The 113,627-nt window shown below is 66.2% G+C and carries 102 protein-coding genes, 2 tRNA genes, 1 rRNA gene, 2 pseudogenes and 1 other annotated feature (1 of these 108 running past the window's edge); of the genes and pseudogenes, 61 read left to right on the forward strand and 46 right to left on the reverse strand.

Annotation, left to right across the window (positions count from 1 at the left end):
- Positions 1 to 197: 197 nt before the first annotated feature.
- Positions 198 to 312, forward strand: a 5S ribosomal RNA gene (rrf, locus tag ACI2JO_RS11690).
- A 50-nt stretch (positions 313 to 362) separates the two neighbouring features.
- Positions 363 to 439: transfer RNA gene (locus tag ACI2JO_RS11695), tRNA-Met, on the forward strand.
- Between the two features lie 262 nt (positions 440 to 701).
- On the opposite strand, the gene ACI2JO_RS11700 is transcribed toward ACI2JO_RS11695, so the two are convergent.
- Positions 702 to 2,960 (reverse strand): TonB-dependent siderophore receptor, encoded by a 2,259-nt coding sequence (locus tag ACI2JO_RS11700; RefSeq protein ID WP_404720875.1) that lies wholly within the window; start codon positions 2,958 to 2,960, stop codon positions 702 to 704.
- A 110-nt stretch (positions 2,961 to 3,070) separates the two neighbouring features.
- Between ACI2JO_RS11700 and ACI2JO_RS11705 the strand changes: the two genes are divergently transcribed.
- Together ACI2JO_RS11705 and ACI2JO_RS11710 are read left to right on the forward strand one after the other, a co-directional pair.
- Positions 3,071 to 3,532: a DUF3833 family protein gene (locus ACI2JO_RS11705; RefSeq protein WP_404720876.1), complete on the forward strand. Its 462-nt coding sequence runs from the start codon at positions 3,071 to 3,073 to the stop codon at positions 3,530 to 3,532.
- Between the two features lie 57 nt (positions 3,533 to 3,589).
- Positions 3,590 to 3,808 carry a hypothetical protein gene (locus tag ACI2JO_RS11710; protein ID WP_404720877.1) on the forward strand — a complete coding sequence of 73 codons (219 nt, stop codon included), beginning with the start codon at positions 3,590 to 3,592 and terminating at the stop codon, positions 3,806 to 3,808.
- Positions 3,809 to 3,860: 52 nt separating this feature from the next.
- Here the strand turns inward: ACI2JO_RS11710 and ACI2JO_RS11715 are convergent, their stop codons facing one another.
- The 3 genes from ACI2JO_RS11715 to ACI2JO_RS11725 form a co-directional block, all read right to left on the reverse strand.
- Positions 3,861 to 4,928: a 5-(carboxyamino)imidazole ribonucleotide synthase gene (locus ACI2JO_RS11715; protein ID WP_404720878.1), complete on the reverse strand. Its 1,068-nt coding sequence runs from the start codon at positions 4,926 to 4,928 to the stop codon at positions 3,861 to 3,863.
- A complete protein-coding gene (gene purE, locus ACI2JO_RS11720) occupies positions 4,925 to 5,401 on the reverse strand; it encodes a 5-(carboxyamino)imidazole ribonucleotide mutase (RefSeq protein WP_404720879.1) in 477 nt (158 codons plus the stop codon). Before purE ends, ACI2JO_RS11715 begins: the two co-directional genes overlap by 4 nt.
- A gap of 209 nt (positions 5,402 to 5,610) precedes the next feature.
- Positions 5,611 to 6,609, reverse strand: a complete 999-nt coding sequence (locus tag ACI2JO_RS11725; protein ID WP_404720880.1) for an LLM class flavin-dependent oxidoreductase — start codon at positions 6,607 to 6,609, stop codon at positions 5,611 to 5,613.
- Positions 6,610 to 6,844: 235 nt separating this feature from the next.
- Between ACI2JO_RS11725 and ACI2JO_RS11730 the strand changes: the two genes are divergently transcribed.
- The 4 genes from ACI2JO_RS11730 to ACI2JO_RS11745 all read left to right on the forward strand — a co-directional run bounded on the left by ACI2JO_RS11730 (position 6,845) and on the right by ACI2JO_RS11745 (position 10,128).
- A complete protein-coding gene (locus ACI2JO_RS11730; protein WP_404720881.1) occupies positions 6,845 to 7,510 on the forward strand; it encodes a pyrimidine 5'-nucleotidase in 666 nt (221 codons plus the stop codon).
- Positions 7,507 to 8,334, forward strand: a complete 828-nt coding sequence (gene dapD, locus ACI2JO_RS11735) for a 2,3,4,5-tetrahydropyridine-2,6-dicarboxylate N-succinyltransferase (protein ID WP_404720882.1) — start codon at positions 7,507 to 7,509, stop codon at positions 8,332 to 8,334. Before ACI2JO_RS11730 ends, dapD begins: the two co-directional genes overlap by 4 nt.
- A gap of 103 nt (positions 8,335 to 8,437) precedes the next feature.
- On the forward strand, positions 8,438 to 9,403 hold the full coding sequence (gene glpX, locus ACI2JO_RS11740) for a class II fructose-bisphosphatase (RefSeq protein WP_404720883.1): 966 nt from the start codon (positions 8,438 to 8,440) through the stop codon (positions 9,401 to 9,403).
- Positions 9,400 to 10,128 (forward strand): CPBP family intramembrane glutamic endopeptidase, encoded by a 729-nt coding sequence (locus tag ACI2JO_RS11745; protein ID WP_404720884.1) that lies wholly within the window; start codon positions 9,400 to 9,402, stop codon positions 10,126 to 10,128. Before glpX ends, ACI2JO_RS11745 begins: the two co-directional genes overlap by 4 nt.
- A 194-nt stretch (positions 10,129 to 10,322) precedes the next feature.
- On the opposite strand, the gene ACI2JO_RS11750 is transcribed toward ACI2JO_RS11745, so the two are convergent.
- From ACI2JO_RS11750 to cysD, 3 genes are read right to left on the reverse strand one after another with little or no spacing between them, the layout of a single operon-like run.
- Entirely contained in the window at positions 10,323 to 11,063 is a 741-nt protein-coding gene (locus ACI2JO_RS11750) for a 3'(2'),5'-bisphosphate nucleotidase CysQ (RefSeq protein ID WP_404720885.1), read from the reverse strand.
- Positions 11,060 to 12,970, reverse strand: coding sequence for a sulfate adenylyltransferase subunit CysN (gene cysN, locus ACI2JO_RS11755; protein ID WP_404720886.1), 1,911 nt, complete (start codon positions 12,968 to 12,970; stop codon positions 11,060 to 11,062). The genes ACI2JO_RS11750 and cysN overlap by 4 nt, the downstream gene beginning before the upstream one ends.
- A complete protein-coding gene (gene cysD, locus ACI2JO_RS11760; protein ID WP_404720887.1) occupies positions 12,970 to 13,890 on the reverse strand; it encodes a sulfate adenylyltransferase subunit CysD in 921 nt (306 codons plus the stop codon). The genes cysN and cysD overlap by 1 nt, the downstream gene beginning before the upstream one ends.
- A gap of 173 nt (positions 13,891 to 14,063) precedes the next feature.
- On the opposite strand from cysD, the gene ACI2JO_RS11765 reads away from it, so the two are divergent.
- Entirely contained in the window at positions 14,064 to 14,909 is an 846-nt protein-coding gene (locus ACI2JO_RS11765) for an endonuclease/exonuclease/phosphatase family protein (protein ID WP_404720888.1), read from the forward strand.
- Positions 14,910 to 15,327: 418 nt separating this feature from the next.
- Here ACI2JO_RS11765 and ACI2JO_RS11770 read toward each other — a convergent pair whose 3' ends face one another.
- The gene (locus ACI2JO_RS11770; RefSeq protein WP_404720889.1) at positions 15,328 to 15,774 is read right to left on the reverse strand and encodes an MBL fold metallo-hydrolase; all 447 of its coding nucleotides are present in this window, start codon (positions 15,772 to 15,774) and stop codon (positions 15,328 to 15,330) included.
- A gap of 154 nt (positions 15,775 to 15,928) precedes the next feature.
- Between ACI2JO_RS11770 and ACI2JO_RS11775 the strand changes: the two genes are divergently transcribed.
- From ACI2JO_RS11775 to ACI2JO_RS11825, 11 genes are all read left to right on the forward strand, one after another.
- Positions 15,929 to 16,456 carry an STAS domain-containing protein gene (locus ACI2JO_RS11775; protein WP_404720890.1) on the forward strand — a complete coding sequence of 176 codons (528 nt, stop codon included), beginning with the start codon at positions 15,929 to 15,931 and terminating at the stop codon, positions 16,454 to 16,456.
- Positions 16,453 to 16,821, forward strand: a complete 369-nt coding sequence (locus tag ACI2JO_RS11780) for a response regulator (protein WP_404720891.1) — start codon at positions 16,453 to 16,455, stop codon at positions 16,819 to 16,821. Before ACI2JO_RS11775 ends, ACI2JO_RS11780 begins: the two co-directional genes overlap by 4 nt.
- On the forward strand, positions 16,818 to 18,788 hold the full coding sequence (locus ACI2JO_RS11785; protein ID WP_404720892.1) for a chemotaxis protein CheA: 1,971 nt from the start codon (positions 16,818 to 16,820) through the stop codon (positions 18,786 to 18,788). Before ACI2JO_RS11780 ends, ACI2JO_RS11785 begins: the two co-directional genes overlap by 4 nt.
- Positions 18,775 to 19,290 carry a chemotaxis protein CheW gene (locus ACI2JO_RS11790; RefSeq protein ID WP_404720893.1) on the forward strand — a complete coding sequence of 172 codons (516 nt, stop codon included), beginning with the start codon at positions 18,775 to 18,777 and terminating at the stop codon, positions 19,288 to 19,290. Before ACI2JO_RS11785 ends, ACI2JO_RS11790 begins: the two co-directional genes overlap by 14 nt.
- A gap of 34 nt (positions 19,291 to 19,324) precedes the next feature.
- On the forward strand, positions 19,325 to 21,238 hold the full coding sequence (locus ACI2JO_RS11795) for a methyl-accepting chemotaxis protein (RefSeq protein ID WP_404720894.1): 1,914 nt from the start codon (positions 19,325 to 19,327) through the stop codon (positions 21,236 to 21,238).
- Between the two features lie 164 nt (positions 21,239 to 21,402).
- Entirely contained in the window at positions 21,403 to 23,190 is a 1,788-nt protein-coding gene (locus tag ACI2JO_RS11800; RefSeq protein WP_404720895.1) for a methyl-accepting chemotaxis protein, read from the forward strand.
- Between the two features lie 187 nt (positions 23,191 to 23,377).
- Positions 23,378 to 25,051 (forward strand): methyl-accepting chemotaxis protein, encoded by a 1,674-nt coding sequence (locus ACI2JO_RS11805; protein WP_404720896.1) that lies wholly within the window; start codon positions 23,378 to 23,380, stop codon positions 25,049 to 25,051.
- Positions 25,048 to 25,548, forward strand: coding sequence for a chemotaxis protein CheW (locus ACI2JO_RS11810; protein WP_404720897.1), 501 nt, complete (start codon positions 25,048 to 25,050; stop codon positions 25,546 to 25,548). Before ACI2JO_RS11805 ends, ACI2JO_RS11810 begins: the two co-directional genes overlap by 4 nt.
- Positions 25,549 to 25,567: 19 nt before the next feature.
- A complete protein-coding gene (locus ACI2JO_RS11815; protein WP_404720898.1) occupies positions 25,568 to 26,419 on the forward strand; it encodes a CheR family methyltransferase in 852 nt (283 codons plus the stop codon).
- Between the two features lie 5 nt (positions 26,420 to 26,424).
- Positions 26,425 to 27,498 (forward strand): chemotaxis response regulator protein-glutamate methylesterase, encoded by a 1,074-nt coding sequence (locus tag ACI2JO_RS11820; RefSeq protein WP_404720899.1) that lies wholly within the window; start codon positions 26,425 to 26,427, stop codon positions 27,496 to 27,498.
- A 16-nt stretch (positions 27,499 to 27,514) separates the two neighbouring features.
- Positions 27,515 to 29,191, forward strand: coding sequence for a hypothetical protein (locus ACI2JO_RS11825; RefSeq protein WP_404720900.1), 1,677 nt, complete (start codon positions 27,515 to 27,517; stop codon positions 29,189 to 29,191).
- A gap of 188 nt (positions 29,192 to 29,379) precedes the next feature.
- Here ACI2JO_RS11825 and ACI2JO_RS11830 read toward each other — a convergent pair whose 3' ends face one another.
- The gene (locus ACI2JO_RS11830) at positions 29,380 to 29,670 is read right to left on the reverse strand and encodes an I78 family peptidase inhibitor (protein ID WP_404720901.1); all 291 of its coding nucleotides are present in this window, start codon (positions 29,668 to 29,670) and stop codon (positions 29,380 to 29,382) included.
- Positions 29,667 to 30,842 carry a ribonuclease D gene (gene rnd, locus ACI2JO_RS11835; RefSeq protein WP_404720902.1) on the reverse strand — a complete coding sequence of 392 codons (1,176 nt, stop codon included), beginning with the start codon at positions 30,840 to 30,842 and terminating at the stop codon, positions 29,667 to 29,669. The genes ACI2JO_RS11830 and rnd overlap by 4 nt, the downstream gene beginning before the upstream one ends.
- 123 nt (positions 30,843 to 30,965) lie before the next feature.
- On the opposite strand from rnd, the gene aspS reads away from it, so the two are divergent.
- Positions 30,966 to 32,783, forward strand: a complete 1,818-nt coding sequence (gene aspS / locus ACI2JO_RS11840; protein ID WP_404720903.1) for an aspartate--tRNA ligase — start codon at positions 30,966 to 30,968, stop codon at positions 32,781 to 32,783.
- A 278-nt stretch (positions 32,784 to 33,061) separates the two neighbouring features.
- On the opposite strand, the gene ACI2JO_RS11845 is transcribed toward aspS, so the two are convergent.
- Positions 33,062 to 33,691, reverse strand: coding sequence for a carbonic anhydrase (locus ACI2JO_RS11845; RefSeq protein ID WP_404720904.1), 630 nt, complete (start codon positions 33,689 to 33,691; stop codon positions 33,062 to 33,064).
- Between the two features lie 52 nt (positions 33,692 to 33,743).
- Here ACI2JO_RS11845 and lipA point away from each other — a divergent pair, with 52 nt between their 5' ends.
- Both lipA and ACI2JO_RS11855 read left to right on the forward strand, forming a co-directional pair.
- Positions 33,744 to 34,673: a lipoyl synthase gene (lipA, locus tag ACI2JO_RS11850; protein ID WP_404720905.1), complete on the forward strand. Its 930-nt coding sequence runs from the start codon at positions 33,744 to 33,746 to the stop codon at positions 34,671 to 34,673.
- Between the two features lie 5 nt (positions 34,674 to 34,678).
- Positions 34,679 to 35,149, forward strand: a complete 471-nt coding sequence (locus tag ACI2JO_RS11855) for a type II toxin-antitoxin system RatA family toxin (protein ID WP_404720906.1) — start codon at positions 34,679 to 34,681, stop codon at positions 35,147 to 35,149.
- On the opposite strand, the gene ACI2JO_RS11860 is transcribed toward ACI2JO_RS11855, so the two are convergent.
- From ACI2JO_RS11860 to ACI2JO_RS11870, 3 genes are read right to left on the reverse strand one after another with little or no spacing between them, the layout of a single operon-like run.
- Entirely contained in the window at positions 35,101 to 35,613 is a 513-nt protein-coding gene (locus ACI2JO_RS11860) for a CinA family protein (RefSeq protein ID WP_404720907.1), read from the reverse strand. The two genes, ACI2JO_RS11855 and ACI2JO_RS11860, sit on opposite strands and share 49 nt — an antisense overlap.
- Complete coding sequence (locus tag ACI2JO_RS11865; RefSeq protein WP_404720908.1) at positions 35,610 to 36,140, reverse strand: hypothetical protein; 531 nt, start codon at positions 36,138 to 36,140, stop codon at positions 35,610 to 35,612. Before ACI2JO_RS11865 ends, ACI2JO_RS11860 begins: the two co-directional genes overlap by 4 nt.
- A complete protein-coding gene (locus tag ACI2JO_RS11870) occupies positions 36,137 to 37,264 on the reverse strand; it encodes a bifunctional 2-C-methyl-D-erythritol 4-phosphate cytidylyltransferase/2-C-methyl-D-erythritol 2,4-cyclodiphosphate synthase (protein ID WP_404720909.1) in 1,128 nt (375 codons plus the stop codon). Before ACI2JO_RS11870 ends, ACI2JO_RS11865 begins: the two co-directional genes overlap by 4 nt.
- A gap of 282 nt (positions 37,265 to 37,546) precedes the next feature.
- Between ACI2JO_RS11870 and dusB the strand changes: the two genes are divergently transcribed.
- From dusB to hflX, 7 genes are all read left to right on the forward strand, one after another.
- A complete protein-coding gene (dusB, locus tag ACI2JO_RS11875; protein ID WP_404720910.1) occupies positions 37,547 to 38,539 on the forward strand; it encodes a tRNA dihydrouridine synthase DusB in 993 nt (330 codons plus the stop codon).
- On the forward strand, positions 38,536 to 39,600 hold the full coding sequence (locus tag ACI2JO_RS11880; protein ID WP_404720911.1) for a nitrogen regulation protein NR(II): 1,065 nt from the start codon (positions 38,536 to 38,538) through the stop codon (positions 39,598 to 39,600). Before dusB ends, ACI2JO_RS11880 begins: the two co-directional genes overlap by 4 nt.
- On the forward strand, positions 39,597 to 41,003 hold the full coding sequence (ntrC, locus tag ACI2JO_RS11885) for a nitrogen regulation protein NR(I) (RefSeq protein WP_404720912.1): 1,407 nt from the start codon (positions 39,597 to 39,599) through the stop codon (positions 41,001 to 41,003). The genes ACI2JO_RS11880 and ntrC overlap by 4 nt, the downstream gene beginning before the upstream one ends.
- A gap of 162 nt (positions 41,004 to 41,165) precedes the next feature.
- Positions 41,166 to 43,403 carry an ATP-binding protein gene (locus tag ACI2JO_RS11890; protein ID WP_404720913.1) on the forward strand — a complete coding sequence of 746 codons (2,238 nt, stop codon included), beginning with the start codon at positions 41,166 to 41,168 and terminating at the stop codon, positions 43,401 to 43,403.
- A gap of 5 nt (positions 43,404 to 43,408) precedes the next feature.
- Entirely contained in the window at positions 43,409 to 44,779 is a 1,371-nt protein-coding gene (locus ACI2JO_RS11895; protein ID WP_404720914.1) for a sigma-54-dependent transcriptional regulator, read from the forward strand.
- Positions 44,780 to 45,059: 280 nt separating this feature from the next.
- Positions 45,060 to 45,641: an RNA chaperone Hfq gene (gene hfq, locus ACI2JO_RS11900; RefSeq protein ID WP_404720915.1), complete on the forward strand. Its 582-nt coding sequence runs from the start codon at positions 45,060 to 45,062 to the stop codon at positions 45,639 to 45,641.
- Positions 45,642 to 45,651: 10 nt separating this feature from the next.
- Positions 45,652 to 46,944 (forward strand): GTPase HflX, encoded by a 1,293-nt coding sequence (hflX, locus tag ACI2JO_RS11905; protein WP_404720916.1) that lies wholly within the window; start codon positions 45,652 to 45,654, stop codon positions 46,942 to 46,944.
- A gap of 131 nt (positions 46,945 to 47,075) precedes the next feature.
- On the opposite strand, the gene mazG is transcribed toward hflX, so the two are convergent.
- The 13 genes from mazG to ACI2JO_RS11970 all read right to left on the reverse strand — a co-directional run bounded on the left by mazG (position 47,076) and on the right by ACI2JO_RS11970 (position 60,636).
- A complete protein-coding gene (gene mazG, locus ACI2JO_RS11910; protein WP_404720917.1) occupies positions 47,076 to 47,813 on the reverse strand; it encodes a nucleoside triphosphate pyrophosphohydrolase in 738 nt (245 codons plus the stop codon).
- A 120-nt stretch (positions 47,814 to 47,933) separates the two neighbouring features.
- The gene (locus ACI2JO_RS11915) at positions 47,934 to 48,275 is read right to left on the reverse strand and encodes a GCN5-related N-acetyltransferase (protein ID WP_404720918.1); all 342 of its coding nucleotides are present in this window, start codon (positions 48,273 to 48,275) and stop codon (positions 47,934 to 47,936) included.
- A gap of 103 nt (positions 48,276 to 48,378) precedes the next feature.
- Positions 48,379 to 49,779 carry a dihydrolipoyl dehydrogenase gene (lpdA, locus tag ACI2JO_RS11920; RefSeq protein WP_404720919.1) on the reverse strand — a complete coding sequence of 467 codons (1,401 nt, stop codon included), beginning with the start codon at positions 49,777 to 49,779 and terminating at the stop codon, positions 48,379 to 48,381.
- A 129-nt stretch (positions 49,780 to 49,908) separates the two neighbouring features.
- Positions 49,909 to 51,117: a 2-oxoglutarate dehydrogenase complex dihydrolipoyllysine-residue succinyltransferase gene (gene odhB, locus ACI2JO_RS11925; RefSeq protein WP_404720920.1), complete on the reverse strand. Its 1,209-nt coding sequence runs from the start codon at positions 51,115 to 51,117 to the stop codon at positions 49,909 to 49,911.
- A gap of 74 nt (positions 51,118 to 51,191) precedes the next feature.
- Positions 51,192 to 54,161: a 2-oxoglutarate dehydrogenase E1 component gene (locus ACI2JO_RS11930; protein WP_404720921.1), complete on the reverse strand. Its 2,970-nt coding sequence runs from the start codon at positions 54,159 to 54,161 to the stop codon at positions 51,192 to 51,194.
- A gap of 129 nt (positions 54,162 to 54,290) precedes the next feature.
- Complete coding sequence (gene sucD / locus ACI2JO_RS11935; RefSeq protein ID WP_404720922.1) at positions 54,291 to 55,181, reverse strand: succinate--CoA ligase subunit alpha; 891 nt, start codon at positions 55,179 to 55,181, stop codon at positions 54,291 to 54,293.
- A gap of 52 nt (positions 55,182 to 55,233) precedes the next feature.
- A complete protein-coding gene (locus ACI2JO_RS11940; protein WP_404720923.1) occupies positions 55,234 to 55,524 on the reverse strand; it encodes a GIY-YIG nuclease family protein in 291 nt (96 codons plus the stop codon).
- A gap of 63 nt (positions 55,525 to 55,587) precedes the next feature.
- On the reverse strand, positions 55,588 to 56,553 hold the full coding sequence (gene mdh / locus ACI2JO_RS11945) for a malate dehydrogenase (RefSeq protein ID WP_028966819.1): 966 nt from the start codon (positions 56,551 to 56,553) through the stop codon (positions 55,588 to 55,590).
- A gap of 117 nt (positions 56,554 to 56,670) precedes the next feature.
- Positions 56,671 to 57,765, reverse strand: coding sequence for a cell division protein ZapE (zapE, locus tag ACI2JO_RS11950; protein WP_404720924.1), 1,095 nt, complete (start codon positions 57,763 to 57,765; stop codon positions 56,671 to 56,673).
- Between the two features lie 290 nt (positions 57,766 to 58,055).
- A complete protein-coding gene (locus tag ACI2JO_RS11955; protein ID WP_333916153.1) occupies positions 58,056 to 58,838 on the reverse strand; it encodes a succinate dehydrogenase iron-sulfur subunit in 783 nt (260 codons plus the stop codon).
- A 138-nt stretch (positions 58,839 to 58,976) separates the two neighbouring features.
- Positions 58,977 to 59,447, reverse strand: a complete 471-nt coding sequence (locus ACI2JO_RS11960; RefSeq protein WP_404720925.1) for a VOC family protein — start codon at positions 59,445 to 59,447, stop codon at positions 58,977 to 58,979.
- Positions 59,447 to 60,223, reverse strand: coding sequence for a VOC family protein (locus ACI2JO_RS11965; RefSeq protein WP_404720926.1), 777 nt, complete (start codon positions 60,221 to 60,223; stop codon positions 59,447 to 59,449). Before ACI2JO_RS11965 ends, ACI2JO_RS11960 begins: the two co-directional genes overlap by 1 nt.
- Entirely contained in the window at positions 60,220 to 60,636 is a 417-nt protein-coding gene (locus ACI2JO_RS11970; protein ID WP_404720927.1) for a VOC family protein, read from the reverse strand. Before ACI2JO_RS11970 ends, ACI2JO_RS11965 begins: the two co-directional genes overlap by 4 nt.
- A gap of 202 nt (positions 60,637 to 60,838) precedes the next feature.
- Between ACI2JO_RS11970 and cobS the strand changes: the two genes are divergently transcribed.
- From cobS to ACI2JO_RS12005, 7 genes are read left to right on the forward strand one after another with little or no spacing between them, the layout of a single operon-like run.
- A complete protein-coding gene (gene cobS, locus ACI2JO_RS11975; RefSeq protein WP_404720928.1) occupies positions 60,839 to 61,843 on the forward strand; it encodes a cobaltochelatase subunit CobS in 1,005 nt (334 codons plus the stop codon).
- Between the two features lie 46 nt (positions 61,844 to 61,889).
- Positions 61,890 to 62,168 carry a type II toxin-antitoxin system Phd/YefM family antitoxin gene (locus ACI2JO_RS11980; protein WP_404720929.1) on the forward strand — a complete coding sequence of 93 codons (279 nt, stop codon included), beginning with the start codon at positions 61,890 to 61,892 and terminating at the stop codon, positions 62,166 to 62,168.
- Entirely contained in the window at positions 62,161 to 62,553 is a 393-nt protein-coding gene (locus ACI2JO_RS11985) for a type II toxin-antitoxin system VapC family toxin (RefSeq protein ID WP_404720930.1), read from the forward strand. The genes ACI2JO_RS11980 and ACI2JO_RS11985 overlap by 8 nt, the downstream gene beginning before the upstream one ends.
- Entirely contained in the window at positions 62,553 to 64,376 is a 1,824-nt protein-coding gene (gene cobT / locus ACI2JO_RS11990; protein ID WP_404720931.1) for a cobaltochelatase subunit CobT, read from the forward strand. Before ACI2JO_RS11985 ends, cobT begins: the two co-directional genes overlap by 1 nt.
- A gap of 31 nt (positions 64,377 to 64,407) precedes the next feature.
- Positions 64,408 to 64,683, forward strand: coding sequence for a ribbon-helix-helix domain-containing protein (locus ACI2JO_RS11995; RefSeq protein WP_404720932.1), 276 nt, complete (start codon positions 64,408 to 64,410; stop codon positions 64,681 to 64,683).
- Between the two features lie 60 nt (positions 64,684 to 64,743).
- Positions 64,744 to 67,167 (forward strand): TonB-dependent receptor, encoded by a 2,424-nt coding sequence (locus ACI2JO_RS12000; RefSeq protein WP_404720933.1) that lies wholly within the window; start codon positions 64,744 to 64,746, stop codon positions 67,165 to 67,167.
- A gap of 19 nt (positions 67,168 to 67,186) precedes the next feature.
- Entirely contained in the window at positions 67,187 to 67,870 is a 684-nt protein-coding gene (locus ACI2JO_RS12005; protein WP_404720934.1) for a Fe2+-dependent dioxygenase, read from the forward strand.
- A gap of 3 nt (positions 67,871 to 67,873) precedes the next feature.
- Here the strand turns inward: ACI2JO_RS12005 and ACI2JO_RS12010 are convergent, their stop codons facing one another.
- The 4 genes from ACI2JO_RS12010 to ACI2JO_RS12025 all read right to left on the reverse strand — a co-directional run bounded on the left by ACI2JO_RS12010 (position 67,874) and on the right by ACI2JO_RS12025 (position 75,146).
- Positions 67,874 to 68,569 (reverse strand): FkbM family methyltransferase, encoded by a 696-nt coding sequence (locus ACI2JO_RS12010; RefSeq protein WP_404720935.1) that lies wholly within the window; start codon positions 68,567 to 68,569, stop codon positions 67,874 to 67,876.
- 106 nt (positions 68,570 to 68,675) lie between these two features.
- On the reverse strand, positions 68,676 to 69,062 hold the full coding sequence (locus ACI2JO_RS12015) for a manganese catalase family protein (protein ID WP_404720936.1): 387 nt from the start codon (positions 69,060 to 69,062) through the stop codon (positions 68,676 to 68,678).
- A gap of 149 nt (positions 69,063 to 69,211) precedes the next feature.
- Positions 69,212 to 73,840: an NAD-glutamate dehydrogenase gene (locus tag ACI2JO_RS12020; RefSeq protein WP_404720937.1), complete on the reverse strand. Its 4,629-nt coding sequence runs from the start codon at positions 73,838 to 73,840 to the stop codon at positions 69,212 to 69,214.
- A gap of 73 nt (positions 73,841 to 73,913) precedes the next feature.
- A complete protein-coding gene (locus tag ACI2JO_RS12025) occupies positions 73,914 to 75,146 on the reverse strand; it encodes a hypothetical protein (protein WP_404721147.1) in 1,233 nt (410 codons plus the stop codon).
- A 163-nt stretch (positions 75,147 to 75,309) separates the two neighbouring features.
- Between ACI2JO_RS12025 and ACI2JO_RS12030 the strand changes: the two genes are divergently transcribed.
- Positions 75,310 to 75,385: transfer RNA gene (locus tag ACI2JO_RS12030), tRNA-Thr, on the forward strand.
- A gap of 1,090 nt (positions 75,386 to 76,475) precedes the next feature.
- Here the strand turns inward: ACI2JO_RS12030 and ACI2JO_RS12035 are convergent.
- Positions 76,476 to 78,653 carry a FecR domain-containing protein gene (locus ACI2JO_RS12035; protein WP_404720938.1) on the reverse strand — a complete coding sequence of 726 codons (2,178 nt, stop codon included), beginning with the start codon at positions 78,651 to 78,653 and terminating at the stop codon, positions 76,476 to 76,478.
- A gap of 179 nt (positions 78,654 to 78,832) precedes the next feature.
- Here ACI2JO_RS12035 and ACI2JO_RS12040 point away from each other — a divergent pair, with 179 nt between their 5' ends.
- Both ACI2JO_RS12040 and ACI2JO_RS12045 read left to right on the forward strand, forming a co-directional pair.
- Positions 78,833 to 80,479, forward strand: a complete 1,647-nt coding sequence (locus ACI2JO_RS12040) for a ShlB/FhaC/HecB family hemolysin secretion/activation protein (RefSeq protein WP_404720939.1) — start codon at positions 78,833 to 78,835, stop codon at positions 80,477 to 80,479.
- A gap of 158 nt (positions 80,480 to 80,637) precedes the next feature.
- The gene (locus tag ACI2JO_RS12045; protein ID WP_404721148.1) at positions 80,638 to 82,761 is read left to right on the forward strand and encodes an EAL domain-containing protein; all 2,124 of its coding nucleotides are present in this window, start codon (positions 80,638 to 80,640) and stop codon (positions 82,759 to 82,761) included.
- A gap of 49 nt (positions 82,762 to 82,810) precedes the next feature.
- Here the strand turns inward: ACI2JO_RS12045 and ACI2JO_RS12050 are convergent, their stop codons facing one another.
- From ACI2JO_RS12050 to ACI2JO_RS12060, 3 genes are all read right to left on the reverse strand, one after another.
- Positions 82,811 to 83,221 (reverse strand): PepSY domain-containing protein, encoded by a 411-nt coding sequence (locus ACI2JO_RS12050; RefSeq protein ID WP_404721149.1) that lies wholly within the window; start codon positions 83,219 to 83,221, stop codon positions 82,811 to 82,813.
- Between the two features lie 36 nt (positions 83,222 to 83,257).
- Entirely contained in the window at positions 83,258 to 85,471 is a 2,214-nt protein-coding gene (locus ACI2JO_RS12055; RefSeq protein ID WP_404720940.1) for a TonB-dependent receptor, read from the reverse strand.
- An 83-nt stretch (positions 85,472 to 85,554) separates the two neighbouring features.
- The gene (locus ACI2JO_RS12060) at positions 85,555 to 85,965 is read right to left on the reverse strand and encodes a DUF2946 family protein (protein WP_404720941.1); all 411 of its coding nucleotides are present in this window, start codon (positions 85,963 to 85,965) and stop codon (positions 85,555 to 85,557) included.
- Between the two features lie 453 nt (positions 85,966 to 86,418).
- Here ACI2JO_RS12060 and ACI2JO_RS12065 point away from each other — a divergent pair.
- The 5 genes and pseudogenes from ACI2JO_RS12065 to ACI2JO_RS12085 all read left to right on the forward strand — a co-directional run.
- A pseudogene (locus tag ACI2JO_RS12065) lies at positions 86,419 to 86,529 on the forward strand (integrase catalytic subunit); the annotation flags it as partial.
- Between the two features lie 112 nt (positions 86,530 to 86,641).
- Positions 86,642 to 87,259: a response regulator transcription factor gene (locus ACI2JO_RS12070; RefSeq protein ID WP_404720942.1), complete on the forward strand. Its 618-nt coding sequence runs from the start codon at positions 86,642 to 86,644 to the stop codon at positions 87,257 to 87,259.
- Complete coding sequence (locus tag ACI2JO_RS12075; protein WP_404720943.1) at positions 87,253 to 88,881, forward strand: sensor histidine kinase; 1,629 nt, start codon at positions 87,253 to 87,255, stop codon at positions 88,879 to 88,881. Before ACI2JO_RS12070 ends, ACI2JO_RS12075 begins: the two co-directional genes overlap by 7 nt.
- A gap of 205 nt (positions 88,882 to 89,086) precedes the next feature.
- Positions 89,087 to 91,774 carry a S8 family serine peptidase gene (locus tag ACI2JO_RS12080; protein ID WP_404720944.1) on the forward strand — a complete coding sequence of 896 codons (2,688 nt, stop codon included), beginning with the start codon at positions 89,087 to 89,089 and terminating at the stop codon, positions 91,772 to 91,774.
- Positions 91,775 to 92,078: 304 nt separating this feature from the next.
- Positions 92,079 to 92,297, forward strand: coding sequence for a hypothetical protein (locus tag ACI2JO_RS12085; RefSeq protein ID WP_404720945.1), 219 nt, complete (start codon positions 92,079 to 92,081; stop codon positions 92,295 to 92,297).
- A gap of 666 nt (positions 92,298 to 92,963) precedes the next feature.
- Here the strand turns inward: ACI2JO_RS12085 and ACI2JO_RS12090 are convergent.
- The gene (locus tag ACI2JO_RS12090) at positions 92,964 to 95,066 is read right to left on the reverse strand and encodes a TonB-dependent siderophore receptor (RefSeq protein WP_404720946.1); all 2,103 of its coding nucleotides are present in this window, start codon (positions 95,064 to 95,066) and stop codon (positions 92,964 to 92,966) included.
- 362 nt (positions 95,067 to 95,428) lie between these two features.
- Here ACI2JO_RS12090 and ACI2JO_RS12095 point away from each other — a divergent pair, with 362 nt between their 5' ends.
- Positions 95,429 to 95,833: a GFA family protein gene (locus tag ACI2JO_RS12095; protein WP_404721150.1), complete on the forward strand. Its 405-nt coding sequence runs from the start codon at positions 95,429 to 95,431 to the stop codon at positions 95,831 to 95,833.
- Positions 95,834 to 95,871: 38 nt separating this feature from the next.
- Here the strand turns inward: ACI2JO_RS12095 and ACI2JO_RS12100 are convergent.
- Positions 95,872 to 96,066, reverse strand: a pseudogene (locus ACI2JO_RS12100) (GFA family protein); the annotation flags it as partial.
- A gap of 166 nt (positions 96,067 to 96,232) precedes the next feature.
- On the opposite strand from ACI2JO_RS12100, the gene ACI2JO_RS12105 reads away from it, so the two are divergent.
- Entirely contained in the window at positions 96,233 to 96,511 is a 279-nt protein-coding gene (locus ACI2JO_RS12105) for a hypothetical protein (RefSeq protein ID WP_404720947.1), read from the forward strand.
- Between the two features lie 124 nt (positions 96,512 to 96,635).
- Here ACI2JO_RS12105 and ACI2JO_RS12110 read toward each other — a convergent pair whose 3' ends face one another.
- On the reverse strand, positions 96,636 to 97,505 hold the full coding sequence (locus ACI2JO_RS12110; protein ID WP_404720948.1) for an MBL fold metallo-hydrolase: 870 nt from the start codon (positions 97,503 to 97,505) through the stop codon (positions 96,636 to 96,638).
- A 68-nt stretch (positions 97,506 to 97,573) separates the two neighbouring features.
- Between ACI2JO_RS12110 and ACI2JO_RS12115 the strand changes: the two genes are divergently transcribed.
- From ACI2JO_RS12115 to ACI2JO_RS12145, 7 genes are all read left to right on the forward strand, one after another.
- Positions 97,574 to 97,891 (forward strand): ArsR/SmtB family transcription factor, encoded by a 318-nt coding sequence (locus ACI2JO_RS12115; protein ID WP_404720949.1) that lies wholly within the window; start codon positions 97,574 to 97,576, stop codon positions 97,889 to 97,891.
- A gap of 4 nt (positions 97,892 to 97,895) precedes the next feature.
- Positions 97,896 to 98,414 (forward strand): rhodanese family protein, encoded by a 519-nt coding sequence (locus ACI2JO_RS12120; protein ID WP_404720950.1) that lies wholly within the window; start codon positions 97,896 to 97,898, stop codon positions 98,412 to 98,414.
- Positions 98,415 to 98,421: 7 nt separating this feature from the next.
- Entirely contained in the window at positions 98,422 to 99,201 is a 780-nt protein-coding gene (locus ACI2JO_RS12125) for a sulfite exporter TauE/SafE family protein (RefSeq protein WP_404720951.1), read from the forward strand.
- Positions 99,202 to 99,337: 136 nt separating this feature from the next.
- Positions 99,338 to 99,392, forward strand: a sequence feature (sul1 is cis-regulatory element that is thought to sense ions involved in sulfur or methionine metabolism; They are found in Alphaproteobacteria).
- Between the two features lie 86 nt (positions 99,393 to 99,478).
- Positions 99,479 to 100,963, forward strand: a complete 1,485-nt coding sequence (locus ACI2JO_RS12130; RefSeq protein ID WP_404720952.1) for a SulP family inorganic anion transporter — start codon at positions 99,479 to 99,481, stop codon at positions 100,961 to 100,963.
- 11 nt (positions 100,964 to 100,974) lie between these two features.
- Positions 100,975 to 101,817 (forward strand): universal stress protein, encoded by an 843-nt coding sequence (locus ACI2JO_RS12135; RefSeq protein WP_404720953.1) that lies wholly within the window; start codon positions 100,975 to 100,977, stop codon positions 101,815 to 101,817.
- Position 101,818: 1 nt separating this feature from the next.
- Positions 101,819 to 102,166 (forward strand): TraR/DksA family transcriptional regulator, encoded by a 348-nt coding sequence (locus ACI2JO_RS12140; RefSeq protein WP_404720954.1) that lies wholly within the window; start codon positions 101,819 to 101,821, stop codon positions 102,164 to 102,166.
- Positions 102,167 to 102,184: 18 nt separating this feature from the next.
- A complete protein-coding gene (locus tag ACI2JO_RS12145) occupies positions 102,185 to 102,418 on the forward strand; it encodes a cold-shock protein (protein ID WP_004213294.1) in 234 nt (77 codons plus the stop codon).
- A gap of 111 nt (positions 102,419 to 102,529) precedes the next feature.
- On the opposite strand, the gene ACI2JO_RS12150 is transcribed toward ACI2JO_RS12145, so the two are convergent.
- The 4 genes from ACI2JO_RS12150 to ACI2JO_RS12165 all read right to left on the reverse strand — a co-directional run bounded on the left by ACI2JO_RS12150 (position 102,530) and on the right by ACI2JO_RS12165 (position 105,544).
- A complete protein-coding gene (locus ACI2JO_RS12150; protein WP_404720955.1) occupies positions 102,530 to 103,369 on the reverse strand; it encodes a hypothetical protein in 840 nt (279 codons plus the stop codon).
- Positions 103,370 to 103,531: 162 nt separating this feature from the next.
- Positions 103,532 to 103,993, reverse strand: coding sequence for a VOC family protein (locus tag ACI2JO_RS12155; protein ID WP_404720956.1), 462 nt, complete (start codon positions 103,991 to 103,993; stop codon positions 103,532 to 103,534).
- Positions 103,994 to 105,182: 1,189 nt separating this feature from the next.
- The gene (locus ACI2JO_RS12160; protein WP_404720957.1) at positions 105,183 to 105,311 is read right to left on the reverse strand and encodes a hypothetical protein; all 129 of its coding nucleotides are present in this window, start codon (positions 105,309 to 105,311) and stop codon (positions 105,183 to 105,185) included.
- The gene (locus tag ACI2JO_RS12165; protein WP_404720958.1) at positions 105,308 to 105,544 is read right to left on the reverse strand and encodes a hypothetical protein; all 237 of its coding nucleotides are present in this window, start codon (positions 105,542 to 105,544) and stop codon (positions 105,308 to 105,310) included. The genes ACI2JO_RS12160 and ACI2JO_RS12165 overlap by 4 nt, the downstream gene beginning before the upstream one ends.
- Before the next feature lie 318 nt (positions 105,545 to 105,862).
- On the opposite strand from ACI2JO_RS12165, the gene ACI2JO_RS12170 reads away from it, so the two are divergent.
- The 7 genes from ACI2JO_RS12170 (at position 105,863) to ACI2JO_RS12200 (ending at position 108,664) form a co-directional block, all read left to right on the forward strand.
- Positions 105,863 to 106,081, forward strand: coding sequence for a hypothetical protein (locus ACI2JO_RS12170; protein ID WP_404720959.1), 219 nt, complete (start codon positions 105,863 to 105,865; stop codon positions 106,079 to 106,081).
- A 223-nt stretch (positions 106,082 to 106,304) separates the two neighbouring features.
- The gene (locus ACI2JO_RS12175) at positions 106,305 to 106,511 is read left to right on the forward strand and encodes a cold-shock protein (RefSeq protein ID WP_404720960.1); all 207 of its coding nucleotides are present in this window, start codon (positions 106,305 to 106,307) and stop codon (positions 106,509 to 106,511) included.
- 350 nt (positions 106,512 to 106,861) lie between these two features.
- Positions 106,862 to 107,341 carry a spermidine synthase gene (locus tag ACI2JO_RS12180; protein WP_404720961.1) on the forward strand — a complete coding sequence of 160 codons (480 nt, stop codon included), beginning with the start codon at positions 106,862 to 106,864 and terminating at the stop codon, positions 107,339 to 107,341.
- A 172-nt stretch (positions 107,342 to 107,513) separates the two neighbouring features.
- Positions 107,514 to 107,690: a hypothetical protein gene (locus ACI2JO_RS12185; protein WP_404720962.1), complete on the forward strand. Its 177-nt coding sequence runs from the start codon at positions 107,514 to 107,516 to the stop codon at positions 107,688 to 107,690.
- Between the two features lie 53 nt (positions 107,691 to 107,743).
- On the forward strand, positions 107,744 to 107,974 hold the full coding sequence (locus tag ACI2JO_RS12190) for a hypothetical protein (RefSeq protein ID WP_404720963.1): 231 nt from the start codon (positions 107,744 to 107,746) through the stop codon (positions 107,972 to 107,974).
- 196 nt (positions 107,975 to 108,170) lie between these two features.
- Positions 108,171 to 108,467: a hypothetical protein gene (locus ACI2JO_RS12195; protein WP_404720964.1), complete on the forward strand. Its 297-nt coding sequence runs from the start codon at positions 108,171 to 108,173 to the stop codon at positions 108,465 to 108,467.
- A 53-nt stretch (positions 108,468 to 108,520) separates the two neighbouring features.
- On the forward strand, positions 108,521 to 108,664 hold the full coding sequence (locus ACI2JO_RS12200; RefSeq protein ID WP_404720965.1) for a hypothetical protein: 144 nt from the start codon (positions 108,521 to 108,523) through the stop codon (positions 108,662 to 108,664).
- 607 nt (positions 108,665 to 109,271) lie between these two features.
- On the opposite strand, the gene ACI2JO_RS12205 is transcribed toward ACI2JO_RS12200, so the two are convergent.
- The 4 genes in view from ACI2JO_RS12205 to ACI2JO_RS12220 are tightly spaced (at most 18 nt apart) and all read right to left on the reverse strand, a layout consistent with a single transcriptional unit that may run on beyond the window.
- Complete coding sequence (locus ACI2JO_RS12205) at positions 109,272 to 110,597, reverse strand: NAD(P)/FAD-dependent oxidoreductase (protein ID WP_404720966.1); 1,326 nt, start codon at positions 110,595 to 110,597, stop codon at positions 109,272 to 109,274.
- Positions 110,598 to 110,615: 18 nt separating this feature from the next.
- A complete protein-coding gene (locus ACI2JO_RS12210) occupies positions 110,616 to 112,076 on the reverse strand; it encodes an aldehyde dehydrogenase family protein (RefSeq protein ID WP_404720967.1) in 1,461 nt (486 codons plus the stop codon).
- Positions 112,073 to 113,353, reverse strand: a complete 1,281-nt coding sequence (locus tag ACI2JO_RS12215; RefSeq protein ID WP_404720968.1) for an NAD(P)/FAD-dependent oxidoreductase — start codon at positions 113,351 to 113,353, stop codon at positions 112,073 to 112,075. The genes ACI2JO_RS12210 and ACI2JO_RS12215 overlap by 4 nt, the downstream gene beginning before the upstream one ends.
- Positions 113,350 to 113,627 carry the 3' portion of a RidA family protein gene (locus tag ACI2JO_RS12220; RefSeq protein WP_404720969.1) on the reverse strand. Its footprint extends 115 nt past the window's final position, so 278 of the gene's 393 nt are visible here — the last part of the coding sequence; its start codon lies beyond the right edge, outside the window; its stop codon occupies positions 113,350 to 113,352. The genes ACI2JO_RS12215 and ACI2JO_RS12220 overlap by 4 nt, the downstream gene beginning before the upstream one ends.

Consider the following 113,627-nt stretch of genomic DNA (forward strand, 5'->3'; position numbering starts at 1 on the left):
ATCGGATGTGGAAGCGCGGTAACGCGTGAAGCTAACCGATACTAATCGTCCTATTCGCGCTTGAGAGCACACACCCCCAACAACAGCGTTGGAAACCGGGTGATTGACCCTCATCCAGACATAACAGTGCATCGATTTGAACCCGTCTCCCCCAGCCGTCACCGGCACACGGGGAGACATATGTGCAGGCTCCATTGCCTGGTGGCCATAGCGTCGGTGAACCACCCGATCCCATCCCGAACTCGGACGTGAAACCCCTCTGCGCCAATGGTACTATCGCTCAAGCGATGGAAGAGTAGGTCGCCGCCAGGCATTGCAGCTCGCACATCACAAGAACCCATCCACAAACAACAACACCTCGGCGCGGGGTGGAGCAGCCCGGTAGCTCGTCAGGCTCATAACCTGAAGGTCACAGGTTCAAATCCTGTCCCCGCAACCATCCATAATAGAACTCGATACGCCGCCCTTCGGGGCGGCGTTGTCGTTTCTGGCCCACGCCGCCAGATCCTCAATTCGCGCAACCACTTCCGCCTCGCCGCGCAAAAGGGCAGTGCGCAAACCACCCGCCAGAACAGCTCAGCGGTAAAGCCCCAACGGCAGGTCCATTCGTCTGGCAATCGCCGCTCGGCCTGACTGCCTATTCTGCGCCGATCGTCCGCGCGTCGCAGACGAGCGACGCTCACACGTCGCTCCGTCGCGGCTTACTGGAACGTGTAGCGGATCGTTCCGAATACCGTGCGTGGAAGGCCGTAAAAGTTCCCCCGTCCGGTGCTGGAAAGGCGCGCATAGTACCTTCGGTCGAGCAAGTTGTTGACGTTGACCGACAGTGACCATTGGTCGCTTAGCCTATATCCCGCTCGCAGGTCGATCACCGCATAGCCGCCCTGTCGCACGATCGTCGAGCGGGCGCGCAACGTGCCACTCCCGTTATAGAGCGCCGGGCTGCCGCCATAAGTCGATGAAAACCATGTCAGCCCGCCTCCAACGCTCACCCCCGCCAATGAGCCGGCGGTCGGCGCGTAATTGCTGAAGACTTTGACCATATGCTCCGGGATGATCGGCATCAGCGCGATACCCTCGAATTGTGGTTCGCTACCCGCCAGATATTCGGTGTGCGTGTATGTGTAGCCGCCGTTGATGCGCCAGCCCGGAACGATTTGCCCGGTCGCCTCCACCTCCACACCGCGCGCGCGAACGCGCCCGGCTTGCAGCACCACATCGGGCAGCTCGGGCGGATTGACCAGCCGGTTGTCCTGCGTGATTTGGTACCCCGCGACCGATAGCAGAAGACGCTGGTTCATCAGCGACAGCTTGCTGCCCACCTCCAGCTGACTCCCGATCAAAGGCTCGATCGGTCGACCGTCGGGGCGAGCACGCCCGGCGGGCTGGGCCTGCGGGGTGAAGCTGTCGGCATAGCTGACATAAAAGTTTAGGCTCGGCGTCGCGTCGAACAGCACCGCCCCATAAGGGGTGAAGCGACCGTCATAGCCGTAACGCGATCGACCGGTAACGGCGTCGTTGAGCGGATTGAGCGTATCCACATGGTTCGACCACCAGGTCGCGCGACCGCCGCCGACAAGGGTCAGATGCGCAAGCGGCGACAGCCGCATCTGCCCATACAGGCCATATTGCTCGACGGTGGTGCGCGTGGCCGCCGACACCTGTGCGATGCATGTCGCCGACGCAACCGGGCACGGGCCGGCCGTACCCTGCACCGGATAAAGCGGCAGCGCGACGCGCGGATCCATGGGCGGTTCGCTTGGATAGATAGGATCGAAGACGTTGATCTTGGCGTAATTGCTCAGCCGCGCATTGTGCGATGTATAGTCCTGTGCCTGATAATCCATGCCAAGGATCAAGGTCTGTTCTCGTCCGAAGGCGGGAAAGCTGCCGACGCCGTTGATGTCGAACGAGCGCGTGCGCTGTCGGTTGTCGCCCAGGAATGCGATATGGTTGGTCAGCCCGTTATTCTGCGGGGTTATCGCGGCGTTGCCGATGTAACTGTATTTGTCGACCCGATCGATGTTGGCGACCATCCCGGTCGCGCGCAGCGTCCAGCGATCATTCACGCGGTGGGCCAATTCGACGAAGCCAGTCGATGTCTCCGAGTTGAACCGGTTCCAGTCGGCCCCGAGATAGGTCGAGCGGCGGACATCGAGCAACCGGCCCTCGCTGCCGTCCGCGCCGCCGACATAGCCGGGCAGCCCGGTTTGCACCGCCGGCTGAAAGCGGTCGTAATAGACCCCGCCGGTCAGCGTGGTGCGCTCACCGATCGCGATATCGCCGACCGCGAACGCTCCCCAGCGACGGCGATGCGCCGTATCGAAGAACTGGTCCTGATCCTGCGCCATCGCGCCGGCGCGCACCCCGATCGTGTTGCTCACCCGTGTTGCGACGTCGATTTCGAGCCGGATGTTGTCGTAGCTGCCATAGCCCGCCGAAGCCTGGACGCGGGTTGCCTCCAAGGGGCGCTTGCGGACCAGGTTGATGCTCCCCGCCGGGTTCCCCGCACCAGTGAAGAGCCCGGCCGGACCGCGCAGCACCTCGAGCCGGTCGTAAAAGAACAGGTCTGGCACGACTCCGGGGAAGCCGAACGACTGCGTGGGGACGCCGTCGACCAGATAGTTGCTGATCGGGAAGCCACGTGCATTGAACGACGGATCCTCGCTGCCGATGCCGCTGACCGTGATGCCGTTGGTAGCAGTCAGCGCGTCCTCAAGTGTGAACAGGTTCTGCGCCTCGATCTGATCGCGATCGATGACGGTGACCGTGTTGGGCGTGTCCTTGAGCGGCGTGAGGGTCTTGCCGACCTCGCGTCCGTAGCTCTTGCCGACGACGACGACCTCACCTTCCTGCTGCTCGGCGGTGTCACGTGCCCCCACCTCTGCCGTGCGGCCAAGAGCAGCATCGGCGGTGAAACCGAACACTCCGGCCGACAACATAAAGACCCATAATCTCATTGCGCTTCCCCGATCTCCGTGGTCGCTCTACGTAAGTCGTTTATGATAGTCACTATCAATTGCATAAATTGTTACAAGGGGCGCTTTGCGAGGTTGCGCGTTGATCCGCCATGTTGATCTCGCTCGCGCTTGCCGCCGCACCGGTCGAACCCGCCTTCGATCCCTTGCGCTTCTTCACCGGTCAGACGCGCGGCACTGCGCGATTGAAGGTGATCCTGCGCAAAGCGAAGCCGGTCACGGTCCGTGGCACAGGCAAGATGCGCGCCGACGGCACCCTGGTGCTCGATCAGATGGTCACGGACGGGGGCGGGCCGCCACGTGCGCGGCGCTGGTTGCTCCGCGAAACAACGTCGGGTCATTATGCGGGCACGCTGAGCGATGCGCGCGGGCCCGTCATTGGGGAGGTCAGCGGCACCACCTTGCGATTGTCGTTCACCAGCGATGGCGGATTCCGCATCCGGCAGACATTGACGCTTCAGCCCGACGGACGCACGCTCGCGAACCGACTGGAGGCCCGGCGCTTCGGGATCAGGGTCGCGGTGCTGACCGAACGGATCGTCAAGGTCGATTGACGCGGAACGCCAACAACGTGGCGGCGGTTTGCGTGACGATCACTCCCGGAGCAAGCGATGACCGACCTCAACGTGCAGACCCGCCAGCGCGAGATCGCGACCGAGCATCTACTGTTCAAGCTAATCGAATATGTCGAGGGTAAGCATCCGGGCGTGCTGGACTATCTGGAGGCGAGCCTCGACCATCTCGGCGATCCCGCCACCGATGCGAGCAAAGACGACGAGGGCGTCCGTCGCATCGCGCGCAAGATGATTTCGGGTGCACGGCGGGGGTGAAGTGCGACGCCCTTGCTTTGGCTCTACCCGCAATAACGAAGCGACAATCGGGTCAGCGCGTCAACCGTGTGACATGCCCCATCTTGCGACCATCGCGTGTCTCGCGCTTGCCGTAGAGGTGCAGATAGGTGTCGCGGGCGGCGACGTAATCCGGCCAGCGCTCCCAATCGGCGCCGATTAGATTTTCCATCTCCGCACCCTGCGCGACCAACGCCGTGTCGCCGAGCGGCAGGCCGCAGATCGCGCGGACATGGTTGGCGAATTGCGAGGTTGCCGCGCCCTCGATCGTCCAATGCCCGGAATTGTGGACGCGCGGCGCCATTTCGTTGAACACCGGACCCTCGGCGCTCGCGAAAAATTCGCAGGTCAGCACGCCGACATGGTCGAGCGCATCGGCGATCCGCCCGGTCAGCGCGGCCGCCTCGGTCCATTGCGCGGCAATCGCGGCGGGGGCAGGGAGCGTCGAGCGATGCAGGATACCGTCGCGATGCTCGTTCCACGGCGGCGGGTAGCTGGTGATCGTGCCGTCGCGGCCGCGCACCAGCACAATGGAGAATTCATGCGTGAATCCAACGAACGCCTCGAGGATCGCGGGGCCGCCGATCGCTTCCCACGCCGCATCGGCATCGGCGGGCGACTGTAGGCGCGTCTGGCCCTTGCCATCATACCCGAAGCGCGTCGTCTTCAGCACCGCCGGGCAGCCGATCGCCGCGATCGCGGCGTCCAGTTCCTCGCGGGACGACACTGACCGCCAGCGTGCGGGACGCCCGCCGACCTGCTCGACGAACTGCTTCTCGCGCACACGGTCCTGCGCCACCGCAAGACTGCGCGGGCCGGGATAGACCGGGACGCGTTCGGCGAGCCATTCGACCGGCCCGACCGCGATATTCTCGAACTCATAGGTGACGACATCGCATTGCGCCGCGAAGTCGGCGAGCACGACCTTGTTGTGATAATCGGCGCGCGTCAGCGACGAGGCCGTCTGCGCCGCGACGCTCTCGCGATCGGGGGCGAGGACGTGGGTGCGATAGCCGAGATCGGCTGCCGCGCTGGCGATCATGCGGCCGAGTTGCCCGCCGCCAAGGATGCCGATCGTGCTGCCGGGAGCGATCACCGTCATGCCGGATCGACCGCGACGCCATCGGTCTGCTTCGCGCGCCACGCCTGCAGCCGCTGCGACAACGCGTCATCGGACAGAGCGAGGATCGAGGCGGCGAGCAGCGCGGCGTTGATCGCGCCGGCCTTGCCGATCGCGAGAGTGCCGACCGGAATGCCGCCGGGCATCTGGACGATCGACAGCAGGCTATCCATGCCCTTCAACGCCTTGGATTCGACCGGCACGCCCAGCACCGGCAGATGCGTCATCGACGCCGCCATGCCGGGCAGATGCGCCGCGCCGCCCGCCCCGGCGATGATAACCTTCAGCCCGCGCCCGGCCGCGCCGGTCGCGTAGTCGTACAGCCGCTGCGGGGTGCGATGCGCAGAGACGACCTTCGCCTCGTATGTCACGCCGAGCGCGTCGAGCGACTCGCTCGCATGACGCATCGTTTCCCAGTCCGAGGTGGAGCCCATGATGATGCCGACGTGCGCCATCGCGTGCGGTTAGCGGGGCGGGGCGGGGAGGGCAATCGGCAAAGTTCACATACCGTCGGCTCTGCGCGACAAAGGAAAACGCCGCAGGCCAGTCGTCATCGCCGCTGCCTCATTGGAGCATTCGGCAACGTCCATCCGTCGTCGCCCCTGCGAAGGCAGGGGCGACGGGGGGTGTTTGGCGCGCTCGCCTCCCTCTCGCCGGCGACGGCTCAGGCCGCGAGCGGCAATTCCTGCATCGCCTCCGCCGCCAGCGCGATCGAACGGCGACGTGCCTGATGGTCGTAGACCGCGCTGGTCAGCATGAGCTCGTCCACCCCGGTTCGCGCGACGAAGGCGGCGATCCCGCGCGCGACCTCGTCGCGGGTGCCGATCGCGCTCGCCGACAGCGCGTGGTCGAGGATCGCGGCGTGCTGCGGCGGCAGCGAGGCGCGATAGCCGGGCACCGGCGGCTTCATCCGCCCCGGATTGCCGGTGCGGAGCGCGACGAACTGCTGCTGCTGCGAGCTGGCGAGCAGTTCGGCTTCCTCGTGCGTGTCGGCGGCGAAGACGTTGAACCCGGCCATCGCGTAAGGCTTGGCGAGCGCCGCCGACGGGCGAAAATCGCGCCGGTAAATGTCGAGCGCCTGATCGAGCGCGTCGGGCGCGAAATGCGAGGCGAACGCGTAAGGCAGCCCCAGCATTGCGGCGAGCTGCGCGCCGAACAGGCTGGAGCCGAGGATCCACATTTCCGGCTTCGCGCCCGCACCCGGCGTCGCGGTGATGCCGGTTCGCCCGTCGTCGGCGAAATAGCTCTGCAACTCTACGACATCGCGCGGAAATTCATTGGCGTCGCTGGAAAGGTTGCGGCGCAGCGCGTGCGCGACGCGCTGGTCGGAGCCGGGCGCGCGCCCGAGCCCGAGGTCGATCCGGCCTGGGAACAAGGCGTCGAGCGTGCCGAACTGTTCGGCGATCTGCAGCGGCGCCGAATTGGGCAGCATGATGCCACCCGCTCCGATGCGGATGCGGCTGGTTGCCTGCCCGACATGCGCGATCACCACTGCGGTCGCCGCCGAGGCGATTCCGGTCATGCCGTGATGCTCGGCGACCCAATAGCGGTTGAAGCCGAGCTGCTCGGCATGTTGCGCGAGGTCCGCGGCGTTAAACAGCGATTGCGCGACCGAGCCGCCTTCGGTGACGGGAACGAGGTCGAGAAGGGAGTAACGGGTCATCGATCTTAAGTGGGGAGCGCGATGCGGGACTGCCAGCGGAGTTACGGTTGGTAGCGGGATAGCAGAGGTTTTCGTCATCCCCTCGCCGGCGGAAATTCAGACGTGCAATTCTTCGCAAAGGCCGCACCGTCCGAGCTTCGGGGCTCCCGCCTGCGCGGGAATGACGAAGCGGCGCGCGGGAAGGGCGGCCGCACGGGGATGACGCCCGCTGCCAAACCCACTACAGCGCGGCGCCATGCACCCGGCCTTCGCGCACGTCGACACGTGGATCTTCGACCTCGACAACACGCTCTATCCGGCGCGTGCCGACCTGTTCGCGCATATCGATCGCCGGATGACCGCGTTCATCGCCGACTTCCTGAACGTCAACCCCATCGAGGCGCGGCGTATCCAGAAGGAATATTTCCTCGGCCACGGCACCACGCTCGCCGGGCTGATGGCGGATCACGAGGTCGATCCGCACGCCTTCCTCGCCTATGTCCACGACATCGAGATGGATGCGCTGGAACATAATGCCCCGCTCGCCGCGGCGCTGGCGCGGCTGCCGGGGCGCAAGCTGGTCTTCACCAATGGCGACCGTCCCTATGCGCTCAAGGTGCTGGAGCGGCTCGGACTGGGGCAGAGTTTCGAGGCGGTCCACGACATCGTCGCGATGGACCTGACGCCCAAGCCCGCCGCCAGCGCCTATGCCGGGCTGTGCGCCGCGTTCGACATCGACCCGACCCGCGCGCTGTTCGTCGAGGATATGGCGCGCAACCTCAAACCCGCGAAGGCGATCGGGATGACCACCATCTGGGTGGACAACGGCTCCGAGCAGGACCACGACGCCGACCGATCCTATGTCGACCACCGCGTGACCGACGTCACCGCGTGGGTCCAGTCTGTTTTGGAGGACCAATGACCGCCGAGCTTTCCGCCACGATCGACGCCGCGTGGGAGAACCGCGCCGAGCTGGGGCTGACCACCGGGGGCGAGGTGCGCGTCGCGGTCGACCGCGCGCTGGCGCTGCTCGACGCCGGGCAGGCGCGCGTCGCGGAGCCCGACGGCAGTGGCGGCTGGCGCGTCAATCAGTGGCTCAAGAAAGCGGTGCTGCTCAGCTTCCGTCTCAACGACAATGCGTTGATCGACAACGGCCCGGGCGCAGGCCATTGGTTCGACAAGGTGCCGAGCAAGTTCTCGGGCTGGAGCGAGGCCGAGTTCCGCACTGCCGGCTTCCGCGCGGTGCCGGGCAGCGTCGTGCGGCGCGGCGCGTTCGTCGGCAAGGGCGCGATCCTGATGCCGAGCTTCGTCAACATCGGCGCCTATGTCGGCGAGGGCACGATGGTCGACACCTGGGCGACGGTGGGCAGCTGCGCGCAGATCGGCAGGAACGTTCATCTCTCGGGCGGTGCCGGGATCGGCGGCGTGCTCGAGCCGTTGCAGGCCGATCCGGTCATCATCGGCGACGGCGCGTTCATCGGCGCGCGCGCCGAGGTCGCGGAGGGCGTGCGCGTCGGCGACGGCGCGGTGCTGTCGATGGGCGTCTATCTGGGGGCCTCGACCAAGATCATCGACCGTGAAACCGGCGAGACGTTCCGCGGCGAAGTGCCCCCCTATGCAGTGGTCGTCCCCGGCTCGATCGGCGGCGGGAATGGAAAGCCGGCGCTCTATTGTGCGGTCATCGTCAAGCGCGTCGATGCGCAGACCCGCAGCAAGACCAGCATCAACGACCTGCTGCGCGACTGAGCGTGGCGCATCGTCGCGGTGCGTATAACATGTAAAACAAAATGCCTCGACACGGTCATGTGGCGCGCCTATCCGGGTGGGGATCAGAGGAAAAGGACACCCCATGCCGACTGCCAGCAAGGTTCTCGACCGCGTGCTCGTGCTGGAGATGGTGCGCGTCACCGAGGCGGCGGCGATCGCCGCCTCGACGCTGACCGGGCGCGGTGACGAGAAGGCCGCCGACGCCGCGGCGGTCGAGGCGATGCGCGCCGCGCTCAACGAGCTCGATATCGACGGCACGGTGGTGATCGGCGAGGGTGAGCGCGACGAGGCGCCGATGCTGTTCATCGGTGAGAAGGTCGGCAGCGGGCAGGGGCCGGCGATCGACATCGCGCTCGACCCGCTCGAGGGCACCACGATCTGCGCCAAGTCGGGGCCGAACAGCCTCGCGGTGCTGGCGATCGCTGAAAAGGGCGGGCTGCTCAACGCGCCCGACGTTTACATGGACAAGCTCGCGGTCGGGCCGGGGCTGCCCGCCGGCGTCATCGACCTCGATCGCACCCCGACCGAGAATGTCGAGGCGATCGCAGCGGCCAAGGGCGTCGCACCCAAGGACATCATCGCCTGCGTGCTCGACCGTCCGCGCCACGAGGCGCTGATCGCCGAGCTGCGCGGGATCGGCTGCGGCGTGGTGCTGATCGGTGACGGCGATGTCGCCGGGGTGATCGCGACCAGCGATCCCGACACGACGATCGACGTCTATATGGGCTCGGGCGGCGCGCCGGAGGGCGTGCTGGCCTGCGCCGCGCTGCGTTGCGTCGGCGGGCAGTTCAAGGGCCGGCTGCTGTTCCGCAACGACGACGAGCGCGGCCGGGCGCGCAAATGGGGGATCGAGGATCTCGACCGCCAGTATGACCTCAAGGATCTGGCAAAGGGCGATTGCATCTTCGCTGCGACCGGCGTCACCGATGGCTCGCTGCTGGAAGGCGTGCGGCGCGTCGGCGGCAAGATGACCACCGAAAGCGTCGTCATGCGCGCCTCGTCGGGCACGGTACGCTGGGTGAAGGGCGAGCACCGCCTCGGGCAGTGATCGCCGCCGGCGCGGCGCTGGCGATCGCGCTGGCCAGTCTCGCGCTGCTGCTGCACGGCGCGCGCTTCGGCTATTGGCCGCGGCCGCCCGCCGTCGCGCCGGGGGCGGTGCGGCATCGCTGGTTCGGGCGGCTGGCGTTGCGCGCTGTGGTGCATTTCGGCGTGGTCGCGATGCTGCTGCTGGCGGTGCTGGGTCGGCTTGACGCGGTGGTGCACTTTCCGCCCGAATTGCTGCCGGCGCGCGCGCTGGCGGTGGCGTGGATCGGCGAGCCGGGTTGGCAGCCGCTGGCGCTGGGGGCGTTGGGCGGGGTCGTGATCGCGGCCGTCCTCGAGCGCCGGGGACGGCGGGTGACGCTCGGCGACCTGCGCGCGGTCACGCCGATGCGTCGCGCCGAACTCGGCTGGGGCGTGCTGCTTGCGGTCGTCGCCGGGGTGACCGAGGAGTTGTTCTTCCGGCTGCTGCTATCGCTGCTGCTCGCGATCGTAAGCGGATCGGCGCTGCTCGGGTTTGCGGGCGCGACGGCAACGTTCGGCTATGCGCATCGCTATCAGGGCTGGCGCGGCGTGACCGCGACGGTGATCGCCGGGGTGTTGCTGGCGCTGGTCTATCTGGTGTCCGGGCGGTTGTGGGCGGCGATGCTGGTCCATGCCGCGATCGACCTCAACGGGCTGGTGCTGCGGCCGGTCTTGGCGGGGAAGTTGGCCAAGCCGTCATTGCGAGCGTAGCGAAGCAATTCAAGGCGTCCCGATCCGACCCTGGATTGCGTCGTTACCCTCGCAATGACGAGGGATATTTGTCGGCTTCATCCCTAAGTGACAACAGGCAGACCGTTCGTGCTGAGCCTGTCGAAGCATGTGCCGCGGACACGCCCTTCGACAGGCTCAGGGCGGACGGTGCGCAAGGCCCTCCCGTGTAGGCCTTACACCTCCGCCAGCGCCGCCAGCACCGGTGCGACATGCTCTGGCCGGCAGATCAGCAGGTCCGGCATGTACGTATCCGCACAATTATAGACCAGCGGCGAGCCATCGATGCGGCTGACGTGGAGGCCGTGCGCGCGGGCGACCGCGGCGGGGGCGCAGCTGTCCCACTCATACTGCCCGCCCGAATGGAGATAGATGTCCGACTGGCCGAGGATGATGCTCATCGCCTTCGCGCCGGCGCTGCCCATCGGCACCAGCTCCGCGCCCAGCGCGTCGGCGACCGCCACCGCCTCGCGCGCTGGCCGCGAGCGGCTGACCACCATCCGCAGCCGCCTGGGGGCGGGCGGCACCACCACCGGCGCATCGCTGCGCAGCACGATCCCCGCGGCGGGCAACGCCACCGCGCCGGTCGTCGGCACGCCGTCGATCGCCAGCCCGACATGTACCGCCCAGTCGGCGCGGCGCTCGGCATATTCGCGCGTGCCGTCGACCGGGTCGACGATCCACACCCGCGAGCGGTCGAGCCGGATCGGGCAGTCCTTCTCCTCCTCCGACAACAGCCCGTCCCCGCCGCGCTGCGCGCGCAACGCCTCGACCAGAAAGCGGTTGGCGATCGCGTCCCCGGCCTTGGCCAGAGCCTTCTCGGTCAGCGCCGCGCTGTCGCGTACCGTCAGCAGCAGCGCGCCCGCCACCTCGGCGAGGTGCGCGGCCAGCGCGGCGTCGCTCTCTCCCTCGGTCATGCGCGGCGCAGCAGCAGGTCGACGATCTGCTCGGCGGCCTGTTCGGGGGTGGTAACGGTCGTGTCGATCCGCACCTCGGCCGCCTCGGGCCGCTCATAGGGGCTGTCGATGCCGGTGAAGTTCTTGAGCAGTCCGGCGCGCGCCTTCTTGTAGAGCCCCTTCACGTCGCGGCGCTCGGCCTCTTCGAACGGCGTGTCGACGAACACCTCGACGAACTCGCCGGCGGGCAGCATCGCGCGGACCATTTCGCGCTCGGCGCGGAACGGGCTGATAAAGGCGGTCAGCACGATCAGCCCGGCGTCGGTCATCAGCTTCGCGACCTCGCCGACGCGGCGAATGTTCTCGATCCGGTCGGCCTCGGTGAAGCCGAGATCCTTGTTGAGCCCGTGGCGGACATTGTCGCCGTCGAGCAGGAAGGTGTGGCGGCCGAGCGCGTGGAGCCGCTTCTCGACCAGATTGGCGATCGTCGACTTGCCCGACCCCGACAGCCCGGTGAACCACAGCACTGCCGGCTTCTGCTCCTTGAGCGCGGCATGCGCCTCGCGCCCAACGTCGACCGCCTGCCAATGGACGTTCTGTGCGCGGCGCAGGCTGAAATGCAGCATCCCCGCCGCGACCGTCGCGTTGGTCAGCTTGTCGATCAGGATGAACCCGCCGAGCGTGCGATTCTCGGCATAGGGCTCGAACACGACTTGGCGGTCGGTGGTCAGCTCGGCGACGCCGATGGCGTTGAGGTCGAGCGTTTTGGCCGCGAGCTGTTCGAGCGTGTTGACGTTGACGACGTATTTGGGCTGCTGGACGGTCGCCGAGACGGTCTGCGTACCCAGCTTCAGCCAATAGCCGCGCCCGACGCGCAGCGCCGCATCGTCGAGCCACACGAGCGTCGCCTCGAACTGGTCGGCGGCCTCGGGCGGTTGCTCGGCGGCGGCGATCACGTCGCCGCGCGAACAGTCGATCTCGTCGGCGAAGCAGAGCGTCACCGACTGTCCCGCGACCGCCGCTTCCAGATCGCCGTCGAGCGTGACGATCCGCGTCACCGACGAGGTCTTCCCCGACGGCAGCACGCGCACCCTGTCGCCGACCGCGACGCGCCCGGTCGCGATCAGCCCGGAGAAGCCACGGAAGTCGAGATGCGGGCGGTTGACCCATTGCACCGGCATCCGGAACGGCTTGTCGGCGTCGACCGAGGCGAGCACCTCGACCGTCTCCAGATGCTCGACCAGCGTCGGCCCGTGATACCATGGCGTGTTCGCGGAGCGCGCGGTGATATTGTCGCCCTTGAACCCGGAAATCGGCAGCGCGGTGAAGCCCTTGATCCCGATCGACTGCGCGAAGGCGGCATAGTCCGCGACGATCGCGTCGAACGTTGCCTGATCGTAGCCGACCAGATCCATCTTGTTGACCGCGAGCACGATGTTGCGGATGCCGATCAGGTGGCAGAGATAGCTGTGCCGCCGCGTCTGCGTCAGCACGCCCTTGCGCGCGTCGATCAGGATCACCGCGAGATCGGCGGTGGACGCGCCCGTCACCATGTTGCGGGTATATTGTTCGTGGCCGGGGCAGTCGGCGACGATGAACTTGCGCTTTTCGGTGTTGAAGAAGCGATAGGCGACGTCGATCGTGATCCCCTGCTCGCGCTCGGCGGCGAGCCCGTCGACCAGCAACGCGAAGTCGATCTCCTGCCCCTGCGTGCCCTGTTTGCGCGAGTCGCTTTCGAGCGCGGCGAGCTGGTCCTCGAAGATCATCTTCGAATCGTAGAGCAGTCGCCCGATCAGCGTCGACTTGCCGTCATCGACCGAGCCGCAGGTGATGAAGCGCAGCATCGTCTTGTGCTGATGACTGTCGAGATACGCGTCGATGTCGCGCGCGATCAGGTCATCCACGACATAAGCAGGTGCGGTGCTCATCAAAAATACCCCTGCTGCTTCTTCACTTCCATCCCCGCGCCGCCGGCATCCTTGTCGATCGCGCGTCCCTGCCGCTCGCTGGTGGTGGTGAGCAACGTCTCCTGGATCACTTGCGGCAGCGTCGTCGCGCGGCTCTCGACGGCGCCGGTCAGCGGATAGCAGCCGAGCGTGCGAAAACGGATCGAGCGCAGCACCGGCTCCTCGCCGGGCAGCAGCCGGAAGCGATCGTCATCGACCATCAGCAGCATCCCGTCGCGCACGACGGTCGGGCGCTCCGCCGCGAAGTAGAGCGGGACGATCGGCACGTCGTTCAGATGGATATATTGCCAGATGTCCAGCTCGGTCCAGTTCGAGATCGGGAAGACGCGGATGCTCTCGCCCTTGTTCTTGCGCGCGTTGTAGAGGTTCCATAGCTCCGGGCGCTGGTTCTTCGGGTCCCAGCCGTGCGTGGCGGTGCGGAAGCTGAAGATCCGCTCCTTGGCGCGACTCTTCTCCTCGTCGCGGCGCGCGCCGCCGAACGCGGCGTCGAAGCCGTAGTGGTCGAGCGCCTGCTTCAGCCCCTCGGTCTTCCACATGTCGGTGTGGAGCGCGCCGTGGTCGAACGGATTGATCCCCCGCTCGATCGCCTCGGGGTTCTGGTGGACCAGCAGCGTCATCCCGCTCTCCGCTGCCATCCGGTCGCGCAGCGCGTACATCTCGCGGAACTTCCACGTCGTGTCGACGTGCAGCAGCGGGAAGGGCGGAGGGCTCGGAAAGAACGCCTTGCGCGCGAGATGCAGCATCACCGCGCTATCCTTGCCGACCGAATAGAGCATCACGGGATTGTCGGCCTCGGCCACCACCTCGCGCATGATGTGGATCGCCTCGGCCTCAAGCCGTTGCAAATGGGTGAGCCGTTGGTGATCGAGCAACCGTGACATTCGCTTCCCTCTGCGCCGGACGCGCGTGTCCGGTCGTCATGCGTCTGTCATCCCTTGCGCGGAAATGCGCGGCAGCGGGGCGTGGAATTGGTTGCGGCGGCGCAATTGCAGCTTCTTGGTCGCAATGACGGCGCTGCTCGGCTAGCCGAACGGAAAGAAGGAAAGGGTTGCAGATGAAGCGTTTGATGATGGCGGCAGTCGCAGTGGCGGCCGTGATGACCGGGGGCAACGCTTGCGCGCAGGACGTGCGCGTCATGACCTTCAACGTCCGCTTCGCCTGCGATTGCGACGGTCCCAACGTGTGGCCCGCCCGGCGCGATCTGTTCATGCAGACGGTGCGCGCGGCCGATCCCGACGTGATCGGGACGCAGGAACTGCTCAAGACGCAGGGCGACGACATCGTCCGCGCACTGCCACGCTACCGCTGGTTCGGGCGCGACCGCGACGGTGGGCACAACGGCGAGCATATGGGCATCTTCTACCGCACCGACCGGCTGAAGCTGGTCCGCAGCGGCGACTTCTGGCTGTCCGAGACTCCGGAGACGCCGGGCAAGATGAGCTGGGGTGCCAGCCTGCCGCGTATGGTGACGTGGGGCGTGTTCGAGACGATCGGCAGGACGAAGCGTCGCTTCCTGATGGCCGACACGCACTTCCCGCACCGTGGCGCGGAGGACGAGGAAGCGCGCAACCGCTCCGCTGCGTTGATCGCCGGGCGGCTGCCGGCAATCGCGCTGGGGTTGCCGATCGTGCTGACCGGCGATCTGAACACCACACCGGACAGCGCGGCGGTTCGCCGGCTGACCGCGTTCCTCACCGACGCCTCGCGCCTCGCGCGCACCCCCGACGCGCCGAGCGGTACGTTCCACGACTTCACCGGCACGCCCGAAGCGGGCAAGTGGATCGACTATGTGCTCGTGAAGGGCTTCCGTCCGGTCACGGCGAAGGTGCTGACGACCCATGAGGGGGCGCGCTATCCGTCCGATCATTTCCCCATCGTCGCCGATCTGAAGGCGGAATGACGTCCGCCTCATTTCCGTCATCCCGGACTTGACCGGGGACCCCGCTTCCTTGGCCGCCCGCAAGAAGAAGCGGGACCCCGGATCAAGTTCCGGGCGACGAAGTATCGGCGTCGCGCCTACAGCGGCATCCCCGCCTGCAAGCGCTCCAGCTCGACCGGATCGTGGGTGCAGGTAAAGGGTCACCGTGTCGCGACGCTTGATCGACAACGCGCGCAGCCGCTGCTGGTTGTCGAGCCGCGCAGTCGCATCGACCTCCATCAGCCGCTGATAGGCGCGCAGGCCAGGCGTGCAGCGCCGCCGCGCCTGTCGCATCTCGCCCCGATAGAGATAGGCGTCGCCGGCATGGAGCAGCCAATGCCCCTCGTCATGCCGCACCGCCTCCCGGCATGACCCCAGGTGTGGCCGGGCAGCGGCACCATCAGGATCTCGGGCGGTAAGCCCTCCAGATCACGCACCGCCTCGAAGCCGAACCAATGCTCGCCGCGCGTGCCATAACGCTGCCAGCGCTGCACCGCGTCGAGCTGTGCCGGCCGCCAGCGATTGCGGGCGACCACGCCGGCACGCGCGCCGGTGGCATCATCTTATTCGCGTTGCATGACATGAACCGTGGCGTTCGGAAATCCTCCAGCCCGCCGGCATGATCGAAGTCGAGGTGGGTTGCGATGATGTGCCGGACGTCGCCGGCATGATAGCCGAGCGCCTCGATCTGGCGGATCGCCGTCTCGCGTCCGTGGAGGCGGATGTTGAGCATCATCCGCCACGGCAACGTGATGCGCGGATCGGGATGGCGATGCGGGTGTGCCACGTCGCTCAGGCCGTACCCGGTGTCGACCAGCACCAGCCCGTGCGCGTTGGTTTCGATCAATGGGCAGTGACAGACGATTCGATCCAGTGGCCCCGGGCTACGCCCGTCGAACAGTGCGCCGCCCAGCGGACAGTCGGTTCCGCAGTTCAGATGAATAATTTCATCGGGGCACCTCCGCCCGCAACGGTACGGCAAGGGTCAAGTGTCTGACATTATGTCGATCAACCTTGAGGGCCATCTGGACCCGTCCAGGAGCGGATTAATCGTCATTTTACTCCTGCGCGGTAGCAACAGGATCTCAGGGGAGGACGCCGGCCCGCTCGTCGATCTCGGTATCGGCACGCGAGACGGCGCGATCCACAGCGTATCGAGCGTTGGCGCCACGACCTGTCCGCGCAGGCCAGGTGTCCAGTCAAGGAGCACCAAGTTCATGTCGATCACCCATGTGGTCGCGGCCGGCGACCTGTGCCTCCCGTCGATCGGGTTGCTGGCCGACGATCTGTTGCAGGCGTTTGCGGGCGGCGATGCCGTCCGGCTCGACCTGACGGCGGTCGCCGCGCCCGATCTCAGCGTGGTGCAGCTGGTCGAGTCGGCGCGACGCACGGCGCACGACGACGGTCATGATTTCGCGCTGGCCGCCCCGGTCGGCGCGCCGTTCCGCGCGCTGCTGGCGCGGGCCGGTTTCACATCCGCGTCCGACGATGACGCGCTTTTCTGGTTTCACGGAGACTCCGCGCAATGACCGCTTCGATCCTTACCGTTGACGACAGCGCCAGCCTGCGGATGGCGATCCGGATCGCGCTGACCGGCGCCGGTTATGCCGTGACCGAGGCGGTCGATGGCGTCGACGGCCTCGCCAAGGCGACCGGCACGCGGTTCGACCTGATCGTTACCGATCTCAACATGCCCAACATGGACGGGCTGGAGATGATCCGCGCGCTGCGTCAGCAGCCGGCGCAGGCGGGCGTGCCGATCATCTTCCTGTCGACCGAGTCGGACGCCGACATGAAGGCACAGGCCAAGGCGGCGGGCGCGACCGGCTGGCTGGTCAAGCCGTTCCAGCCCGACCAGTTGATCCGTGTCGCGCAGAAAGTGCTTGGCAAGTGAGCGAGGACCCAACAGCCACCTTCCGGGTGGAGGCGGGCGAGCTGCTGGAGCAGGTCGAACAGGGATTGCTCGATCTCGGGCACCGGCTGGACGACATGGCGCTGGTCAATGCGGTGTTCCGCGGGCTGCACACGCTCAAGGGCTCGGGCGCGATGTTCGGCTTCGACGCGCTGGCGGCGTTCACGCATCATTGCGAAAGCGCGTTCGACCGCGTCCGCAAGGGTGAGGTGCCCGCCACCGCCGAACTGGTGTCGGTGATCCTGTCGGCGCGTGACCATATGGCCGCGCTGGTTGAGGGCGATGCGCCGCAGGCCGAGGGTGATGCGATCCTCGCGCGGCTGGCCGCGGCGGTCGAGGCGGCACGCGGCGGCGGCATGGCCATGCCGGCGAGCGCGTCGGCCCCGGCAGGGGCGCAGGGCTGGAGGATGTTCTTCCGCCTGCCGGCCGATGCGATGGCCAACGGCACCAACCCCTTGATGTTGCTCGACGAGCTGCGCGATCTGGGTGAGGCGGAAGTGCGCGTGCGCACCGACACGCTGCCGCCGCTGGGCGAGCTGGTCCCCAACGAATGTCATCTCGGCTGGGACGTCGTCCTGCGCGGCGACATCTCCCGCGAGGCGATCGAGGACGTGTTCATCTTCGTCATGGATGACATGACGCTGGAGATCGCGCCACTGGGTGACGAGGCATCGGCCGAGCCGGTCGTCGTGGTGGAGGCGATCGCCGCTGCCGCTCCGGTCGAGGCGAGCGCCCCGACCGCCACGGGCGGCCCGCCTGCCGCCGCGCAGCCCGCGGTCGAGAACGTCCGCGTTCCGGCCGATCGGCTCGACGCGCTGATGGATCGCGTCGGCGAATTGGTGATCGCGCAGAGCCGACTGTCGCAGCTCGCGAACAATCGCCACGACCTGCTGCTGCGCTCGGTCACCGAGGATATCGAGCGGCTGGCCGGCGAGTTGCGCGACACGATGATGGTGTTGCGCATGGTGCCGGTATCATCGCTGTTCGGGCGCTTCCGTCGCCTGATCCACGATCTGGCGCGCGAGACCGGCAAAGCGATCGAGCTGCAGACCTCCGGTGAGACGACCGAAGTCGACAAGACGGTGATCGAGCGGCTGTTCGATCCGCTGGTCCACATCATCCGCAACTCGTGCGATCACGGTCTCGAATCGCCGGCCGACCGCATCGCGGCGGGCAAGTCCGAAACCGGGCTGGTCCGGCTCAGCGCGCATCAGGCGGGTGGCGAGGTGCTGATCACGATCGTCGACGACGGGCGCGGGATCGACCGCGAGCGGGTCCGCGCCAAGGGCGAGGCCAACGGGCTGATCGAGCCGGGCCAGCAACTCGCTGACGAGGAATTGTTCGGGCTGATCTTCCACCCGGGCTTCTCGACCGCGGCACAGGTGACCAACCTGTCCGGACGCGGCGTCGGGATGGATGTGGTCAAGCGCACGATCGAAAGCCTGCGCGGTTCGATCAGCGTGACGAGCGAGGCGGGCAAGGGCTCGACGATCACGCTGCGTATCCCGCTGACACTCGCGATCATCGAGGGGCTGTTGGTGCGCGTCGGCGAGAGCCGCTACGTGCTCCCGCTGTCGGCGGTCGAGGAATGTCTCGAACTGTCGCTGGAGGACGATCTGCGTTCGCGCGGACGCAGCCTGATCACGCTGCGCGAACGGCTGGTTCCGTTCGTGCGGCTGCGTGACCTGTTCGCCACCGGGTCCCGCCCCGATCCGCACCAGAAGATCGTGGTGGTCGCCACCGGGCGCGAGCGCGTCGGGCTGGTGGTCGACCAGATCATCGGCAACCATCAGACCGTCATCAAGTCGCTGTCGCCCTTCCATCGTGGCGTCGGCAGCTTCTCCGGCGCCACGATCCTGGGCGACGGCAATGTCGCGCTGATCCTCGACGTCGCGCAGCTGGTCGCGATGGCGCAACCCCGTGAGGAGACGCTTCGTGCCGCAAGCTAAGCAACGCGCCGACGCCGCCATGGCCACGCCGGGCACCGCCTGGAACGAGCGCGGCGAGCTGGAAGTCCTGACCTTCGACGTCGGCGGCGAGACGCTCGCGCTCGAAGCGACGATGGTACGCGAGATCCTCGACCTGCTGCCCGAAACACTGGTGCCGGGTGCGCCGGCGCTGGTGCGCCACGTCGTCAACTTCCGCGGGCGGATCGTGCCGGTCGCCGACCTGCGCCTCGCCTTCGCGATGGAGGCGGCCGAGACGACGCCTGACAGCCGGATCGTCGTCATCGAACTGCCGATCGACGGCGAGGCGACGTTGGTCGGGCTGCGTACCGATCACGTCCGCGAGGTCGCGACGCTCTCCGCGGATGCCAGCGAGGAGGCCCCTGCGGTCGGCATGCGCTGGCAGCGCGAGTACATCCGCCGGCTGGTTCGCTGGCGCGACGATCTCATCATCCTGCCCGATCTCACCGCCATTTTCGCGGCCGTGCTGTCGCCGCGCGCCTGACCCGATGCTGCATTAGCTTTTCCGAGGATCCGCCATGTCGTTGCTCCCTGCGTTCAAGAAAACCGCTCGTCCCGAATACGCTCTGGCCCAGGTCAGGCAGCTTACCCGCGCGCTGGGCGAGGGCGATCTGTCACGTCGCGCCGCGCTCGACGAGGCGAGCGGCGAGGCGCGCGAGCTGTTGCTGGCGGTCAACGACCTGCTCGACGAGGCGCTGACCCCCGCGGTGCGGCTGCGCCACGCGATCGAGCAGGTGTCCGCCGAGCATGACGCGGGCGACATTGATGCGGTCGTTCCCGTGCCGGCGTTCCGGGGCGACATGGCGCAGGCGGCGGCGGGCATCAACGCGCTGGTCGGCAGCCACATCGCGGTCAAGAAGAAGGCGATGGCCTGCGTCAAGGCGCTCGGCGAAGGTCGCTTCGATGCTCCGCTGGAAACATTTCCCGGCAAGAAGGCCTTCATCAACGACACCGTCGAGGGGCTACGCGCCAATCTGAAGGGCCTCATCACCGAGATGAACACCATGTCCGCGGAACACGACCGTGGCGACATCGACGTGTTCGTCCCCGTCGCCCGCTTCCAGGGCGACTTCGCGGTGATGGCGCAGGGCATCAACGACATGGTCAGCGGCCATATCGCGGTCAAGAAGCAGGCGATGGCCTGCATCAAGCAGTTCGGCGAGGGTAATTTCGACGCGCCGCTGGAGCGTTTTCCGGGCAAGAAGGCGTTCATCAACGACACGATCGAGGAATTGCGCGGCAATTTCCGCGAGATCATCGGCGAGATCCGTCGCCTGATCGACGCCTCGACCGCCGGGCAGCTCAGCGAGCGCGGCGACACGGCGCGCTTCCCGGGTGACTTCGGCAAGCTGGTCGGCGGGGTCAACGGGATGCTCGATGCGATCCTGCTGCCGATCGCCGAGGGCAATCGCGTGCTGGCGCTGGTCAGCGGCGGCGACTTGACGCAGCGTGTTGAGATCGCGTGCGACGGCGATCACGAGCGGATGAAGGCCGCGATCAACACGCTGGTCGACAATCTGTCGAAATTCGCGGGCGAAGTCGGCGCCGCTTCGGCACAGGTGGCCGCAGGCAGCCAGCAATTGTCGAGCACTGCCGAGCAGGTCAGCGAAGGCGCGACCGAGCAGGCGGCGGCAGCCGAGGAGGCCTCGGCGTCGATGGAGCAGATGGCGGCAAACATCAAACAGAACGCCGACAATGCCGCGCAGACCGAGAAGATCGCGCGCCAGTCGTCGCAGGATGCCGAACAGAGCGGGCAGGCGGTCGCGAAGGCGGTGACGGCGATGCGCACCATCGCCGAGCGGATCGGGATCGTGCAGGAGATTGCGCGCCAGACCGACCTGCTGGCGTTGAACGCAGCGGTCGAGGCGGCGCGCGCGGGCGAGCATGGCCGCGGCTTCGCGGTGGTCGCCGCCGAAGTGCGCAAGCTGGCCGAACGCAGCCAGACCGCGGCGGGCGAGATCAGCGGCATGTCGTCGGAAACGGTGACGGCGGCGGCGCAGGCCGGCGAGATGCTGACCAGGCTGGTGCCCGACATCCGCCGTACCGCCGAGCTGGTCGCGGAGATCAGCGCGGCGTGCCGCGAGCAGGACATCGGGGCCAGCCAGATCAACGAGGCGATCCAGCAGCTCGACAAGGTCACGCAGCAGAATGCGTCGGCTTCGTCGCAGATTTCCTCGACCTCCGAGGAACTGGCGGGGCAAGCCGACGAACTGGAACAGAACATCGCCTTCTTCCGCACCGGCGAGCCGCATCCGGCCGCCAGCGTCCGCCGGCCCGTGCGCACCTCGGCCAAGCCCGTTCGAAAGGTCAAGGCACCGATACGCAACGGTGCGAGCGTCGCCGATCAGCAGGCGCGGGCTCGCGGCTTTGCACTCGACCTGACCACCGGCGGGCCGGATGGCGAGGACGAGGATTTCGGGCAGGCGGCCTGATGTACCGGCGGAGCTTTACCGGCTCCGTCACCCATGCCGCGGCGTCCTGCGGCTGAGTAGCTGATCGCCGGTTCGATCGCCGCTGCGGCGACGAACCGGCACCCACCGCGCGTCGGCTCCCTCGATCGTAGGGGCGATGCGTGTCCCATGCCTTGGAGAATTCGATGCGCGCTACGATCAAGATGAAGCTGGGGGCTACCTTCGCGGTGTTGGTGCTCCTGCTAGCCGTCGTTATTGGCGTCGGTGTATCGAAGATGAGCACCCTCAACGATGCGATCTCCGACGTGATCGCCGGGCCGGCGCGCCGGCTGTCGATCGCGCAGTCGATCGATACGGTGCAGAGCCAAGCGCTCGCCGATCAGCAGTCACTGGCGCTCAACACCGATGCCGCTACCATGAAGATCTACTACGACAAGGTCGTCACCGGCGAGGCCGATATGGACCGCCTGATCGATCAGGGCGTCGGACTCGCCAGCAAGGACGGGCGCCCGTTGTGGGAGGGGCTGCGTCGCGACTGGACGGAGCTGAAGCCGGTCTTCGATCGTGTGCGCGACCTCGGTTACGCCAATCGCAACGATGAAGCCGCCAAATTGTCCAACGAGGGACAAGCGCCGATCATGAAGCGCTTCGCGGCCGACATCAGCAAACTCAGCGAATTTCAGCGCAGCAAGATGAAGGAGGCCGACGAGTCGACCAACGAGCTGTACGCCACCAGCCGCACGGTGATGATGGCAGTCGGCGTGATCGCTTTCCTGATTGCGATCGCGGGCGCGACCTGGATTTCGCTGGTGGTGTCGCGCGGGCTGAAGCGGATCGGCGTGGCGGTCGAGGCGGTGTCGATCGGCGACCTCGACCAGGAAGTGACCGTCACCACCAACGACGAGATCAAGGATCTGGTTGATACCGTCAACCGAATGACTGCGAACCTTCGCAAGAGCGCGGCCCTCGCCGACGCGATCGCCGGCGGGGACCTGACCGTCGATCATCAGCCGCTGTCGGACAAGGACAAGCTGGGCCAGGCATTGGTGATGATGGTCAACCGTCTCCGCATCGTCGTCGGCGATTCCACGATTGCGGCGCAGAATGTCGCGTCGGGGAGCCAGCAGCTGTCGTCGTCGTCGGAGCAGGTGAGCCAGGGCGCGACCGAACAGGCGGCGGCGGCTGAAGAGGCCTCGGCGTCGATGGAGCAGATGGCGGCCAACATCAAACAGAACGCCGACAATGCGACGCAGACCGAGAAGATCGCGCGCCAGTCGTCGCAGGATGCCGAGCTGAGCGGGCAGGCGGTCGAGAAGGCGGTGACGGCGATGCGCACGATCGCCGAGCGGATCGGGATCGTGCAGGAGATCGCCCGCCAGACCGACCTGCTGGCGCTGAACGCGGCGGTCGAGGCGGCGCGCGCGGGCGAGCATGGCCGCGGCTTCGCCGTGGTCGCCGCCGAGGTCCGCAAGCTGGCCGAACGCAGCCAGACCGCGGCGGGCGAGATCAGCGGCATGTCGTCGGAAACGGTGACGGCGGCGGCGCAGGCCGGCGAGATGCTGACCAGGCTGGTGCCCGACATCCGCCGTACCGCCGAGCTGGTCGCGGAGATCAGCGCCGCGTGCCGCGAGCAGGACATCGGCGCCAGCCAGATCAACGAGGCGATCCAGCAGCTCGACAAGGTCACGCAGCAGAATGCGTCGGCTTCCGAGCAGATTTCGTCGACCTCCGAGGAACTCGCCAGCCAGGCCGAGGAACTTCAGGAAAGCATCGCCTTCTTCCGCGTCGACGATGGCCGCAAGCCCGCGCGCAGCGTCGTGCGCAGCACGGCACCGGCGCCGGCCAGGAAGGCCAAACCGGTGGCGCGCGGTGCATCGGTCGCCGATCAGCAGGCGCGCGTGCGTGGCTTCGCACTCGACCTGAGCACCGGCGGCCCGGACGGCGAGGACGCCGACTTCGGGCGCGCGGCGTGAGCTGGTGGCGGGGCGGCATGGTCGCCCCGCCATGGCGGAGGTTGCGGGTGAGACGATATCCCACTGACCTGCAACCGTTCCGCGCTGCGCCTGAACCTTTCCTTCATCCCTGTTCGGTTAATCGAAGAAGGTAAACAGCAGCGGCAGTCGCGTCGCACGCACTCGGATGTCAGAACAAGGATGTTTCATGCGCGCCACGATTAAGATGAAATTGGCCGGTACCTTTACCGCGGTCATTCTCCTGCTTTGCCTGGTCGTTGGTGTCGGCGTGTCGAAGATCGGCGTGCTTAATGACATGATCGGCGAGATCGTCGACGGGCCGACCCAGCGTATCCAGCTGGCACTGACCGCCGATGGCGATGTCGGGCGCGCCATTCGCAACGAAAAGAATCTGATGATGACCGACGATGTCGCGATGAAGCGCGATTTCGAAGCCAAGTTTCTGGATTACGACCGCAAGGTCCGCGAGAGCCTGGAGGGCGGGCTGAAGATCGCGAGCGCGCAGGGTCGCCCGGTCTGGCAGAAAAGCCTCGAACAGTGGAACGCCTATCGTCAGGTCAGCGATCATGGCCGCGCGCTGGCGATGGCCGGTCACAACGACGAAGCGGCGCGGCTGTCGATGACCGAGGGACGTGCGGTCGCCACCCGCCTTGGTGAGACGCTGGGACGGCTGACCGCGCTCACTCAGGCGCAATTGACCCAGGCCAACGCCGATGCGGCCACGCTGTATGACGGCGCGCGTACCACATTGCTGACCACCGCGATCGTCGCGCTGTTGCTCGCGATCGGTGGTGCATTGTGGATCGCGCGGCTGGTGTCGAAGGGGCTGCGGCAGGTCAGCGCGGCGGTGTCGGCGGTGGCGGACGGCGATCTGTCGGTGGAGGTCGCGGTGCGCGGCAACGACGAGATCAGGGATCTGGTCGACGTCGTCAACCGCATGACCCTGCGTCTGCGGGAAACGATCGGGCAGACCACGATTGCGGCGCAGAATGTCGCGGCGGGCAGCCAGCAGCTGTCGTCGTCGTCGGAGCAGGTGAGCCAGGGCGCGACCGAACAGGCGGCGGCAGCCGAGGAGGCCTCGGCGTCGATGGAGCAGATGGCGGCCAACATCAAACAGAACGCCGACAATGCGACGCAGACCGAGAAGATCGCGCGCCAGTCGTCGCAGGATGCCGAGCTGAGCGGGCAGGCGGTCGAGAAGGCGGTGATGGCGATGCGCACGATCGCCGAGCGGATCGGGATCGTGCAGGAGATCGCCCGCCAGACCGACCTGCTGGCGCTGAACGCGGCGGTCGAGGCGGCGCGCGCGGGCGAGCATGGCCGCGGCTTCGCGGTGGTCGCCGCCGAGGTCCGCAAGCTGGCCGAACGCAGCCAGACCGCGGCGGGCGAGATCAGCGGCATGTCGTCGGAAACGGTAACGGCGGCGGCGCAGGCCGGCGAGATGCTGACCAGGCTGGTGCCCGACATCCGCCGTACCGCCGAGCTGGTCGCGGAGATCAGCGCCGCGTGCCGCGAGCAGGACATCGGCGCCAGCCAGATCAACGAGGCGATCCAGCAGCTCGACAAGGTCACGCAGCAGAATGCGTCGGCTTCCGAGCAGATTTCGTCGACCTCCGAGGAACTCGCCAGCCAGGCCGAGGAACTTCAGGAAAGCATCGCCTTCTTCCGCGTCGACGATGGCCGCAAGCCCGCGCGCAGCGCCCTGGGTCGCGCGACGCGCGGCGTCGCCTCGGCCGCGCCGAAGAAGCCGGCGCGCGGCGCCTCGATCACCGAGCAGCAGGCGCGCGTGCGCGGCTTCGCGCTCGATCTCAGCAATGGTGGCCCGGATGGCGAGGACGCCGAGTTTGGACGTGCAGCATGAGCAATATTGGACAGGAACTTCAGGTCGTCGTCTTCGGGCTCGGCGAGGAGCGTTTTGCGCTTCCGGTGGCGGAGGTGCGTGAGATCCTCGATCACCGTCCGGCATTCCGCATGCCCGATGCGCCCGCCTGGCTGCTCGGCCTGACCGACGTGCGCGGCACGTCGGTGCCGATGATCGACCTGCGCGTGCGGCTTGGCATGATCGCGGCGGAAACGACGCTCGCGACGCGCGTGCTGGTGGTGGAAGCGCCGGTCGCCGGGACCTCGCCGCTGCTGCTGGGGCTGGTGGTCGACCGCGTGCTCGATGTCAGCCGCTTCGGCGCGGACGCGGTCGAGCCGTCGCCCGATCTCGGTGGACGCTGGCGCTCGGGGCATGTCGAGGCGATCCTGCGTCGCGAGGACGGGTTCGTCGCGCTGCTCGATCTGCCGCGCATCTTTGCGGCCGATGGCGCCGACCTGTTGGGTGGCGGCTCGGCCACCGGCGCGCTGGCGGCATGAACCGCGTCGGGGACCGTTCATGAGCGCGCCGGCATGGGCCGTGACGGGCGAGGATGCGCTGTCGAAGCGCGACTTTGACCAGATTTCGCGCTACATCTATGCGCAGGCGGGCATCCGCTTGCCGCCGGCCAAGCTGACGATGATCGAGGGGCGGTTGCGACGACGCGTCCGCGCGACGAAACGCGCCTCGCTCAACGATTATTGCGCGTGGTTGTTCGAGGACAACAATCTCGATGGGGAACGGCAGCATCTGCTGAACGCGGTCACGACGAACAAGACCGATTTTTTCCGTGAACCCAAGCACTTCGACTATCTGCAGAATATCGCGCTGCCCCAGATGCAGGCCGAGGGCTTGCGGCGGTTGCGGGTGTGGAGCGCGGCCTGTTCGACCGGCGCGGAGCCCTACACGATCGCGATGGTGCTCGACGCCTTCGCGCGCGATCGGCGCGGCCCGGATTACGGCGTTCTCGCCACCGACCTCGATACCGAGGTGCTCGCGGCGGCGCGCCGCGGCGTTTACCCGGAGGCGATGGTGGAGCCGGTGCCGGCGGCGCTCCGCCAGCGCTATGTGTTACGCCCGCGGGACCGCGATCGCGAGGACGTGCGGATCGTGCCCGAATTGCGCAGCGCAATCGGGTTCGCGCAGCTCAACCTGATGGACGATCACTATCCGGTCGGCGAGCCGATGGATATGATCTTCTGCCGCAACGTCCTGATCTATTTCGACAAGCCGACCCAGGAGCAGGTCGTGCGGCGGCTGGCGGCATGCCTTCGCCCCGGCGGGCTGCTGTTCCTCGGCCATTCCGAATCGATCGCGGGCTTCACCCTTCCTCTCACCGCGGTGGCGAACACCGTGTTCAAGAAGATCTGACGGCCATGAAGAAGACGCGTGTCCTGATCATCGACGACAGCGCCAGCGTGCGGCAGGCGATGACCGCGATCCTCTCCGCCGATCCACAGATCGAGGTGATCGCCGCCGCCGCCGATCCGTTCGCTGCGGCGCGCTACATGCAGGCCCAGGTGCCCGATGTCATCACGCTCGATGTCGAGATGCCGCGGATGGACGGCATCACCTTCCTGCGCCGCCTGATGGCACAATGCCCGGTGCCGGTGGTGATGTGCTCGTCGCTGGTTGAGGAGGGATCGGAGACGCTGCTCCAGGCACTGGAGGCCGGCGCGGTCGACGTGATCCTGAAGCCGCGCGTTGGGGTCGCCGACCATCTCGCTGAGGCGCATCTGCTGATCCGCGAAACCGTCAAGGGCGCGGCACGCGCGCGGCTGGGCGCCCGGCGCGCTCCGACGCCGCGCGCGCCGCAGCAGAAATTGTCGGCCGACGCGGTGCTACCCCCACCGACCGGTCGCGCGATGAGCAAGACCACCGAAATGGTGGTGTGCATCGGTGCCTCGACCGGCGGGACCGAGGCGTTGCGCGAGGTGCTGGAGGAGCTGCCCGCGAACTCGCCGGGCATCGTGATCGTTCAGCATATGCCGGAGAGTTTCACGCGCGCCTTCGCGCGGCGGCTCGACGGGCTGTGCCAGATCGACGTGAAAGAGGCCGAGGACGGCGACACCGTGATGCGCGGCCGCGCGCTGATCGCGCCGGGCGGCCTGCGTCACACGATGCTGGAGCGGCAGGGCGCGCGCTATGTGGTGTCGGTCAAGGAAGGGCCGCTGGTATCGCGGCATCGCCCGTCGGTGGACGTGCTGTTCCGTTCGGCGGCGCGCAACGCCGGGTCCAACGCGGTCGGCATCATCATGACCGGGATGGGCGACGACGGCGCGCGCGGATTGCTGGAGATGAAGACCGCCGGCGCGCGCACGTTCGCACAGGACGAGGAGACGTCGATCGTCTTCGGCATGCCGAAGGAAGCGATCGCACGGGGCGCCGCGGACAAGGTCGTGCCGCTCGGGCGGATCGCGCGCGAGTTGCTGACCGCGACGGCGCGCTGAGAGGAAAGGACACAAGATGCTGCTGCGCACTATCGATCCGGCGACTGCGACCGCGTTGCCGCTGGGCGGGCTGGCCGATGATCTCGACCTGCTGATCGGCGATCTGGAATCGCGGTTCCGCGCGGTGGGCGAGACGTTGGCGTCGACGATCAACACCGTCGACCGCATGGCGACCGGGCTGGACGAGGTTCAGCGCGCGCTGTCGCCCGAAGTGGCGGGCGCGGCGGTCGACAAGCTGCGCCAGGCCGCGCATCGGCTCGGCACCTTGCCCGAGCAGCGCCGCCAGCGCGCCGGGCAGATCGGCGCGCTGACGCTGCGCACGCGCGAGCTGCGCGAATTGCTGTCAGACGTGGCGGAGCTGCTGCGGACGCTCAGCATCTATGGCATGAACATCAAGATCGCCTCGTCGGGCGAGATGTCGTTCGTGCAGTTCGCCACCGGCATGGAGGGCAAGCTGGATAGCGGCCGGCGCGAGCTGAAGCAGTTCGAGCAGGAACTCGCCAGCTTTGGCACCGTGGTGCGCGACGTGAAGGAAGCCGACGACCTGCTGGCCGACGAATGCCGCAAGGTGCCCGCCACTGTGCCCGGCGAATTGTCGGGCAATGCCGACGTGCTCGAACGGCATCTCGAATCGACCGCGAAGATGGCGCGCGACGTGCGCGACATCATGCAGAAGGTGCAGACCGAGGTGGCGCGCATCCTGGGCGCGATCCAGGTCGGCGATAGCGTGCGCCAGCGCGTCGAGCATTGCGCCGCAATCCTGCGCGCCGCGCAGGCCGAGCTCGATGCGCCGGGCGCCAGCGCGCACCTGTCGCGGCTGGTCGCCGCGCAGATGGCGGGAATCGCGGAGGATTTCCGGCGGGAAATGGGGGCTTTGGTCGGCTCGCTCGCGCAGCTCGGCCCGCTGGCCGAGGGATTGATGAAGATCGTCGCCGCGCAGGCGCAAGGCGAGGAGAGCGAGGCGCTCGGCAAGTTGCAGAGCGGGATCGCGGGGCTGGGCCATGTCACGGGCCGGCTGAGCGAGGCCGACCGCCAGCTCGAGGGTCTGACCGCTTTCGTCGCGAACACGATCGCCGATCTGTCGCGCGGGCTCGGCCGTATCCAGCGCATCGCGATGGACGTGCAGGATATTTCCACCAACACCCGCCTGTTGTGCCGTCGCCACGGCATCATCGGGCGCGCGGTGGCGGTGATCGCGACCGAGGTGAACCCGTGCGCGACGCGGCTGACGCGGCTGAGCAGCGATATCGAGCGCGTCGTGCAGTCGCTGGGGATGCTCGACCTGCGTCCCGAGGGCAGCAATGGCGAGGGCGGCTCGACGGGGGCGCTCGACGACGCACTGGCGGTGGTGCGCAGCGCCTGCGAGACCTCGGACCACGCGATGTCGAACGGCGGTGACGAAGCGCGCCGGATCATCGCGACGCTTCAGGAGGATGTCGGCGCCCTGCAGCACGAACAGGGCTTCGCCGACCAGCTCGACGTCGGCGCGGTGGTGCTCAACCGACAGGCGACCGGCGCGGAGCTGAGCGAGGCGGATGAAGCGGTGCTGCGCCGGCTGCTCCCGTGGGCAGCCGGGCTCTATACGATGGCGTCGGAGCGCGAGATCCACGGCGCCTTCCTGCTGCCGGGGATGGAGCAGCCCGCCGCGCCGCCGCCTCCGGCGTTCGACGATGACGACGACGGGTTGTTCTAAAGCGGAGCGCGATCAGGCGGCGTATCGCACCCGTTCGTGCTGAGCTCGTCGAAGCCCGTGCCCGGGACACGCCCCGCTCGGCTGGCCGACGAGGCCGGCCATTCGGGACAGGCTCCGACAAGCTCGGGGCGAGCGGACAGGGCGGTCGCTGTTGCCATCTTCGGGTAAAGTCCGCCGCGACCGCGGACTCAGCCGCAGCTGAACTTCACGACCTTGCCCGCCGCGTCGCGTTCGACGTTCAGCCGATCGGGACGAAAGTCCATCGTCAGGACGTCGCCGCTGCGATAGCTGCGCACCGAACGCGCGCCGCTGCGCTTCTGCGCCTCGGACGTCACGTCGGCGGCCAGGCGCCCGACGAGTGATTGCACCGCGTTGGCATCGCATTGCACACCCGGCGCGGCGGCCTCCGCGATCGGTGCGGCCGGCTTCGCGCACGCGGCCAGCGCCAGCAGCGTCATCGCCACACTCGCGCGCATCATGCCACCGTCTCCGCGCGCGTCATTTTCAGCCGTCCGTCCTGCACCGCGAAGCCAAGCCGCCCCTCGACCAGATCGAGCGCGTCCTGCCCGAACTGGTCGAAGCGCCAGCCTTGCAGGATCTGCAACCCCTGCCGCTGCCCGGCGGCGAGCAATTCCAGCTCGTCGCCGCGCGCCAGCAGCCGCGGCGCGACGTCGATGTCGCGCGCGCGGATCTTGAGCAGCAGCTTGAGCAGATCGGCGACCAGCGCGCCTTCCTTGCCGAGCCCCGGCCGGCGATCCTCACGCGGCGGCATCTCGTCCTCGGGCAGCGGCTGCGCGCCCTCGATCGCCGCCATCAGCCGCGCGCCGATGTCATTGCCCGCCCACGTCTGCGACAGCCCGCGGACCTTGGCGAGATCAGCCTGCTTGCGCGGGGCATGGCCGGCGAGGTCGGCGATCGTCTCGTCCTTCACGATCCGCCCGCGCGGCAGGTCCTTGGCTTGCGCTTCCAGCTCGCGCCACTTCGCGATCGCCTTTAGCCGCCCGAGCACCTCGGGCTTGCGGCTGGCCACGCGCACGCGCTTCCATGCAACATCGGGATCGTTGGCGTAATTGGCGGGATCGGCGAGCCGCTCCATCTCCTGATCCAGCCATGCACCGCGCCCGGTCTTGCGCAGCCGTTCCAGCATCTTGGGAAAGATGTTCGACAGATGCGTCACGTCGCCGATCGCATATTCGATCTGCCGCGCGTCGAGCGGGCGGCGCGCCCAGTCGGTGAAGCGCGCGCCCTTGTCGATCTGCACGCCCAGCCAGCTGTCGACCAGGTTCGAGTAACCGATCTGCTCGCCCTGCCCCAGCGCCATCGCCGCGATCTGCGTGTCGAACAGCGGATGCGGGGTGCGCCCGGTCAGGTTGTAGATGATCTCGATATCCTGCCCGCCGGCATGGAAGACCTTGAGCACGTCCTCATTGTCGACCAGCAGGTCGAGCAGCGGGCCCAGATCGATCCCCGGCGCCATCGGGTCGATCGCCGCGGCCTCCTCGGTATCGGCGATCTGGATCAGGCAGAGCTCCGGATAATAGGTGCTCTCGCGCATGAACTCGGTGTCGACGGTGACGAACGGGGCATCGGCAAGGCGGGCACAGAGATTGGCGAGCGTTGCGCTGTCGGTGATGAGCGGATGGACGTGCATAAGCGCCCGTCCATAGCCCGGCTCACGCGCCTTGACAAAGTGGGTTCCGAAAGGGGAGGGCGACGCCTGTCGGAAATGTGGCCGTGCGCGTTCGCGCGGTCGCCCATTGGTCAGAGATTTTTCATGCACGCCTATCGCACCCACCATTGCGCCGCGCTGTCCGCCGAGCAGGCCGGCGACACCGTCCGCCTCTCCGGCTGGGTGCACCGCAAGCGCGACCACGGCGGCGTGCTGTTCGTCGACCTGCGCGACCATTACGGCATCACGCAGATCGTCGCCGACAGCGACTCGCCCGCGCTGGCGATCCTCGACGGCGTCCGCGTCGAGTCGGTGGTGACGATCGACGGCAGCGTGAAGCGCCGCAGCGAGGGCACGGTGAACGGCAATCTCGCCACCGGCGAGATCGAGGTCTATGCGCGCGGCGCGACCGTGCTGTCGGCGGCCGAGGAACTGCCGATGCCGGTGGCCGGCGAGCAGGATTATCCCGAGGACATCCGCCTGCGCTATCGCTTCCTCGACCTGCGCCGCGAGACGCTGCACGCCAATATCGTCCGCCGCACCAAGGTTATCTCCGACATGCGCCGCCGCATGGAGGATGCGGGCTTCACCGAATATTCGACCCCAATCCTGACTGCCTCCTCGCCGGAGGGCGCGCGCGACTTCCTGGTGCCGAGCCGCATCCATCCGGGCAAGTTCTACGCGCTCCCGCAGGCACCGCAGCAGTACAAGCAGCTGCTGATGGTCGCGGGCTTCGACCGTTATTTCCAGATCGCGCCGTGCTTCCGCGACGAGGACCCGCGCGCCGACCGTTTGCCGGGCGAATTCTACCAGCTCGACCTCGAAATGAGCTTCGTCACGCAGGAAGAGGTGTGGGAGACGATGGAGCCGGTGATCGGCGGCATCTTCGAGAAATTCGCCGACGGCCGCACGGTCACCCCGATCGGCCAGTTCCCGCGCATCCCCTATGACGAGTCGATGCTCAAGTACGGCAGCGACAAGCCCGACCTGCGCAATCCGCTCATCATCACCGACGTCTCGTCGCATTTCACGACCTCGGGTTTCGGGCTGTTCGAGAAGATCGTCGGCTCGGGCGGCGTCGTCCGCGCGATTCCCGCGCCGAAGACCGCCGAGAAGAGCCGCAAGTTCTTCGACGAGATGAACGACTGGGCGCGCGGCGAGGGTCATGCCGGGCTCGGCTACGTGACCCGCAAAAACGGCGAATTCGGTGGCCCGATCGCCAAGAATCACGGCACCGAGGGCATGGAGGCGCTCTATTCCGCGCTCGGTCTTGGTCCCGACGACGGATTGTTCTTCGCCGCGGGCAAGCCGGAGCAGGCCGCAAAGCTGGCGGGTCTGGCCCGCACCCGCGTCGCCGACCAGCTCGGCCTGATCGAGCAGGGCGCGTTCCGGCTGTGCTGGATCGTCGACTTCCCCTTCTACGAATATGATGAGGACGAGAAGAAGGTTGAATTCGCGCACAATCCCTTCTCGATGCCGCAAGGCGGGATGGACGCGCTGATTGGGCAGGATCCGCTGACGATCAAGGCGTATCAATACGATCTGGTCTGCAACGGCTTTGAGATCGCCTCAGGCTCGATCCGCAACCAGTCGCCCGAGCTGATGGTCAAGGCGTTCGAGCTGGTGGGGCTGTCGAAGGCGGACGTCGAGGAGCGCTTCGGCGGCCTCTACCGCGCGTTCCAGTATGGCGCGCCGCCGCACGGCGGGATGGCGGCGGGCGTCGACCGGATCGTCATGCTGGTGTGCGACGCGCAGAACCTCCGCGAGGTGTCGCTGTTCCCGATGAACCAGCGCGCCGAGGACCTGCTGATGGGCGCGCCGTCGCCCGCCTCGGTAAAACAGCTCCGCGAGCTGAGCGTGCGCGTCACCGCGGACGCGCCGAAGAAGGACGCCACTGCGACGGTCAGCCAGCACGCGGGGTAAATTCCGTCACCCCGGGCCCGGGGCGACGGTTGAGCGGGCGACCGTGCCCCAACAACCGTCGCCCCTGCGCAGGCAGGGGCCCATGTCTGTTTCGTCCCGCGAAACCGCTCTGACACATGTCAGGCCCAAGTGTCCGTCCGCGTACACGCCTAATCCACAGCCATAGGCCCCTGCCTGCGCAGGGGCGACGGTGGTTGCGGAGAGGCCATCTCCCGACGACGAAAACGACCGCCCCGCTCCCGTCAGGAGCGAAGCGGCCGCCTTCGCATCACAACCGCTTACGCGGCTTCGTAATGGCCGTCTTCCCGCAGCACGTTCAGCTTGCCGTCCTTGATCGCGAACACCGCGCCGTGCAGCGTCAGCGAGCCGTCCTCCAGCCGCTGCTGGACGAACGGGAAGGTCTTGAGGTTCGCGATCGACACCTTCACGCCTTCTTGTTCCAGTGCCGTCTGGCCTTCGGGGCCGTCGCCATGTTCGGCGATCACCTTCTCGCGCGCCTCGTCGAGCAGCTTGATCCACTCGGCGACGAACCCGCCTTCACCCGGCTTGGCATCGCGCAGCGCGCCCGACAGCGACGCCTTCACGCCGCCGCACTGGCCGTGGCCCAACACCAGGATCTCGTCGACCTTCAGCACCGTTACCGCAAACTCGACCGCCGCCGAGACGCCGTGCAGACCACCCGACGGATCGAACGGCGGCACTAGGTTTGCGACGTTGCGCACCACGAACACCTCGCCCGGCACCGTGCCGAAGATCGTCGCGGGATCGACACGGCTGTCGGAGCACGCGATCACCATCACCTTGGGCGCCTGCCCTTCGGCCAGCTTGCTCCAGCTCTCGCGCTCCTCGATCCATTCGTTGCCGCGGAAGCGGTAATAGCCTTCGATCAGGTCGTGGAACTTTCTCATGCCGTAAAAGCCCTTCGTTGTTTCGGGTGGAAGTAAACGCTATCTGCTGCCCATGAACGAGATGACCCCGCTCCCGGCTCCCCAGCGGCAACGCAAGCCCGACTGGATTCGGGTAAAAGCCCCGACCAGCGAGGGCTTCGCCGCGACTCGTGCGCTGATGCGCTCGAAGAGCCTGACGACGGTGTGCGAAGAGGCCGCCTGCCCGAACATCGGGGAGTGCTGGACCAAGAAGCACGCCACCGTCATGATCCTCGGCGATACGTGCACGCGCGCCTGCGCCTTCTGCAACGTGAAGACGGGGATGCCGCGCGCGGTCGATCCGATGGAGCCGCAGAACGTCGCCGATGCGGCGGCGCAGATGGGGTTGGCGCATATCGTGGTGACCTCGGTGGATCGCGACGATCTGCCCGATGGCGGTGCGAAGCAGTTCGTGAGGGTCATCGAGGCCATTCGTCGCACCAATCCAAATACCACGATCGAAATTCTGACCCCCGATTTCCGCAACAAGCATGAGGCGGCGGTCGAGGCAATCGTTGCCGCACGTCCGGACGTATATAATCACAATCTGGAAACCGTGCCGCGGCTGTATCCGACCATTCGGCCCGGTGCCCGTTATTACGCATCACTTAGGTTGCTTGAAAGCGTCAAGAAACTTGACCCATCCATCTTCACCAAGTCCGGCATCATGCTGGGTTTGGGCGAGGAACGGCTCGAAGTTCATCAGGTGATGGATGACATGCGCTCGGCCGACATCGATTTCCTCACCATGGGTCAGTATCTCCAGCCGACGCCGCGTCACGCCAAGGTCGCCGATTTCGTCACCCCGACGGCGTTCGACGCTTATGCCGCGATCGGCCGCGCCAAGGGCTTCCTGCTGGTCGCCTCGTCGCCGCTGACGCGGTCGAGCTATCATGCCGGCGACGATTTCGCGAAGATGAAGGCGGCGCGCGACACGAAGCTGGCCGTGCGGGCGAATGCCTAAGCCCGATGCCCAAGCATAGCGAGACGCGGCGGCTGCCTTATACGCCGGAGCAGATGTTCGATCTGGTCGCGGACGTGCGGCACTACCCGGAATTCCTGCCGTGGGTCAGCGCGATGCGCGTCCGCAAGGACACGCCGCAAGAGACGCTCGCCGACATGATCGTCGGGTTCAAGGGGCTGCGCGAGACCTTCACCTCGAAAGTGACCAAGCACCACCCCGAGACGATCCGCGTCGAATATATCGAGGGCCCGCTGAAGTACCTCAACAACGACTGGCGGTTCCGGCCGGATGGCGAGGGCGGGTGCCTCGTCGACTTCTCGGTCGATTTCGCGTTCAAGAACCGGATGTTCGAGATGCTGGCCGGGCAGGTGTTTGGCGTCGCGCTGCGGCGGATGATCGGTGCGTTCGAGGACCGCGCCGCCAAGCTCTACGGCGCGTCGGGCAGCAGCAGCTCCAGCGCGCATAGCGCCGCCTGAAGCCGCACCCCGCCGCGGCCGAGGTCCCCGAAGAAGCGTTTGTCGGCAATCACGTTCGCCGGATCGCCACCACGCTCGGCGCGCGCGAACACGACGGTGCCGACCGGCTTCTTCTCGCTGCCGCCGCCCGGCCCGGCAACGCCGGTGATCGCGACCGCGACATCGGCGTCGGACTTGGCGAGCGCGCCCTGCGCCATGCTCCACGCCACCGCGATCGATACCGCGCCGAACGTATCGAGCACGTCGCCGCTGACATTGAGCAGCTTCTGCTTGGCGGAATTCGAATAGGTCACGAACCCGGCCTCGACCACGTCGGACGAACCGGGAATTTCGGTTAGCGCCGCCGCGACCAGCCCGCCGGTGCAGCTTTCCGCGATCGCGACGCGGCGTCCGGCGGCGCGGTTCGCCTCGACCACGCGGCGCGCGGCGTCGACCAGTTCCTGGGGCAAGGTGATGTCGCTCATCGTGCGGCTCCCGTCGGGCACACCGGCAGATCGGGGATATCGGTACGCTTCCCCTTGTTCTTCTCTGACTTCAGATACTGCAGCGTCGCGACGACGATCCCGGCGGTGTTGCGCGCGGGCAGCGGCTCGAGCAACGTCACCAGCCGGTCGAGCGTCGGGCAGTCGCCGGCCTGGATGCGCCCGGTGATCTGCGGCGCGAAGAGCGATGTGAGCATCGGGCGCGCATAGTCGCTGAGCAGCAGCAGTTCCACTGCCGGATCGCTCAGCTTCGCGATCGCGGCCCGCGCCGCCGGCCAGGCGCGGTCGGCCTCGCGGTCGTATTTGGCGAGAAAGTCGCCGCTTTGCCGCCGCAGCAGGCTGGTTGCGGGCAGCGTCGCGCAGACGCGCCCGGCGTCGCGGATGATTTCCGGCATCGCCACCAGCGCGATCGATTCGGCGTCGGTCGCACTCAGGCACGGCGTCTGCGCCGAAGCGCTTGATGCGGTCAGCATCGCGACGAGCGCGAACAGCCCGGCGCCGCGCTTCATGCCCGCACCCCGCGCGGCAATTCGATGGTCGCAACCGCCTGCGCCGCGATGCCCTCGCCACGGCCCGTGAACCCCAAACGCTCGGTGGTGGTTGCTTTCACGCTGACCCGATCGGTCGAGAGCCCCAGAAGTTCCGCGATCCGCGCCTGCATCGCCGCGCGATGCGGCCCTATCTTGGGCGCCTCGCACATCAGCGTCAGGTCGACGAAGGTGATCCGCCCACCGCGCACCTCGACCAGCGAGCGCGCGTGCGCGAGAAACTGCCCCGATTCGGCGCCGCGCCATTGCGGGTCGCTGGGCGGGAAGTGCGTGCCGATATCGCCTGCCGCGATCGTGCCGAGCACCGCGTCGGTAATCGCATGGAGCGCGACGTCGGCGTCGCTGTGCCCCGACAGCCCCTGATGATGCGGGATCAGCACGCCGCCCAGCCACAATTCCTCGCCATCCTCCAGCCGGTGGACGTCGAAGCCGCTCGCCGAGCGCGTCTCGATCGCGACGCGCGCCTCGGCGGCGGCGAAATCGGCGGGATAGGTGATCTTGTCGAGCATCGTGTCGCCTTCGACCATTGCAACGTCCTTGCCCAGCGCGCGCACCATCTGCGCATCGTCGGTCGCGATCGTTCCATCCCATGCGGCATGTGCGGCGGCGAGCGCGTCGACGCGGAACGCCTGCGGCGTCTGCACGCGGCGAAGGACGTCGCGCGCGACGGTCGCGCCGTCGGTGACAACCAATGTGTCGGCGACCGGCAGCACCGGGATCGCACCCTCGGCATGGTCGAGCGCGGCGAGCAGCCGGTCGATCACCGCGGCGGGGACGAACGGCCGCGCCGCGTCATGGACCAGCACGCGCGTCGCGTTGCCGAGCGCAGCGAGCCCCGCGGCGACGCTGTCGCGCCGCTCCGCGCCGCCCGTCACCCATTCGGCCTCGGGTAGCGCGGCGCGCAGCAGCGGTTCCTGTCCGGGCGCGACGACGACCAGCACGCGCTCGATCGCGGGATGCGCGGTGAGCGCGTCATGGCTCCACGCCAGCATCGCGCGCCCGGCGACCGGCGCGAATTGCTTGGGAAGCGTGCTGCCGCTGCGGGAGCCGGTACCGGCGGCGACGATAAGGGCGACCGTGGTCATGTGCGCGCCCCTAGCCGGTCCTGCCGTGCCCGTCACCCCGGCCGCTTCGGTCGGCGCGATCGAGAACCCTTTGTGCCTCGATCCAGACCACCTCCGTCCGTGGCCCCGGACTTGATCCGGGGCCCCGCTCCTTCTTCGCCGTCGCCGAAGGCAGCGGGATCCCGGATCAAGTCCGGTATGACGAAGAAGGCAATAGGGGTACGACGACCGACCACCCCCAACCTTGCCCGAATCGCCCACATCGCCTATCTGCCCATTTTTCAGGCAGCTTCCGAAACCCTTATGCTCCGACCCATCCAGATCGGCGACGTCACGATCGACGAGCCCGTCGTGCTCGCGCCGATGACCGGCGTGACCGACCAGCCGTTCCGCACGCTCGTCCGCCGCTACGGCTCGGGGCTCAACGTCACCGAGATGATCGCCAGCCAAGCCGCGATTCGTGAGACGCGCCAGTCGATCCAGAAGGCGGCATGGCACCTCTCCGAGGAACCGGTGTCGATGCAGCTCGTCGGCTGCACCCCCTATGAAATGGCCGAGGCTGCGAAGCTGGCGCGCGACAAGGGGGCGGCGATCATCGACATCAACATGGGCTGCCCGGTCCGCAAGGTGACGAACGGTGACGCCGGGTCGGCCTTGATGCGCGACCTCAAGCTCGCGACGCAGCTGATCGAGGCGATCGTCAAGGCAGTCGACGCGCCGGTGACGCTCAAGATGCGGATGGGCTGGTGCCACGACAGCCTCAACGCCCCCGAACTCGCGCGGATCGCCGAGGATCTCGGCGTGAAGATGGTGACGGTCCACGGCCGCACCCGCAACCAGATGTACAAGGGCAGCGCCGACTGGCGCTTCATCCGCTCGGTCAAGGACGCGGTGTCGATCCCGGTGATCGCCAATGGCGACATCTGCTCGATCGAGGATGCCGCGGCGGCGCTGGAACAGTCGGGGGCCGACGGGATCATGATCGGGCGCGGTGCCTACGGTCGGCCCTGGCTGCTCGCGCAGGTCATGCACTGGCTGCGCACCGGCGAGCGGCTGCCCGACCCGTCGCTGGACGAGCAATACCGCGTCATCGCCGAACATTATGACGCGATGCTGGAGCATTACGGCACCTTCACCGGCGTCAACATGGCCCGCAAGCATATCGGCTGGTACACCAAGGGGCTGAACGGCTCGGCGGAGTTCCGCAACCGCGTCAATCAGGAGCCCGACGCCGATCGCGTCAAGGCGATGCTCGCCGACTTCTACGCCCCCTATCGGCTGAGCGCCGCCGCGTGAAGCTCGAGACGCGCGGCCCGGAGGCGGCGGAGCTGCTCGCCGCGCTGCCGGTCGCGGTGCTGGTGGTCGATGCCGCGGACCGGATCGCGCGCGTCAATGCCGAGTGCGAGACGCTGCTCAACCTGTCCGAGCGCGCGATGCTGGGGCAGCCGCTCGGCGCGATCCTGTCCTTTCCCGATGCCGAGGCGCGCCGCGACGCGCACGCCTTCGCGATCTTTGACGCCGATGTGGAGACGATGCGCGGACTGCGGCTGCGCGTCGACCTGATCGAGGCGGCGGTGGTCGATCATCCCGGCTGGCGCACGATCACGCTCCACCATGCCGGCGCGTCGCGGCGGCTCGGCGTCTCGACCGATCGCGCGGCGGCGGCGCGCTCGGCGGTCGGCGCCGCGGCGATGCTCGCGCATGAGATCAAAAACCCGCTGTCGAGCATCCGCGGCGCGGCGCAGCTGATCGCCGACGGCGTCGACACCGCCGAGCTGACGCAATTGATGATCGCCGAAGTCGACCGCGTCACCGCGCTGATCGACCACATGGAGGATTTCACCGACACCCGTCCGCGTGAGGTGTCGCCGATGAACATCTACCCCTTGCTCGCGCACGCGCGCGGCGTCGCGCTGGCCGGCTTCGCGCGCGGCGTCGCGATCGAGGAACGCTACGATCCGTCGCTGCCACCCGCGATGGGCAACAGCGACTCGTTGCTGCAGGTGATCCTCAACCTGCTCAAGAACGCCGCCGCCGCGCTCGGCGAGCGTGGCGAGCGCCGCATCACGCTCGCCACCGCCTATCGCCACGGCGTGACGGTCGCGGCGGGGAAGGGGCGCGGGCGCACCCCGCTGCCGATCGAGATCTGCGTCATCGACAGCGGACCTGGAGCGCCCGCCGATATCGCCGATCACCTCTTCGACCCGTTCGTTTCGGGTCGTCCCGAGGGCAAGGGGCTCGGGCTCGCCCTTGTAGACAAGCTGGTCCGCGACATGGGCGGGATCGTCCAATATTCGCGCGAGGGTACGCCCCACCAGACGGTGTTCCGCATCCTTCTGCCGCGGGCTAGCGCATGACGCGCGTGCTGCTGGTCGACGACGACGACGCGATCCGCACCGTCGTCGCGCATGCGTTGCGCCGCGCCGGGCACGAGGTCCGTACCGCCGCGACGCTCGCCGAGCTGGGGCGCGAGCTAGCGAGTCATCCGCCCGACGTATTGCTCAGCGATGTGGTGCTCCCCGATGGCGACGGGATCGACCATGTCGCGCAGGTGCTGGCGGCGCGCCCCGATCTGCCGATCATCGTGCTCTCGGCACGCAACACGCTGACCACCGCGGTCCGCGCCACCGAGGCCGGCGCCTACGACTATCTGCCCAAGCCGTTCGACCTCGACACGTTGACTCGCACTGTCGCCGCGGCACTCGCGCGCGGCGGTCGCAGCGGCGAGACGCAGGCGAGCGACGACGATCCCTCGCTGCCGCTGATCGGGCGCTCGCCGGCGATGCAGGACGTGTACCGCGTGATCGCGCGCGTCGTCTCGAACGACCTCACCGTGCTGGTGTCGGGCGAATCGGGCACCGGTAAGGAACTGGTCGCGCGCGCGATCCACGATCTCGGTGCGCGCCGCGCCGCGCCGTTTGTCCCGATCAACATGGCCGCGATCCCGCGCGAGCTGATCGAGGCGGAATTGTTCGGCCACGAACGCGGCGCGTTTACCGGCGCGGCGCAGCGCAACGCCGGGCGCTTCGAGCAGGCGGCGGGCGGCACCCTGTTCCTCGATGAGATCGGCGACATGCCGATCGAGGCGCAGACCCGCCTGCTGCGCGTGCTGCAATCGGGCGAATTCACCACCGTCGGCGGCGCGCGCACGATCCGCGCCGACGTCCGCATCGTCGCCGCCACCAACCGCGACCTGCAACAGGCGGTGGCGGGCGGGCAGTTCCGCGAGGATCTGTATTACCGCCTCAACGTCGTGCCCGTAGCGCTGCCGCCATTGCGCGAACGCCGTGGCGATGTCGCGGAACTCGCCCGCCATTTCCTCGACCGCGCCGCTGCCGAGGGGCTGCCGCGCAAGACGCTGGACGAGGACGCGGTGGCAGTCCTGGAGGCGCACGACTGGCCCGGCAACGTCCGCGAGCTGGAAAATCTGATGCGCCGGCTCGCGGCCTTGTCACGCGACGACCGGATCGGCGCGGCCGAGCTGAACGCGACGATCGGCGGCGGTGCGCCGGTCGAGGCCGCGCCCGATCCGGGGATCGAGGCGGCGGTGCGCGCGATGATCGAGCGGCTGGCGCGACAGGAACCGCGCGCGCTCGATGACGGCTCGCTCTACGCGCGGATCATCGGCGAGGTCGAACGTCCGCTGATCGAGGCGATGCTGGCGCGCCACGGCGGCAACCAGCTCCGCGCCGCCCGCGCGATCGGCCTCAACCGCAACACGCTGCGCAAGCGTCTGGACATGCTCGGCATCGACGTCTGAGGCCGGCCCAGTTGCCCGCCGACTGACGACCGGTGTGTTCAATCCCGAGCCGGCGTCTCAGGGGGGAGGAAGGGGCCGCTCGCCCCCATCGCTTCCTGATCTGCATCACTCATCGGCAATTATGTGTTTTCCATGCAACACTGATGCTGTAGCGAGGGGGGAATGTTCGCAGGAGTGACATCCTCCTCCGCTTCCCCGCCCGGCGCGCTGCGCCGTGTCGGCGTGACACCGGCGATCGAGCTGATGGTGCTGGCCGCCGCGGTTGCGGTGGCGCTCGTCAGCTATTTCGCGCTGCGTGGGGAGGGCGATCCCGGCCGCTTGCTCGCGCCGCCGCTGGTCGCTTCGCTGCTCGTCGCGAATCTCGTTTGCGGCATCGCATTGATGATGTTGTTCGGTCGCCGCGTCGCGCTGCGCCGGGCGGCGCGATCATCGATCGGTGCGGGCGGACGGCTCCACGTCCGGCTCGTCCTGCTCTTCTCGTTGGTGGCGGCGATCCCGGCGTTGCTGGTGACGATCTTTGCCTCGCTGCTGTTCCAATATGGCGTGCAATTCTGGTATTCGGACCGTTCGCGCGGCATGTTCGAGAATGCGGCGTCGCTCACCCGCACCTCGTACGAACAGATCGTCCAGCGGTGGCAGGAAGCGACCTTCACCATGGCGTCGGACTTGTCCGTCACGCTGCAGGAAGTGCCGATCGATACGCTGTCGTTCCGCTCGACGTTCGGTCGGCAGGTCTATTACCGCAGTCTGTCGGAAGGCGCGTTGTTCGTCCTCACACCGCAGGGGGAAGTTCGGACGCTGGCGGTGGTGAACCCCTATGACGTCGATTTTTCGAGATTCGTCACCAAGCCGGCGATCGAGAAACTGCGCCAGGGACAGAATGCGACGATCATCACCGGCGATCGTATCCAGGTCTTCACGCAAATCCCGGGCAGCGACGATCTCTACCTCTACGCCGCACGGGTCACCGATCCGAAGGAAATGACCACCCAGACCGCGCGGGCCGAGGCGGCGCTGGCCAATTACCGCCAGTTGATTGCCCGCGCGCGCTCGCTACAGCTCCAGTTCAACGCCGCGCTGTTGATCGTCTCGCTGCTGATCGTCGGCGTCGCGGTGTGGATCGCGCTCACCGTCGCCGACCGGCTCGTCCGCCCGGTCGGTGAACTGGTCGACGCCGCGCGCCGGGTCGAGGGCGGCGACCTGTCGGCGCGCGTGCCGGAGACGCTCGAGCGTGACGAGATCGGCACGCTTTCCAACGCCTTCAACAGCATGACCGCGCGGCTGGTCGCGCAGAACACCGCGCTCGTTACCGCCAACGCTCAGCTCGACAGCCGTCGCGCGTTGATCGAGGCGGTGATGTCGGGTGTGTCGGCGGGGGTGATTTCGATCGACGCGCGCGACCGCACGATCCGGCTCATCAACAGCTCGGCGCAGACCTTGATGGGGCTCGCCGAGCCGCCAGTCGGGCGCAAGCTCCACGATATCGCCCCCGAACTCGACGCGCTGCTCGACCAGCCGGGGCGCGAGGCGGCGGTGCAGCTTAACGTTGCGGGCGAGATGCGCACCTTCGCGGCGCGGATCGCGCGCGACGGCAGCGGCCCGATCATCACCTTCGACGATATCACCCAGCAACTTACCGACCAGCGCCGCGCCGCTTGGGCCGACGTCGCGCGCCGTATCGCGCATGAGATAAAGAACCCGCTCACCCCGATCCAGCTCGCCGCCGAACGGCTCCAGCGCCGCTACGGCAGCAAGATCGATGCGAGCGACACCACCTTCGCGCGGCTCACCGATACGATCGTGCGGCAGGTCGGCGATCTGCGCCGGATGGTCGACGAATTCTCGTCGTTCGCGCGGATGCCGAAGCCGGTGTTCCGGGACGAGTCGCTGGTCGATATCGCGCGCCAGACGATGTTCCTCCACGAGGTCGCGCACCCCGGGATTCGCTTCGTGCTCGATCATGCCGACCCTGCGCCGTCGCTGGTCTGCGACCGCCGCCAGCTGGGGCAGGCGCTGACCAATATCGTCAAGAATGCGGTCGAAGCGGTCGAGGAAGCCGACGCCAGCGACGCGAGCATCACGATGACGCTCGCCGACGGCGACGGCCGCGTGACGATCGCGGTCGCCGACACCGGCGTCGGCCTGCCGCTCGAACGCGACCGTATCGTCGAGCCCTATATGACCACCCGCGCGCGCGGCACCGGGCTCGGGCTCGCGATCGTCAAGAAGATCGTCGAGGAGCATTTCGGCACGATCAGTTTCGCCGATCGCCCCGGCGGCGGCACGATCGTGACGCTGTCCTTCGATACCGCTCCGCTGGCCGCGCTGGCCAGCGACGACCATTCCCCGTCCGACGACGACGATCGCACGATCGCGGCGTTGACCAGAAATCGGATCTAGGCCCCATGGCGATCGACATCCTCGTCGTCGACGACGAACTCGACATCCGCGAACTCGTGGCCGGCGTGCTCGAGGACGAAGGCTATGACACGCGCATGGCCGGCGACAGCGATGCGGCGCTGGAGGCGATCGCAACGCGTCGACCCAGCCTCGTGCTGCTCGACGTCTGGCTACAGGGCTCGCGGCTCGACGGACTCGACTTGCTTGAGGAGATCAAGCGTCGCGATCCGTCGATCCCGGTGCTGGTCATTTCCGGGCACGGTACGCTCGACACCGCGGTCGCCGCGATCCGTAAGGGCGCCGCCGACTTTATCGAAAAACCGTTTCAGGCCGAGCGACTGCTGCTGATGGTCGAGCGCGCGACCGAGACCGAGCGGCTGCGCGCCGAGGTCAAGTCGCTGCGCGCCGCGACCGGGCGCGGCACCGATCTGACCGGCAGCTCGACCGCGATCAACGCGGTTCGGGCGACCCTGAAGCGCGTCGCCGCGACCGGCAGCCGCGTACTCATCATGGGGCCGGCGGGGGTCGGTAAGGAAGTCGCGGCGCGGCTGCTCCACGGCTGGAGCCAGCGCGCGCACGCCAATTTTGTGATCGCCAGCACTGCGGGGATGAATCCGGAGCGGATCGAGGAGGAATTGTTCGGGGTCGAGGATAGCGGCGACCTTGTCCGCACCGGGCTGCTCGAACAGGCGCATGGCGGCACGCTGTTTCTCGACGAAATCGCCGACATGCCGCCCGCGACGCAGGCGCGCATCCTGCGCGTGCTGACCGACCAGAGCTTCACGCGGATGGGCGGGACGCGCGTCGTCAAGGTCGACGTCCGCGTCGTCTCCGCCACTGCGCGCGACCTAAGTGTCGAGATCGCCGAAGGCCGGTTCCGCGAAGACCTCTATTACCGGCTCAATGTCGTGCCGGTCACGATCCCGCCGCTCGCCGAGCGCCGCGAGGACATTCCCGCGCTGGTCGAGCATTTCGCCGCGCATTACGCCGCTGACCGTCGCGTGCCGCCGCCCGAGATCGCGACCGACGCGCTGGTTGCGCTGCAATCCTACGAATGGCCCGGCAACGTCCGTGAATTGCGTAACGTGGTCGAGCGGACGATCATCCTCGCACCCGGCGACCGGATCGGGCGGATCGACCTCGACCTGCTCCCCGCCGAAGTGCTCGGCACGCAGGACGCCGGAACCGGCGCGAGCGCGATCATGGGCGCGCCGCTGCGTGAGGCACGTGAGACGTTCGAGCGTGAGTATCTTCGTGTCCAGATCCGCCGCTTCTCGGGCAACATCTCCCGCACGGCGAGCTTCATCGGCATGGAACGCTCGGCGCTTCACCGCAAACTCAAGCTGCTCGGCATTACTGAAACCCGCGAGGAATAACGCCGCCATTATCCCCGCGCGGGCGGGGGTCCAGACGCGCGGGTCCTGCTTGAGCCATCAGCGCTTGAGGTTCTGGATTCCCGCCTGTGCGGGAATGACGAGGTAGCGGCTGTCCCACACCCTCCAACATCGGCTAGGATGAACGCTGGCCCGCCGATCCCCCGCCACCAGAACCGCGCGACACCCCCGTTTGGCGCCACCTTCGCAAACTTCCGTGTCGCGACCCCCCGCATCTGGACGTTGGCCGACCGGAACCCTAACTTACGGCTGTCGCATTCCGATGCGATGCCACCGACGCCGGCAACGGCGCAATTCGCGGGGAACCTCCCGCCAAGAACAAGGACATTCCTTCATGGCCGAAAAGCCAACGTCGCTGCAGGACCTGTTCCTCAACGCACTCCGCAAGTCCAAGACGCCCGTCACCATGTTCCTCGTCAAGGGGGTCAAGCTTCAGGGCATCGTCACCTGGTTCGACAATTTCTCGGTGCTGCTGCGCCGCGACGGCCAGTCGCAGCTGATCTACAAGCATGCGATCTCGACGATCATGCCCGCCGGGCCGGTCGATGTGGCCGGTATCGTCGGTCAGATGAACGACAATCCGCGCAAGCAGCCGCTGCTTCAGGATATTTTCCTCAACGCGGTCCGCAAGTCGGAAGACCCGGTGACGATGTTCCTCGTCAACGGCGTGATGCTGCAGGGCGCGATCGCCGGCTTCGACCTGTTCTGCATGTTGCTCCAGCGCGACGGCATGGCGCAGCTCGTCTACAAGCACGCTGTCTCGACCATCCAGCCATCGCGCCCGCTCAACCTCTCAGACAATGGCGAGGATGACGACGATATCGACGACGACGGGGAGGATTGATCCACTGTCCGTGACCACCGGCTTTGAGCGCGACCGCGACGAATTCACCCGCGGCGCCCGCGCGATTGTCGTCTATCCCGACCTCGGCGGATCGAGCCGCGATGCCGAGGCGCGGCTGGAGGAGACCGCCGGGCTCGCCGAAGCGATTGGCGTGCTCGTCGTTGATCGAGTCGCGCTCCGCATCCGCACCCCACGCGCCGCGACCCTGCTCGGCTCCGGTCAGATCGAGGAACTCGCCACGCGTGCGCGGATGGAGGAGGCCGGGCTGATCGTCGTTGACGCCAGCCTCACGCCGATCCAGCAACGCAACCTCGAGACCGCGCTTGAGGCGAAGGTGATCGACCGCACCGGGCTGATCCTCGAAATCTTCGGCGAGCGCGCCGCAACCGCCGAGGGGCGGTTACAGGTCGAACTCGCGCACCTCGATTATCAGTCGGGGCGGCTGGTGCGCAGCTGGACCCACCTGGAACGCCAGCGCGGCGGCTTTGGCTTCCTCGGTGGCCCGGGGGAAACGCAGATTGAGGCCGACCGCCGACTGATCCGCGATCGTATGGCGCGGCTGCGACGCGAGCTGGATCAGGTCACCCGCACCCGCGGTCTCCACCGCGAGCGGCGGCAACGTGCGCCCTGGCCGGTGATCGCGCTGGTCGGCTATACCAACGCCGGCAAGTCGACGCTCTTTAACCGCCTGACCGGCGCGCATGTCATGGCCGAGGATCTGTTGTTCGCCACGCTCGACCCGACGCTGCGGCAGGTTTCGCTGCCCGGCATCGACAAGGCGATCCTGTCCGATACCGTCGGCTTCGTCTCGGAACTGCCGACGCAATTGGTCGCGGCGTTCAAGGCGACGCTGGAGGAGGTCGTGTCCGCTGACCTGCTGATCCACGTCCGCGACGTCGCGCACCCCGACAGCGCCGCGCAAAAGGCCGATGTCGAGGCTGTGCTCGCCGATGTCGGCGTGACCGAGACGACGCCGGTGATCGAGGCATGGAATAAACTCGACCTGCTGGACGGCGATGCGCGCGATGATCTGCTCGCCGAGGCGGCGCGGCGCGACGACGTGGTCCTGTTGTCCGCGCTGACCGGCGAGGGCGTCGATGCGTTGGTCCGCCACATCGGCGACCAGCTGACGCAGGGCCATGTCCGCTACTCGCTGGCGCTGAATGTGGCAGACGGGGCAGGGGCGGCGTGGCTCCACGCGCACGGCGAGGTGCTCGACAGTTTCGTCGAGGATGAGCGTATGGTGTACGAGGTCCGCATGTCGCCGGCGGACCACGAACGCTTCCTCACGCGTTGGGAATGAGCGGGGGCGTCGTCATCCCGCGCGCAAGCCCCTCCCCTTCAGGGGAGGGGGTGGGGCCTTTCCGCGAGGACCGTCGCCCTCGAACAGCCCACCCCCGGTCCCACCCCTGAAGGGGAGGGGAGAATGGCGCTCTACTCCCCCGCCTTGACCTTTACCCACAGCGCCTCCTTTTCCTCCAGCGGCATCCCCGCGAACGCCGTTCCGACCGCTGCCTCCATCGCACGGAAGCGCCGCTCGAACTTGCCCGTGGCCGCGCGCAACGCCGCCTCCGGCTCCACCCCCAGATGCCGCGCCCAGTTCACCATCGCGAACAGTACGTCGCCGACTTCATCCGCGACCTCGGCCGGCGTCGTCGCCGCCGCGACCTCGGCCAACTCCTCGTCGATCTTCGCCCGCGGCCCGGCCGTGTCCGGCCAGTCGAACCCGACCCGCGCCGCACGGTTCTGGATCTTCTCGGCGCGCAGCAGCGCCGGCAAGCCGCGCGCCACGCCGTCCAATGGGCTCGCTGCGCCCTTGGCGGCACGTTCGGCGGCCTTCACCTCTTCCCAGCGATGATGACCGCCCTCCGCCTCGCCGCGGAAGATATGCGGGTGCCGCCGTTCCATCTTGTCGCTGATCGCCGCCGCCACGTCGTCGAACGTGAACGCGCCGGCCTCCTCGGCAATGCGGCTGTGGAACACGACCTGAAGCAGCAGGTCGCCCAGCTCGTCCTTCAACTCGGCAAGGTCGCCGCGCTCGATCGCATCTGCAACTTCATAGGCTTCCTCGATCGTATAGGGCGCGATCGTCGCGAAGGTCTGCGCGCGGTCCCATTCGCAGCCATCCGGCCCGCGAAGCCGCGCCATGATGGCGATCAGCCGTTCGATCATCTCCGCTCCCCTTGTTGCGCGACACACGATCGTCGCGCCAGCCGCTGACGCTGGTGGCGCGACCTGTGCGATCACGCAACCGTCGTCACGACATCGTGGCACGCCATGCCGAGCCGCACATCATCGCGGCTTTTTCCCACGCCACCGCAAGGATTGGGCGTTGAGCGCGTGGAGATCGGCCGCATCGTTCGCCACTGCCTCTCCCAGCGCGATCGCGGCGTCCAGCACCGCATCCGGTGCGTGCGCATAGGCGGGTCGACGGGAAATGTGATCGTACCACCGGCCACCGCAGGCATGGTCGAGCAGGATACGTTGAAAACAATGATCCGCGACAACTGGCCAGTCGCGTGAGCGCGCGAGGTGCGGCAGCGTATCGCGCGTCAGAGTTAGCCAACGCCGCTCGCGTTCATCGCGCCCGGCGCGCGGCTGAGGAAGGTCCACCATCCCCTTACAACGAAGCATCTGCGCCTGTGCTTGCGTAAGAACGAACAAAAAGCGGGGGTTGCCATCGGCAGCCCCCGCTTCGTTCCGGATCAGGCTTCAGCAAAGCGTCGCGGCGCTCGCATCAGATGTGGATCGGCTTGCCCTGCACCGCCATCGCGGCTTCCTTGACGGCTTCCGAATGCGTCGGGTGCGCGTGGCAGGTATAGGCGATGTCCTCGCTGGTCGCGCCGAACTCCATCGCCTGCGCCGCCTGTGCGATCATCGTGCCCGCGACGCTCGCGATGCACCACACGCCCAGCACGCGGTCGGTCTTGGCGTCGGCAATCACCTTCACCAGACCGTCCGGCTCGTGGTTGGTCTTGGCGCGGCTGTTCGCCATCATCGGGAACTTGCCGACCTTGATCTCGCCTTGATCGCGCGCGGCTTCCTCGGTCAGCCCGACGCCGGCAATCTCGGGCCAGGTGTAGACGACCGACGGGATGATCGCGTGGTTCACGATGCCGTGCTGGCCGGCGATATTCTCTGCGACCGCAATACCTTCGTCCTCGGCCTTGTGCGCGAGCATCGGACCAGGGACGACATCGCCGATCGCCCAGACGCCGTCCGTCTTGGTGCGGAAGTCGTGGTCGATCTCGATCTGACCGCGCTGGTTGGTCGACAGACCAGCCGCTTCCAGGTTCAGCCCGTCGGTGTTCGGACGACGTCCGATCGACACCAGCACATGGCTAGCCTCGATCGTCGTCGCGTCGCCACCGGCGGCGGGCTCGACGGTCAGGATCGCCTTGTCGCCCTCGACCTTGATCGCGGTGACCTTGGTCGAAAGCTGGAAGTCGATGCCCTGCTTCTTGAAGATCTTGTTCGACTCCTTGCGGATGTCGCCATCGAAGCCGGGCAGGATCTGGTCGAGATATTCGACGCAGGTTACCTTCGCGCCGAGGCGGCGCCACACGCTGCCCAGCTCGAGCCCGATCACCCCGCCGCCGATCACCACGAGATGCTCCGGTACGGTCGGCAGGTCGAGTGCGCCGGTCGAGTCGACGATGATCTTCTGATCGATCTCGACGCCCGGCAGCGGGGTGACGCTGGAGCCGGTCGCGATCACGATGTTCTTGGCGGTGACGGTCTGCCCAGCGACATCGACGCTATGCGCGTCCTTGAACGCCGCGCGGCCCTTCAGCCACGTCACCTTGTTCTTCTTGAAGAGATATTCGATGCCGCCGGTCAGCTGCTTCACCGCGTCGCGACGCTGGCCGTGCATCGTGTCGAGGTCCAGCTCGACCGTTGTCTTGATCCCCAGCTTCGCCATCGCGCCGTTGGCGGCATGATCGTACAGCTCCGAGGCGTGGAGCAGCGCCTTCGACGGAATGCAGCCGACGTTGAGGCAGGTGCCGCCCAGCGTCTCGCGGCTCTCGGCACACGCGGTCTTGAGCCCGAGCTGCGCGGCGCGGATCGCCGCGACATAGCCGCCGGGGCCCGCACCGATCACGAGGACGTCATAGTCGTACTGCTGTTCGTCAGCCATTTCCATGTCTCCACCCCGGCGCATGCCGGGGGCCAGTTACGGGCCGGAGATAGGGACCGCCGCGCCCGGTTACATCTGCTTTCCCAACTGGACCCCGGCGTTCGCCGGGGTGGTGCGTTGGGCCACGTCTTACAAGTCGATCAGGATGCGGGTCGGATCCTCGATCGCGTTCTTGAGCGCGACGAGGAAGGTCACCGCCTCGCGGCCGTCGATCAGGCGGTGGTCGTAGCTGAGCGCCAGATACATCATCGGGCGCACGACGACCTGACCGTCACGCACCACCGGACGCTCCTCGATGCGGTGCAGGCCGAGGACCGCCGACTGCGGCGGGTTGATGATCGGGGTCGACATCAGCGAGCCGAACACGCCGCCGTTCGAGATCGTGAAGGTGCCGCCCTTCATCTCGTCCATCTTGAGCGTGCCGTCCTTGGCGCGCTTGCCGAAGTCGCCGATCGTCTTCTCGATGCCCGCGACCGACAGGTCCTGCGCGTCGCGGATCACCGGCACGACCAGACCGTTCGGGGCGCTGACCGCGACCGAGATGTCGGCATAATCGTGATAGACGATTTCGTCGCCCTCGACCGAGGCGTTGACCGAAGGAATGTCCTTCAGCGCCATCGTCGCGGCCTTTACGAAGAAGCCCATGAAGCCCAGCCGGACGCCGTGCTTCTTCTCGAACAGGTCCTTGTACTTGGCGCGCGCCTCGATCACCGCGGTCATGTCGACGTCGTTGAACGTCGTCAGCATCGCGGCGGTATTCTGCGCTTCCTTCAGGCGCTTGGCGATCGTCTGGCGCAATCGCGTCATCTTGACGCGCTCTTCACGCCGGCCCGAGGTCGCGGCGGTCGGGGCCGGAGCGGGGGTCGCAGCCGGTGCGGCAGCGGGCTTCGACGACGCCGCGGCGGCGACGTCTTCCTTGGTCAGACGGCCGTCCTTGCCGGTGCCCTTCACGGTCGAAGGATCGACACCATGCTCCAGCACCGCGCGGCGCACCGACGGCGACAGTGCGGCGGCGTCACCCGAGGGGGCGGGAGCCGGGGCGGCGGCGGGCGTCTCGGTGACGGCGGGCTGCGGCGCGGCGCTCTTGGCCGGGGCGCCGTCACCGCTCTCGATCGTCGCGATCAGCGCGCCGACCTCGACCGTGTCGCCGACCTTTACCGCATGCTGGCCCATCACGCCTGCGACGGGCGAGGGGACCTCGACCGAGACCTTGTCCGTCTCGAGGCTCGCAATGGGCTCGTCGGCGGCGACCGCATCGCCGGGCTGCTTCAGCCATTCGCCGACCGTCGCTTCGGTGATCGATTCGCCCAGCGTGGGGACCAGAACTTCGGTTGCCATCTCAAACCTCGTCGTCGCGGCCGTGGCCGTTAAGTGTCGTTAGCAGATCCCGGCGCGAGCCGGGACCATGATCGTCAGGCGGTCGGCGCCGCTGCCTTCTTGGTCGTCTCGGCCTCGCGCGTGCGACGGATCTCGTCGCGCACGTTATGCCCCAAAGCGTCGGCGATCAGCGCGCCCTGTTCCGCCTGGTGACGCTTCATCAGGCCGGTGGCGGGCGACGCTGCCGCGGTCCGCCCGGCGTAGCGCGGTCGCGCGACGCGCGCCTTGGCGATGCCCAGCGCCTCCTCGATGAATGGCTCGACGAAGAACCAGTAACCGTTATTGCGTGGCTCCTCCTGCGCCCAGATGACCTCCTCGAGGTTGGTCATCCGCGCGATCCGTGCGGCGAGCGCCTCGGTCGGGAACGGATAGAGCTGCTCGACGCGAACGATCTGCGTATTCCGGTCACCCGCGGCGTCGCGTGCTTCCATCAGGTCGTAGGAGACCTTGCCGGTGCACAGCACCAGCCGCTTCGTCTCGGCATCCGCCGGTGCCGACGGGTCGGAGAGGATGCGGCGGAAGTGCGAGTCGCCGAGGAAGTCCGCCGCGCTGCTCACCGCCAGCTTGTGGCGCAGCAGCGACTTGGGCGTGAACACCACCAGCGGCTTGCGGAAGTTGCGGTGCATCTGCCGGCGCAGCAGGTGGAAGTAGTTCGCCGGCGTGGTGCAGTTCGCGACCTGGATATTGTCGCCGGCGCACAGCTGCAGGAAGCGTTCGGGGCGGGCCGAGCTATGCTCCGGCCCCTGACCTTCGTAGCCGTGCGGCAACAACATAACCAGTCCGTTGGCGCGCAGCCACTTGGCCTCGCCCGACGCGATGAACTGGTCGATCATGATCTGCGCGCCGTTGACGAAATCGCCGAACTGCGCCTCCCACATCACCAAGGTCTTCGGATCCGCCAGCGCATAGCCATATTCGAAGCCGAGCACGCCATACTCGGACAGCGGGCTGTCGAGCACCTCGAAGCTACCGTGCGGGATCGTCCACAGTGGCACGAACTTGTGCTCGTCGGTCTGGTCGACCCACACCGCATGGCGCTGCGAGAAGGTGCCGCGTCCCGAATCCTGGCCCGACAGACGAACGCCATAGCCCTCGTGGAGCAGCGAGCCGAACGCCAGCGCCTCGCCGGTCGCCCAGTCGAAGTTGCTGCCGCTTTCAAACATCTGCCGCTTGGCATCGAGCACGCGTGACAGCGTCTTGTGGATCGCGATCGTCTCCGGGACGGTCGTCAGCGTGCGACCGATCGAGTCGAACAGCTTCTGCTCGATCCCGGTCTCGACGCTGCGGCGCGCGCTTTCGGCGTCGGCGGGGGCGTGGAGCCCCGACCAGCGACCCGCGAACCAGTCGGCCTTGTTCGGCTTGTAGCTCGCGCCCGCCTCGAACTCGCCCTCGAGCAGCGTGACGTACTGCTTGACGTTATCATCGACCCACGCCTGGTCCACGACGCCCTCGGCGACCAGCCGCTTGCTGTAGATGTCGCTGACCGGCGGATGCTCGCGGATCGCCTTGTACATCAACGGCTGGGTGAAGCCCGGCTCATCGCCCTCGTTGTGGCCGAAGCGGCGATAGCACCACATGTCGATCACGACGTCGCGGTGGAACTTCTGGCGATATTCAATCGCCATCTTGGTGGCAAAGGTGACCGCCTCGGGATCGTCGCCGTTGACGTGGAAGATCGGCGCCTGCACGCCCTTCGCCACATCGGACGGGTAGGGCGACGAGCGCGCGAACTGCGGGCTGGTCGTGAAGCCAATCTGGTTGTTGATGACGAAGTGGACGCAGCCGCCCGTGTTATAGCCGCGGATGCCCGAGAAGCCGAGGCACTCCCAGACGATCCCCTGACCCGCGAATGCGGCGTCGCCGTGGATCAGCACGGGCAGCGAACGGGAGTGCGTCTTTAGATCGCCCGCGATCTGCTGGATCGCGCGGATCTTGCCGAGCACGACCGGATCGGCCGCCTCAAGGTGCGACGGATTGGCGACCAGGGACATATGGACCTTGTGCCCGTCGAACTCGCGGTCGGTCGAGGTGCCAAGGTGATACTTCACGTCGCCCGATCCACCGATGTCGTCCGGGTTGGCCGAGCCGCCCGCGAACTCGTGGAAAATCACGCGCAGCGGCTTGCCCATGACGTTGGCGAGCACGTTCAGGCGGCCGCGATGCGCCATGCCGAACACGATCTCGTTGACGCCCGCCGCACCGCCGTACTTGATGACGCTTTCCAGCGCGGGGATCATGCTCTCGCCGCCGTCGAGCCCGAAGCGCTTCGTGCCGACATATTTCCGGCCCAGGAACTTTTCCCACTGCTCGGCTTCGATCACCTTGTTCAGGATCGCCTTCTTGCCCTGCGCGGTGAACTCGACCTGCTTGTCCTTGCCCTCCATGCGCTCTTGGAGGAACTTGCGCTCCTCGACATCGGCGATGTGCATGAACTCAAGCCCGACGTTGCCGCAGTAATTGGCGCGCAGCGTGTCGACCAACTCGCGGATCGTCGCCCATTGCAGCCCCAGCGAGCCGCCGAGATAGACCGGGCGGTCGATGTCGCTATCGGAGAAGCCGTGATACTCGGTGGTCAGGTCGGCGGGCAGCTCACGCAACCCGGAAAGGCCGAGTGGGTCGAGGTTGGCGGCGAGGTGGCCGCGCACGCGATAGGTGCGGATCAGCAACTGCGCGCGGATCGAGTCCGCCGCCGCCTTGACGATCGCGTCCTGCGACGGTGCCGCGGCGGCCGGGGTAGCGGCGGGCTTGCCGCCCTTGGCGGGCTTGGGCGCCGGCTCCATCTGCGTCGGGTCCAGTCCGGCGGTCAGATCGTCGGTGGTGGTCAGCGGCCAACGCTTGTTGGTCCAGGACGGCGCATGCATCGAGCCTTCGAGCCCTTCGAAGAAATTGCGCCAGCCGGTGTCGACCGAGTCGGGCGATTCCTTGAAGCGCGCATAGAGCGCGTCGATGAACTGGGGGCTGACGCCTCCGGCGATGTCGCTGAAATCCTGGCCTTCGTAGCCCATGTCACGCTTCCCCGGCCGCTCGGCTTCTTCTTTTACGCGTCACCCCGACGAGGCCGGGGTCCAGAGCCGCGAGCGGCCCGCCTGCCGCTCTGGATCCCGACCTCTCCGCCGGGATGACGTCGGGTCGTCTTACTTGTTGAGCACGCTGAGCAGCGTCGAGCCGAGCTCCGAAGGGCTCGCCGCGACCTTGATCCCGGCGGCTTCCATCGCCGTGATCTTGCTCTCCGCGTCACCCTTGCCGCCCGACACGATCGCGCCGGCATGGCCCATGCGACGGCCCGGAGGCGCGGTGCGGCCCGCGATGAAGCCAGCCATCGGCTTCTTGCGGCCACGCTTGGCCTCATCGATCAGGAACTGCGCCGCCTGCTCCTCGGCGTCGCCGCCGATCTCGCCGATCATGATGATCGACTGGGTTGCCTCGTCGGCGAGGAACAGTTCCAGCACGTCGATGAAGTTGGTGCCGTTGACCGGATCGCCGCCGATCCCGACCGCAGTGGTCTGGCCGAGCCCAGCGTTCGAGGTCTGGAACACCGCCTCATAAGTCAGTGTGCCCGAGCGCGACACGACGCCGACCGAGCCCTTCTTGAAGATGTTACCCGGCATGATGCCGATCTTGCACTCGCCCGGCGTGAGCACGCCCGGGCAGTTCGGACCGATCAGCCGCGACTTGCTGCCCGACAGCGCGCGCTTGACGCGGACCATGTCGAGCACCGGAATGCCCTCGGTGATCGCGACGATCAGCGGCACTTCGGCGTCGATCGCCTCGAGGATCGAATCGGCGGCGAAGGGCGGCGGCACGTAGATGACGCTGGCGTTCGCGCCGGTCTTGGCGACCGCCTCCGCGACGGTGTCGAAGTTCGGCAGCCCCAGCTCCTCATGGGTGGTGCCGCCCTTGCCCGGCGTCACGCCGCCGACCATCTGCGTGCCGTAATCCAGCGCCGCCTTGGTGTGGAAGGTGCCGGTCTTGCCGGTCATCCCTTGCGTGATGACCTTGGTGTTCTTGTCGACGAGGATGCTCATCGGTTGCCTGTACCTTCTAGCCGTCACCCCGGCGTAGGCCGGGGTCCAGTTGCTACGCCAGCGTCGGGAAGAGGTCGTGCCAGTCGGGGTTCATCGCCTCGATCTGACGCAGCTTCCAGCTCCGCCGCCACTCCTTCATCTGCTTCTCACGCCGGATCGCATCATCGATGCGATCATGCACCTCGAACCAGACCAACATCTTGCACCCATGTCGGCGGGTGAAGCCTTCCGCGACATTCTCGCGATGCTCCCACACCCGCTTCAACAGGTCGCTGGTTACGCCAATGTAGAGCGTCCCGTTCCGACCGCTCGCCATAATGTAGACGTAACCGCGCTTCTCCATGTTCCGTCATCCTGACTGCGGTCAGGACTGGACCCCGGCCTTCGCCGGGATGACGGGCAGGTCTTACTTCTCCAGAGAACCGTCGATGCCCTTGCAGGCGACCAGCAGTTCCTTGACCGCGTCGACCGACACCTGAAGGTTGCCCTTCGCCTCGTCCGACAGCTTGACCTCGACGACCTTCTCGACGCCGCCGGCACCGATCACCACCGGCACGCCGACGTACAGGTCGTCGATGCCATACTGGCCGGTCAGGTGCGCCGCGGCGGGGAGGATCCGCTTCTGGTCGTAGAGATACGCCTCGGCCATCGCGATGCCGCTGGTCGCGGGTGCATAATAGGCTGAGCCGGTCTTGAGCAGCGCGACGATCTCGCCGCCGCCGCCGCGGGTGCGCTTGATGATCTCGTCGACCTTCTCCTTGGTGGAAAAGCCCATCTCGATCAGGTCGGCGACCGGAATGCCGCTGACGGTCGAATATTCGAGCACCGGCACCATCGTGTCGCCGTGGCCGCCGAGCACGAAGGTATTCACGTCCTTCACCGACACGCCGAACTCCTCGGCGAGGAAGTGCGAGAAGCGCGCCGAGTCGAGCACGCCCGCCATGCCGACGACCTTGTTGTGCGGCAGGCCCGAGAACTCGCGCAGCGCCCAGACCATTGCGTCGAGTGGGTTGGTGATGCAGATCACGAACGCGTCGGGCGCGTTGTCGCGAATGCCTTCGCCGACCGCCTTCATCACCTTCAGGTTGATGCCGAGCAGGTCGTCGCGGCTCATGCCGGGCTTCCGCGCGACACCGGCGGTGACGATGATGACGTCGGCGCCAGCGATGTCGGCGTAATCGTTCGAACCCTTGATCGAGGCGTCGAAGCCTTCGACGGGGCCGCATTGCGACAGGTCGAGCGCCTTGCCCTGCGGCACGCCCTCGACAACGTCGAACAGGACGATGTCGCCAAGACCCTTCAATGCTGCGAGGTGCGCGAGCGTGCCGCCAATATTGCCGGCGCCGATCAGCGCTATCTTCTTGCGGGCCATCCCATCCCTTCCGTCGTTGACGCGTGAATGGTCATGCCGCCTACGCCCTTCGGGGGCGGGGGGCAACCCGTAAAGCGCGCTCCTCGAAACTTTAATTGCAAATGGTTCGCAGCATCATTAAGCAGCGCCATGCCCTTCGGCGAGGTAGCTTTCGGAGCGCATCTCCTCCAGACGGCTGACGGTCCGCTGGAACTCGAAAGCGCCGTCGCCGTGCGAGTACAATTGGTCAGGTTCGGCATCGGCGGAGGCCAGCAGCTTGACCTTGTGCTCGTACAACGCGTCGATGAGCTGGACGAAGCGCGCTGCCTCGTTCCGGTTATCGGGTCCAAGTACCGGAATGCCGACGAGGATCACAGTGTGAAAGCGCCGCGCGATCGCGAGATAGTCGGCGGCCCCGCGCGCCTCGCCGCACAGCTTCTTGAACGCGAAAACCGCCACACCTTTCAACGTCTTGGGCACGCGCAACGTGCGGCCTTGAACAACCAGTTCCTCCGAGGGAACATGCTGACGATCCTCGGGCGGATAGTCGGTCAGGCGGAAAAAGGCGGCGGAGAGATCGGCGGTCGCCTGCTCGCCGTTGGGCACGCACCACGTCTTCTGCGAGCCGAGCCGGTCCCGGCGGTAATCGACGGGGCCGTTGAGCGCGATCACGTCGAGCCGCTCCTCGATGAGCGCGATAAATCCAAGGAAATGCTCGCGATTAAGGCCGTTCTTGTAGAGATCGGAGGGTGCGCGGTTGCTGGTCGTCACCACGGTTACTCCCGCCTCTATCAGGGCGGTGAACAGCCGCGAGAGGATCATCGCGTCGGGCGAGTTGGTGACCATCATTTCGTCGAAAGCGAGCAAGCGCGCTTCCTCGGCGAGCGCCTCTGCAACGGGGAGGATCGGGTCGCCCTGTTCCTTGCGCCGTTCGACCGCGATGCGGGCGTGGACCTCGAGCATGAATTCGGCGAAGTGGGCACGGCGCTTCTTCGCGATGTCCACGTGATTGAAAAAGAGGTCCATTAACATGGACTTGCCGCGGCCGACGCCACCCCACATGTAGATGCCGCGCGCCGGGATCGTGCGGCGTCGGAACAGGCCGGCGGTGCGCGGCTTCTCCAGCTCGGCGGCCAGCGTGTCGAGGCGGGCGGCGCCGGCGGCCTGTTCGGGGTCGGGACGCAGTTCGTCGGCCGCGATCAGCGTTTGATAGGCGGCGAGCACCTTGCCCATGTCGTTCCTTCCAGCGTCGATGTTGCTGTGCACAATAATCGGGTGCTTTGGGCGAGCCGGCGCGATGGATCAAGTCGCGCGCCGGTAGCGCCGGGTGCCGGTTTTGCCGCAGCAGGTGCCGGAGCGGTTCGGAAAATACCCCGCTCCGTTCGCGATTGGTGGCACCGCAGAGGCGATCAACGCAGCAATCGGCGGCGCTGGTCGCGAACCGGAGCACAAAAAAACCAGCGCCCGGACGGGGCGCTGGTTCGTGTTGCCTTGATGGTGATGACGGCGGCGAGCGCCCGACGTCAGACCAGCCGCTCGACTTCCATCTTCTTGATCTCCGCGATCGCCTTGGCCGGCGACAGCCCCTTCGGGCAGGTGTTCGCACAGTTCATGATCGTGTGGCAGCGGTAGAGTCGGAACGGATCCTCCAGCGCGTCGAGCCGCTCGCCGGTCATCTCGTCGCGGCTGTCAGCGAGCCAACGATACGCCTGCAACAGGATCGCCGGGCCGAGGAACTTGTCGCTGTTCCACCAGTAGCTCGGGCACGAGGTCGAGCAGCAGGCGCACAGGATGCACTCGTACAGGCCGTCGAGCTTGGCGCGCTCCTCGGGCGACTGGAGCCGCTCCTTGCCGGCCGGCGGCGGGGTGACGGTCTGGAGCCACGGCGTGATCGACGCATATTGCGCGTAGAAGTGGGTGAAGTCGGGGACGAGATCCTTGATGACATCCATCGCGGGCAGCGGCGTGATCTTGATCTCGCCCTTCACGTCCTCGATCGCGGTCGTGCACGCGAGGCCGTTGCGGCCGTCGATGTTCATCGAGCACGAGCCGCAGATACCTTCGCGGCACGAGCGACGGAACGTCAGCGACGGATCCTGCTCCGACTTGATCTTGATGAGCGCGTCGAGGACCATCGGACCGCATTCGTCGAGATTGACCTCGAACGTGTCGTAACGCGGATTCTGGCCCGAGTCGGGATCGTAGCGATACACCTTGAAGTTGCGCATCGTGCCGCCGGGCTGCGGCGAGGGATGCTTCTGCCCGCCCTTGATCTTGCTATTCTTCGGGAGCGTGAACTCGGCCATGCGCGCGTCTCGTCTTGGTCAGGATCGTCGGCGCACAGGGGGTGCACCGGCACCGTTACTCGGGCGGCGGGTACACGATCGCGAGGCTGGCCGCAAACATGCCCGTCGCTCGCCTAGTTAGCTATTATGCCCGGCGGCTCAAGAGGCGATCGCACGTTCCAGCGCGACGACGTCGATCCGCACCATCTCCATCATCGCGGCCATCGCCTTGGCCGCATGTCGCGGGTCGTTCATCAGTTCGGACAGACGTCGCGGCACGATCTGCCACGCCACGCCCCAGCGATCCTTGAGCCAGCCGCACTGCATCGCCGCGCCACCATCGGCGAGCAAGGCATCCCAGTAGCGGTCGACCTCCGCCTGATCGGCACAGTCGACCGACAGCGACATCGCCTCGCTGTGCGTCGGGCCGGGACCGCCGTCGAGCATCGCGAACCGGCGACCGGCCAGCGTGAATTCGACCGTCAGCACCTTGCCCGCCGCGCCGCCGGGATAATCGAGCGGGGCGCGCATGATCCGCTCGATCGCGCTGTTCGGGATCAAGGTGGTGTAGAAGCGCGCCTGTTCCTCCGCGGTGCCGTTGCACCACAGCCATGTCGTGACCTTGTCCATCACGCGGCTCGCGGCCCGACGAAGCCGATCCGCGCGCCGTCCGGATCGGCGGCGACCACCGAGAAGGCATCGCCGGGGATCGGATCGGGACCGTGCAGCACGGTGCCGCCCGTCGCGGTCAGCCGTTCCATCGCGGCGTCGATATCGTCAACTTCCGCATAGAACAGCCAGCCGGGCGCGCCACCAGGCAGCACGTGCATCGTCGCGCCGATGCACGCCGGGCCAGCGTCGACGAAGCGATACTCGCCGAGTGGCCCCATCGACATGCCGCGTTCCTGGCGCCAGCCGAACAGTCGAGCGTAGAATGCCAGTGCACCGTCCTGATCGGGGGTGGTCAACTCGTTCCACACCATCTGCCCCGGCGCCGTTTCCGGCGGGACCGCGAACGCGCGCGATGGCTGATCCATCGCCCCACGCATTACGTAGAAAGAATGCCCCTCCGCATCGCCGAGCAGCGCCATTCGCCCGACCCCCTCCATGTCGATCGGGGGCATGAGCAACGTCCCGCCCGCCTCTTGCGCGGTGGCGATCGCGGCGTCGACATCTTCGACACCGACGTAGAACAGCCAGCCCGATCTCGCGTCGGGATGCGGGCGCGGCATCAGCCCCGCGACGCCTTCGCCGTCCGCCGTGCTGACGATCCGGTAGTCCATGCCCGCCACGTCGCCAGACGGCGCGACCTGCCAGCCGAACAAGCGCTCGTAGAAGGCCTGCGCGCGGTCGGCATCGACGGCGTGATATTCGTACCAGATCGGGGTGCCGTGGGGATTTCTCATGCTGCCTCTCCCGCTGGCGCGGCGGCCGACATGTCCATGTGGACCGTCTCCCAGATGTGACCGTCCGGGTCTTCAAAAGCGCCGCCGTACATGAAGTGCTGGTCCGCGATCGGTCGCGCCTCCTTTCCGCCCGCGCTCCGCGCGGCGGCGTGGATCGCATCGACCGCGGCGCGATCGTCGAACGACAGGCAAAAGAGCGCGGCGCTCACCTGATGCGTGTCGGCGATCGGCTTGTCGGTGAAGGTGGCGTAGAAGCCATGATCGAGCAGCATTACGCTGATCGCCTCCGACCAGCGCATCGCCGAGGCGACGTCGTTCGAGAAATCCGCGTTTTTCTCGAACCCGATTGCCTCGTAGAAGGCGGTGGCGCGGGTCACGTCGCCGACCGGCAGGTTGATGAAGATCATCCGCATCGCGCATCTCCTCTCCCGAGTCGTTATCGCGCCATCATGCGCCAAGGGGGAGGTACGGCAAGTGCCTGGAAACCCGCGTTGAGTGCGCGCGTTCAACGATGCGTTCTCCAGCCCGAACCCGGCGGCGAGGCGTGCGGCGGGTTGACGCGGGCGCGCCGGCTTCGCAGTGGTTCCACAAACTCCAGTGAAACGGCCCCGACGCATGACCGATATTCCGAACACGCAGCCCGACAGCCGCGATACGACGATCCTCGACGCGCCCGACAAGATGGTGCGCGTGCGCGACCTGTTCGGCATCGATTCGGACATGGAGGTGCCCGCCTTCTCGGTTGCCGACGAGCGCGTGCCCGATCTCGATCCCGCCTATGTCTTCGATCCCGACACCACGCTGGCGATCATCGCCGGCTTCGCGCACAACCGCCGCGTGATGGTGCAGGGCTATCATGGCACCGGCAAGTCGAGCCATATCGAGCAGGTTGCGGCGCGGCTGAAATGGCCGTGCATCCGCATCAACCTCGACGCGCATATCAGCCGCATCGACCTGGTCGGGCGCGATGCGATCGTGCTGCGCGACGGGCAGCAGGTGACCGAGTTCCGCGAAGGGCTGTTGCCGTGGGCGCTCCAGACCCCGACCGCTCTGGTGTTCGACGAATATGACGCCGGGCGCCCGGACGTGATGTTCGTGATCCAGCGCGTGCTGGAGACGGAGGGCAAGCTGACGCTGCTCGATCAGAATCGCGTCATCCGCCCGAACCCGTATTTCCGGCTGTTCGCGACCGCCAACACGGTCGGGCTGGGCGATACGAGCGGGCTGTATCACGGCACGCAGCAGATCAATCAGGGGCAGATGGACCGCTGGAACGTGGTCGTCACGCTCAACTATCTGCCGGCGGTGACCGAGGCGCAGATCGTGCTCGCCAAGTCGGGCGAGTATGACAAGCCCGAGGGCAAGAAACTGGTCGAGAACATGGTCCGCGTCGCCGACCTGACGCGCAAGGGCTTCGTCAACGGCGATATCTCGACGGTGATGAGCCCGCGGACCGTCATCACCTGGGCGCAGAACGCGCTGATCTTCGGCGATGTCGGCTTCGCGTTCCGGCTGTCGTTCCTCAACAAGTGCGACGAGGCGGAACGCGCGCTGGTGGCGGAATATTACCAGCGCGTGTTCGGCAAGGACCTGCCCGAGAGCGTGGTGGCGAAAGCTTGATGAGGGGGGTGGACCAAGCTACTTAGTCCACCCGAGGAGATGGGTGATGGCCGAGGCCGATCCGCAGAAGACCTTCAACGTTCACGAGGCCAAGACGCAGCTGTCGCGGCTGATCGAACGCGCCCATGCGGGCGAGGAGATCGTGCTGGCCAAGGCGGGCGTGCCTTATGCCAAGCTGGTGCCGATCGACCCGCCGGTGCCGATGCGACGGACGCCGGGGCGGTTCAAGGGGTTGCTCGGAGACATTCCCGACTCGGTCTGGTTCGATCCGTTGCCCGACGACGAACTGGACGCGTGGGAAGGAAAGTATTCCAACATTGTCTGATGCCTATCTGCTCGACACCCATGCGCTGATCTGGTGGTGGGCCATGGCCGACAGGCTATCATCGACGGCGGCCGACATTCTGTCCGATGCGCGCAATACAATCATGGTGAGTGCGGTGTCGGGGCTTGAGATTGCGACCATGGTACGGCTGGGGCGGCTGCCGGTGATGGCGGACCGGATCGCCGATTTCGATGCCGCGATTTTGGCGGATGGCTTCCGGCATCTGCCGATCGGGCACGACGTCGCCGTGCGAGCCGGTTTGATGGCTGGCGCGCATCGTGATCCGTTCGACCGCGTCCTGGCGGCACAAGCGCTGGCGAGCGACGTTCCTATCCTTACGCGAGATCGTGAGATCGCCCGTTTCGGCTGTAAGGTTCTTTGGTAATGGCCACCGATACTCCCCTCGATCTCTTCAAGGCCGTGCTTGGCGGAACGGCGCGTGCGCTGTCCGACGAGGCGGAGCTGGAACTCGCCTATACCGCCGACGCCCCCGCGCAGTCGGGCAAGCATCTGCGCGTGCCGATGCCGGCGCGGACCCTGCCGGCCGAGCAGGTCGCCGAGGCGCGCGGGTTCGCCGACGGCTTTGCGCTGCGGCTGCGCCATCACAACGATGCGCTCCATGCGCGCGGTGCGCCGGCCGAGGCGACCGCGCGCTCGGTCTATGACGCGATCGAGACGGCGCGGGTCGAGGCGCTGGGCAGCCGCGGCTATGACGGGATCGCCGACAATCTGGCGCGCGCGCTCGACGTGCGGCTGCGCAGCGATCCGATCACACGCGCGCGGACGAAGAGCGAGGTGCCGCTCGCCTCGGCGCTGGGGCTGATGGTGCGCGAGGCGCTGACCGGGCGGCTGCCGCCGGTCGAGGCGGAGCCGGGGCTGGCGCTGGTGCGCGAGTGGATCGAGGGGAAGGTCGACCTGTCCGCGCTGGCGCTCGCGCTCGACGACCAGCGCGCCTTCCAAGGGCTGACCCGCAAGCTGCTCGAACAGCTCGAACTCGTCGAGGGCGAGCAGGAGCCGCAGGACAGCGACGAGGGCGGCGAGGACGAAGAGGGCGACGAGGGGCAGGAAACCGACGAGGCCGACGAGGGTGAGGCGGAAGGCTCCGAAGGCGAGTCCGAGGTCGAGGCGCGCGGGCAGCAGCGCGACGATCAGTCGCAGGAAGGCGAGAGCGAGCAGCTCGAAGGCGATGACATCGACGATGCCGAGGGCGAGCCGGGCGACGACGGCGAGGAGGGGATGCAGCCGGTGCGCCCCAACCGCCCGCCCGCCGATCTGTCCGCGCAGTTCGATTACAAGGTCTGGACCGAGCGGTTCGACGAGGTCGTGGCGGCGACCGAATTGTGCGACGCCGAGGAACTGACGCGGCTGCGCGGCTATCTCGACCAGCAGCTCGTCCATTTGCAATCGGCGGTGTCGAAGCTCGCCAACCGCCTCCAGCGGCGGTTGATGGCGCAGCAATCGCGGTCGTGGGACTTCGATCAGGAGGAGGGGCTGCTCGATGCGGCGCGGCTGGCGCGCGTCGTGGTCAACCCCACGCAGTCGCTGAGCTACAAGATCGAGCGCGATACCGATTTTCGCGACACGGTGGTGACGCTGCTGATCGACAATTCGGGGTCGATGCGCGGGCGGCCGATCTCGATCGCGGCGATCAGCGCCGATATCCTCGCGCGGACGCTGGAGCGGTGCGGGGTGAAGACCGAGATCCTCGGCTTTACGACGCGCGCGTGGAAGGGCGGGCAGAGCCGCGAGACGTGGCTCGCCGCCGGTCGCCCGCCGCAGCCGGGGCGGCTCAACGACGTCCGCCACATCGTCTACAAGCGCGCCGACGAGCCGTGGCGGCGCGCGCGCCCCGCGCTGGGGCTGATGATGCGCGAGGGGCTGCTCAAGGAGAATATCGACGGCGAGGCGCTGCTGTGGGCGCATGGCCGGATGATGGCGCGGCCCGAGGAGCGGCGCATCCTGATGGTGATCTCGGACGGCGCGCCGGTCGATGACTCGACACTGAGCGTCAATTCGGGCTCCTATCTGGAGCGGCACCTGCGGCAGGTGATCGCGTGGATCGAGAAGCGCTCGCCGGTCGAGCTGGTCGCGATCGGGATCGGGCACGACGTGACGCGCTATTACAGCCGCGCGGTGACGATCATGGATGCCGAGCAGCTTGGCGGCACGATCATCGAGCAGCTGGCGGCGCTGTTCGATGCGGAGTGACGTCGTTCGTTTCGGCGGATGAAGGGCCAATATGATCGCGCCGCCCCCCGGGGGTTTCGCCGGCCCCGTCAAGCGATCGGTGACGATCGCGGGGCATGCCACCTCGATCACGCTGGAGCCGGTTTTCTGGACCGCGCTGGAGCGGGCGGCGCAGGCGCACGCCCTGCCGCTGTCGGCGCTGGTGGCGCACATCGACGCGTTGCGCATTGCGCAGGACGATCCACCGAACCTTTCCAGCGCGTTACGGTCCTGGCTCGTCTGCCGGTCGGCAGACTTCAGCGACAATGATGCGAGCCAATCGCATTAGCATTGACAGTGAAAGTCACTCGCAATAATCGGGCCTCCATAACAATGGGGGTTCACCAGCATGTCGTCGTCTTCCGCCTCGTTCCTCGCGCTGTCGTGCATCGGCTTCATCGCCTCCGCGCCGGCCTATGCCGGGACGCCGGAGCGCTCCGCAGCCGAACAGGACGGGCGCACGCGCATCGAACGTGACGACGTGATCGTGACCGGTGCGCGGGAACGGGCGCCCGACCAGCTCGAAAGCCCGAAAGCGACCTCGGCGCTGCTCGATACGCCGCAAACGGTGACGGTGATTTCCGACCAGGTGCTTCGCAAGCAGAACCTGCTGACGCTGCGTGACGCGCTCCAGACGCTGCCCGGCATCACCTTCGGCGCGGGCGAGGGTGGCGGCGGTTATGGCGACAGCATCAACCTGCGCGGCTATTCGGCAAACAACGACCTCACAATCGACGGCATCCGCGACAGCGCCCAGTACAGCCGCACCGATCCGTTCAACCTGCAGCAGATCGAAGTCTATAACGGCGCCAACTCGGTCTTCAACGGATCGGGATCGGTCGGCGGGACGATCAACCTGGTCAGCAAGGAGCCGCGTCGCGAGGACCTGACGATCGCGCAGGCGGCGGTCGGCACCGGCAATTACTATCGCGCCGCGCTCGACGCCAATGAGCGGGTGAGCGATCTGGTCGGCGTCCGCCTCAACGCGGTCTACCACCACAACGACCTGCCCGGCCGCGATGTCGAGAAATACGAACGGTGGGGCGTCGCGCCGGCGGTGACGATCGGGATGGACGGGCCGACCAGCCTGACGCTCGCCTATGTCCACCAGCAGGATCGCAACACGCCGCTGTACGGTATCCCGTATTTCAACAACGATCTGGTCGGCGGGCTGATCCCCGGCGCGGATCGCAGCGACTATTACGGCTATCGCAATCTCGACCGTCAGGATGTCGATGTCGACCGATTGACCGCTACGCTGCGGCATCAGGTCAGCGATCATCTGTCGGTGCGCAATCTGACACGGTGGCAGCGGGTCGGGCAGTATAGCGTCACCAGTGCGCCGCAGGGGACCTTCTGTCTGGCAAGCGGGACGCAGCCGGTGCAGGTCGCGGGCAAGACAACAGGCGCGGCGTGCACCACGACCGTCAACGGCTCGAACATTACCATCCCCGCAGGGCAGTGGCTGCCGTCCGGCCCGCGCGGGCTGGTGCGCGATCAGGTCAACCAATTGCTCGCCAACCAGACCGATATCCGGCTGGAACATGGCGAAAAGGGCGGCGTCCGCAACGTTGCGAACGTCGGCGTGTCGTGGATGGTCGAGGATTACCGGATCGTCACCGGCTCGCTGCTGCGCAATGCCGACGGCTCGGCCATCGCGCCGCTGCCGCTGCTGGCGATCAGCAACCCGGACACCAATTATCGCGGGCCGATCAACTACGTCTCCACCGCACATTCCACATCCTCGACAAGCAACGTCGCGGTTTATGCGTTCGATACGCTGGAACTCGGCCGGCATGTCGAGGTGAACGCAGGGGTCCGCTGGGAACAGCAACATGCCGATTTCGACCAGCTTCCGGTGCCGGTCGCCCCGGGCGTAACGCAGCCGCTCGCCGCACAGGCGCGGCAGGTGAACCGGGAGCGGCTGTTCTCCTATCGCGCCGGTCTGGTCTATCACCCGGTCGAGGACGTCAGCGTCTATGCCAGCTATGGCAATGCCAAGACGCCGTCGTCGGCGACGGTACGGTTGGGCTGCGTCAGCGTGTCCAATGCCGTCGCAACCAACAGCTGCGGTGTCGCGCCCGAGACCGCGCGCAATTATGAGGTCGGCGTCAAGGCCGGGCTTTTCGGACGACGGCTGGAGTTGACCGCTGCGGCGTTCCGCAACGAACGGACGAACTACCGCGTCGCCTCGAACGATCCCTTGCTGCCGACGGTGCAGGTGCTCGACGGGCACAGTCGTGTCGACGGCATCGCACTGGGCGCATCGGGCAATGTGACGCGCAACTGGACCATTTTCGCCAATTACACCTATCTTGACAGCGAGGTGCTGCAATCGGTGTCGAACTTCTGCCTCACCAACCCCGGGCGGAGCGGTTGCGGCAATAGCGTGGCCAATCCCGATCCGTTGCGCGGCAGCCCGCTGGTGCAGACGCCGACACATTCGGGCAGCCTGTTCACCACCTACAAGCTGCCGTTCGGGTTGGAAGTCGGTTACGGGCTGACCTACCAGGGCGCGTTCACCACCTATGTTCCGACGCTTGCCAATGCCGCGCTGCTGAAGACCGACGATTACCTGATCCACCGTGCGTATCTGGCGTACAGCTTCCGCGACGGGCTGACGATGCAGTTGAACGTCCAGAACTTTACCGACGAAAAGTATCTGACCAACGTCCGCAACAACATCAACGCGACGACGGGCGTCGTGACCGGGGGCTGGGCGATGCCGGGCGAGCGACGCCAGGCGGTGCTGAGCCTGTTCTACAGCTTCTGACCCGCATAGGACAGGCACCATGCTGATCGCGATCCCCGACGTGCTTGATGCCGCGACGCTGGCAAAGGTGCGCGCGACGATCGACGCAGCGGAGTGGATCGACGGCAACGCGACGTCCGGGCCGCAGGCGGCGCTCGCCAAGCGCAACAGCCAGTTGCCCGAGGACGGCGCGGCGGCGCGCGCGGCGGGGGGCATGATCCTCGATGCGCTGGGCCGTACGCCACTGTTCGTCGCGGCGGCGTTGCCGGCCAAGGTGTTCCCGCCGCTGTTCAATCGCTATGAAGGCGGACAGGATTTCGGTGTCCACGTCGACAATGCGATCCGCATGAAGCGCGGCAGCGACTTCCGGCTGCGCAGCGATTTGTCCGCGACGCTCTTCCTCGCCGACCCCGACAGTTACGACGGCGGCGAGCTGGTGATCGAGGAACAGTTCGGCACGCAGGCGGTCAAGCTGCCCGCCGGTCATATGGTGCTCTACCCCGCGTCCAGCCTGCATCGCGTCGCGCCGGTCACGCGCGGGGCGCGGCTGGCGAGCTTCTTCTGGGTGCAGTCGATGGTCCGCGACGATGGTGCGAGGCGGATCCTGTTCGAGCTGGATCAGGGCGTGCAGGCGGTCGCGGCGGCACAGGGGCAAGGGGCAGCGGCGACGGTGCAATTGACCGGCGTATACCACAACCTCCTGCGGCGCTGGGCTGAGGTCTAGCCGCTACTTGCGGCGGAACAGGCAGTCGAATTCGATCGCGGAGGCCGGATCATCGGCCATGGTGTTCACGGCGCGGAACTGCGCGGGGGCGAAGCCAAGTGCGTCGATATGCGCCAGCGCCTCGTTGAACGACCAGGAACCTTCGTACAGTGGCACCACCGGTAATTCGAGCAGCAGCGCCGTGGTGCGCGCCAGCGTTGCCGACGCACCCTCCAGCACGGCACGTTCGTGACCCTGCGTATCGATCTTGAGGAAGACCGATTGTGCCGGATCGTCGGCCAGCATGTCGTCGAGCGTCGCGATCGGCACCGTCTCGGTCCCGATCACCCGCGGGTCCACCGCCAGCCGCTGCGCCGCGTCATGATCGAGCGCATGGAGCGAGTTGAGCGTGTGATTGTCATAAAGGTTGATCTGCACCTCACCCGGCGCGGCGCCGAGCGCGGCGCGCGTCACCTGCCAGTGCTGATCACGCGCCGCGCGCCGTTCGAGCGCCGCAAAGACCTTCCCGACCGGCTCGAACGAATGGATGCGATCGGCATAACCGCTTTCGCGGACATGTTCGGCGAACTGGCCGAGATTGCCGCCGACGTCGACGACCAGATCGATCGGACGCGTGGCAATAAAATTCCTGAACGTGGCGGCGCGCACCGCCTCGATGCCGAGGCGGCTGAAGATCTTCTTTGCCACTACGTTCAGCATCACCACCCCCCGGGCCACGCGAGGGGCGTAATGTCAGAGCGCTTGCCCGGACGCCAGCCGCAATCGTCATGACCGCCGGTGGCGTTGCGCCCGGCGGCCGGGCGCATCAGCCGATCTGCTTGTCCTGCGCGCCGCTGTCGGGGCGCGCCGGGCCGAGGATCGGTTCCTCGCCGAGCGGCTTGTTCGGGAAGACGGTGAACTCGCCGCGTCCGTCGATCGACGGATCGCTGATCCAGCGCCCCTCCGGGTAGCTGCCATCCGCCGCGATGGCGAGCATCTCGATATGGCCGATCTCCTCGGTGGCGGTGTGGAGCAGCATGTCGCGATATTTCGGCGTCGGCGCGCGATTGCCCCACGACTGGAAGAAATATTGCGTGCAGACGCGGATCTCGCCGTCAACGCCGCGGATCGCCTGTTGCAGCGTCCGCGCCAAGGCGGGGTCGGGCTTCTCGACCGCGACGGGGTCCTGAAGGCGCCTGTCGTGATCGTACATGCTGCTTCTCCGTTCGTGGATGCGGAGCGGCAATGCACGGGCGCGCGGTAAGTCGTTCGGGTTAAGCTATGAAAACGCTAGTCTCTCAATAGCAGGCTTCCGGGAAACAAGCGCGGCGTCCTCCCCGCAGGGGGAGGGGATTTCAGGGATCATCGGCCGAGCAGCACGCGTGCCTGACCGGCGATCTGCGCCAGCATCGCGGCGTTCGGCGCCTGCGCGTTGCGCGCGCGGTCGATCACCGCGCGGAATTGTCCGACGCGCGCGGCGTTCCTCGCCAGCCATGCGTCAACCAGTGCGACGGGATCGCCCCCACCGCCGCGGCCGAGGAAGTCGAGCCGCAGTTGCTGGAAGTCGCGTGCGAGGCCGGCGATGAGCAGCCGCTCCCACGGGTCGCTGGGGTTGATGCGCGTCGCAGTGCCCTGTGCCCAGTCGAGCCCGAGCCCTTCGCCGAGCCGGGTGAAGGCGCGCGCAAGCTGCGTTTCGTCGATCGCGGCGCGCTCGCCGAGGTCGGCGAGGCCGACCGCACCGTCCAGCTCGAACAGCCGCACGACGCTTAGCGCCAGATCGTGCGGCGCGCCGACGGTCTCGAGCGTGTCGGCGATGCGGCGCGAATGTGCGCGCGCCTCGTCGAGCAGCAGGTCGTCGGTCGCCGCCGCGAGCCGGTCGATCCCGCCCGACAGCCGCGCGAGCACGGTCGAGGGCAGCGTGCCCGGCGCGGTGGCGCGGAGCAGGTCGGCGATCTGCGACCGGACCGCGACCGCGACCTCGTCGAACAATGCGAGGCGGCCGGCCTCGGGCATCGGGGTGGTTTCGATCGCCTGCCACAGCGCGGCGAGCCCGAACTGCCGCTCGGCGACGACGAACATCGCGGCGATGTCGGCGAGCGTCGCGCCTTCCTCTTCGGCCAGCTCGAACGGATGCAGGATGCCGATGCGGTTGACGATGCGGTTGGCGAGCTTGGTCGCGACGATCTCGTCGCGCAGGCGGTGCGCGTCGATCGCGTCGGCGAACCGCTCCTGCATCGCGCGTGGGAAGGCGGCGTGCAGGTCGGGGAGCAACGCATCGTCTTCGCCGAGCGCGGATCGCTCGATCTCGTCCTGTAGCGACAGTTTCGCGGTCGCGAGCAGCACCGCCAGCTCGGGGCGGGTGAGGCCGCGGCCCTCGCCGGTGCGGCGCAGCAGGTCGGTGTTGTTCGCCAGCCCCTCGACATGGCGATCGAGCCGCCCGGCTTCCTCGAACACCTCGATCAGCCGGACGTAGCTGGGCAGCGCCTGTGCGCCGCCACGCTCGGCGATCGACAAGCCGAGCGTCTGGAGGCGGTTGTCCTCCAGCACCAGTTGCGCGACGTCATCGGTCATGCTGCCGAGCAGGACGTTGCGGTCCTCGAACGACAGCCGGCCTTCGATCATCTCGCGGTTGAGCGCGATCTTGATGTTGACCTCGTTATCCGAGCAATCGACGCCCGCCGAATTGTCGATGAAGTCAGTGTTGATCCGCCCGCCGCGTGCGGCGAAGGCGATGCGCGCCGCTTGCGTGACGCCGAGATTGGCACCCTCGCCGATCGCGATCGCGCGGAGTTCCTCGGCATCGACGCGCAGCCGGTCGTTGGCGGGATCGCCGACGGTGGCGTTGTTCTCGCTCGCTGCCTTCACATAGGTGCCGATGCCGCCGAACCAGATCAGGTCGGCGGGGCTCTTGAGGATCGCCGAGATCAGCGCGGTCGGCTCCATCCGGTCGGCGGTGATGCCGAGCGCGGCCTGCACCTGCGGGGTGAGCGGGATCGACTTCATGTCGCGCGCGAACACCCCGCCGCCTGCGGAGATCAGCGACGTGTCGTAATCCGCCCAACTCGATCGTGGCAGCGCGAACATCCTCGCGCGCTCGTCCCAGCTCGTGGCGGGATCGGGATCGGGGTCGAGGAAGATGTGGCGGTGGTCGAAGGCGGCGACCAGCTTGATCGCTTTCGACAGCAGCATCCCGTTGCCGAACACGTCGCCCGACATGTCGCCGCAGCCGGCGACGCGGATCGGCTGCGTCTGCACGTCGACCCCGCGCTCGGCGAAGTGGCGCTGGACCGAGACCCACGCGCCCTTGGCGGTGATGCCCATCGCCTTGTGATCGTAGCCCTGCGACCCGCCGCTGGCGAAGGCATCGCCGAGCCAGAAGTCGCGGTCGAGTGCGATCGTGTTGGCGACGTCGCTGAACGTCGCAGTACCCTTGTCGGCGGCGACGACGAAATAGGGGTCCTCGCCGTCGAGGATCGTCACGCCCTGTGGGTGAACGACCGTGCCGTTCTCGATATTGTCGGTGATCGACAGCAATGTGCGGATGAAGATGCGATACGCCTCGGTGCCCTCCGCGAGCCACGCGTCGCGGTTCGAGGGGGCGGGGAGCTGCTTGGCGTAGAAGCCGCCCTTCGCGCCGGTCGGCACGATGACGGCGTTCTTGACGCGCTGCGCCTTCATCAGCCCGAGGATCTCGGTGCGGAAATCGTCGCGGCGGTCGGACCAGCGCAGCCCGCCGCGCGCGACCGGGCCGGCGCGCAGATGGATGCCCTCGACACGCGGCGAATAGACCCACACCTCGCGCCACGGCAGCGGTGCGGGAAGGCCGGGGATCTTCGCGCTGTCGAGCTTGAACGCCAGCGCCTCGCTCGACGCCGGGGTGAAGGCGTTGGTGCGCAGCGTCGCGTCGATCACCGCGCGGAAGGCGCGCAGGATGCGGTCGTCGTCGATCCCGGTGACGGCGTCGAGCCCGGCGTCGATCACGCCCTGCGCCGCGTCGGCATCGGCGGTCGAGGCGGGGTCGTGGACCGCGACGAAGCGCGCGACCAGCGCCTTGGTGACGTCCTTTACGCGGGTCAGTGTGTCGACGACATTGGCGGGGCCGTAGCTCATCCCGGCCTGTCGCAAATAGCGATACCAGGCGCGGAACAGCACGACCTCGGACGGCGACAGCCCGGCCTCCAGCATCAGCCGGTTGAAGCCGTCATCCTCGGCGCGGCCTTCGAGGACCTGCGCCAGCGCCTCCTGCAAGGTCTCGGCACCGGCGAGCACCGTCGGGATATCGGCCTTGGTTTCGAGCGTGAAGTCGTGGATCGAGCTGCGTTCCTCGTCAGTCAGCGCGGTCGGCATTTCCTCGATCACGCGGAAACCGAAATGCTCGAGCGCCGGCACCGCATCGGACAGCGCGAGCGGCCCGCCCTGACGATAGACCTTGAGGTGGAGCATGCCGTCGCCGCCAGCGGTGAAGCGCACCTCGCGGTCGGCCTCGCCGTCGAGGTTGGCGATCGAAACGATGTCGCGTGCCGCCTCGTCGGCGGTGGCGCCGGTGCGGTAGCGCGCCGGGAAGGCGGCGGCGTGGCGCAGCGCGAGCCGCGCGGCGCGCGCCGGGCCGACCTCGTCCGCCAGCGCGGCCTCGATCGAAGGGGCCCAGCCGCGCACCATCTTCTCGAGCTGCGCATCGAGCGTCAGCGCATCGGGCAGCACGCCCGCGCCGCGCAGGTCGATCGTGTAGCGGAGCAGCGCGACGCGCCCGTCCTCGACGCTGGTCGACCAGTTGAGCACCTGGCCGTTGGCGGCCTCGGCGAGCATCTCGCCGATCGCGACGCGGCGCGCGGTGGTCATCTCGTCGCGCGGCAGCCACACGAAGGCATAGAGGTGCCGGCCGAGCGGGGAGGGGACCAGCACCAGCTTCGGGCGCGGGCGGTCGGCGAGGCTCATCGCGGTGAGCGCCAGTTCCTCCATCGACGCCGCGCTGATCGCGGTCATCAGATCGTGCGGCAGCGTGGCGATGGCGTGGGTCAGCGCCTTGCCGGTGTGGCCGGCGGGATCAAAGCCGAACTTCGCCTCGCTTGCCGCCAACCGCTGGCGGAGCACCGGCACGCTGCGCGGCGGGGCGTTGAGCGCCGCCGAGGTCCACAGCCCGGCGTGGATCGACAGCCCGGTCACGCGCCCGCCGGTGTGGAGCGGCACCACCAGCAGGTCGAGCGGGACCCGGCGATGGACCGGCGAGATCAGGCTCGACTTGAGCAGCAGCGGCGCGGAATTGCCCGCGACGAAATAGTCGATCGCCAGCCGCCGCGAGCGGTCGGCGAGGATCGGCACCGCATGGTCGTTGACGACGATGCCGAGCGGTGCGGCCGCGTCCACCGTGCCGTCGGCGTGCCAGCGCTCATGCCCGAGCAAGGTGAAATGCCGGTCAAGGAACCAGCGCAGCAGCGCCGCGCCTTCCGGATCGCCGCCGACATCGTCGATCACGCCGGCGTCGGCCGCGAGCGTCGCCTGCATCGCGCGCCAGTCGCGCACCGCGACGCGGACGTCGGCGAGCAAATGTTCGATCTCGTCGGTCAGCGCGCGCCGGTCGCGCGCGTCGACGCGCTCCAGCTCGATATAGATCATCGACTCGGGCCGGCCGTCCGCGCCCTCGATATCGGTCAGCCGGCCTTCGGTGTCGCGCGAGACGCGGATCACCGGGTGGATGACGCGATCGACCGCGATGTCGCGATCACCGATCGCCGCCGCGACCGAATCGACGAGGAACGGCATGTCGTCATTGACGATCGCCAGCCGCATCCGCCGCCGCGCGCCGTCACCGGGCAGTTGCTCGAGCGCGAGCACCGGAGTACCCGGCGCGCGCACCGCCGCGGTCTGCGCCAGGAAGGCTGCGGCCTCCGCCTGCTTGTCCTCGCCGAAGCCGGCAAGCTCGCCGGGCAGCGCGCGATAGGTGAGGCGGGCCGCCAGCGCGGCAGACAGTATCTGAAGAGACTTTTCCGGCATGGGCGAAGCTATGCGCCCCTCCCGCTTCTAGCTCAAGCGTTGCCGCACTGCATTGTTGCAGCGTGGAATTGCATCAATGCAGCCGGCGCAGCACCTGCGCGGCGAGCTTCGCATCGTCACCGACCGTGCCGACGACGACGATCCCGGTTGCGGTCGCGCGGCCGAGCAGCACGACCGGCGCGCCTTCGCCGAGGCCGCTGTCGATCGCGACTTCGGCGAGTGGCGCGCGGTCGGCCAGCGGCAGCGCGGGGGCGGCGTCCTCGGCGTCGGGCAGGCGAAGCGCGCGCTCGCTCGCGACGAGTCCCTTGATCCCGCCCTCCACGCGCTCCAGCGCGTGGGCGAGCGCGCCCTGGCCGATGCCGGTGCGCTGCGCCCAGGCGAGCACGGTGGCGGCCTCGGTCAGCCGCGTCTTGTCGTGATCCGCGCCGAACACGAGCTTGGCGATCGCGGTCATCGGCGCGCGCGTCTGAACACGGATATCGGCGGCGGCGAGCAGTTCGTCCAGCCGCGCCGGATCAGCGGCAGCGGCGAGCGCGACGTCATGCGCGCGGCCCAGCGCGCGGTATAGCGCGGCATGGCTGCGCAGTCGCGCGACCCGCGCCGCGGCGGCGCTGTCGCGCGCCGCGGCGAGCAGTTCGTCGAGCGTCACGGGGGCAATTTCTGGCTCCGGCAGCGGCGCGGCGGCGCACGGCCCGTCTGCCCAGACGCCGCCGGGCAATGGATCGTGACGCGGCGCACGGATCGCGGCGGCCAGCTCGGCATCGAGCCCGGCCTGATCGTCGGCGGGAACCAGCTCCTTCCAGTTGATGACGCCGTAGATATAGTCGATCGACTGCGCGTCCGAGGAAAAGGGCATCAGGATGCCGCGGTACATCGTGTTATGTCCGCGTGTGCCGGTGAACTCGGCCTCGAAGCCGATCGGCGCGCGATTCGCGATGATCTGCAGATAATGGTCGGTCAGTCGCGACAGCAGCGAGCGCGACGGCACGTCGGAGATGCGCGCGATCGACTGGTCGACCGCACATTCCTCGCGCAGTGCGCGGCCGATGAACTGGATTGCCGGATCCTCGACGCCGGCAGAGAAATCGAGCAGCACGCTGTGCGGCCCGAAATCGGCGATGCTTTCCGGTTCCAGATCGTCGATCGCCGGATATGGGCGACCGTGCAGCAGCGATACCCAGTGATTATAGGCACGTACCTGCATCCGGCGCTCATCGGAGCCGACCGGCGCCTGTGCTTCGCCAACGCCCCCCTCGGTGGGGTCGTCGTCCTGACGAAGATCGTCGTAGCCGCGTGCGCTGTCCATGCTCATCGTCCGTTCCGGCGAGCGGCCTGTCATTCGGCCGGATTCGCCCGACGCTTTTGCCGTGCGGATGGTAAAGACCGGGTAAAGCCGGTGAAGGCTTGTCAACGCGGATTCCCGCTGCTAAGCGCCTCCTCCACGACGTTTCCCACGCGGAGGCGCGTTGGCCGCTTTAGCTCAGCTGGTAGAGCATCGCATTCGTAATGCGGGGGTCACAGGTTCGAGTCCTGTAAGCGGCACCACCTTTATACATTGTCATCCGGGCATTTTGATCTCCCGCAGCTGTGGGAATGATCGGCTGGCTCCGGTGTCGTTCCGGTGCAGGGAGCCCGGAGTCAGTCGGTGTAGCTCGGCGATGATGCCGTTCAGGGCCGTTACCACGGTGAGAAATTCGCCGATCGGTTTCGGTCTGGCTGGCGGCGCGGTGCCCGATGAAGCCTTCCAGATCCCAGCGCGCCGCGCCTCGGTTGCGGACCGGGGTGGCGAGGCTGTGGCGCAGGGTCAGCATGGTGTTCCAGACGCGGTCGACGACCTGCACCGGCCGGCCATAGTAATTCACCAGCCATCCGCGGCAGACGCGCTCCTTCTCGGGCAGCGCCTGATATTCGTCCCACTCGGCTTGCAGCCATTCGTCCAGAAGAGGCATGACGGATAGCACCGGCCGGCGCTTCTTGTTCTGTGCGCGGCCGTGCGGGTTCAGGTCGATCGTGTCCGATCCAAGCGACCATTGTTGCCGCTCCCGCGCCACCGAAATGTCGCACACCGCACCCGGCCGCGCGATCGTGCAGATCGACGCCACGAGGAAGCACTGCAGGGATCCGCACCCCCGCCTCGCTGGCGAGATCGATCGACTTTTACGCGCGACCGAGGCCGACGTAGCAGCGGAGCGCATCGCGCACCGCGCCATGCGCATCGCTGCGGGGGCAGCCGCGCTCGCACGCCGGTGTTGCGCGATGGTTCCGATTGCTCACCCTCTCCAGCCTTTCGTCTCGGTTGTGAGCCGAGCCAAAGTAAGGGAGCTTCGCCGCATTTCAGGTGGATCGTGAACCTAATCGGCGATCCTCGTGCGGCGAACGTCGGTTCGATCGTCGCCGTTGAGTAACGCCCCGGCCAGTCACCACTGATCGTTAAGCTTCCAAAGGCGTAAGCAGTCGTTCATAGAGAAATGGGTCTGAGAAAGGCCGCTTCCAAAATGATGTGCTGTTCGATGCTGGCCATCGACCGAGTAGATGCCACCTTGTGTCCCGTCCAATCTTGCTCGATCGCTTCGAGACTCCAGCGACCGATATGAGCTTTGGCTGCTTCTTTAAATGCGCGTAGCCGGAAAGACCGTTATCCTCCCACTTTACCCTTCAGCAAATCCTTGATTTTTTCCGCTGCGTTCTCGATACTCTTTCCAACCCCCTTGATTACGCCATCAGCTTCCTTGGCGAGCTGCTTCGCCGCATCATCCGCCGCCTTTTGCGCGTTTTTGGCTGCCTTCTCCTGCTCTTTGGCAGCTTCCTCGGCTGCCTTTGTTGCTGCCTTTTCCGCGTCCTTGACCGCCTTTTCGGCCTCCTTCGAAGCCTTGTCGCGTGCGGCGCTATCCGCTTCGGCCGCCGCCTTCGCCGCTTCCCTCGCTGCTTGCTCCGCGTCCTTGTCGCGAGCCAGCTTGTCTGCCTCCTTTGCGGCCTTGTCGGCATTCGCCTTGGCGGCCTCGCTGGCGGCCTTGGTAGCGCGCTCGGCGGCGTCGGCTACGGCCTTCGCAGCAAGCTCCGCCTCGCGGGCGGCGGCTGCTGCGGCCTTGTCGGCGGCGTCCTTGGACGCGCGCTCTGCATCGCGTGCCGCCCTGGCCACCTGATCCGCAGCGTCTTTCGCCGCGTCGCGGGCCACCTTGTCCATCTTGACCTTTTCGGTCTCGTCCGCGGCGCGTGCCGCATCAGCGACCGCCTTCGCAGCATCGCGCGCAGCCTTGTCCGCGGCGGCGCGTGCGGCGGGGTCGTTGGCACGTCCGGCTTCGACTTCAAGCCGTGCGGCGATTTCCGACGCCATTCGCGCCGCCTCCTGCGCGGCGGCTTGCTGCGCTTGCTGAGTTGCAAGCATGGTCGCGGCGGCTTGTGCGGCCTGCGCCAGCCGCGTTGCCTCTGCGTCGTGTGCTGCAGCGGCTTGGGCCTGCGCCTGCGCCTGTGCGGCCGCCTGTGCGGAGGCACGCGCATTGGCTTCCATCTGCTGCTGCGCAAGCTTCGTCGCGACGCCCGCCTCGGCCTCCGCCTGGGCCTGTGCGCTGGCCGTCGCAAGACGTGCTGCTTCGGCCTGTGCGGCCTGCTCAGCGGCCGCAGCGGCGGCTCTGGCGGCCTGATCCGCCGCTGCGGCGGCTGCGATCCTTGCCGCGGCACTCTGCTCTTGCTCGGCCTGCGCGCGGGCAGCTGCGTCGGCGGCCTTTGCGCTGGCAGCAGCAGCGGCTGACGCATTGCGCTCCGCATCCAGTTTGGCCTGCGTCGCGGCCGCGGCGCTGACACTGGTCTTTTCGGCAGTTTCCGTGGCGGCAAGCGTGGCAGACTGTTTTTGAACGATCACCGCCGCCGCTTCCACAACGCGCGTCGTTGTGATCGCCGCTTCAGTGGCAAGCCGAGTGGCAGCGGCAACGCCCGCGACATCGCCGCCGACCGACCCGGACACGAGGCCGCCCGTCGTGGTCGTCAGCGACGCGGCGGGCGCGTAAACCGCCTGCGCCAACACCGGGGCTGGGCTGGCCACCTCCACGCTCTCGTTCGGTGCTGCGGTGGTTTCAACAGCCGCGACCTCGCTGCCTGACGCGCCAATGACCGGAGCGTCTACGTTCGACGCCGTGACCGCGATCGGCTCGCTGACCGGCGAGACGGATGGCGAGGCGCTCGCTGGTTCGCCGGAAGACGCAGGCGGCGCGGGCGGTGCCGCTTCCTCGGTTGCGGCTGCTGATGGCGACTCGATCACCCGGGAGCGGCCGTTGTCCTCGATCGTCATCCGCATCCGGTTCGATGCGGATATCATGGCCACCGCGCCGGGGGTCACCAGATCGTGCGCGCCACCGTCGAGCGTCGCAACGTCCACGGCCCCTTCGAGTACTTGGACCGCGGTGCCTTGATCGGAAACACCGACCGAGAAGGTCGTGCCCTTCACGACGGCGGCCAGATAGGGCGTCTTTACCTCAAAGTGTGGTGTCATCTTCTTCTTGATCATGAAGACGATGTTGCCGAACTCCTCCACCACGCGGGTCACCCCGGCCGCTTGTGCCTCGGCGGGCAGGCGCAGGCGCGACGATGGTGCGACCATCATGAACTCGGTGCCACGCACCAGCACCGCCCGCCCGCCGGGGCCGGTGGTTACCACGTCGCCAGCACTGACCGCCGTTCCGCGCGTCGCAATGGTGCTGACACCCGACCGCGCGATCGTCACTGCGCCGCTTGCTTCACTGATCGTCCAACCCGCAGGCGCCGCTAGTGCCGGGGCAGAACAGGTTGCCGCCAGCACGGCCAACAAGGTGCGACGCATGAATAGCTCCCCGGGTCAGGTCACAATCTTCCCGAACAGCGCTGCGCATGGCGGTGATAGTGTTTAAGGCCTTACACCGGACGTGGTTGAATTGATGGTAACCCTGCTTCTAACCCCCTCAACCAAATAACAATCTTTCGCCGGTTACTGCTCCGCTTCCTTCATCCGGATCGGATTGCATGACGCGCGTAACAAGATGGCCGCTGCTGGTGGCGCTGGCCTCACAAGGTGCGCAGGCGCAAACCGCGCTTGACCGAGCCGATCCGCGATTGATCGAGAAGACCTTGCCGGCAGCGGAGGTGCCGCAAGGCCCGATCGCGGCTCCGCACCCGGGACCGGCGGCAGCGGTGGCAGGCACGTCGTCAGCACTGACGCGGGCTGTGCGCGCAGTGATCGTTGAAGGGCGCGACCGGCTAGCACCGTCCCTATTTGCCGCTCCTATCACAGCGGTGATCGGGCAGCAGCTCGACCGCGATCAGGTCGCGGCGCTTGCCGGCGCTATCGCAGGTGTCGCGCGGGCGCAGGGCTATCCATTTGCCACCGCGCGTGTGCCGGCACAGGCACAAAGCGACGGCGTGCTGCGCGTGACGCTCGACCTTGGCAAAATCGATGCGGTACGCGTTGTCGGTGGTCGCAGCGCGACGGCGGATCGGATGCTCGGCCATGCGCTCGCCACCGGCCAGCCAGTGCGGCAAAAGCAGCTCGAGCGAGCGCTGTTGCTCGTTGGTGACGTGCCCGGCATCCGGGTCACCGACACTCGGCTGGTTCGACAGGATGGCTTCGGGATTCTGCTCGTCACGATCGAAACCGACCGGGCGTCAGGCTATGTCCAGATCGACAACCGTGGCAGCAAGGAAGTCGGCCCGATCCGCTCGACGGCGCTTGCGACCCTGCATTCGCTGCTCAACGACGGTGACGAGCTGGCCGTGATTGTGTCTCAGACACCGCTCCAGCCAAGCGAATTTGCGTTCGCACGGGCGCGTTATAGCTCCATCATCAGCGACGATGGTCTGGTTCTTTCGGCGTCCGGGTCACTTGCGCGAACGCGTCCCGGTGGCTTCCTGAGAACACTCGATGTTCGCGGTCGCAGCGCCGATGCGGCCGTCTCGCTGCAATATCCGCTCCTGCGGACCCGAACCCGTAGCCTGTTCGCGACCGCCGAGCTCCGCGCCCTGGGAACCGACCAGGACATCGCGCGGCGGCGGCTACGCAGTGATCGCATCGCAACCCTCACGGGGACGGTGGGCGGCAATATGGCGTTTGGCGGGGGAACGCTACGTGGCGAAGTCGCTGCACTCGCCGGACTTCCGCTCGCTGGCGTCACCCACGCCGGTTCGCTGCTCGGCTCGCGCTTCGACGGTGATGCGCGCTTCGTAGCCGGAACCTATTTGGTCGATTGGACAGTAAGGCTCGGCAAGCCGTTCAGCATGGTCATCGCCAGCGCCGGTCAGCTCGCCTCGCGTCCACTTCTTGCGGCGATGGAAATCGGCCTCGGCGGGCCGGCGTTCGGGCGCGGCTATGATTACGCCGAGCGGACCGGCGACCAAGGTGCGATGGGATCGCTCGAGTTGCGCGCCGACATCGGCCGAATCCCCGGTAGCGTCGTCGACCGCGGGCAGCTTTATACCTTTGTAGACGGGGGTGCGGTCGGCAATCTTGGCGGCGGCACCGGTGGAGGCAGTCTCGTCTCATCAGGTGTCGGATTGCGCATCGGCACTGGTCGATTCGACTGGATGGCGGAGGCCGCGCTGCCCTTGAGCGACGTGCGGTTTGACACCGGTGATCGACGTCCGCGTATCTCGCTGCGCGTCGCTCGCGCCTTCTGATGCGTCTGACCAGCAACGCACTGATCCTCCTTGCCGCTGCGCTTGTCGGCATGGCGGGGATGTTGCCTGACATCGGCGGCCCGATCATGCGTGCGCTGGAGCCTCTACGCTTCGCGATCCAATCGCACGCCGCTAGCCAGCAAGTCGCAATCGTCGAGATGGATGCACGCAGCGTCGCCGAGATCCGGCGCTGGCCCTGGCCGCGGCGTCATTACGCCGCGGTAGTTGATCAGCTGCGTGCGGCGGGCGCGGCGACTATCGTCTTCGACGTCGACTTCTCCAGCGCTTCTGAGCCGGATGATGATCGCGCCTTCGCCGCAGCGCTTAAGCGCGCCGAAGGCCTGGTAACCTTGCCGACGTTCGGTCAGCAGGCCGGGGCCGGTGATCGCCGCACGCTCGACGCCTTGCCGCTTGGCGCTTTTCGCGCGCATGCTGCGCTTGCTTCGGTCAGCTTCTCGCCGGATGTCGATGGGCTCGTTCGCTCGCTGCCGCTTGCCACGATCACCGCCGGAATCCCGCGACCTTCGCTGTCAGCTTATATAGCGGCGCGTGCTGGCGAGGCGGACGCCGAATACCCGGTCGACTTCTCGATAAATCCCGCAACGATCCCACGGCTGAGCTTTGTCGCGGTCGAGCACGGCGCATTCGATCCCGCATTGGTACGAGGACGTAACATCCTTGTCGGTGCAACCGCCATCGAGATGGGGGATCGCTACCCTGCGCCCCTTCGTGGTGTCCTGCCCGGCGTAATCATCCAGGCGCTAGGCGCCGAGACGCTGCTGCGCGGCGTGCCGGCGCGCGGCACGCCGCTGGCGACCGTCGCGCTGGCGATGCTGTTGTGCTTCCCAGGTGTCCGCGCGCGTCGCCGTGACGTGTCGGCCTGCATTTTCACGGCCGGGCTGATCACGCTGGCTATTGTGGTTCTGGCGGCGCAGCGTTGGCTGGCGATCCACTTTCCGCTCGGCCTTGGCTGGCTGATGCTGGCTACCGCGGGAGGCCTGTTTGCCGCTCGAGACATATTCCGTCGCTTCCGCAAGGGGCGGCTGCATGACGAAGCGACCGGGCTGCCCAATCAGCGAGCGATGGTTAGCGAGGGCGGCGGCCGGGGAGGGGTCGCGTGTGTCGTACAGCTCACCAATCTCGAAGAATTGTCTGCGGTGTTCGACGCCGCGCAGGTCGCGCAGGGCATCGTTCGTACCGCAGAGCGGCTGCGGCTCTGCAGCGCTTACGACATCGTCTATCGCATTCGCAGCCACCAGCTCGCGCTATTGATGCCGACCAACGAGATCGTCGAGGACGTGCTTGCGACCCTGCGCACCTTACTGCTCCAACCCGTGGAAATTGCGGGGCGTAAGGTCGATGTCGCCGTCGCGCTTGGCGTTGCCGACGACGGTGACATGGCCGCCGCAGCGTTGGCGGCCGGCGAGGCCGCCTCGGCCGGGGTATTCTGGCGTCGTGCAGCCCTGAACCGCCAACGCCTTGAGAATGCGGTATCGCTGATGGGTGAGCTCGACGCGGCGATCGCCGCGGGGCACATCGAGGTGCATTACCAGCCCAAGCTTGCGCTCGCGACCGATCGAATCGCCAGCGTCGAGGCGCTGGTGCGATGGCGACACCCCGATCACGGATTCGTATCGCCGGGTGCCTTCATTCCGCTGGCCGAACAGACGGACCGGATAGGACCACTAACCCTTCACGTCTTGGCACAGGTGATTGATGATGCCGCACAATGGCGCGCCTGCGGCCACGAGGTGACTGCAGCGGTCAACATTTCCGCCAAGCTGCTCGACTCTCCAGCGTTCATCGCCGCAGTGGACAAGCTGCTTGATAGCGCGCCGATTGCGCCCGACGGGTTGATCTTCGAGGTTACCGAGTCTGCTGCAATGTCGGATCCGGCCACCGCGACAGCAACGCTGCGTCATTTCCGCACCCGCGGGGTGGCCATTTCAATGGACGATTACGGCACCGGGCAATCGACGCTCAGCTACCTTCGAGAATTGCCACTGAGCGAGCTCAAGATCGATCGCAGCTTCGTGCAATACGCTCATGAGCGCGAAAGCGATGCCAAGCTTGTCTGCTCCACCATTGATCTCGCTCACGCACTGGGCCTGAAGGTGGTTGCCGAGGGGATTGAGGATGCCGAGAATTTAGCGTTTCTTCGCTCCGTCTCGTGCGACTATGCACAAGGCTATTTCATCGATCGGCCGATGCCGTTTGACGCTCTCGTCAGACGCTTGAACGATCGGATCGAGCCTGATCGGCTGGCGGTGCAGCTCGGGTAAGAGGATCGGCGCTACACTTTCAGACGGTCGAGCTGAGAATGATCGAACGCTATCCTGAAGGTCGGGAAAACTGGTCGACGAATACATAGCTGCCGGGGAAGCGCCGGTGCGGATCACCGGGCACCTGCGACCGGACCCGGATGGTGCATCGCCGACTCCCGGTATGTCGGTGACCGGACGCCGGGTAGTAGCGGGCGGGAACGGGGCCGCCTTCGCCCGTCACCTCCAGCGTCCACTTGTCGCCCGGATGGTGCCAGCGGGCACGCCCGGTCGCCAGCGCGCGATCCCATGCCGGCGAGGCCAGGCCAGGCGGCAAATCACCCGGTCTGGCTTCGACCACCGGATGGAGCGCGGCATCGATGCCGGTGTAGAACACCAGCGCCGACCCGGTGAGGCCCAGCGCCGCAAACAGCAGTCCCAGGCTTAACCCCAGCCACAGATGGACGCAGCGTACGAAGATGCGCGCGCGTCGCTGCCGATCGGCGGTGCGCGGCCATCAGAACCGCGTCGCCAGCGCCACCTCAAACGACCGCGGCGCGCCGATATAGACGTTGGTGGTCGGATAGCCGGAATATTCGCCGTAGAAGGCGTCAGTCAGATTCCGACCACGAAGCGTCAGAGTTGCTTGTGGTGCGACCGGGAACGAGAGGCTGGCATCCAGCACGGTGTGCCCGGCAACCCGGATCGTATTGGCCGTATCGGTGTAGAAGGCGCTGGCGTGACGCAGGAAGCCGGCCACCGTCACCTTATCGGCGATGGTATAGAGCGCCGAAGCGTTCACGGTGGTCGAGGGGATGTTAATCGGGCGGTTGCCGCTCCGGTCCATCCGCACGCCCCCCACCAGCTCGGACAAGTCGTCATATTGCGCGTCGGCGTAGGATACGCCGCCTGACAGGCGCAGCGCTTTCGCCGGCGAGACAACGGCCGACAGTTCGACGCCTTGCGACGACTGCCGCCCGCCCTGCACCGTCAGCGTCGGGTTGCTCGGATCGCGGGTCAGGATGTCGCGCTGCTCGATACGGTAGGCCGCGCCGGTGACGCTCGCCCGCCCGCCCCATGCGGTCGCCTTGAACCCGGCCTCGTAGGCGTGGCCCTTGGTCAACCGGAAGCGGCTGTTGGCGATCGAGGCCAGCAGGATGGAGGACACCGGCGATACCGCCGTCGTATATTGCGCGTAGAGCGTCAGGCCTGGTGTCACGTCCCACGTCGTGCCCGCCCGCCATGATACGGGATCGAAGGTCGGGCTGTTGCGATCGGTCGCGCCGGTCGCGTTCTGGATCGTCGTCCGATCGAGCGCGATGTGGTCCCAACGCACCCCGCCCACCAGCAACCACTTGGGCGTCAGGTTCAGCGCATCCTCCGCGAACACGGATGTCTGCTTCAGCTTGGAGTCGAAGGTGACGTTGGTGGTGGTGAAGATCGCCGTGCCTGTCGGCCGCGGCACGACGGCGGGATCCCGTACATCCACGGCGGGCAGCGCCGTCACCGGGGCCTGTTGCCGCAGGCTGGTGAAGTCGGTGGCGTTATGCTCGATCCCTAAGCTGAAGCGGTTGCGCAGCCCCGCGATCCGGCTCTCGTTGCCGACGACCCCCCGCGCGTTCCAGAACTGGTGATCGTGACGGAAATCCTGATAGCTCTGGCGGAAGCTGCCGTTGGGGAAGACCGCAGTGGGTGCGACGAAGGTCTGACTGTCCGCCAGCAGGAACTGGCGATTGGCGGTGTAGCCGGTCAGGTCAAGCGCGAAGGTCCACCCACTGCCGATCGACCAGTCGAGCCGCGAGCGCGCCGTCGTCTCGTCGGCACCGGAATAGGCACCTTGGGGGTTGTAGTTGCGCCGGCGTAAACCGCGATCCGCAACCAGGCCATTCGCCGTCGTGACGGCATCGGTCGGGCGTAGCGCATATTGGCCGGGGAGCAGTGGCAAGCCCTGATAGGTGGCGTCGTAGCTATCCTCGAAATGATCGATCGCGACGAGCAGCGACAGGCGATCACTCGGCTTCCATAGCGCGCTCGCGGTCAGCCCGGCCGAGAAGGTGTCGTTGTTGTCCACGTCGTAGAGGCTGTTCGATCGCTGGTAACTGGCGTCCGCCCGCACCGCGATCGTGGACGATACCGGCAGGTTGACCCCGCCGGCCGCGAACACCGTGTCAAAGCTGCCGACCGACAGCAGCGTGTCGAGGTGGCGTTCTCCCAAGACCGGCTTGCGCGTCACCTTGTTGATGACGCCGGCGAGGGCGCCTTCGCCGTAGAGAACCGAGGCCGGCCCCTTCAGCACCTCGATCCGGTCGTAGTGCCAGTTGTTGCTATCGCGCTGAACGACGGTCGAGGTCGAAATCCGCACGCCGTCCTGAAGGATCGACACGGTGTTGCCGGCGAAGCCGCGCAAGCTGACGACGGCCGGATTGCCCGGCACGTTGCCGGCGATGGCACCCACCACGTCGTTGAACGTCTCGCGCGCGGTGCGAAGGCCGCGAACCTGGAGATCGTCCTGTGTCAGCACTTCGACGCTCGCTGGCGTCTCCCGGATCGACAATCGGAGGCGGCTGCTCGCCTGTGCCTGCTTGTCGAGCTTCAGCGGATCGCGTTGGCCGGTGACAACGATCGTCGCATCGGTGCGGTCGTCTGTGGCGTCGCGATTTTGTGCCGCGGCCGGGACGGTCAGCAACAGGCAGGGCGCGGCTGCGCCCACCAAAATATGTGTTCGAAGCATGGGAATACCTTTGACCGGCCCGACGCCGAGAGCGCGGGCCGCAGTTCATGGTCGCGCCGAACGAAGCAGCGCGGGATGACAGGTCAGAGGTAGGCCGGTGGTCCCCGCAGCGGAGGGCGCAGATAGGCCGGGCGTGAGGTAGCCGGCGGAACGGTCGCGATCCGGCCAAGGGCCAGTATGAAGACGATCAGCGCGGCGAGCTGGACGGGATCGATCGACCCAAGCATCGCGGCCGACAGTCCCGAGAACGCGCAGGGCATTTCTGCCTTGCCGTGATCCTTCGACTTGCCGTGATCGGGCATATCGCCGTGCATCCCCGGCATGTCCATCGTCATGGTCGCGGGACCGAAGCCGGAGCAGATCGTGACGATCATGCGGCCATGATCGTTGTCGATCATATAGCCGGTGGGGACCAGCAGCTTCAGCAGCAGCGTCGCCGCGCACAGCAGCACGGCAAATTGGCGTTGCGCGAGAAGTTGCCGGACGGCCTGCACGGAGGCTAACTAGCTGTGCATATCGGCACTGTCACTGAGGCAATCGGTCTCACGGTCGTTTCTCAAAAGGCCTCCAGCAAATGGGCTTTGGGAAGCCAGTCGTATTTTCAAAATTCGATCCTTGTGAGAACGCCACAACCGTCTCGCCCGCCGTTTCCATTTGGGAATTGTCCTTCAGTCGTTCCGACATCAAGCGATGCGGCGTAGCTCGTCCAGAAGCGCTTGAAACGCTGACGTCGGATGCCGACGATCAGGATAGTAGAGATGGTAGCCCGCGAACGGCGGGCACCACGGGTCCAATATCCGAACGAGGCGACCGCCCAGGACATGCGGAGCGGCGAACCCATCCTTCACGATGTCGGTCAGTCGGCCGTCGACGACAATCTCGGCGTGGATGTCGGGATAGTGCGACGTTAGCCGGTTCATCGCCCACCAGATGCCGGGACTAAACACCTAGGGTACCGCCCCCCGGCCCCGGAAGCGGCGACACAGCCATTACCGGCCTCCGCTTCCGCTTCGCTCAACCTACGCCCGGCAATGGCGGCTGGGACGACAATGCACTAACTAACAACCCGGAGCATCCGGTGGGGGCTGCTTGAATGGCGCTGTGGAGTGACTCAGCAGCGATCCACGGGTATATTCTTGCTGGTAGCACGGATCGGTGGCGTGGCGGGTGGTGACAGCGACTTCTCATTATGTAGTCTTCGTCGTCGAGGATGACGACGACATGCGCGAGGCAATTAAAACCTTGCTGCAGATGTGCGGGCACCAGGTCTGCACCTATCCGAACGGCGTTGCGCTGCTGGCCGACCTGAACCGATCCCATGCCGGGTGCATCGTCATGGACGTACGGATGCCAGAGGTCGACGGCCTCGCCTTCCAGCGCCGCCTGACCGAAGCAGCGATCGCGCTGCCGGTCATTATGATGTCCGGCTATGCCGATGTCGCGCTCAGCGTGAAGGCGATGCGGCAGGGCGCCTTCATGTTTCTAACCAAGCCGTTCCGCGATCAGGATCTGCTGGATGCGGTCAGCGATGCGATGGACAGCGAGCGTGCCGCGCATCCGCGGCGGATCGAAGGTCTGGCGGCGCGCGCCGCGTTCGACGAGCTGAGCCCGCGCGAGCAACAGATCATGACCGAGATGACGCACGGCGAACCCAATAAACTGATCGCGGCGCGGCTGGAGCTGAGCGAGGCGATGGTGAAGGTGATCCGCGCCCGCATCATGCGCAAGATGCGCGCCGCCTCGCTGCCGGCATTGACGCGGCTGGCCGAACGCCACGGTCTTTGCTGATCCGCGGGCCGAAGCTCGGGCGCCCCGATCGGTGGCTCGTCGCCGGCGTCGCGATCGTGGTGGCGCAACTGCTCGCCGCGTCATGGGCCGAGCCGTTCGTCGACACTATCTCGGCGGGGATGGCGCTGCTGGCAATCCTTTGCGCCGCCCGTACGATCCGCCTAACCCCCGCGGTCGGCGTTCCCGATCGCTGGCGGTGGCAGGCGGGAAGCTTCGCATGGCTGCTATGGGCCGCACAGTGGATCGCCAATGCGGTGCAGGACAGTTTGCTGCGCCACGATCAATTGTTGGCGAAGGGCTTGTCGGAGGCGCGACTGGCGGTGCTGGTCTTCACGCTGATGCCGCTCGCCGCGCCCGGCGACGATCGCCGGCTGCGGTGGCTCGATGCGATCTTCGCGCTGGCCTTTGCGGTGCTGATGACAATCCTGTCGTGGCCGGACCTGTTCGATGCTGATCCGAAAGGGCCGGACAACACTTTCCTGTACCTCGGCTATGTCGCGATGGCGGTCTTCGCCGGGCTCAGCGTGGTCGGCAACCCTGCGCGACCGCTCCGCCACATGTCGCGCGCTTTGTTCGTCACCCTGTCGACCTATGCCGTCGTCGGTATTACAAGCCGCGAGTTGATCGAACATGGCTGGGTTGGGATGGATGCGCCGGTCTTCGCTTACGGCGACCTGCCGTTCCTTGCCTATCTGTGGCTGATCGGACGGGCGACGCCGGATGGCGAGCGCGACGCGCCCGAATACCGGCTGGTGCTGCTCGCGCGGCTCGTGCCGCTGGCGGTGACGATCCTTATCGTCGCCTTGTCGTTCATCGTCGCCTGTTCGCTGCCCGGCAATGCGCTACTTGCCGGGACCATGGCGCTGGCGATCCTCGTCGTCTATGCCGCGCGCGCCGCGCTGATCGAGGCATTGCATCACCAGCATCGCGAAGCCGCCTTTGTCCGCGAGCATGCGCGCGCCGCCGGGCTGACCGACCTGATGCACGAACTGCGCTCGCCGCTCGGCGCGATCGCGCTGAACGCCTCCATCGTGCGGCGCACGGTCGGCGCGCAGCCGGCGCTCGACCGCGCCGCGGTCGCAATCGAAAGCGGGTGCATGACGATCTCGCACCTGCTCGACGACGTGCTCGCGCTCGAACGGCTGGAGGCCGGGCTGACGCCGCTCGCGATCACGCGCCACGATCTCGCTGCTCTATTGCGGGAGGTGGTGGCGATGCTGGCCGCCGAGGCGGAGGAATATGGCGTCACGCTGACCGCACATCTGGTTGCGGCGGAGGTCGCGGTCGACGCGGCGGCCGTGCGTCGGATTTTGACGAACCTGATCGACAACGCGCTGCGCTTCACGCCGCGCGGCGGGCGGGTCACGCTATCCTTGACCTACGGCCACCGCCAGTATCAGCTGACGGTGGCCGATACCGGGACGGGCCTGCCGCCCGAGGTGCGCGCGGCACCGTTCCGCCGCTTCGCCTCCGTCGCGCGACCGCTCAATGGGCGGCGGGGGTCGGGATTGGGGCTCGCCATCACCCACGCGCTGGTGCAAACGATCGGCGGCACGATCACCGTCGACCCGCCCGCGCGCGACGGCGGCACCACCTTTCGCCTGCTCCTGCCCGCTGCCTAGCCGTTATACCAAGGTATAATTGCGTTAGACCACAGCACCGGTTGCCAAGTTAACACCTGTTACACCATCATGATGTCCAGACGCTCGATGCCACGGGGGAACGAGCGACAACACACGACCGGACACGGTGGATTACGCATCGTGCGGGCTGATGCCGCACAGTGATCGCCCGCGCGTGCCTGTCGAATGGGGAAGGAACCTCATCGTGGCCGTCTCTTCACGACCTGCTACCGCCTTGACCGACGATCTGCTCGCTTCGGTCCGTAGTGCCGACACGCCGTTCCAGACGCGGATCGGCAAGGCGCACGACATATCGGTCGGGTTTACGACGGCATTGCAGGACTTCCCGGATCAGGCAGGTAGCTATGCCGGTGGCGGTATGTCGGCCTTCCTGGCGGGGAGCGCCGCGCTGCAGGGGCCGACCGCGCCGAGCTACAGCCCGCTGGCGCTGCGCGCCGGGACCAACAATCGCGCGATCGCGGCCGGCATCGAGGATCCGATCGCCGCCAAGCAATGGCACCTGGGCTATCTGGGTGACATGATGAAGATCTGGCAGGACTTCGATGGCAGCGGCGTCAGCTTCGGCATCTACGATTCGGGCATTGATAAGCGGCTCGACGCCTGGGGCGACCGGTACGACGCCAGCAAGGAAGTGGTGGTCAACGGCAAGACCTATGACGGCGACTATACGCCACTCTCGGGACCGCACGGCACTGCGGTCGCGGGCCTGATCGCGGCGGGTCGCGACGGTGACGACACGATCGGCGTCGCATACAATGCGACGATCACCGGCGTGAACATCTTCGATCCCTATTCGGGCGGCGGGCGCAAGGCCGGAATCTACGTCAACGCCGACGACAATACCGCCTTCTTCGATGCGCTTGCGCAGTGGAAGGATTTCGATGTCGTCAACAACAGCTGGGGGCCCAGCACGCCGTCACACGGCCCGAACGACAATCGCCTTTATCAGGGTTCGTTCGCTTACGGCATGGCGCAGTCGTTCAAGATGGCCACCGACGAAGGGCGCAACGGGCTCGGCACGCTGGTGGTCAATGCGGCGGGCAATTACGGCATGGTGCGCAACAGCACCGCGATGCTCTACGCCGTCGACGGCGCGCTCGATTCGGCGAGCACCGACCGGCACGTCATTGCCGTAGCCGCCTATCGCCAGATCGATGGCAACGCCGCCTCCTATTCGACCCGCGGCGCGCACCTGCTCATCAGCGCGCCGTCCAGCGACTATGCCGAACTGGGCAGCAGCGGCGTCTGGACCGCCGACCTGAAGGGCAAGGAAGGTTACAACACCGAGGCCGACCCCAGCGGCAAGCTCGATTACACAGACAGCTTCGGCGGCACCTCGGCCGCGGCACCGATCCTCAGCGGCGTCATCGGACTGATGCTCGACGCCAACGCCGGTCTCGGCTGGCGCGACGTCAAGAACATCCTCGCCACGTCGGCCGTCATGCCGGTCGACTTCAACACCGGCGAAACCGCCCTCACCTATAATGGCATTCGCTATTACCTGAACGAAGACCGTTTTCACCTGACCGGTGACGGCAGCGCGGCCCGCATCAACGGCGGCGGTTATCACTTCAGCACCGATTACGGCTATGGCGCCGTCGACGCCTTCAGCGCGGTGCGGATGGCTGAAGTCTGGTCGCTGTTCGGCCCGGCGAAGACCTCGGCGAACGAAAAGGTCTATACCGCCGGCGGCACCTTCAACCGCATCATCCCCGATGCCGAATATAGCAACGGCGGCATCGCGACCAAGCCGATGGTCTTCAACATTGGTGTCGGCAAGGATGTCGATATCGAGCATCTCGATCTGCGCTTCACCTATACGACGCAGGCGAACGGCTACGACGATTTCGATTATTCCGCCGCCTTCCGCATCACGATCCGGTCGCCCGACGGCACCACCTATCAGTCGTCGCTCGACGGGATCGGCTATGCCTATGGCGAAAACAACACGCTCATCACCGAAGCGGTCGGCTTCGCCGGCTTCCGCGGAGAATCATCGGGCGGCAACTGGACGATCACGTTCGAGGACGTGACGCCCGGATCGGTCTCGATCGTCAAGGACATGCGGCTCGAATTCTCGGGCAGCGAGCTGACCCGCAACAACGTCTACCATTACACGCAGGAATTTGTGACGATGTCCGCGATCGACGGTCAGTCGGGACGGTCGCAACTGCTGGACAACAATGGCGGCGAGGACTGGCTGGACATGGCGGCGATGACCGACCGGGTCGAGCTGAACCTGTCCGGTGGCAAGGTCTATTTCGGCAATCCCGGCTGGGGCGACAATCCCGGCGCACTGACCCTGATGAACGGCAGCATCGAGAATGTCGTCTCGGGTGACGGCAACGACTATCTGATCGGCAGCTCGCGCGCCAACAAGATGTACGGGATGCGGGGCAACGATCGCATTCTCGGCATGGACGGCGACGACATCATCAGTGGCGGCCAGGGCAACGACATCCTGGACGGCGGCAACGGCGCGGACACGTTCGTCTTCAACATGGCGGAAGACACAGGACGCGACAGCATCAGGAACTTCGAGGCAAAGGATCGCCTCGCCTTCGATCAGAAGCTTGCAGATCCCGATGGCGACGGAAAGATCAACCTCGATATCTATGGGCTTTATGGCTTCTACAGCGTGTTGCGGCTCGACGATCGCCTGAACGGCGACCGCATCACATTCGAGAACATCAAGATGAACGCGCTCTACCTGATCGAGGAAAAGGACGGTATGTTCATCTACGGCATGAACGCCCCGGCGAAGACTGCCGCACCGACTCTCGACCTCGGCACCGCCCATGCCGAACCGGCGGTGTGGACGACCGGTTTTGACGCCGCGCACCTGCATCAGACGAGCCTGTTCATCGCCTGATCGTGGCGGTCACCTTCTGACGTCACAGTGGCGATCACGCGTGGCGCAGGTCGGGTCGTTTTGATGTCCTGGGAACCTATTTGGCCGGTCGGTTAGGTGAAGACGCCAGCCGACGAGACCGCATCTATGAGAGGAACTGATTGGCCAGGTCGAAACAGGGGAAGGGAGGGGAGGCCGCACGCCGAGGGCAGACCTTCAGTCTACGCCCACATCGAGATCTCTCTCTCCCCTGTGATTCGAGCATACGAAGCCGTCTGCAGCGACACCGTCGGACTTCCCTCAAGGCTGCCAAACAGCAATAGCTTTGAGTCTTTACAGCGTTGGTGGCTGGCTGAACAAAAATCCGCCTTTTACGTCTTGCCGCCCCAAAGCCGCCAGGCAGCATTTGGCGCAAACCACGCTGTACGCCGTTCATGAACGGATGTCGGATGCGGTGATGGATCCTCACGGCATCGACCAGAATGTCGGCATCAACCGCGCGCTCTGGATGCTCGCCGAGGGCATGGCCCGCCTGAAGGCGTAACCCCGCGGGGGCAGGGACCGCCGCCCCTGCTCCGCCCGGCCGAGCCAGCAACTTGGCCTTCCGTCTTAAGAAGCGACCGCGTTACAGCCGGGTCAGCTAGCCGTCCCGTCGTTGCAAACGTGGCCTGTCAGGTTCAGCGATCGTGCGTTGCGCACAGGAGCCGCCGCATCGAGCCCCCGCAGCGATCGGTGCGGTCGATCAGGCTCGCCGATGATCCATGCTTCAGCGCCAGCGCCTCAACATCGACACGCAGTTGCACACCGCCGACATTGCGACCGTACCAGCGCGTTGGCGTGGTGCAGCTCGCCCAGTGTCTGCGTCCAGCGCGGGAACAGGCGGTCAATCGTCGCGGTCACGTCATTGCGGTATTGCGCCGCGTTCGAGCGGTCCAGCATCACCGCGATCGCTTGACAGGGGGCGTCACATAAAGCGGATCCAGATATACGCTAACGCCACGCCAGCGCCCCGTTGAACGTCCCGATGGGGATCGATTCCGAGAACGCCTGCGCCATCTCGTTGGTCGTTCGTTTTCGGGAAGGGCATCCCTTGCCTTCGAGGCTCATGCTGGAGGCAATTTTTCGGAAACGTTCCACCCCGCCCTTCGTCGAAGGGGAGGAGCCATTTCGGTGGTGCCTTTGAGCCTCCGCGTGCCCCCCCCCATCGCCTCTACAACCGATAGCCCAGCGACAGCATCACGTTGCGGGGCGCGGAGACGAAACAGTCGCCGCGAGCGAGGCACGAGGCATAGGCGCGGTTGTCGAGCAGGTTGGTCGCGTTGACGCGCAGCCGCCAGCGGTTGCGCTCCAGCTCGACCAGCGCGTCGACCATGGTCCGCGCGGGCGTGACGATCGTCCAGGCGGCGCTACCCGACACCTGTTGGCCCAGGTAGCGCACGCCCGCCCCCAGCCGCAGCGTCGCCCAGTCGCCCTCAAACGTCTTCGTCCCCCAGGCCGAGGCGGTGTGGCGAGACAGATAGCCGATCTCGCCCGTGTCGCCGTCGACATCGTTGAAGCCATAGGCGAGCGACAAGTCGTAATGGCCGGGCAGGGTCCGCGTCGCCTCCAGCTCGAACCCTTGCGTGGTCAGCTCGCCCGCCTGAATCTGGCCGAGCGGGTTGCGGGGATCGGCGATGGGGCGGTTCAGTTCCTTGATGTGGAAGCCGGTCAGCGTGACCAGTGTCGCCCGGTCCGGCTGCCACTTTACCCCCGCCTCAAACTGCCGGCCGGTCTGCGGGCGGAAGGGGGTGCCGGCGGTGGTGCGGCCCGCGACGGGCTGGAAGCTTTCGGTATAGCTGAAGAAGGGCGACACCCCTGCGCCCACCTCGCCGATGATCCCGGCGCGGAAGGTGGTGGCGGTATCGGTGGTACGGCGGGTCGTGCCGGTCGTGGTGTCGAGGCTGGCGCCGCGCACCCGGTCGCGCCGCGCGCCCAGCACCACCGAGACGCGATCCCACAACCGGATCTGGTCCTGGACATAGAGGCCGAGTTGCTTCTGCGTATCTTCGCTGAAGGGGGCGGTGAGCGGCGGTTCGACGATCGACGCATAATCGATATTGTAGAGGTCGATGACCTGATAGCCGTAATTGTCGCTCTTGCGGACGCTGTTCCAGCTATAGTCCACCCCGGCGAGCAGCGTGTGCTCGATCGTGGGGCCGGTGTGGACGCGCCACTGGATGTTGTTGTCGGTCGAAAAGACGTTGAGCCGCGCGACCGACGATCCCGCATACAGGCCGATCCGCTGCCCGTTGCTGCCAGCCACATAGGGGTTGGTCGGGTTGCTGTAGCTGTTGGTGTAATGGGTGAAATAATCGAGGTCGCTGTCGATATAGCGCGCCTTCAGGCTGAGCTTCAGATCGTCGGTGAACCGGTGAGTGACGATCCCCGACCCCTGCAGCAGCCGCCCGTCATACCGGTCATAGCCGGGCTTGCCGACGAACAGATAGCGCGGCAGGCGCGGGTTGCCGGGGTTGTCGTAGAGCGTGCCGATGACCGGCAGAAAGTTCGACGTCGAGCCGGTATGATCGTCCTGATAGAGGCCGAGCAGCGTCACGTCGGTGGCAGAGCCCGGCCGCCAGGTGACGGACGGCGCGATCATCACCCGGTCGTCGGGGACATGGTCGACATAGGTATCGGCATCGCGCGCGCGCGCGACGATCCGCGCCGCCAGCGTCTCGCCGACCGCGCCGTTGACGTCGGCCAGCACTTCCTTGCGGTCGTAGCTGCCATAGACAAGGTTCACGTCCGCACTGTTGGTGAACAGTGGCATCTTCGACACGAGGTTGATGATCCCGCCGATCGAACCCTGCCCGAACAGGACGGACGCGGGGCCGCGCACCACCTCCACCCGCGAGAAATTATAGGGGTCGGACGCGATGCTGGCATAATAGCTGAAGATGTCGCGCATCCCGTCGCGAAATTGCAGCGCATCGACCCCGCGGATCGTGAAGCTGTCGACGCGGGTGTCGCGGCCGTAGGCATCGGAATTGACGCCGGCGGCATAGCGGACGGTATCGGCGATGTTGATCGCGCCCTGCGCCAGATAGACGTCGTCGGTGATGACGGTGAGCGGCTGCGGCACCTCGATCAGCGGCGTTTCGGTCTTGGTGCCGGCGAAGGCCTCGTCGCGGCGCCCCTCGACCACGATCTCGCGCTCCCGATCCGCGGCGATCTCTTGAGCGGTGCGGCGGTCGGTGTCCTCCGGCGCAGCGGCCCGGGCGGGCAGGGCGCCCAACGCAGCGAGCGCGACGCCGGCCAGGATGATGGGCTTCATGATTTGGGTCCCCTCTGGTGTTCGAAGGGAGCGCCTAGTGCGATTGAGAGTGATTCGCAATCGGCCTTTTCACGGCGTCATGACCATATCTGTGCGCAGATCGCAGAGCTAGCGGCGCGGCCGCTTTCCAAGACCATCACTCGCGCTAGAAACCTCGGGTGGCGTCACTCGGACAGTCCGCCGGACGGACCGAGGCCGAGGTGGCCAACCGGCGGTAATTATATTCCCGTTTGATGCCGTGCTGTGGTTTCGGGAAGCCATCGGCGTTCCCCGAATTTGATCGAGTTTTGGGGAATGCCGCGCGGGGGCTCTTTGGACAATCCGATGTTCGATAATCTGCGCGGATGATGCAAATTGCGACTATGAATAGTTCACCGAAGACCGAAGGCGGGTGCCTCTGTGGAGCTTGTCGCTACAGCACGGACGCTGCGCCGCTAAATGTGCGCGTCTGCCATTGCCATCGTTGCCAGAAGGCGACGGGTGCCGCCTTCTACGCGCGTGTCATGGTGCCCTTGGCTGGGGTCGCAATTAACGGCCCTGTAGGATGGATGAGCGCCGACAGCGGCATACGTCGCGGCTTCTGCACGGACTGCGGAACAACGTTGTTCTCCGAACGCTGGAGCGCCGGAACCATAGGGTTGTCGATGGGAAGCCTCGACCGGCCCGAATTCTTCGAACCGACCGAGCATATCTGGACCTCCAGTAAACAGGCGTGGCTCATCCTCAACGACGGCAGGCCGCAGTATCCTGAAGGACCGCCGGCATAGAAAGCCGGCGTAACCTTCCCGGAAAAGCCGCGACGCACCTTGCTGGAACTTTGGAAATAGCTTGGTTGTCCTCGAGTCCAAATTACCGCGTCGAATGGGGCTCCGACATAAGGCCCGAACAGTCCACCAGTGGCCTTCTGACACATGCGACAATGGCAGATAGAAGCCTCTTCCAGGACACCCTCAACCCGGAAGCGCACCGCTCCGCACTGACATCCACCCGAACTGGTCATGTCCTACGCATTCCCACGGCTATTGGGTGCAGCCTTCGGGAGGAAACAATGCGCTGGGTCTTGTCAAGTTCGACATGCCGAACAACCAAGCGATCTACCCACACGATACCGCCGCCCCGAGTTATTCGAGCGCAGCCAGCGTCACCTGAGCCATGGTTGCGTTCGCGTGTCGGATGCGCTGAGCTTCGCGGCGATGCTGGCGGAACAGGAGGGCATGGGCGACGCTTGGATTCAAGCGCACGCCTCCGGCAATTACCAGATCGTCAATCTAACGCGCGAAATTCCGGTTCGACTTCTCTACCACAACGCCTTCGTCGGCGACGATGGCAAGGTCGCCTTCCGCACCGATCCCCATGGCTGGAACGAAGCGGTGGCTATGAAGCTCGGTTTCGCCGACGTGAAGACCCGTCATGCGAAGGCAGAGGCGATCGATATCGGTCCGTAAGACTAAGCTCGCGAGTAAATGCTTGAGGCGGTTGAAGAACGCGCTGCTGGTAGCTGGTACGGTTGGGGCCAAACCCCCGGGTTTTGCGGTTCGGTCTTGGTCGGGTTGGTCAATGGGACAACCATCACTTAGCCCTCCACTTAACCGGAATGCGAAGGTAGGTGACGCCATTCGCCTCGGCCTCACCGAAATGCCCCGCGCGAATGTTGACCTGGATCGAGGGCAGCAACAGCTTGGGCACGGATAGTCCGGCATCGCGCTGCTCGCGCATGGCGACGAAATCGTCCTCGGCCACGCCGTCATGGACATGAACGCTTGAGCGACGCTGCTCGCCCACCGTCGTCTCCCAGCGATAGTCGTCGCGACCCGGTGCTTTATAGTCGTGGCACAGGAACAGTCGCGTCTCGTCAGGCAGCGCCAAAAGCCGGCGGATCGAGCGATAGAGCGTCCGCGCATCCCCGCCCGGGAAGTCGGCGCGGGCGGTGCCATAGTCGGGCATGAATAGCGTATCGCCGACGAAGGCGGCATCACCGATCAGGTAGGCGACATCCGCCGGGGTGTGACCGGGAACGTGCAGCACCTCGACCTCCAATGCGCCGATCGTGAAGCGGTCGCCTTCATCGAACAGCCGGTCGAAGTCCGAACCATCCGTCTTCAGGTCATCCATCGCGAACACCGGTCGGAAGATCTTCTGCACGTCGCGGATATGCGCGCCGATCCCGATCCATGCGCCGGTATGCGCCTTGATGAAGGGAGCGGCCGACAGGTGATCGGCATGGGCGTGCGTCTCCAGCACCATCGCGATCCGCCAGTCGTGCTGGCGGGCAAAGGCGACGATGCGCTCGGCCGAACGGGTGTCGGCGACGCCGCTCGCCATGTCGAAGTCAAGCACCGGATCGATCACCGCCGCTGTCCGCGTCGAAGGATCGCCCACGAGGTAGCTGATCGTGTTCGTCGGCTCGTCGAAAAATGCCTCGATGAAGGGCTGCGTCATGATTTCCTCCGTTAGCTCTTGCTAATATATTAGAGGGTGCTACATAAGCAACACCTAATGGAGTTGCGATGATGCTCAAACCGCCGATGGATCTGGCGACATTTGAGGCGAAGGCCGGACAGGTGGCCGACACGCTGAAGGCGATCGGTAATGCTCGTCGGCTGATGCTGCTGTGCAAGCTGGTCGAGCATGGCGAGGTGACGGTCGGCGACCTGGCCCGCGATGTCGGGCTGTCGCAATCGGCCTGCTCGCAGCACCTCGCGAAGATGCGCGACGAAGGCCTCGTCACCTACCGGCGGGAGAGCCAGACGCTCTGGTACGCCATCGCGGATGCGCGCGTCGAAACGCTGCTCGCCACCCTCTACCAGCTCTACTGCAAGGATTGATGCGATGACGCTTGCGACCCTTTCCCCCGCCGACGCCCATGCTGCGATCGATGGCGGCGCACGCCTGATCGACATTCGCGGTGTCGACGAACATGCGCGGGAGCGCATTCCCGGCGCGATGAATGTGCCGCTCGACCGGATCGGCGATCTGCCGCGCGATGGCCGTCCGGTCGTCTTCCACTGCAAGTCGGGCATGCGCACCGCCGCCAATGCAGCACAGCTTCGCGCGGCAGCGGGTAGCGCGCCGGCCTACATCCTTGGGGGCGGCATCGAGGCGTGGCGACAGGCAGGACAGCCCGTTATCGCCGATCGATCACAACCATTAGAAATCATGCGGCAGGTCCAGATCACCGCCGGCGCGCTGGTGCTGACCGGCGTGCTGCTCGGCACGTTCGTCGCTCCGGGCTTCTTCGGGCTGTCGGCGTTGGTGGGGGCCGGGCTGATGTTCGCCGGCGTGACGGGGTGGTGCGGCATGGCCAACCTGCTGCGCGTCATGCCGTGGAACCGACGCGCGGCTGCTTGAGGCGATCATGGAGATCGCCGCCATTCTGGCCGCGCTTGCATCGGGTGGCGTGATTGGCCTGATCCTCGGCCTCGTCGGCGGCGGCGGGTCGATCCTCGCCGTGCCACTCCTGATCTATATTGTCGGTGTCGGATCGCCGCACGCCGCGATCGGAACGGCGGCTGTCGCCGTCACGGCCAACGCGCTCGCCAGCCTGATCGGTCATGCACGCGCCGGTCGCGTCAAGTGGCGGTGCGCCGGCGTCTTCGCCGCGTCGGGAATGATCGGCGCGGCGCTGGGGGCCGAGCTGGGCAAGGCGTTCGACGGCCAGCGGCTGCTCGCCCTGTTCGGGCTGCTGATGATCGGCGTCGGCCTGTCGATGCTGCGCAAGCGCCGCACGGCCGAAGCGCCAGACGTGCGGCTGACCCGCGAAAGCGCGGCGACGCTGCTGCCGCGTCTGGTGCCGATCGGGCTGGGGGTCGGGCTTGCCGCCGGATTCTTTGGGATCGGGGGTGGCTTCCTGATCGTGCCGGGGCTGATCCTCGCAACGGCCATGCCGCTGCCGTTCGCGATCGGCACATCGCTGGTGGTTGTCAGCGCGCTGGGACTGACCACTGCCACCTCCTACGCCCTGTCGGGTCTGGTTGATTGGGGCGTGACCGCGCTGCTGGTCGCAGGCGGAGTTTTGGGGACGATCGGCGGTATTGCGCTGGGTAAGGTTCTTGGCACCCGTAAGGGGCTGCTCGAACGCGGATTTGCCGCCGTGGTGATCGCGATCGGGGTCTACATCACTTCGTCATCGATCTAAGCAGCGCTGTTTTCCCGCAAACAAGCGACGTCCGGGACGGCCGGGGCCGTCCCGCTTGCGATGGTATGATGGGATCGCAAGCCACTGATGTTCGCAGTTGCAATATAGTCCGATCAGTGATTATCTAGAGGCCTTCGACGGACCCGGATTGATTCGGGTGGCTCGGCCCGGCGCCTATCCCCGGGATAACCATAGCGAATTTGGGCCTCGCTCCGAGCATCGTTGATTGAATGCGTCTGACGGCGTGCGCCCCTCGCTATTGCGATCAGGTTTCTACATGACATTTGCTACTTCGCTTCGACGCGAATGGCTCTCGAACCCGCGCGCGGACGTGCTTGCGGGCATCGTCGTCGCGCTCGCGCTGATCCCGGAGGCCATCGGCTTCTCGATCATTGCCGGCGTCGATCCCAGCGTCGGGCTGTTTGCCTCCTTCTCCATCGCCGTCATCATCTCGCTCGTAGGCGGTCGCCCCGGCATGATCTCGGCCGCAACCGCGGCGATCGCCGTTCTCGTCCTGCCGCTGATCCGCGATCACGGAGTCCAATACCTCTTTGCCGCGACCATCCTCATGGGGCTGATCCAGGGCGTCGCCGGTTTCCTGAAACTCGACCTGCTGATGCAATATGTGTCGCGCTCGGTCATCACCGGCTTCGTCAACGCGCTGGCGATCCTCATCTTCATCGCGCAGCTTCCCCAGCTCACCAACGTCGGGTGGGAAGCCTACGCGATGGTCGCGGCGGGGCTGGCGATCATCTATCTGTTCCCGCGCCTGACCAAGGCGATCCCATCTCCGCTGGTCGCGATCGTGATCCTGACGATCGTCTCGATCTATGCCGGCATCAAGGTCAACACCGTGGGCGACATGGGCGAACTGCCCTCGTCGCTGCCGGCGTTCGGCATCCCCGAGGTGCCGTTCACGCTGGAAACGCTGCGCATCATCTTTCCCTACTCGCTGACAATGGCGGCCGTGGGCCTGCTGGAATCGATGATGACCGCGCAGATCGTCGATGATCTGACCGATACGCCATCGAACAAGCGCCGCGAGGTGAAGGGGCAGGGCATCGCCAATTTCCTGACCGGGTTCTTCGGCGGGATGGGTGGCTGCGCGATGATCGGGCAGTCGGTCATCAACGTGAAGTCGGGCGGCTCGACCCGCCTCTCCACCTTTGTGTCGGGCGCATTCCTGCTGTTCCTGATCGTCGTACTGGGGCCGCTGGTCGCCCGCATTCCGATGCCGGCGCTGGTCGCGGTGATGATCATGGTGTCAATCGGCACCTTCTCGTGGGGATCGATCAAGAACCTCAAGAGTCATCCGTGGCAGTCGTCCGTCGTCATGCTGGTGACGGTGCTGGTCGTCGTCTCGACGCATGACCTGGCGCAGGGCGTGGTCGCAGGCGTGATCCTGTCGGGGCTGTTCTTCGCCAGCAAGGTCAAGCGTCTGTTCGACGTTGCAACCGCGCTGAGTGCAGACGGCAGGACGCGGACCTACCGTGTGTCGGGTCAGGTGTTCTTCGCCTCGTCCGAACGGTTCGCCGACGCCTTCGACTTCAAGGAGGTGCTGGACAATGTGGTCATCGACCTGACCGCCGCGCACTTCTGGGACATTTCGGCGGTAGGGAGTCTCGACAAGGCCATCCTCAAGTTCCGTCGCGAAGGCACCCATGTCGAGGTCATCGGCCTCAATCAGGCGAGCGCGACGATGGTCGATCGCTTCGCCGTCCATGACAAGCCCGGCGTCGAAGCGGCGCTCGGCGCCCACTGAGGAGAGGGCTTATGAACCGCATATTGGCCTGCATCGACGCATCCACCTACGCGGCCAGCGTCGTTGATCTGGCGGCCTGGGCCGCTACCCGGCTCGGTGCCGATGTCGAGTTGCTGCACGTCGTCCAGCGCAAGGATGCCGTGGCATCGCGCAACGATCACAGCGGCGCGATCGGCCTCGGCGTCAAAAGCGAGCTGCTGGAAGAGCTGACCCGCATCGAGGAAGCGGCGGGTCGTCTCGCCATCGAGGAAGGGCGCATCCTGCTGGATGCCGGCGGTGCCCGCCTGAAGGAACAGGGCGTCACGGTCGCGTCCATGCACCTGCATGGCGGGATCGTGGAGACGATCGTCGAGCGTGAAGCCGATGCTGCGCTGGTTATCATCGGCAAGCGCGGCGCGTCGGGCGAGTTCGCGACCGACCATATCGGCTCCAAGGTCGAACGGGTCGTGCGCGCCAGCGACAAGCCGGTGCTGATCGCCTCGCGCGATGCCAAGGCACCCGACGCGGTGGTGATCGCGTTCGACAACAGCCCGGCCGCCTGCCGCGCTGTCCGTCATGTCGCTACCTCACCATTGTTCGGCGGTTTGCCGGTACATCTCGTCATGGCGGGGCCGGATGATGGCAAACACCGCGACCAGCTCGGCGCAGCGGCCAGCGCGCTACCAGCTTGTGCGGAAACCGTCCTGCGTGACGGCAAGGTCGATGTGGTGATCGGCGATTATATGGCGGCGCATCCCGACGCGATGCTGGTGATGGGTGCCTACGGACATTCGCCACTCCGCACCCTGATCATCGGCAGCACCACCACGACGATGATCCGCACCGTCCGCGCGCCCGTGCTGCTGGTGCGCTGACATGGCCGGGGGCGCAGCGAACCTCGGAGCGCGGCGTCGGCAATTGCTGGCGCTCCGCGATCAGCTCGTCGTTGATGATGCGGCGGCCGAGGAAACACGCGCCCCGGTCGCGCTCGATCAGGAAAGCGTCGGCCGTCTGTCGCGGATCGACGTCATGCAGGTGCAGGCAATGGCTCTGGCCGCGCAGCGGCACCGCCAGGTCGAACGCAACCGCATCGATGCGGCGCTGAGGCGGATCGGCAGCGGCGACGATGGCTGGTGCGTCCGTTGCGGCGAGGAAATCGAGGCCAGGCGCCTTGATCATGCGCCTGCGACGGCGATGTGCCTCGCCTGCGCCAAGGAGGGCTAAGCCTGAAAGGAAGGCATCATGCCGACCGGCACGATCAAATATCTCGACCGTGGTGGGGCCTGGGGCTTCATCTCGCGTGACGATAAACAGCCCAAGGTATTCGTCCACGTCCGAGCGGCGGAGCGCGCCGGGTTCACCGAGCTAAGACGCGGACAGCGCTGGCGCTTCACGCTCGTCGAGCGTCCCAAGGGCGGGTTTGAAGCCGACGATCTGGAGATGCTGTTCGATGAACCGCCCCCGCCCGGGCGATAAGCAATCTCCTAAAAACTGACGGCCCGCGGGACAGCCGCCGCCGTCCCGTTTGGGATCGAGTTTCGAGAACCGTTAGTGGCTTCCGCTCAGCCGATATCTGAAACCGACGGGCTAGCTTGACCCCTTCTGCGGGTTTGACGCTGTCAAAGGCGTTCCAAGAAATACGGTGCCTGAAAATGCCTGATTCGGGTGTTTCTCAAAGACTACGCCGCGCTGTTGCCGCGAACGCTCTTCTACTTGATGCACTCCACAGCCACCCTCCAAGCAGTTCCAAGCCTTACCTTTGCCATGTGAGGTTAAAACAAGCGTCAGGGTCTCATTTTTAGGCAAAAATGATGCCATTGGTCGCAGACTTGGCAAATTATCCATAGGTATCTGTCGAGCATGCGCCGACCCGGTAAGCACTAGCATTGCTCGTGCCTTTAATGACCCATTCCTCAGCAGGTTGGCCATCCGCCGCTCAAACTCATTTTGATCGACAGGCTTGTCGCCCATCCATGGCATCAGAAAAGCGCCATCCTTGAATTTAAGGCTTGGCTCGAACGCAATCACGCGAATGACATGACCTTGCTTGTGTTGCTGCCAAAGGTTTTGGAACAGCCTGAACATCGCTTCGCTCGAACGTCCATCCAGGACACTGTCAGGCTGACCAGCCCGCCACATCGTCGCCTGTAGAAACGCCGCCTCGGCTTTCTTACTGCCATCTGACTTCAAGTATGCGTCGATTGCCGGTTGATCCTGCTCCGGTTGTTCAACCGCGACAACAACAGGGCTGGCGCGGGATGCGAGGCACACAAGATTTAAAAACATAGCCGGCATCTCATTCGTGCCGTGCACTTCGCCCGCCACGATCCACCGTGCATTTGATGCCGCGATGACCTTGTCAAAGCCATCAACGGGCGGGCAAGTCAGTGCTGAGGCGGTCACAGCTAGCCAAGCAGTCAGAAGCATGTCGGCCTTTTCTTTACGAGCGATCGAACGTGTCGCGAAATTCTAGCTTGCGCAACGACGATCGCGTCCGGCCATCGCCTTAATTGCCGATTAGGAACGGCCAACGAGACGGGCGGGGCGTCCCCATTTGGATGGTGAAGCGGGACGACTTCCGTAAGCTCATTATCGGGCTGGCGGCTGCATAAGCTCTATCGTGATATGATCGGGGCCTGAAACGTAGGCCACCAACGTTCCCTTCCTTGGCCCACCGGCGATCGGCAACGGACTACCTTTCGCCTTCCATCCTGCTGCTTCGACGTGACCAATGGCGGCATGAATGTCTTTCACGGTCAGAGCCAGGTGAGCCGCACCAATCGCCCCCGCGCTGGAAGGCACCGCCCCATTCTGGCGCCCTTTCGAATAGTGCAGCAATTCGACCGCATACCCGCTTGGTGCCCTAACGATCGCCGTTTTCACACTCGGATCGTCGACACCTGTCACCTGATGCAGGAAGTCGCCCCCCATCTCCGATTGTCGCTCAAGTGTGAAGCCGAGCGCTTCCGTCCAAAACCGAATGGCTTCGTCCAGAGACGATACGGCGAAGCCTGTGTGATCCACGGTAATTACGTTTGCGGCGTCATCCATTGCTGCATTCTCACTGGGCCGTGCTTACGCTGTCTGTGCCTGAGCTCCGGCTGCAACCGACGCCAACAGCATGACAAACAAGATCTTCATGGTGGCGCATTAGGGCACGGATGCTTTTTCGGGAAGGAACCTTTCACGGAAACTGAAAGGAGCTGACCGACCAGACGCCGGCTGACGTGACCGCTGTTTCTTCATCCACCTGGACCTAGAGACCGGCCCATCGAAGGGACGGGGTAAAGGCCCGGGACTTTGAGAGCGCAGCGCCGTGTCGCCGACCAGCTGCGCCGCGGCTTGCCGCCGTCTGACACGATCATGTCGCGAAGCGAACCTATTAAAACGTGGAGCGCTTGTCACTCGACAAGCGGCCCGCCTGCCAGCCGGCCGGCAACAGCTACAAGCGCGTGGTCGCCGCTGCGCACTGCCCGATCGCTGTCTTTCGCGGCGGTGACAGCCGGGGCTGCTACTCGCTAGAATCGCTACTGGCGTCACTACAAGATAGATGGATGCAGGTAGCTAGCTGATCGACGAAGCTGGCGCGGACGTCTGCGGACGGTATCTCCTAGCAGATTTCTCCTTTTTCCTGTGCGAGCCATCGAAATGTTCTTAGAAAAAGAATACTGTCAATCGTCTTTGGCAGGACGGCGCTTGGCAGCGGGCAATACTCGCATGCGGAAGGAATCGCGGTAATGTATATGACAGGGATTGCGCCTGCCTCTAAATGAATCTGCGAAACGGCCGTGGGGGCGTCGCCTTCAAGAAGTCGTACATCGGAGGTTATGATGTCGGGACGGATTGCCCGCGCAACCGTGACCGCATCGCACTCAGTTGGAACCATTTGGACCGAGACTGCTCCCCCTTACTCGCAAATCTGTGCAATATAGTCGCGGTAAACCAACCGTCTTCAATTACTAGAACATGGTATGTTGCTACGCTACCTCAAAACATAGGAATGCAAAAGAACCCAGTGAGCGGCTGGGTTCAATCCTTTTTACCTGATGTTGATCAGATCACGGGCACAACGGTGCGGTTATGACTACATTAAGTCGAGCCGCCATGCGAAATACCTCTTCAGGCTCCCTCGCGAGGTTGGTTGATAGCGCATCGATAGTTGCGCCATCCGCAACTTCTCGGCGGAGCTGACTGATATCGGTCTGCGTCCAGCGTCTTTTCGGCGTGAAAGCCTCGCTCATCACCCGATCAGATGTCGCCGCAGCCAAATACCGAACGGCTTGAAAATGAAAGAGCCGCTGGCGAGAATACCAGCGGCGACAAGTGGCCCACCCCATATTGCAGCGATCATCATCCACAGCCAGCTCATTGGGCGACTTCGCCCCGACTGCCGTCTAAAGGGGGCGAAACAACGAGCGCTTCAGAGGTGCCCTTCAAAGCGGTTGACGAATATCGCTCCTCATTCGGCGCGTCAAAATCTGCGATGCGGCTTGCATAGCCAGCGGCCAATTGCCGGTGTGCGAGCCGTGCTTCTGGCGAGGTAGCCGCGGCTGCGGCTGCTGCCGAGATGCGCTGGCGAAGATAGAGATCCTTGAGGTCCATGGCAGCGTCTCCGTCGTAAGCGGGAGCGCTTGTCTCTCAGCCATTGGCGCTTACGTTGCCGTGCCAATGATAAACTGTAATGTAGTGGAGGTTTGTCGAACTTCAATGCTGTCGATCGGCTGGGTCGCATCACTCCGCGAGAAGTCTTTGGCGTTCGATTGTCGATGATCAGGCGACGTCAAATCTACCATTTTTGAGGCTGTATATTCCTGCCTTGACCGAGTGGGGCCGTGTCACTAATACAATCCGACCGGGTCTAAATATCTTAGCATTGGCCTGGCAGAGAGACATGTGCTCCCGCTTTGATGAGGAGCTGCGATGTCCAGAGCCATAAACGTCAAGGAGGCGGTGGCAACCGTCCTGGCCAAATGCAAGAGCGAGCAAGTTGACGTAAGTGCGGTTGAGGCGCTCGTTTCCGGCGGAACACGCGTGGTCTTGTCGCGGCCGGACGGTGCTGACACGATGCGAAAAATCTTCGCGGGTAAGATCATTGAAGGAACGGTGCGTCGTACGCCCTTGGTGACCGCGCATCGCTAGGCCCAACGGCACGTACTCCACCCCGCCATACTTGCAGCCGCGATATGCTGGGCCGCTCTGCGGTCCTCGACAGAACAGCCGCGTCCTCAGCAGGACGATTGATGCTTCGGAGAAGACATGGCGTGCCAAGCGCCATGTTCGAAGCTCACCCTCGATCCATCATTTACAGCGGTCATCCCGCCTTAGCGGAATGATACAATACACCCATTGTCAAGGAATGATCATGATCACCGGTGTTGTAAAATTCTTTAATGTTGAAAAAGGCTATGGCTTTATCGCGCCCGAGGACGGAAGCGGTGACGCCTTCGTACACATCACTGCGGTAGAGGGCGCGGGCATGCGCACGCTCGATCGTGATCAACGCGTTTCTTACGAGTTGGAAACAGACAAGCGCGGGAAGACGAGCGCGGTCAATCTGCAATCTGCTTAGCACGGGCAAATGCGCTGCTATCGGCGGCAGCGTCACCTCTGTTTGATCTATGAAAGTGCCAGCGTGATGACAGCCAAGCTAACCATCGGACACTTCGCTTGGGCGGAGTAGAACCCGACCGCGCTTCAAAGTCGAGCCCGGCAGATCATTGGGGTGTCCTGCTGGACACGGCGGACATTCCAGGCGGTGGACGCCTTCAGCTTTATCGACACAGCGACGGGTTCGAGATTCTCTTCGGGGAAGAGCAACTCATGGGCAGCTGGGCCTTTCGGTCAGAAGAGGCATTGGCCACGTTGGTCGCGGAGCGGCTGGGGCGAGCTGCACAGCGATTGCTGATCGGGGGGTTGGGAATGGGCTTCACGCTCGCGGCCGCACAAGCAGCCTTCCCGGCGCCCGCAATGATCGTCGTCGCGGAGTTGGTGCCGCAGGTCGTCGCTTGGGCGCGGGGTCCGCTTGCCGGCATCTTCCAAGGATCGATTGAGCATCCCTACACGACGATCGCGATCGCAGACGTTCACGACATGATCGCGGCGGCTGCCGAAGGGTATGATGCAATCCTGCTGGACGTCGACAATGGCCCTGACGGCCTGATCCAGCTCGCAAACGACCGACTTTATTGCGATTGGGGCCTGCGGGCGACCTACGCCGCGCTCGTGCCGGGCGGCGTTCTTGCTGTGTGGTCCTCCTACCCCGATGAAGCTTTTACGAAGCGCCTGCGGTCGACCGGGTTCGCCGTAGAGACTATGGTCATGCACGGCGGCGGCCATGAAGACGATGCTCCTCACGTCATATGGATCGCCAAGCGGCCGGGATCGTCGCCCTCAAGCTAGCCAGCCGTTTCGACGCGTCATATAATCGCTAGCGTGAGGTTTCCGCGCATGGCCCCTGTTGGTTGCGGAATGCACCGCGCCTACCCATATAGCCGTTACCGATTGCTTCCCTATTGCGAGCGCAGTCGGCTGAGAGACTGAGAGCTCCCGCTTGCCAGCAAGGAGCCGGGTCATGGACATGAACGAGCTTTACCGCGTTCATCAGGTGTCGATCACGCAGGCCAGCAACGCTGCCTCCGTAGAGGCTCAAATCTCCCATGCCGGGCGAGCCGCGGGATATGCGGCCTTGATCGCCACTAAGCAGCTCTCGCTAGGGGTCGGTCATCCTACATCGGTGCGCTCTTCGTGAGCGATGGTGCAACTCCGCGGGAGCCTTCGAAGCCACGTCGCTATTTTCGATCAATGTCCAGCCAACCGCAGATCTCGCGAGATGCGGCGGCGCGTGAGGGATTGATCCTGAGGCTTGCGGTTGCCGCCCTCGGCCTTCAAGGTGCACAAGCCTTCCTCAACGGCCACAACGACCAGCTTGATGGCCGTCCCCTCGCCATCGCCGCGAGCAGCGCCGAGGGTTTCGACGTGGTGTCGGCTGCGATCATCGCCGTCACGCCGTTTACGCAGACGATCGCGGCTTAGCGCTCGTGAACAATTCGACGTTGCGCGTGGCACGCATCGGAGATGGCGAGCACGCCGGACGCTGGGGCTTGTGGTCCGACGCTCACCAGCGATGGGCCGGGGTGCTGTATGTCGCGGAACGGCACGCCACCGAGGCGCTGCAACACCTTTCGCACAGGGCCACCTGCGAAACCGTGCCAGATTAATGAGATCGCGCATGGACCAAAGAAGTTTACGGGCTTGGGCAACCGCCGGCGTCGATTTGTGGATGCTAGGTGCCGAGGCAGCCTCGGTGGTGTCGCTCCGCATGACTCGAATCGCGAGCGGCGGTTTCGACGCTGTGGAAGAAGTCGAGATGATGATGACGGAGAAGGCCGTTGCCGCCGTTGAGCTTCAATCCCGATACATGACGGGAGCCATAGGCCTTTCACCGCTTTCTGCACTCCAATGTTTCATCGAACTCTACCATCCGAAAGTCGCAGCCAACAATAAGAGGCTGCGGGTGCACACTTGAACAGGGTGGGGAGCGTGTCTGCTCTTCCCGCTCCCTCTTAGGAGATTAGAACCGTGGCAAACGACGACAAGGCTGCTGACGGTGGCCGACATGATCCCGGCAAGAATGGTGAAGATCGGGACATCGTCGGCAAACGTCAGGAGGATCTTACTGCTCACGATCTCAAGGGCGATGCGCGCGACAAAGACGGCGAGTAGCCTATCGCGGTGGCGCCTCGTCAGTGTCGCCGCGACTTGTTCAATCATTACTAACCCCCGTGGGGCGAGCCGCGTTCGCGTTCGTTTGGCGATCCTGCATTTCCGTTTGCGGCGGCTGCGGACCACCATGCTGAGTATGGCGCAGGTCGTGATAGCCGACGTGACAACGGCAAAGTGCGTCCGCTAGGAAACCGCCGGTGCAGGCCTTCTGCCCAGTTTGGGAACCGCGTGGGTCGGCTCGATTCTCAAGGCGGCATTGTTTGCTGAGAGCCTGATTTTCCTAGCCTTTCCGTGTCTCTTCCCTGGCCTTCGTAATGCGGGGTCACAGGTCCGAGTCCTGTAAGTGGGACTATCCCTTTCCATCCATTTGAAAGGCTGGAAACTTCAGCGCGTCGGCCATTGTTTGACCGACGGCTGTTACAAACGTAACAGCGGCGACGACGAGGTGCACCCGCCTCTCCAAACGCGGCGCGACCTCTATTTACGGCAGGTTTTGCGTGAGGAACTGCGGCCCTTCCTCGACAAGCGGCGGGAGTGGACGATTTCCCGCGCACCGTCGCCGTAATTGCTGCGGCCGGTGCGCTCCCTGTTAGGCATGGTTGCCGTTCTAGAAGTTCGCCACGTCGACATCGCCACGCCGGTCGAAGCGTGAGAGACTGTAGGGACGGGGGTCGACAATCGGGGGCTGACCGGTTGCCAAATCTGCGAGAAGGTGGCCTGCGCCGGGGCCGACGCCGAAGCCGTGTCCGCTGAATCCCGCCGCGAGGAGGAAGCCCGGTAGCGCGGGAATTTCGCTCATGGTCGCGACACCGTCGGGCGTGCTGTCGATGTACCCGGCCCAACGACCGACCACCGGCGCGCTGGCCAGCGCGGGGAACAGATCGACGGCTCGTTCGAGGGTGCGGCGCAGCGTCGTAAGATCCGGGCTGGGATCAAGGATCCGCATCCGCTCCATCGGGGTCGGGCGGTCGAGGTGCCAGCGCGCCAACGTTTCGTGACCGGCACGCAGCGCCTCGAGACTGCCGGGCGACAGGCTCCGCCAGCGCTTCAGGAACATCGGCACGAATTCGCGATTGAAGCGGAGGAACTGGGCGGTCGGGTCGACGCGCGCGCGGCCGCTGATTGAAATCGAATGGCAGCCCTCGCCGCGCCGCGTGATCGAGACCGCCGCGGTATGCAGTGCGTCGGGCAGACGCAGGTCGCCACTTGCCACCGCCATGATCGATTGCCGGACCGCCGCCTGCGGGAAGCGTATGCCAAGCTGATGGCAGAAGGACGATGCCCACGCGCCGCCGGACAGGATGGCGATCTTCGTGCGGATCGTGCCTTTCTCGGTCACCACGCCGCTGACCGCCCCGCCGGTTGTCTCGATCCCCCGTGCCGCGCAGCCTTGATGCACGGTGCTGCCGAGCGCCATTACCGCCGCCGCCGCCGCGGGCGCCGCAAGCCCGGGATCTGCGATGCCGTCGCTCGGCGAGAAGACGCCGCCGCGCCACGATCGACCGGTGAGCGCGGCGCGTTCGGTCGCCTCCGCCGTGTTCAGCATCCGGGTATCCACGCCGACCGAGCGTGCGAAGTCGCCCCAGCGCGCCCATCCGGCCAGCTCGGCCTCGCTGTCGCTGAGATACAGCAGGCCGCAGCGCCGGAAGCCGGTACGCTCGCCCGTATCGGCCTCGAACGATTCCCACAGATCGAGGCTTTTCGTGGAGATCGGCAACTCGCGCGCGTCGCGATTCTGTTGCCGGCACCAGCCCCAGTTGCGGCTCGATTGCTCCCCGCCGACGACGCCCTTCTCGACCAGCGCGACCTTCAGGCCGCGCTTTGCAAGATAATAGGCGGCGAAGCTGCCGATGATGCCGCCGCCGATGACCACCGCGTCGGCCTCGGCGGGCACGTCGGTGGAGCCGGCGATGATGCGCAATGGTGCGGGCATGATGAGATAAGCCTTGCGTCAGGAGCCGGTCGGCGGGGCGAAGCCGAGGATCGCCTTGGTCTCGAGATATTCCTCCAGACCGTAGACGCCATATTCGCGGCCGTTGCCCGACCGCCTGTATCCCCCGAACGGTGCATGGGGATCCCAGGCGGGATGGTTGATATGGACTTGTCCGGTGCGGATGCGGCGGGCGACGGCGCGCGCCTGATCGAGATCGGCGCCCTGCACATGTCCGCCAAGCCCGAAGACTGTGTCGTTGGCGATCGCGACCGCGTGGTCGACATCGTCGTAGGGGAGGATCGCCAGCACCGGGCCGAAAATCTCCTCCTGCGCGATCCGCATCGTGGTGGTGACGTCGGAAAAGATGGTCGGGCGCGCAAAAAAGCCGCGATCGTGGCCGTCGACGCGTCCCGGCCCGCCGCACAGCAGCGTTGCGCCATCGGCGATCCCGGCGGCGATCATCGACTGTACGCGGTCGTATTGCATCCGGTTGGCGATCGGTCCGAGCATCGTCGCCGGATCGCCGGGATCGCCGACCACGATCGCCGCCGCGGTGGCGTGCGCATGCGCCTCCACCTCCGCCAGCCGCGCGCGTGGGACGATCATCCGCGTCGGGGCACTGCAGGATTGCCCGACGTTGCGGAACGCCGCCATCACCCCCGTCGGCACGACCCGCGCGACGTCCGCGTCGGGCAGCAGGATGTTGGGCGACTTGCCGCCCAGTTCCTGGGTGACGCGCTTGACGGTCGCCGCCGCCGCCTGCGCGACCAGCACGCCCGCGCGGTTCGATCCGGTGATCGAGATCATATCGATGTCTGGATGCGCGGCCATCGCCGCCCCGACGTCCGACCCGCCGCCGTTGACCAGATTGAAGACACCGCGCGGGGCGCCGGCATCATGAACGATCTGCGCGAACATCAACGCGCTGAGCGGCGACAATTCGCTGGGCTTCAGCACGACGGTGCAGCCGGTGGCCAACGCCGGCGCGACTTTCGCGGTAATCTGGTACAGCGGCCAGTTCCACGGCGTGATGAGCCCGCACACGCCGATCGGCTCGCGCACGATCGCGGTGGTGCCGTGGAGCGTGAGGAACGAATAGTCGGCCAGCAGCTCGGCCGCTACCCGCACATGCGCGGCGGCCAAGGGCACATGCGCCGTGCGCGCGTGGGTGATCGTCGCCCCCATCTCCTCCACCAGCACCTGCGCCAGCGGCTCGGCGCGGTCGAGGAGCAGCGCATGGATCCGCTCGAGCAGCGCCTTGCGCTCGGCGACCGGCGTGGCGGCGAAGGCGGGGAAGGCCGCGCGCGCGGCGGCGACCGCGCGATCGAGATCATCGGGGACGCCCGCCGCGACCCGCGCGACCACCGCCTCGTTCGCGGGGTTGACGACGGGCAGGGTGCCGGTGCCCGATGTGTCCTCCCAGCGACCGTCGAGATACACGCCCTGGCGCACATCAAGCCTGATGGCGTCGTCGATCATCGCACGAGATCCTGATAGCGGTAATAGGCGCCGACGAACGGCAAAAACCAAGGTGTGCCGAAGTAGCCGGGGATGGCCGGCCAATCGAAGTCTCGCCAGGGATTCAGCTCCGCGCGACCGTCCAGCACCTCGGCCATGATCGCGCCCATATAGGTCGACATCTGCGTGCCGTGACCGCTGTAGCCCAGCGAATAGAAGAGGCCGTCGCGTTCGCCCGCGCGGGGCAGACGATCGCGGGTCATGTCGACCATCCCACCCCAGCAATAGTCGATTCGCGTATCGGCCAATTGAGGAAAGATCTCGACCATCGTCTTGCGCAGGATCGCGCCGCTCCGCGCGTCCGACGCGGCGTCGGAGCGGCTGGAGAACCGCGCGCGGCCGCCGAACAATATGCGGTCGTCGGGCGTGGTGCGGAAATAGGCGACGAAGTTCTTCGTGTCGGTGGTCATCCGCCGCCGCGGGGTGAGGCGGTCGAGCAACTCGGCCGGCAGCGGCTCGGTCGCGATCAGGTACGCGCCGACTGGGATGATCCGGCGGCGGAACCAGCCCAGCGGGCCGACCCGCGACGTGCCCGTCGCGAGCAGCACCTGCCGCGCGCGGATTGTTCCCTTCGGCGTAACGACCTCATGCGCCTGGCCGCTCAGCCGGCGCAGCGCAGTGACCGGATTATTCTCATGAACGACCGCGCCGTGGCGCACCGCGGCCTCGGCCATGCCCTGGCCGAACCGCCCCATGTGGAGCCCGGCGCCCTTTTCGTAGATCAGCCCGCCGAAATAGCGGTCCGTTCCGATCTCCTCGCCCAGATCGGCACGGGTGACAATCCGCGTATCCGGGTCGACCTCACGCGCGAGCAACTCCTGCGATCGGACCAGCTTGTCGAAATGCGCGGGCTTGGCGGCCAGCTTCAGCTTGCCGACGCGGCGGAAGTCACAGTCGATTCCCTCCTGCACGATGATCGATTCCACCTTGTCGACGCCGGCGTCGAAGGCGCGATACAGCAGGTTCGCGCGGTCCGTTCCGAGCCGTGCGCACATGCCGCCGTAATCCTGCGCGAAGCCGTTGTTGCACATCCCGCCGTTGCGGCCGGATGCGGCGTTGGCGACCTTGCCCGCCTCCAGCACGACGACCTTCGCGCCCTTCTTCGCCAGCGCCAGCGCGGCCGACAGGCCGGTGAAGCCCGCGCCGACCACCACCACATCGGCATCGCCCTCCGGCGGCGCGTCGGTGCCGAATGCGAACGGGGTCGCGGTGTCGATCCAGTAGGAACGCATCTTCATGAGCGCACCACCGCCATCGCGTCGACCTCGACCAGATAGCCGTAGTGTAGTTCGGGCACCGGAACGACGGTGCGCGCCGGCCGTGCGTCGCCCATGATCTCCCGGTAGACCGCATTGAAGCGCGGCCAATGCTCGACGCCCACGATATAGGCAGTGACCTTCAGGATGTCCCCCGCACCGGCATCGGCGGTGGCGAGCGCCGTCAGCATGTTGGTGAGCGCCTGCCGCGCCTGATCCTCGAACGGCAGGTCGGCGGTGTGCGTCCCGTCCGCGC

Source organism: Sphingomonas sp. NPDC079357 (genome assembly GCF_044901155.1).
Classification (GTDB): domain Bacteria; phylum Pseudomonadota; class Alphaproteobacteria; order Sphingomonadales; family Sphingomonadaceae; genus Sphingomonas.

Coding starts and splice junctions, on each gene's coding strand:
- ACI2JO_RS11915 (WP_404720918.1), bottom strand. CDS start 48,275: ATGCTTCGTTGTAAGGGGATGGTGGACCTTCCTCAGCCGCGCGCCGGG.
- ACI2JO_RS12190 (WP_404720963.1), top strand. CDS start 107,744: ATGTCCAGCCAACCGCAGATCTCGCGAGATGCGGCGGCGCGTGAGGGA.
- ACI2JO_RS12150 (WP_404720955.1), bottom strand. CDS start 103,369: ATGCTTCTGACTGCTTGGCTAGCTGTGACCGCCTCAGCACTGACTTGC.
- ACI2JO_RS11775 (WP_404720890.1), top strand. CDS start 15,929: ATGTCGATCAACCTTGAGGGCCATCTGGACCCGTCCAGGAGCGGATTA.
- ACI2JO_RS12195 (WP_404720964.1), top strand. CDS start 108,171: ATGGACCAAAGAAGTTTACGGGCTTGGGCAACCGCCGGCGTCGATTTG.
- ACI2JO_RS12040 (WP_404720939.1), top strand. CDS start 78,833: ATGACGCGCGTAACAAGATGGCCGCTGCTGGTGGCGCTGGCCTCACAA.
- ACI2JO_RS11730 (WP_404720881.1), top strand. CDS start 6,845: ATGCACCCGGCCTTCGCGCACGTCGACACGTGGATCTTCGACCTCGAC.
- ACI2JO_RS11810 (WP_404720897.1), top strand. CDS start 25,048: ATGAGCAATATTGGACAGGAACTTCAGGTCGTCGTCTTCGGGCTCGGC.
- ACI2JO_RS11780 (WP_404720891.1), top strand. CDS start 16,453: ATGACCGCTTCGATCCTTACCGTTGACGACAGCGCCAGCCTGCGGATG.
- ACI2JO_RS11970 (WP_404720927.1), bottom strand. CDS start 60,636: ATGCGGATGATCTTCATCAACCTGCCGGTCGGCGACGTGACCCGCGCC.
- cobT (WP_404720931.1), top strand. CDS start 62,553: ATGGCCACCGATACTCCCCTCGATCTCTTCAAGGCCGTGCTTGGCGGA.
- cysD (WP_404720887.1), bottom strand. CDS start 13,890: ATGTCACGGTTGCTCGATCACCAACGGCTCACCCATTTGCAACGGCTT.
- ACI2JO_RS11765 (WP_404720888.1), top strand. CDS start 14,064: ATGAAGCGTTTGATGATGGCGGCAGTCGCAGTGGCGGCCGTGATGACC.
- lipA (WP_404720905.1), top strand. CDS start 33,744: ATGAACGAGATGACCCCGCTCCCGGCTCCCCAGCGGCAACGCAAGCCC.
- ACI2JO_RS12095 (WP_404721150.1), top strand. CDS start 95,429: ATGAATAGTTCACCGAAGACCGAAGGCGGGTGCCTCTGTGGAGCTTGT.
- ACI2JO_RS11895 (WP_404720914.1), top strand. CDS start 43,409: ATGGCGATCGACATCCTCGTCGTCGACGACGAACTCGACATCCGCGAA.
- ACI2JO_RS12010 (WP_404720935.1), bottom strand. CDS start 68,569: ATGCTGAACGTAGTGGCAAAGAAGATCTTCAGCCGCCTCGGCATCGAG.
- zapE (WP_404720924.1), bottom strand. CDS start 57,765: ATGGGCAAGGTGCTCGCCGCCTATCAAACGCTGATCGCGGCCGACGAA.
- ACI2JO_RS11830 (WP_404720901.1), bottom strand. CDS start 29,670: ATGATGCGCGCGAGTGTGGCGATGACGCTGCTGGCGCTGGCCGCGTGC.
- ACI2JO_RS11750 (WP_404720885.1), bottom strand. CDS start 11,063: ATGACCGAGGGAGAGAGCGACGCCGCGCTGGCCGCGCACCTCGCCGAG.
- ACI2JO_RS11795 (WP_404720894.1), top strand. CDS start 19,325: ATGTCGTTGCTCCCTGCGTTCAAGAAAACCGCTCGTCCCGAATACGCT.
- ACI2JO_RS12015 (WP_404720936.1), bottom strand. CDS start 69,062: ATGTACGATCACGACAGGCGCCTTCAGGACCCCGTCGCGGTCGAGAAG.
- ACI2JO_RS11870 (WP_404720909.1), bottom strand. CDS start 37,264: ATGACCACGGTCGCCCTTATCGTCGCCGCCGGTACCGGCTCCCGCAGC.
- ACI2JO_RS12055 (WP_404720940.1), bottom strand. CDS start 85,471: ATGCTTCGAACACATATTTTGGTGGGCGCAGCCGCGCCCTGCCTGTTG.
- ACI2JO_RS11855 (WP_404720906.1), top strand. CDS start 34,679: ATGCCCAAGCATAGCGAGACGCGGCGGCTGCCTTATACGCCGGAGCAG.
- ACI2JO_RS11960 (WP_404720925.1), bottom strand. CDS start 59,447: ATGGACAAGGTCACGACATGGCTGTGGTGCAACGGCACCGCGGAGGAA.
- ACI2JO_RS11865 (WP_404720908.1), bottom strand. CDS start 36,140: ATGAAGCGCGGCGCCGGGCTGTTCGCGCTCGTCGCGATGCTGACCGCA.
- ACI2JO_RS11845 (WP_404720904.1), bottom strand. CDS start 33,691: ATGAGAAAGTTCCACGACCTGATCGAAGGCTATTACCGCTTCCGCGGC.
- rnd (WP_404720902.1), bottom strand. CDS start 30,842: ATGCACGTCCATCCGCTCATCACCGACAGCGCAACGCTCGCCAATCTC.
- ACI2JO_RS11860 (WP_404720907.1), bottom strand. CDS start 35,613: ATGAGCGACATCACCTTGCCCCAGGAACTGGTCGACGCCGCGCGCCGC.
- ACI2JO_RS11700 (WP_404720875.1), bottom strand. CDS start 2,960: ATGAGATTATGGGTCTTTATGTTGTCGGCCGGAGTGTTCGGTTTCACC.
- ACI2JO_RS11995 (WP_404720932.1), top strand. CDS start 64,408: ATGATCGCGCCGCCCCCCGGGGGTTTCGCCGGCCCCGTCAAGCGATCG.
- ACI2JO_RS12025 (WP_404721147.1), bottom strand. CDS start 75,146: ATGGACAGCGCACGCGGCTACGACGATCTTCGTCAGGACGACGACCCC.
- ACI2JO_RS12180 (WP_404720961.1), top strand. CDS start 106,862: ATGGGCTTCACGCTCGCGGCCGCACAAGCAGCCTTCCCGGCGCCCGCA.
- ACI2JO_RS12170 (WP_404720959.1), top strand. CDS start 105,863: ATGTCCAGAGCCATAAACGTCAAGGAGGCGGTGGCAACCGTCCTGGCC.
- ACI2JO_RS12090 (WP_404720946.1), bottom strand. CDS start 95,066: ATGAAGCCCATCATCCTGGCCGGCGTCGCGCTCGCTGCGTTGGGCGCC.
- mazG (WP_404720917.1), bottom strand. CDS start 47,813: ATGATCGAACGGCTGATCGCCATCATGGCGCGGCTTCGCGGGCCGGAT.
- lpdA (WP_404720919.1), bottom strand. CDS start 49,779: ATGGCTGACGAACAGCAGTACGACTATGACGTCCTCGTGATCGGTGCG.
- ACI2JO_RS11705 (WP_404720876.1), top strand. CDS start 3,071: ATGTTGATCTCGCTCGCGCTTGCCGCCGCACCGGTCGAACCCGCCTTC.
- odhB (WP_404720920.1), bottom strand. CDS start 51,117: ATGGCAACCGAAGTTCTGGTCCCCACGCTGGGCGAATCGATCACCGAA.
- hfq (WP_404720915.1), top strand. CDS start 45,060: ATGCGATGCCACCGACGCCGGCAACGGCGCAATTCGCGGGGAACCTCC.
- ACI2JO_RS12115 (WP_404720949.1), top strand. CDS start 97,574: ATGATGCTCAAACCGCCGATGGATCTGGCGACATTTGAGGCGAAGGCC.
- cobS (WP_404720928.1), top strand. CDS start 60,839: ATGACCGATATTCCGAACACGCAGCCCGACAGCCGCGATACGACGATC.
- ACI2JO_RS12045 (WP_404721148.1), top strand. CDS start 80,638: ATGGATGCACGCAGCGTCGCCGAGATCCGGCGCTGGCCCTGGCCGCGG.
- ACI2JO_RS11930 (WP_404720921.1), bottom strand. CDS start 54,161: ATGGGCTACGAAGGCCAGGATTTCAGCGACATCGCCGGAGGCGTCAGC.
- ACI2JO_RS12005 (WP_404720934.1), top strand. CDS start 67,187: ATGCTGATCGCGATCCCCGACGTGCTTGATGCCGCGACGCTGGCAAAG.
- ACI2JO_RS12000 (WP_404720933.1), top strand. CDS start 64,744: ATGTCGTCGTCTTCCGCCTCGTTCCTCGCGCTGTCGTGCATCGGCTTC.
- ntrC (WP_404720912.1), top strand. CDS start 39,597: ATGACGCGCGTGCTGCTGGTCGACGACGACGACGCGATCCGCACCGTC.
- ACI2JO_RS12110 (WP_404720948.1), bottom strand. CDS start 97,505: ATGACGCAGCCCTTCATCGAGGCATTTTTCGACGAGCCGACGAACACG.
- ACI2JO_RS12120 (WP_404720950.1), top strand. CDS start 97,896: ATGACGCTTGCGACCCTTTCCCCCGCCGACGCCCATGCTGCGATCGAT.
- ACI2JO_RS12205 (WP_404720966.1), bottom strand. CDS start 110,597: ATGCCCGCACCATTGCGCATCATCGCCGGCTCCACCGACGTGCCCGCC.
- ACI2JO_RS11980 (WP_404720929.1), top strand. CDS start 61,890: ATGGCCGAGGCCGATCCGCAGAAGACCTTCAACGTTCACGAGGCCAAG.
- ACI2JO_RS11725 (WP_404720880.1), bottom strand. CDS start 6,609: ATGACCCGTTACTCCCTTCTCGACCTCGTTCCCGTCACCGAAGGCGGC.
- glpX (WP_404720883.1), top strand. CDS start 8,438: ATGCCGACTGCCAGCAAGGTTCTCGACCGCGTGCTCGTGCTGGAGATG.
- ACI2JO_RS12135 (WP_404720953.1), top strand. CDS start 100,975: ATGAACCGCATATTGGCCTGCATCGACGCATCCACCTACGCGGCCAGC.
- aspS (WP_404720903.1), top strand. CDS start 30,966: ATGCACGCCTATCGCACCCACCATTGCGCCGCGCTGTCCGCCGAGCAG.
- cysN (WP_404720886.1), bottom strand. CDS start 12,970: ATGAGCACCGCACCTGCTTATGTCGTGGATGACCTGATCGCGCGCGAC.
- ACI2JO_RS11815 (WP_404720898.1), top strand. CDS start 25,568: ATGAGCGCGCCGGCATGGGCCGTGACGGGCGAGGATGCGCTGTCGAAG.
- mdh (WP_028966819.1), bottom strand. CDS start 56,553: ATGGCCCGCAAGAAGATAGCGCTGATCGGCGCCGGCAATATTGGCGGC.
- ACI2JO_RS12125 (WP_404720951.1), top strand. CDS start 98,422: ATGGAGATCGCCGCCATTCTGGCCGCGCTTGCATCGGGTGGCGTGATT.
- ACI2JO_RS11805 (WP_404720896.1), top strand. CDS start 23,378: ATGCGCGCCACGATTAAGATGAAATTGGCCGGTACCTTTACCGCGGTC.
- ACI2JO_RS11825 (WP_404720900.1), top strand. CDS start 27,515: ATGCTGCTGCGCACTATCGATCCGGCGACTGCGACCGCGTTGCCGCTG.
- ACI2JO_RS12165 (WP_404720958.1), bottom strand. CDS start 105,544: ATGGACCTCAAGGATCTCTATCTTCGCCAGCGCATCTCGGCAGCAGCC.
- ACI2JO_RS12020 (WP_404720937.1), bottom strand. CDS start 73,840: ATGCCGGAAAAGTCTCTTCAGATACTGTCTGCCGCGCTGGCGGCCCGC.
- dapD (WP_404720882.1), top strand. CDS start 7,507: ATGACCGCCGAGCTTTCCGCCACGATCGACGCCGCGTGGGAGAACCGC.
- ACI2JO_RS11940 (WP_404720923.1), bottom strand. CDS start 55,524: ATGGAGAAGCGCGGTTACGTCTACATTATGGCGAGCGGTCGGAACGGG.
- ACI2JO_RS11955 (WP_333916153.1), bottom strand. CDS start 58,838: ATGGCCGAGTTCACGCTCCCGAAGAATAGCAAGATCAAGGGCGGGCAG.
- sucD (WP_404720922.1), bottom strand. CDS start 55,181: ATGAGCATCCTCGTCGACAAGAACACCAAGGTCATCACGCAAGGGATG.
- ACI2JO_RS11965 (WP_404720926.1), bottom strand. CDS start 60,223: ATGAGAAATCCCCACGGCACCCCGATCTGGTACGAATATCACGCCGTC.
- ACI2JO_RS12160 (WP_404720957.1), bottom strand. CDS start 105,311: ATGAGCTGGCTGTGGATGATGATCGCTGCAATATGGGGTGGGCCACTT.
- ACI2JO_RS11820 (WP_404720899.1), top strand. CDS start 26,425: ATGAAGAAGACGCGTGTCCTGATCATCGACGACAGCGCCAGCGTGCGG.
- ACI2JO_RS12175 (WP_404720960.1), top strand. CDS start 106,305: ATGATCACCGGTGTTGTAAAATTCTTTAATGTTGAAAAAGGCTATGGC.
- ACI2JO_RS11890 (WP_404720913.1), top strand. CDS start 41,166: ATGTTCGCAGGAGTGACATCCTCCTCCGCTTCCCCGCCCGGCGCGCTG.
- ACI2JO_RS12155 (WP_404720956.1), bottom strand. CDS start 103,993: ATGGATGACGCCGCAAACGTAATTACCGTGGATCACACAGGCTTCGCC.
- ACI2JO_RS11715 (WP_404720878.1), bottom strand. CDS start 4,928: ATGACGGTGATCGCTCCCGGCAGCACGATCGGCATCCTTGGCGGCGGG.
- ACI2JO_RS12210 (WP_404720967.1), bottom strand. CDS start 112,076: ATGATCGACGACGCCATCAGGCTTGATGTGCGCCAGGGCGTGTATCTC.
- ACI2JO_RS12130 (WP_404720952.1), top strand. CDS start 99,479: ATGACATTTGCTACTTCGCTTCGACGCGAATGGCTCTCGAACCCGCGC.
- ACI2JO_RS12140 (WP_404720954.1), top strand. CDS start 101,819: ATGGCCGGGGGCGCAGCGAACCTCGGAGCGCGGCGTCGGCAATTGCTG.
- ACI2JO_RS12035 (WP_404720938.1), bottom strand. CDS start 78,653: ATGCGTCGCACCTTGTTGGCCGTGCTGGCGGCAACCTGTTCTGCCCCG.
- ACI2JO_RS12185 (WP_404720962.1), top strand. CDS start 107,514: ATGGACATGAACGAGCTTTACCGCGTTCATCAGGTGTCGATCACGCAG.
- ACI2JO_RS12215 (WP_404720968.1), bottom strand. CDS start 113,353: ATGAAGATGCGTTCCTACTGGATCGACACCGCGACCCCGTTCGCATTC.
- ACI2JO_RS11710 (WP_404720877.1), top strand. CDS start 3,590: ATGACCGACCTCAACGTGCAGACCCGCCAGCGCGAGATCGCGACCGAG.
- purE (WP_404720879.1), bottom strand. CDS start 5,401: ATGGCGCACGTCGGCATCATCATGGGCTCCACCTCGGACTGGGAAACG.
- ACI2JO_RS12145 (WP_004213294.1), top strand. CDS start 102,185: ATGCCGACCGGCACGATCAAATATCTCGACCGTGGTGGGGCCTGGGGC.
- dusB (WP_404720910.1), top strand. CDS start 37,547: ATGCTCCGACCCATCCAGATCGGCGACGTCACGATCGACGAGCCCGTC.
- ACI2JO_RS11800 (WP_404720895.1), top strand. CDS start 21,403: ATGCGCGCTACGATCAAGATGAAGCTGGGGGCTACCTTCGCGGTGTTG.